Below are 110,876 nucleotides of genomic sequence, written 5' to 3'. Positions count from 1 at the left end.
AGCAATGGATCAAAGCCTCCCACCTATCCTGCGCATTCAGAGCCCGGGCACAATACCAAGCTACAGTAAAGCTTCATAGGGTCTTTCTGTCCGGGTGCACGTAGTCCGCATCTTCACAGACAATTCTATTTCGCCGAGCCTCTCTCCGAGACAGCGCCCAGATCGTTACGCCTTTCGTGCGGGTCGGAACTTACCCGACAAGGAATTTCGCTACCTTAGGACCGTTATAGTTACGGCCGCCGTTCACCGGGGCTTCAGTCGCCAGCTTCGCTTACGCTGACCAGCTTCCTTAACCTTCCGGCACTGGGCAGGCGTCAGCCCCCATACATCGTCTTGCGACTTAGCGGAGACCTGTGTTTTTGGTAAACAGTCGCCTGGGCCTCTTCACTGCGACCACCTTGCGGTGGCACCCCTTCTCCCGAAGTTACGGGGCCATTTTGCCGAGTTCCTTAGAGAGAGTTACCTCGCGCCCCTCGGTATTCTCTACCACCCCACCTGTGTCGGTTTCGGGTACAGGCCGTCATGCCTTAACGGGTATAGGGCTTTTCTTGGAAGCTTGACATCACCCACTTCGCTGCCGTAGCAGCTCGTACTCACGCCTCAGCTCAAAGTGTTTTCTCCACTTCTCAACGCCTCGAACGCTTGAACCAGTAACCAACGTCTGGCTGGGCTAGCCTTCTCCGTCCCCCTTCCCAAAACATGACAGGTACAGGAATGTTGACCTGTTGTCCATCGACTACGCCTTTCGGCCTCGCCTTAGGTCCTGACTAACCCTCCGCGGACGAGCCTGCCGGAGGAACCCTTAGGGTTTCGGGGCATGGGATTCTCACCCATGTTTTCGCTACTCAAGCCGACATTCTCACTTCCATGCAGTCCACGCCCGCTTACGCTAACGCTTCACCCCACATGGAACGCTCCCCTACCATTTAACAAGTTAAATCCGCAGCTTCGGTAGACTACTTAGCCCCGTTCATTTTCGGCGCAGGATCGCTCGACCAGTGAGCTATTACGCACTCCTTTGAGGATGGCTGCTTCTAGGCAAACCTCCTGGTTGTCTGGGCAATCCCACCTCCTTTATCACTGAGTAGTCATTTGGGGACCTTAGCTGGCGGTCTGGGCTGTTTCCCTTTCGACCATGGAGCTTATCCCCCACAGTCTGACTGCCTAGTTTCACACAGGGTATTCAGAGTTCGTCTCGATTTGGTACCGCTCTCGCAGCCCGCACCGAAACGGTGGCTTTACCCCCCTGCTATAGCACTAGACGCTACGCCTCAACGTATTTCGGGGAGAACCAGCTAGCTCCGGGTTCGATTGGCATTTCACCCCTAACCACAGCTCATCCGCTGATTTTTCAACATCAGTCGGTTCGGACCTCCACTTGGTATCACCCAAGCTTCATCCTGGCCATGGTTAGATCACCCGGGTTCGGGTCTATAAACACTGACCAACGCCCTATTCAGACTCGCTTTCGCTATGGCTCCACCATTTCCGGTTTAACCTGCCAGTGCCTATAAGTCGCCGGCTCATTCTTCAACAGGCACACGGTCATCCTATGAGTAGGACTCCCATTGCTTGTAAGCTCACGGTTTCATGTTCTATTTCACTCCCCTCCCGGGGTTCTTTTCACCTTTCCCTCGCGGTACTGTTTCGCTATCGGTCACACAGGAGTACTTAGCCTTACGAGGTGGTCCTCGCGGATTCACACGGAATTTCACGTGCTCCGTGCTACTCGGGATACAGCTAGGCCAGTTTCGCTTTCGCGTACGGGGCTTTCACCCTCTATGGCGCGCCTTTCAAACGCTTCCACTAACGTCCCTGGTCCACGTTGCTGTCCCACAACCCCGATGGTCGAAACCATCGGTTTAGGCTCTTCCCCGTTCGCTCGCCGCTACTTAGGGAGTCGTTTTTACTTTCCTTTCCTCCAGCTACTAAGATGTTTCAGTTCGCTGGGTTGGCTCGCGCCACCCTATGGATTCAGGTGGCCGTTCTAGGGGTTGCCCCATTCGGAGATTCCCGGATCAAAGCGTGTTTCCAGCTCCCCGAGACTTTTCGCAGGTAACCACGTCCTTCATCGCCTCTGTGTGCCAAGGTATCCACCGTGAGCCCTTTGTAGCTTGACCAATTAACACTCCCAACGTTCAGGGTTGTTGAGACCCATTCTTCTGCTTTCACCTGCTTACGCTTTTCATGGAACAATCCACCGCTGCGGTTGCCCGTCGCGGTCTCTCGTCCCATTCAAACTCAAGCGGTTTGAAAGGCAGAATCTGACTCTTCCCTCCTCGGCGGAGAGAAAAGACGCTGGAAGCTCTCGGCTCTAAACTCAAGAATCTCCCAGTCGGCCGCCTCCTTCCCCCGGCAGTACCAAGTTCCGTCCACGTCCGTCTGGGCATCCATGAGATGCTTTCTTTTCCAGACTCACCTATGCAGTTGTCAAGGTTCTTTGCTGGCTCCACTGACGCACCCACTCACTTCTGAGCTGGCGATCAGCGAGTCCAGCTTCCTTTCAACCTGGTCAGAATCAGGCCTCACACATGGTGAGCCGAATCATTGGGAATGAAAGGAGGCTGGAGTCCTCAGCTGAACATGTCCGGTCACTTCACCCATCAGAATTCCTCCTGATGCAGCTTCATGTTGTGGTCTTAACCTGGTTGGATGGAGGTTAGCGGACTCGAACCGCTGACATCCTGCTTGCAAAGCAGGCGCTCTACCAACTGAGCTAAACCCCCAAACACGAATGGGCCATCCTGGACTTGAACCAGGGACCTCACCCTTATCAGGGGTGCGCTCTAACCACCTGAGCTAATGGCCCAGGAACAATCACTCTGACAGTGGCTCCCCCAGCCACCCATCGTTTCCTCTCCCTGGCGGGACCGAAAACGTTGGCTGTCTGGCAGAACCCTTGGTGGGGTGACCTAGACAAAGTTTAGGAACTGAAAACGAGTCCATCACAACATCCTCAGAATCCTCCTTCCTGCTCTTGCGAGCCTTCTGGACTCTTCCTTGGCTTTGATGGCTCACCTTGAGGTACCGATCGACCTTCGAGATGACAGGACCGTGGCCTGAGACAAAGGTGCTTCCCAAACTTACGCTTGGTCGGCGCTCAGACATCACGATCAGTTGTGTCTCCCTGTTAGGAGGTGATCCAGCCGCACCTTCCGGTACGGCTACCTTGTTACGACTTCACCCCAGTCATCAGCCCCACCTTCGGCGTCCTCCTCCACAAGGGTTGGAGTAACGACTTCGGGCATGGCCAACTTCCATGGTGTGACGGGCGGTGTGTACAAGGCCCGGGAACGTATTCACCGCAGTATGCTGACCTGCGATTACTAGCGATTCCTCCTTCACGTAGGCGAGTTGCAGCCTACGATCTGAACTGAGCCACGGTTTATGGGATTAGCTAACTCTCGCGAGCTTGCAACCCTTTGTCCGTAGCATTGTAGTACGTGTGTAGCCCAGGATGTAAGGGGCATGATGACTTGACGTCATCCACACCTTCCTCCGGTTTATCACCGGCGGTCTCTCTAGAGTGCCCAACTGAATGCTGGCAACTAAAGACGTGGGTTGCGCTCGTTGCGGGACTTAACCCAACATCTCACGACACGAGCTGACGACAGCCATGCACCACCTGTCTCTGCGCTCCCGAAGGCACTCCCTCGTTTCCAAGGGATTCGCAGGATGTCAAACCCTGGTAAGGTTCTTCGCGTTGCATCGAATTAAACCACATACTCCACCGCTTGTGCGGGCCCCCGTCAATTCCTTTGAGTTTCACACTTGCGTGCGTACTCCCCAGGCGGAACACTTAACGCGTTAGCTACGACACCGAGGGGGTCGATTCCCCCGACACCTAGTGTTCATCGTTTACGGCCAGGACTACAGGGGTATCTAATCCCTTTCGCTCCCCTGGCTTTCGTCCATGAGCGTCAGTTATGGCCCAGCAGAGCGCCTTCGCCACTGGTGTTCTTCCCGATATCTACGCATTTCACCGCTACACCGGGAATTCCCTCTGCCCCTACCACACTCAAGCCTTGTAGTTTCCATCGCTGAAATGGAGTTAAGCTCCACGCTTTAACGACAGACTTACAAGGCCGCCTGCGGACGCTTTACGCCCAATAATTCCGGATAACGCTTGCCACTCCCGTATTACCGCGGCTGCTGGCACGGAATTAGCCGTGGCTTATTCCTCAAGTACCGTCATGTCTTCTTCCTTGAGAAAAGAGGTTTACAGCCCAGAGGCCTTCATCCCTCACGCGGCGTTGCTCCGTCAGGCTTTCGCCCATTGCGGAAAATTCCCCACTGCTGCCTCCCGTAGGAGTCTGGGCCGTGTCTCAGTCCCAGTGTGGCTGATCATCCTCTCAGACCAGCTACTGATCGTCGCCTTGGTGGGCCATTACCCCACCAACTAGCTAATCAGACGCGGGCTCATCCTCAGGCGAAATTCATTTCACCTCTCGGCATATGGGGTATTAGCGGCCGTTTCCGGCCGTTATCCCCCTCCTGAGGGCAGATTCCCACGCGTTACTCACCCGTCCGCCACTAGCCCGAAGGCTCGTTCGACTTGCATGTGTTAAGCACGCCGCCAGCGTTCATCCTGAGCCAGGATCAAACTTTCCGTTGTAGATCCAACCCTCTTGGTCCGCTTTCACTTCCCTCAGCTGGATTTGCCTCTCACCATCCCCGCAGACTGGCGTCTACGGCAACGTCGGGGCCACCAACGCTCTCGCGCTGGGTTCAAAGAGTGCACCTCTCGCTTTCCGGCTTGCTCCCCTTGCGGAGACCATCGGTCCCCTTGCGGGCAGCCCACCAGGCCACGATTCGTGACTTTCCCGAATCTCAGATCCGGTTCGCAACCGGTCGCACCATCAAAGGGCCTTCCATCTCCGCTGAAATCTCTCCCAGCCGATGGCGCCACTCCAAACCTCGGCGCGTCGTGAGAACGCACCTCAGTTCCTTGATCGCTTTGACCCGTCGCTTGTTTCTTTTGACGGGACCTCACACCTCCACCGCTCTTCGTCCGCTGCTCTCCCTCTCAGGACATCCCGCTCCACACGTCCCTTCCAGGACGGCTTCCCTCCGCGGTAACGAAGGACACAGGCGCTTTTGGCTCAAGCCCCTACGGTCTCCCGCATCTGCTCCTTGCCTCCAGCAGCAACCGACGCAGTGGAAGCGTCAGTTCCTAAACTTTTTTGGTTGTCCAGGTTCTGCCGCTCCACCCCTTCCGGGGCTCTCGCGGCGCGTCGCCTCCCGGCGACTCAGAAAACTTACAACACCGTCGGCTCGCGCCTCTCGATCCCGTAAGCCTGCTCCCCGCTCAAGCTCTCGCTCTCTGGGGCGCAGTCCAAAATCATATCACGTGCTTCGTGGGCTCCTTGCTCTCCAGGGCCTCCGCCCACGGCATGAACCGTTCCAGCGTCTCCTGCCGGTTGGCCACCAGCACCGGGAAGTCCGTCAGGGCCAGGTCCTGGCCCGGCTGCAGCCCGCGTGGGCTCGCCCCCAGCCAGCGCAGGGGACATCCCAGCTCCTCAAGCACCAGCCAGGCCGCCGCCAGGTCCCAGATCTTCGGGGTGGCCTCCAGGGCCGCCATGGTCTGCCCCATGGCCACCGACACCAGATTGAGGCTGGCGACACCCAGCAGCCGGATCTTGCCGGGAAACGGGCGGTGGGGCAGCTTCTGGAGCACCCGGATCGAGCGGCTGCAGAGCGAGGCGCAACCGGCGTTGTGTAGCTGCAGGGCAGGCGGCGGAATGGGCTTGCCATTGCGCCAGGCCCCTTGCCCCCGGATGGCGACGATCCGCTGACGCAGCGGCGGCACATCGAGGATCGCCAGAACCGGCACGCCGGCCTCGAAGCGGGCCATGGAAATCGCCCAGTAGGGGATGCCGGCGGCGAAGTTGGTGGTGCCATCGAGGGGATCCACCACCCAGTAGGCCGGCGTGGCGGGCACCTGCTGGCGGCCCTCCTCGCTCAGGACCCCCTCACCGGGGAACAGCTCGGCCAGTCCCTCCACCAGGGTGGCGTCGCTCCAGCGATCGCAGGCCGTGATGAAGGACCCATCCGCCTTCAGGTCCGGCTGGCTGTGGCCGAAGTCGGCCCGCTGACGTTCGGCGACCCGGTCGAGCAGGGACTCCAGACGGGAATCGAGGGGGTGCGGGGTGGGGGCCTTCATCCCATCTCCATCTCCAGAACCTGGCTGAGGCTGTGGGAGGTGTCCTCCCGGAACTGGCGCACGTTGACATACCCCAGCAGCAGCAGGGCCGCCAGGGCCACCAGTAGCTCTACACCGAGCACCAGGGCGAAGGGGCCGTAGGGCCCGTCCCCGAGCGGCAGGGCACGGCCGATGTCGTACAGCCCGCCTCCCAGGAGCTTGCCGATCGCCCGGGACAGGGCCTGGGCCAGGCCCCAGACGCCGACAAACGTGCCGGCGGCCTGGGGCAGGGTGAGGTCGAGCATCAGGCAGAGGGCGCTGTTGGTGCCGATGCCGGCCGCCAGGCCGAACAGCACCATCACGGCCTGCAGGAAGGGGATCCGGGCCGTCAGGCCCGCCACCAGCAGCAGCAGCAGGGACAGGGCGATCAGCTGGCAGCCGAGGCGGGCGGTGGCCATCTTCCCGAGCCGGGGCACCACCCAGAGTCCTGCGACCAGCAGGCCCACCAGGGTGCCGACCCCCCAGAAGGCGTTGAGCTGGGCGGTGGCGGCGATCGGCATGGCGAACACCTGGGCGCCGTAGCTCTCGAGCACCGGATCCTGCAGGAACAGCGCCAGGGTGAACAGGATCAGGAAAGAGAAGAAGATCAGCACCTGGCGGCTGGAGGTGATCAGGGTCCAGGACTGCCGCAGACCGATGGCGTCCTCCCGCCTGACAGCCGTCCCGTCGGTGCGCTCCCGCAGCGGGGATTCCATGCCCCAGGTGGCGACGACGGTGAGCAGCATCACCACCCCGGCCACGGAGGCCATGAACTGGGAGAGGGTCGCCTCGAGCACCACCGGATCGTTGACCCCGTCCAGGGAGCGCAGACTCACTCCGATGGCCACGGCGCCGATGACGATGCCGACCGTGAGCATGCACCAGATGATGCTCACCGCCCGGGGCCGCTCCTGTTCGCTGGTGCGGTCGATCACCAGGGCCAGGTAGGGGGTGGTGGCCAGGGAGACCGCCAGGCCGTAAAGGGCGAACAGGCCGCAGAGGGCGGCGATCCCGAACGCGAGACCGGGTTGGCTGCCGTCCTCCAGCAGACGCCCCACCCGGAAGATCAGCGGCACCGACAGCACGGCCATCAGGCAGAAGGCCGCCGTGCCGAGCAGGACGTAGGGGACCCGGTGGCGGGAGGCCAGGGGGTGGGCATCGGAGATCTGGCCGAACAGTACCCGGGAGGGGGCCACGAACTGCTCGAAGGCCAGGGCCCCGCCCACCAGCAGTCCGGGGAAGCCCAGCTCACTGAGCATGATCCGGTTGAGCAGACCCGAAAAGATCACGGCCAGGCAACCGAGGCAACCCTGGAAAAGACCCAGGCGCACCGTGGCGGGGAGGGTCAGGCCGGGGCGGAGGGGCGATGACAACGGGCGTCAGGACCCCGGCGGCATCGCCTCGGACCCGGTGGGGCTGCCGGCCCGGCAGGCCGGGATCAGGGGCTGGGGCTCCACGGGGATCTCGGAGGTGCCGGCCGCCCTCGGGCTGGTGGCCGGCAGAGCCTGGCGCTGGCAAAGGCCGACCTGGTCGAGGCCGGTGAAGCGCCGCAGGCGAGCCAGGGCCTTGTTGTAGTCGGAGATGGCCGTCGACCAGCGCACCTCGGCCTGGGTGAGGTCGCGCTGGGTGTCGACCACTTCCCGCTGGGTGGTGACACCGGCCTGGAAGCGCAGCCGGGCCAGCCGCAGGGATTCCCTGGTGGAGATCACCTCGCGGGAGGTGGTGGTGATGTTGCGGTTGTTCTTCTCGAGTTCGTAGAAGTTGGTTTCCACCTGCTGGCGGATCGCGTCCCGCTGCTGGGCAAACTGGAAGGAGTTCTCCTGGGCCACCTGCTTCTGGCGGCGGTAATTGGCCCGGGCGGCACCGCCATCGAAAAGGGTCCAGCTGAGGTTCAGGCCCACCGTGTTCTCCACCGACCAGCCCTCGTTGCCGAAGTTGACCCCCGGGGTGCTGCGGTTGGCGAACTGCACGCCCCTGGTGCGACCGCCGGTGAGGCTGTAGGCGATGTTCAGGAAGGGCTGGGCCGCGCCCAGGGCCGCATTGGCCTCGCTGTTGGCGATCGAGATGTTGAGCAGGACGTTGTCGAGCTCCTCGCGGAAGGCGTAGGCGGCGATGATGCTCTCCTGCAGCGACGGCAGCCAGGAGCCCACCACCCGCGAAGGCTCCTTCGAGGTGGGGGTGACGTCCTGGGGCAGGTCGAGCAGGGCGGCCAGGGCACGGCGGGCGATGGCCTGGTCGGACAGACCCTGGGTGAGCACCTGCTGGTCGCGGGCCAGCTGGGTTTCGGCCTCCAGCACCTCCAGCTTGGTGGCCACGCCGGCCTGGAAGCGGGCCCTGGCGTCCCGCAGGCTCACCAGGGAGGAGCGCACCGACTCCTGGCCGATGCGGACCGTCTCGTCGGAGACCTGCAGATCGAAGAAGGCCTCGGCCGCCTCCAGGCGCCGCGCCCGAAGGCCAATCAGGTACTGGTTCTTGGCCTGCTCGAAACGGTCGCGGGCGGCGGCGATCTGCGGCGTGCGCGTCGGGTTGATCAGGCCCCAGCTGGCCTGGAGCACGGCCGACATCCGCCAGATGCTGGTGATCGTGTTGCCGGGCTGCTGGCCGGTGCCGGTGAAGGCGCTGCTGAACTGCTGGCCGCCGGAGTAGGTGGGCAGGCTGTTGGCGTTGAGCTGGATGGTTGGATACCAGAGGGCGATCTGGGCCCGCAAGGCCGACTGGGCCTGCTCCACCTGGCTGGCGATCGCCTTGAGCTCGGGGTTGTTGACCTCGACGAGGGTTTCCACATCGGCCAGGCCGAGGGGGCGCAGCTCCCGGATGCGCACCTGGGACGGCTTGACCGGGAGGGCCAGCGGGTTGGGGGCGACCAGATCCTGGAGACCCGGGGGCAGCTCCTTGGCGGCGGGCGCCAGCACCGTGGGGTTGGACTTGGGCCTGGGACCCTTGACCTCAGGGGCCAGAGGCAGGGGCGGGGGGGCCGGAAGGCTCGGGGCGGCAGGGGCTGGGACGGACTGGGCCCGGACCGGCAGCGCCTGGAGGCCGAATGACGGGAGCACCACCAGTGCCGCAAGCAGGAGTGGTTGGCGCCTCACGTTGGACCGTTCGCTTCAGGCAGAGCTTAAGCATCTCCCCGTGGGGTGCCGAGGCAGGCGGCCACCAGATCGTCCGCACCCCCCAGCAATCGAACCGGCACAGGCAGCTGTCGGCGCAGATCGGCGAGGGTGCTGTCGTCGAGAAACACCTCCTCCCCCTCCCGCAGCATCACCCGCGGCAGCAGCAGTTCCTCCCCCAGGTCCCGGCCGCCGAGGCCCTCGATCAGGTCGGAACCGGTGAGCAGCCCGGTGACCACCTGCTCCTGGCCCCAGTAGGGGCTGGGCAGGCCGTGGAGGAGCAGCTCCAGCCCCTCGACCCGGTTGAGCCGCTCCACCACCGGCTGCAGGGCCTCGGCCACGAGGCGGCCCACCACCCAGCTGCAGCGGCGCGGGGTGGCGATGCCGGCGGGAAGCTCCCGGGTAGCGCCCTCCAGATCCTCCAGGAAGGCGCGGATGCTGCCGACCCCGTTCTCCTGCTGGGGCAGATCCTCGTAGCTGGCCCGCGGCGGCAGGCGCCGGCCGGCGATCAGGAACCACTCATCGGAGAGCCAGGCGAAACGGCTGCCGGTGCTGGCCAGAAAGGCGGGCTGCAGGCGCTCCACCCGGGCGATCACCTCGCGGGCCGTCTCCCGGTCGACCGGCCGGAGGGCATCGCCGGCCGGGCGGAAACGCGTCAGACCCACCGGCACCACGGCGGTGGAGAGCACGGCGGGCCAGGGTCCGGTGGCGAACCGCGCCAGGTCGGTGAGGGTGCGCTCCAGGGCTTCGCCGTCGTTCAACCCCGGGCAGACCACCACCTGGGCGTGGATCTGGAGGCGCCGCTCGGCGAACCAGGCCAGCTGCTCCAGCAGCAGGGCGGCCCGGGGGTTGACCAGCAGGCGGCTGCGCAGCTCCGGATCGGTGGCATGGACCGACACGAACAGGGGCGAGAGGCGCTGCTCCTCGATCCGGCTCCAGTCAGCCGCCGTGAGGTTGGTGAGGGTGAGGTAGGAGCCGTAGAGGAAGCTGAGCCGGTAGTCGTCGTCCTTGAGGTAGAGGCTGTCGCGGCGCCCCGGCGGCTGCTGGTCGATGAAGCAGAAGGGGCAGTGGTTGTTGCACTGGCGCAGGCCGTCGAAGAGCGCCTCGCTGAAGCCCAGCCCCAGCCCCTCGTCGAGGTCCTTCTCCAGCTCCACCACGTGGAGGGTGCCGTCCGGGTCCTCCACCTCGAGCACCAGCTCCTCCTCCCCCTGCAGCACCTGGACATCGATCAGATCCCGCGGGCGGATGCCGTTGATGCTGCGCAGGCGGTCACCCGGCTGGAAGCCCAGCTCCTCGGCGATCGAACCCGGCTCCACCGTGGCCACAAGGGCGGGCCGGGGCTGGGTGACGGGACCGGCGAGGGCGGTGGGCCCGGCAAGGGCAGAGGAAGGCTCCTTCCACACAGGAGGTGACCGCGGGGCGAAGGGGACGTTGGCTCCAGTGTGGCGGCCCCCGCCCCTTCAGGGGGTGGCCCCCTCCAGCCCCCGGAAGCCCAGCAGGATCACCAGTCCGAACAGCAGCCGGTAGCCGACGAAGATCCAGGTGCTGTTCTGCTGCAGGAAGCGCAGCAGCCAGGCGATCGCCAGCCAGGAGACCACCGCCGCGGCGGCGATACCCACCAGCATCGGAATCACACCGCCGGTCTCGACCGAGCCGAAGGCCGCCCTGAGCTCCACTAGCCCGGCCAGGGTGATGGCGGGGATGCCCAGCAGGAACGAGAAGCGCGCCGCGTCGGCGCGCTGCCAGCCATCGAACAGGGACGCCGTCAGGGTGCTGCCTGAGCGGGACACCCCGGGAATCAGCGCCAGGGCCTGGGCCAGCCCCACCAGGAGGCCGTCGCGGGGGGTGACGGCCTCCAGCAGGCGGCGGCGGCGGCCCACCAGCTCGGCCACCGCCAGCATCAGGGCCATCACGATCGAGACGATGGCGATCGAGGTCAGGCTGCGCAGGGGGGAGGTCTCGTAGCCGGGCAGCAGCACCTTGATCGCCAGGCCCGCCAGCAGGATCGGCACGGTGCCCAGCATGATGGCCACTCCCAGCCGGGCCGGCGGGTCATTCCACTGACCATGGCGGAAGGCCCGGGCCACCCCGGCGCTCACCTCGGCCAGATCGCGGCGGAAATAGCCGAGCACGGCGGCGATGCTGCCGAGCTGGATCACGGCCGTGAAGGCCACCCCGGGGTCACCCCATCCCAGGAGCACCGGCACCACCTTGAGGTGGGCCGTGCTGCTGATCGGCAGGAACTCCGTCAGCCCCTGCACGACCCCCAGAACGAGGGCGTGCCAGCAGGCTTCGGCCAGGGGCAGGGCGGCGGCCGTGGCGACCAGCGGCATGGGGGAAGCCGATACTGCGGCTGACCCTATGGCCAGACGGGTCACGGGAGCACCCCTCCACCCCCTTAAGGTTGCACAACTTTCTTCACAACCAGGTGCTCGGGGTTCCGCCCACCCTTTCCGCCCGTTCCGAGGCCTTGCCGGGCCTGCGGCTCGGTGCCGTCCCGGCCGCCTGGGTCCTGCCCCTGGTGGCCGCTCTGCTGGTCACCGTGCCCGTGTTCCTGCAGGCCCCGTGGGTGCGTGCTGCACCGATGTCAGCGGCCCTGTTCACCCTCCCCCTGATGGCCCTCGCCCTGCTGCTGGAGCGCCGGGGCCAGGGACTGTGGCAGCCGCTGGGGGTGCTGCTGGTGGGCTTCAGTGGCAGCTGGCTGGGGGGCTGCCTGTTCTGGGGCTGGTTCCGGCTCCACCCGGTGATGCATCTGCCGCTCGAGTCCTTCGCCCTGCCCCTGGCGGTGGCGGGCCTCGGTGGCCGCTGGCGCCTGGCGGGTGCGTTCTACCTGGGCTCCCTGCTCGGCACCGCCAGCACCGATGGGGTGATGGCGGCCGCCGGCCTCATGGACCTCTGGCCCCGGGTGCTGAATGCGCCCCTGAGCGAGGCCCCCGTTCTGCTCCAGGGCGCCGCCCTCCAGGTGCTGCAGCCCTGGGCCCTGGCCCTCGTCGGCCTGGCGGCCGGCCTGCTGCTGCTCCTCTGCCGTCGCCTCTGGTCGCTGGGAGGTCCCTGGCGGGTGGCGTCCGCGGCCGTGGGCACCACCCTCGCCGTCGATGCCCTCTTCCTCGGGGCGGCCCTGCTGGCCCCCCACCTCAGCGGCCTGATCTGAAGAACTGCAAAAGCAGGGCCACCGGCGCCGGGAGAGCTGGGGGCTTTCTGTAACGTTGCACGGGTGGTCTCCTGATCACCGCCCTGGCCCTGCCAGGGTCCCCTGGTTCTATCCCCCTAAGGAGTGTCGTGATGAAGCGGCTGCTTGCCTGGTTGATGAGTGGTGTGGTCCTGGCCGGTCTGCTCGTGACCCTGCTTCTGCCCGGTGCCGCCCTCGCCGCGGAGCGCCGCAACGAGATCGACGACAAGCTCGCCGAGAGTGTCGGCAAGGTGGATCTCAACAACGCTTCAGTGCGCCGGTTCCAGCAGTACCCCGGCATGTACCCGACCCTGGCCGGCAAGATCGTCCTCGGTGGCCCCTACGACAGCGTCGACGACGTTCTGGAGCTTGACCTGACTGACCGCCAGCGGGAGCTGTTCAATAAGTACAAAGAGAACTTCACCGTGACCCCCCCGGCGATCGCCCTCAACGAAGGCTTCGATCGCATCAACGACGGCGTGTATCGCTGAGCTCCTGGTGGTTCTGGCCCCGCCCCTTCGCAACCGCCGTCCCCACGGCGGTTTTTTTGTGGCCGCAGGCCCGCCGCCGTCCGTCCCATAGGCTCGGCTGCAGAAGGCACGGTGCGAAGGGGTGAACCAGCCGCTTGGATGAGCCGGATCCGCCCATGGCACCCCACTGGGACGTGGTGGTGGTCGGCAGTGGTGCCGCGGGACTGATGACCTGCCTGGAGCTGCCCCCCCAGCTGCGGGTGCTGCTGCTGAGCAAGTCCAGCTCCCCCCCGTCGGCCAGCCGCTGGGCCCAGGGCGGCATCGCCGCGGTGACCGGAGCCGACGACAGCTTCGCCAGCCATATCGCCGACACCCTCAAGGCCGGCGCCGGGCTCTGCGATCCGGCCGCCGTCGAGGTGCTGGTGCGGGAGGCGCCGGCCTGCGTCGGGCGCCTCGTGCAGCTGGGCATGGACTTCGATCGCAGCCCCCAGGGCCTGAGCACCACCCTGGAAGCGGCCCACAGCCACCGCCGCGTGCTGCATGCCCAAGACCGCACCGGCGGCGCCCTGGTGGACGCCCTGGAGCGGGAGGTGCGGCGCCGGCCCGGCCTGGAGCAGCGCAAGGGCATCCCCGCCCTGCAGCTGTGGGTGGAGAACGGCCAGTGCCTCGGCCTGCAGGTGCTCGAAGGCCACCGGCTGCGCTGGCTGCGGACCGGTGCGGTGGTGCTGGCCAGCGGCGGCGGCGGCCATCTGTTCGCCCACACCACCAACCCGGCCCAGGCCAGCGGCGACGGTGTCGCCATGGCCTGGAGCGCCGGTGCCCTGGTGCGGGACCTGGAGTTCGTGCAGTTCCACCCCACGGCGCTGATGCTGCCGGACGCCCCCCATTTCCTGATCAGCGAGGCGGTGCGCGGCGAGGGGGCCCGGCTCTTTGACGACGCCGGCCGCTCACCGGTGGCCCGGCTGGAGGGGGGCGATCTGGCGCCGCGGGACCAGGTGAGCCGCGCCCTTGCCCGCTGCATGGCCGAGCAGGGGGTCACCCACCTGTGGCTCGACCTGCGGCCGGTGGGACGCGAACGGCTGGAACGCCAGTTCCCCACCATCCTGCGCCGCTGCCGGGAGCTGGGGCTGGCCCCCGGCGACGCCCCGATTCCGGTGGCCCCTGCGGCCCACTACTGGATGGGCGGCATCGGCACCGACCTGGAGGCCGCCACCAGCCTGAGGGGTCTCTACGCGGTGGGGGAGGTGGCCAGCACCGGGGTGCACGGGGCCAACCGGCTGGCCAGCAACTCGCTGATGGAATGCCTCGTCTTCGCCCGCCGGCTGCGCCACCTGCAACCCCAGACCCTTCCCACCGCGCCCCTCAGTGCCCCCTGCGAGGCCCCGGCTCTGAGCGCCGCCGAAGCGCGCTCGGGCCCCGATGAGGCCACCCTGATCGCGGCCATCGCCGACCTGCGCCGACTCTGCTGGCAGGTGGCCGGCGTGGAGCGCCGCGGCGTCGATCTCATCGGCGCCCTGCGGCGGGTGCGCAGCGAGCGCTCGGGCCATGAACGCTCCCCCCTGCTGCGCCGGGCCCACGATCTGCCCCACGACCAGGAACTGACGCTGACGCCGGAGCAAAGCCGCCGTCTGCTGCTGCTGCAGGATCTGCGCCAGCGGCTGGTGCTGGCGGAGCTGCTGATGGAGGCCGCCGCCTTCCGGGTCGAGAGTCGCGGCGGCCATCACCGCACCGATGCCCCGTCGCCCCAGCCGTTCTGGCGACGCCACACGGTGCAGCGGCGAGGACGCTCACCCTTGACCACCCCGGTGGGCCAGGGCTGATCAGCACCGCTGTGGGGCAGGCCTGAGGCAGCGGCCGAGGGGTGAGGGTGCGGGTCAGTTGGCGATCGAGCCCTTGTAGCCGCTCAGGGCGGCGAGCTGGGCCAGGGTCTTCTGGCCGGAATCGAGCTGGCCCTTGATCTCCCAGGTGGGGAAGCCCTGGATGTTCTTGCTCGCGCAGAGAGCGGCCTGATTGTTCTGGCCATCGGGAGCGCATTCGATGATCTTGAGCTTGGCGCTGGCCTCCTTGCCGAAGAGCTGCTTCTGGTCGTGGCAGTGGGGACACCAGTAGGCCGAGTACATCACCGCGCCGGTGGCGGTAAGGTGGTCGGCCAGGGCGATCGTGGCCGGCGTGCTGGCGGAGGTGACCGGGATCGGCATCCCCGGGCCCGTGGCCGACTCGGGCCGGTTGAGGGAGGTGGCCCAGCCGAGGCCGATCAGGCCGACGGCCAGCACCGTGAGCACGCCGCGGAACAGCAGGGCGCCGGTGTCCTCCCATTCCCCGCCGATCAGGCTGAGCACGAACAGCGCCAGGCTGATCGCGGCCGACATCAGGCAGAAGGTGCAGAAGGCCTTGATCTGGAAGGCCATCACCCCCACCAGCACCAGGCTGAAGATCGCCATGCCGGCGCTGAGCAGGAACAGGCCCCACCAGCTGAGACCGTTGATGGTGGTGCGGGCCTCGCCCTTGAGCAGCAGCGGCAGCACCGCCATCACCAGCACCGCGCCGTAGGCCAGGAAGCCGAACAGGGACAGGGGCTGGCCGAAGACACTCCCCCAGGGGCTGTTGAGGACCTTGTCGCAGCCCTCGGCGCCGCCGGGGCAGCTGAGGTTGCCGATCACGCCCCAGCGGTTGAGGGTGATCGAGGCGGTGTCGATCACGCCGATGGTGGCCAGGACGGCCATCACCACCCGCGCCCAGCGACGACCCGGCTCGGGGCGGCGGCGACTCGTGAGGCGACTGGCGAGGCGAGTGGAAGTCACGGTGACAGGCGGATCACGGCGCGATTCTCGCAGCCGCAGGGGCTTGCATAGGGTGGAGATCGGCGTTTGCCGTCCGGCCCCCAGCGGGCCGCAGGCCCGTCCACCCCTTCCTCCCGCAGCACCATGCCCCCCCAGCCCGGCCGAGAACGGCCCACCGTGGCCTTCACCCATCTGGGTTGCGAGAAGAACCGGGTGGACACCGAACACATGCTCGGCCTGCTGGCCGAGGCGGGCTACGGGGTCAGTGCCGATGAGAGCGACGCAAAGGTGGTGGTGGTCAACACCTGCAGCTTCATCCAGGACGCCCGGGCCGAATCGGTCCGGACCCTGGTGGAACTGGCGGAACAGGGCAAGGAACTGATCATCGCCGGCTGCCTGGCCCAGCACTTCCAGCAGGAACTTCTGGACTCCCTCCCCGAGGCCAAGGCCATCGTCGGCACCGGTGACTACCAGCACATCGTCGAGGTGCTCGAGCGGGTGGAGGCCGGCGAGCGGGTCAACCGGGTGAGCCCGGTGCCCACCTTCGTCGGCGACGAGCACCTGCCCCGCTACCGCACCACCTCCGAAGCGGTGGCCTACCTGAAGGTGGCCGAAGGCTGCGATTACCGCTGCGCCTTCTGCATCATCCCGCGGCTGCGGGGCGACCAGCGCTCCCGCCCGATCGAGTCGATCGTGGCGGAGGCCCGCCAGCTGGCCGAGCAGGGGGTGAAGGAGCTGATCCTGATCAGCCAGATCACCACCAACTACGGGCTGGATCTCTACGGCAGGCCCCGCCTCGACGACCTGCTGCGGGCCCTGGGGGAGGTGGAGATCCCCTGGATCCGGGTGCATTACGCCTACCCCACCGGCCTCACCGAACCCGTCCTGGCCGCCTACCGGGACGTGCCCAACGTCCTGCCCTACCTGGATCTCCCCCTTCAGCACAGCCACCCGGAGGTGCTGCGGGCCATGAACCGTCCCTGGCAGACCGGGGTCAACGGCGCCCTTCTGCAGCGCATCCGCGACCAGCTGCCCGACGCCGTGCTCCGCACCACCTTCATCGTCGGCTTCCCCGGGGAGACGGAGGAGCACTTCGAGCATCTGCTGGCCTTCGTGGCCGAGCAGCGCTTCGACCACGTGGGGGTGTTCACCTTCTCCCCGGAGGACGGCACCGCTGCCGCCGATCTGCCGGATCCGGTGCCCGCCGAGGTCGCCAGCGAGCGGCGGGACCGGCTGATGGCCCTGCAGCAGCCGATCGCCGCCGAGCGCAATGGCGCCTGGGTGGGCCGCATCGTGGACGTATTGATCGAACAGGACAACCCCACCAGCGGCGCGATGCTGGGTCGCTGCGCCCGCTTCGCCCCCGACGTGGACGGGGAGGTGCACGTGAGCCCCGGTGAGGGCGGCCTGTGCGCCGCTCCGGGCACGATGGTGCCGGTGCGGATCACCGCCGCCGACACCTATGACCTGCGCGGCGAGGTGGTGGGGGCCGGCGCCATGGTGAGCGAGGCCCTGGCGGCGACGCGGAGCCGGGGTTGAGGCCCGGCGGCGGAGACGGCTGGCTGCAGCGGCACCAGCGCCCCGTCTTCCTGCTCGCCTCCGGCCTGAGCACCTCCGGTTCCTTCGCCGGGCTGACGGCCAAGGGGTGGATCCTGATGGCCGGCACCGGCAATCCGCTGCTGCTCGCCCTGCACTTCGCCGCCCTAGCCCTGCCGAGCCTGGTGGTCAGCGGCCGGGCGGGGGTGCTCACGGATCGGCTGGGCTGCGAGCGGGTGCTGATCCGCTCCCAGTGGGGCCTGTTCGCCGGGGCGGCCCTGGGGGCCCTGGCCATTCCCCTGCTCCAGGGAGTGGCTCAGGTGGTGCTGCTGTTGCTGAGCACCCTGGTGGTGGGCGTCGCCAGTTCCTTCGAGCTGACGGCCCGCAGCAAGTACTGCTCACTGCTGGTGGAACGGCCCGAGCAGGTGGCCCCGTACCTGGCCAGCTTCTCGGTGGTGTTCAACGTCGGCAAGCTGGTGGGGCCTCCCCTGGGGGGCTGGCTGGTGGCGCTCTCCGGCCCCGCCACGGCCCTGGCGATCGATGCGGCCTCTTACCTGCTGCCGATCGCCACCGTGATCTGGCTGCTGCGGCCCCACCGGGAACTGGAGCAGCGCAGCGCCGGAGGCGCCGGCGCCAGCCTCGGGGCCGCCTGGCGGGGCTGCGGGCCGACCCTGCGCCACGTGCTGCGCTTCACCACCGTGGCCTGCCTGGTGGGCTTCTTCCATCCGGGCCTGGCGCCCCTGATCGCCGCCGAGGTGATCGGGCCTTCCCCGCAGGCCCTTGGCCTGTTCACCAGCGTGCTGGCGGCCGGCAGCATCGTCGGCGGGGTGGTACTGCAACGCAACAGTCGCGCCCTGAGCGAACGGCCGGCGCTGCTGCTGGGGGGCTGCGCCGTGGCGGTGGCCCTGGCCCAGCTGGGGATGGCCGCGGTTTCGGGGGGGCCCGCCGCCCTGGCGATGGCGTTGCTGCTGGGCGCCGGGACCGCCGGCCTGCTGGCCGGCTCGAACCTGATCCTGCAGGTAGGGGCGCCGATGGAGCTGCGCGGCCGCATGGCCGGTCTGGGGCAGATCGCCTTTCTCGGCGGCGGCGGCGTGAGCGGGCTGGTGGCCGCTGCCCTGGCGATGACCGTGGGGCTGACGACCACCTTCGCCCTGCTCGGCGGCGTGGGGCTGGTGGTGGGGATGCTGGAGCTGGGGCGGAAAGGAGCGCTGCGGCTCAGATCAGCCTGACGCCCTTGAGCACCACGGTGGCCAGGAAGGCGGCGGTCAGCCCGCCACCGACGAGCGCCAGATAGATCACCACACCCACGGACGCTGCTGCGAGGAACGCCATCATTACAGCAGAGGATCCGCCCCCTTCCGGCCCCAGGCCAGGGGAGAAGGGGGTAAAACGATTGGACATCTACCGATTGGACATCTACCGAAACCGCCTAGGGTTGCGGCGCAGCGGAACCAGCCCGAGCCCCTGCCGCAGCCGCGCAAACGCCCACGGACGATCCAAACCGGACCATCCACCCCGGACCATCCACCAAGCCCCTGCAGCATGCGCACCCTTTTCATCTATCCCGAGTTCCCGAAGACGTTCTGGAGCTACGAAAAGATCCTCGAACTGGTCAACCGCAAGGTTCTGCTTCCCCCGCTCGGCATGGTCACCGTGGCGGCCCTGCTGCCCCAGACCTGGGAGATGAAGCTGGTCGACCGCAACGTCCGCGAGGTGATGGAGGCCGAGTGGAACTGGGCGGAACTGGTGGTGATCTCCGGGATGATCGTCCAGAAGGCCGACATGGCGGCCCAGATCGCCAAGGCCAAGCAGCGGGGCCTGCCGGTGGCGGTGGGCGGCCCCTTCGCCAGCTCCACCCCCGACGCCCCTGAGCTGCAGCTGGCCGATTTCAAGGTCCTCGACGAGGGCGAGATCACCCTGCCGATGTTCATCGAGGCGATCGAGCGCGGCGAACGCCAGGGGCGGTTCAGCGCCGAAGGGGAGAAGCCCGACGTCACCGGCACCCCCATCCCCCGCTTCGATCTGCTCGAACTGGACGCCTACGACTCGATGTCGGTCCAGTTCTCGCGTGGGTGCCCGTTCCAGTGCGAGTTCTGCGACATCATCGTTCTGTACGGCCGCAAACCCCGCACCAAGACCCCCGAGCAGCTGGTGGCGGAGCTCCAGTACCTTTACGACCTCGGCTGGCGCCGCTCGATCTTCCTGGTCGACGACAACTTCATCGGCAACAAGCGCAACGCCAAGCTGCTGCTGCCGGAGATCAAACGCTGGCAGATCGCCCACGGCTACCCCTTCAGCTTCGCCACCGAGGCGTCCGTGGACCTCGCCTCCGACGATGAGATGATGCAGATGATGGCCGAGGCCCGCTTCGACAGCGTCTTCCTCGGCATCGAGACCCCCGACGAGGCCAGCCTCGAGACGGCCCGCAAGCTGCAGAACACCCGCAGCTCCCTGGAGGAATCGGTCGACCGGATCACCTCCTACGGCATCCGGGTCATGGCCGGCTTCATCATCGGCTTCGACGGCGAGAAGCCTGGTGCAGGCGATCGCATCGTCGAGTTCGTCAGCCGCACCGGCATCCCCGCCGCGATGATGGGCATGCTGCAGGCCCTCCCCAACACCGGCCTCTGGCATCGCCTCGAGAAGGAAGGCCGGTTGGTTCAGGAGAAAACCGACGCCAAGGGCGTCAACCAGACCAACCTGCTCAACTTCGTGCCCACCCGGCCGATCCGGCAGATCGCCAACGAGTACGTCGACGCCTTCTGCCGCCTCTATGAGCCGAACGCCTACATCGACCGGGTCACGCACTATTACCTGAAGATGGGCCAGCCCCGCTGGCAGCAGTTCGTGAAGGCTGCGGCCTTCGGCAAGGCCAGCCTGCCCAGCTGGACCGATGTGCGCGCCCTGCTGATCGTGATCTGGCGTCAGGGCCTGAAGCGCGACACCCGCGGTCGCTTCTGGCGCTCCCTGTTCACCATCGCCCGCCGCAACCCCAACAACCTGGAGCAGTTCCTGGTCACCCTCGCCCACAACGAGCACTTCCAGGAGTACCGGGGCGTGGTGACCCGCGAGATCCAGGATCAGCTCGCCGCCCTGCCCCCGGAACCGCCCGAGGGTTCGCGCGAAACCACCCGGGAGCTCCAGCCCGCCTAGTCCTGCACGTAGGGCAGGCCCTCCACCAGACAATGCTCCGCCTTCTGGAGCTCCCGGCCCAGATAGAGGGCATGGTCGAGCCGCGAGAGGGGATGGGGGCCGTCTCCCTCGGTCAGGGCGATCCCGAGTTCCTTGGCACTGCGGCCCCGGTACACGGCCCGGGGCGCCCGCGGGTCGCCGCCCCGGCAGCTGAGCACCTCACCGGTGTCGGGGTCGGTGGCCAGGCCCCGTTCATCGATGCCGTTGGCGTAGTGCTCGGCCACCAGCTCACCGGCGGCGACATCCACCTTGATCAGGAAGTAGCCCGCCGCATCGAGGTGGATGAAGCGCTGGGAGAGCGCCTCATCGAGGCTCTGTCGGGGGTTCGGGTCGTGGTGCATGGGGGGGATCGTAGGAAGCGGTGAAGGGAAGCTCCGCGTTCATCGCCGTGATCTCCTCATGCATCTCCCGGTTGGCGCCCGGCAGCCAGTCCCGCAGGATGGCGTCGAAGCGGGGGTCGTACCAGCGGTGCAGGCTGGCCCGGGGCTGGGCCACGAAGCCCCGGCGCCGCTTGTGGCTGCCGCCGGCCCCAGGATCGAAGCTCTCCAGGCCCCGCTCGATCGCCCAGGCGATCGGCGCGTAGTAGCAGACCTCGAAATGCAAGTTTTCGAGCTCGATGTCGCTGCCCCAGTAGCGGCCCCAGAGGCCGGTGGCATCGTGCACGCACAGCGACATCGCCAGGGGCTGCATCGGATCGCCGCGATGGGCGCTGAACAGCACCAGGTGCTGGCGCAGGTCGGTGGCGGCCGCCTGGAAGAAGGATTCGGTGAGGTACTTGCTGCCCCACGGCCCCCAGCGGCTGCAGTGCTGCTCGTAGAAGCGGTGCATCCGCTCCAGCAGGCGTGGCGGAATCGCCTCCCCCGCCAGGGGCGTGACCGTCAGCCCCGCCGCCGCCACGGAGCGGCGCTCGCGGCGGATGTTGCGCCGCTGGTTGGCATTGAAGCTGGCCAGATAGGCCTCGAAGTCGGCATGGCCCGGGTTGCGCCACTCGCTCTGCTGGTTGATCCACAGGGCGCAGCCGGCGGCCTCCGCCAGCGGCTGCCAGGCCGGATCCACATAAAGGAAGTTGCAGCTGAGGATCCCCTGGCGCCGGCAGAAGCCGTCGATCTCGGCCAGCATCCGCTGGGTGAGGGCCGCCGCTTCCTCGCCGGGGGCCACATGGAAGCGGTAGCCCTGCACCGGGCTCACCGGGCTCATGCCGACGAGCTTGGGGTAGTAGCGCAGCCCGAGCTGGCCGGCGAGCTGGGCGAAGGACTGGTCGAAGACGAACTCCCCATAGCTGTGGCCCTTCAGGTACAGAGGCGCCAGGGCCACCAGCCGCCCGCCGCGCCAGAGCCCCAGGTGGCAGGGCTGCCAGCCCTGGCGGGGCACGATGCTGGCGCTGGCCTCCAGGTGGTGCAGCCAGCGCCAGCCGTAGAAGGGGCGATCCACAGCGTCGGCCGGGAGGTCCCCGGCGCCGCCCACCAGGGCCTGCCACTGGTCTTCCGGGATCTCGCACGTTGCCTGATGCCAGCGGACTTGCAGCTCGGCCATGGCCGCTGGCAACGCAGGGGGGAGGGGGCAGGCGCAAAACTAACGGTTGATTCCCTGCGACCGAGCGTCCTCCCCCCGCCATGGCCAAGCCCCTGCGGATCCTGATGCTCCTGACGGCCGCCGCTGCGCTGGTGGTCCCGGCGGCCCCCGCCCGGGCCGGACTGCTGCGGCCGGTGCTGATGCTGCTGCGTCCCCAGCTGGAGAACCAGCTGACGAGGGTCTGCGTGGAGACGGTCTCGGCGGGACGGGCGGACCTGGAGAAAAGCCTGCAGGATCCCTGTCGCAAGCTGGCGGTGCCCACCAGCAAGTGCCTGATCGAGGAGACCGACAACAGCGGCCGCGGCCTGGGGGTGCTCACCGAGATGGTGAGCGGCCGCTTCGGTGATGACAGCGAAGAGGTGGTCAAGCGCTGCCTGGCCAGGATGTTCGGCCTGCCCACCGACAGCCTGCGGGACATGCCGCTGCGGGAGCTGGGCAGGCGTTTCGGCAGCTACCGCCTTCAGGAGGTCACGCCCTGATCCCCGGGCCGCCGCCAGCGCAGCAGCAGCTCCTCCCCCGGCAGCGCCCGGTGCTCCACCAGCCGCCAGCCCGTGCGGCCCCCCGGAGCCACGGAGGCATCGGCCGGCAGCCAGCCGTGGGGCCCACCCAGCAGGCGGGGGCAGACGGTGAGCTGGAGTTCATCCAGCAGGTCCTCGGCCGCCAGAGCCGCCGCCAGCTGGGCCCCGCCGAGCACGGCGATGCGCCCCTGACCCAGGGCGGCCAGGGCCGCCAGGGCCTCGGGCCAGCCGTCCAGGGGCAGGTGACGCGAGAAGCCCTCCGCAGGTGCGGCGGCGGGGACGGCGGGCGACAGCGGGGCGGCCTGCAGCAGCCAGCGCTCCAGAGGCTGGCGAAAGAAATTCAGTGCGGCGGGCAACCGGCCGCTGCGGCTGACGGCGATGGCGATCGGCTGGGCGGCGCGGCCCTGCGAACGGCGGGCCTCGAGCAGAGCGGGGCTGTGGATCAGGCAGGTGCTGCCGTGGCGCCGCAGGGTCTCGGCGCCCACCAGGACCGCATCGGCCCAGGCCAGGGCCTCCTCCAGCACCTGCCGGTCAGCGGCGCCCCCCAGCTGGGCCGCCCCCCCTTCAGCGGGCGCCAGGCGGCCGTCGAGGCTCACCGCCAGGACAAGCCGCAGCTCCGGCGTTGCCGCTGGCCTCAAACGGCTGCGAGGGCTTCAAGGGCGGCGGGGACCATCTCCAGCTGCGGCGTCTCGGCGAAGACCTCGGCGGCGTTGTTGGGGCTCTCCTGCAGGCGCACCTTGTGCAGCCGGGCCCCGGTGGCGGCGATGGGGGCGCTGAGCAGGTCGGCGATGTGGAGGGCGATGTTCTCGGCGGTGGGCACGCAGTCGGCGAAGTGGGCCACGTCCTTGTTGAGGAAGGTGTGGTCGAAGGGCTCCACCACCAGGTCGTCCACGAGGCGCTGCAGCGCGGCCAGATCGCAGACCATGCCGGTGCGCCCATCGATGGGGCCCCGCACGGTGACATCGAGCAGGTAGTTGTGGCCGTGGCCGTGGGGGCGGGCGCACTTGCCGTAGATCGCCTCGTTCTCGCTCTGGCTGAGCTCGGGGCGGGCCAGGCGATGGGCTGCGGCGAAGTGGGTGCGGATCGAGAGGAAGGCTTCCATGGGATCGGTGGTGGGGCCGCAGAGCACGTCGGCCCAGAGGTTGGGGTGTTCGTGGAGGCGCAGGGCCACCAGCGGCAGCTGGGGGGCCAGGCGCTGGCGGATCGCCAGCAGCAGGGCCTCGGTGGTGGGCAGCCGGCCCTCGGAGCGGGAGAGATCGAACTCGGGCCAGACCTCATTGAGGAAACGGAAGTCGAGGGGCTCGGTCACCTCCCGCCGGATGGCGTGCTTGACGTCGGAAAGGTTGAGCACCATCCCGTCGGCGTCGAGCGGGCCGCCCATCGCCACGGTGAGTTCGTAGTTGTGACCGTGGCCCGGAGCCAGGCTGCAGCGGCCGAAGCGCCGGGCGTTCTCGGCGTCATCGAGTTCCGGCAGCCGGTAGAGGTGGCTGGCGCTGAAGGTCGCCCGGCGGGTGATCACGCAGGGGCGGCCACGCCCGTGGGCGGCGCTGGTGGGGGAGGGTGCCGCAGGAGGGGCGGTCAACCGGGTTGCGGTCATCGCCGAGGCCCAGGGGACGCCCATCCTAGAAACGGGGTCCGGACCGCCGCCGACCGCACACCCATGGCCCCAGCCGATGACGCCCCGCCCCGCCCCTCGCATCGGGACCTGGCCCGCCGTCTCGATGGCCTGAACATCTACCTGGTGGGGATGATGGGGGCCGGCAAGAGCGCCGTGGGGCGGCCCCTGGCCGAGGCCCTCGGCTATCGCTTCATCGATGCCGACACCGCTCTGGGGGAGGTGGCCGGCCGGCCGATCGCCGAGATCTTCGCCAGCGACGGGGAGGACGGCTTCCGCACTCTGGAGACCGCCGTGCTCAACGGCATCGCCAGCTGGCATTCCCTGGTCGTGGCCACCGGCGGCGGGGCGGTGATCCGACCGGAGAACTGGGGTCACATGCGCCAGGGGCTGGTGGTGTGGCTCGACGCCCCTGCGGATGAGCTGGTGCGCCGTCTGGCCGCCGACCCCACACCCAGACCCCTGCTGGACGCTCCCGATCCCGCCGCACGGCTGGAGGCACTGCTGCACGAGCGCCGGCCCCTCTACGCCCAGGCCGACCTGACGGTGGCCCAGCAGGGGGGTACTCCCGCCGCGGTGGCCCTCCAGGTGCTCGAGGCCCTGCCCTCGGTGCTGCGGGACCCCACCCCGCCTCCAGCCGACCCCGTCCGTCTGCAGGATGCGGATGGGCAGGCCCGCCGCTCGCTCAACTGAGGGCCGCCGGAGTGTTCAGGCCGGCGGCTCCAGCCGCACGGCGAACCACTGGATCGCGCAGCCCGGCGCCAGCTCCAGTTCGCAGGCGGTGTCCAGGAGCCGACCGGCCCGGGCCTCGGGATCGGCCAGATCGGCCAGATCGGCCGGGGGCTCGGCCAGGGCCGCCAGGTGTCCGGCCAGCCAGTGCAGGGTCTCGGCGGCGCTGAGGATGCTTTCGCCCTTGCCGGGCTCCAGCACCACGTAGTGGTCGAGCTCCCGCAGCAGCGGATCGGACACAGCCAGAACAACGGCGGCCCCCATCCTGGCTGGTGGTGGTCCAGCCCCGGAGGGAGGCCTCAGCCCCGACCCACCGCCGCGTGAACCCGGTCGCGCCAGGCGAACAGGGGCTCCAGCACCGGGTTGTCAGCGATGCCCTCCACCCCGCGGCCCGCCAGGGGGGCTCCGGCACAGGCAGGGAACTTCAGGAGGTACAGCTGGGCTGCCACGGCGATGTCGGCCAGGGTGAGGCCATCGCCCTCCAGGTAGGGGCGCTCGCTGACCAGCAGGGCGAGCTGCTCGAGGCTGCGGTGCAGCTGGCGCACCTCACAGGGCCCGAGCAGGTCGCGCATCGCCTCGGTGGCGGAGCCGATCAGGCCGCCAGGCAGGGCCCCCACCAGATCCCGCAGGGGCGCGGGTGTGGCCTCGGGCAGCAGGGCGGCACGCAGCACCGGATCGGTGGCCGCGGCCTGGAGCAGGGCCAGGCGGGCGCCCCGGGCCAGGGCGGTGTCGGCCCAGTCCTCCAGCAGCAGCACCCGGGCGCGGGCGACCGGATCGGCCGGCAGCAGCGGCGGCTCCGGATGGGTGACCTCCAGATGCAGGGCGATGGCCGTGGAATCGGCGATCACCTCGCCCCCATCCACCAGCACCGGCACCTGCCGCTGCCCGGAGAGACGGAACAGCTCCAGCTGCCCCAGGCCAGGGGTCACCTCGACGATGGTGGCTTCGAGTCCCTTGCGGGCCAGGAGTAACCGCACCTTCTCGCAGAAGGCGGAATGTCTGAACTGATGCAGCTCCATGGACCCTCCGGGCCGGCTGGGCGTGGCCCCGGGCGGCAGAGTAGCCAGCATCCGTCCAGGACCGTCGCCGAGGCCATGAAGGACTTCTTCGTCAATGTGACGCGCTATCCGCGCTACCTGATCGCCTTCAGCCTGGGGGTGTTCAACTCGGTGTTCGAGCCCCTGGCTCGGCGCCGCAGCAACCCGGTCACGGCGGTGGCCCTGGTCGGCGCCCTGATCAGCGGACTGGTCAGCCTCACCCTGGTGCTGCGTGCCATGGTGCAGTCCACACCGCTGTCGTAGTCATGGCCCAGAGCCGACGGGTGGAACGGGTAGCGGCCCTGATCCGCCGCGAGGTGAGCGAGCTGCTGATGAGCGGCATCAAGGACGAGCGGGTCCACCACGGCATGGTCAGCGTCACCAACGTGGAGGTGGCCGGCGACCTGCAGCACTGCCGGATCTTCGTGAGCATCTTCGGCAGCGCCGAGGATCGCGAGGTGGCGATGGCTGGCCTGCAGGCGGCCTCCTCCTATGTGAAGGGGGAGCTGGGCCGGCGCCTCAAGATGCGCCGCACCCCGGAGGTGGTCTTCGTCCTCGACCGGGGTCTGGAGAAGGGCAACACGGTGCTCGGACTGCTGCAGCGCCTGGAGACGGAGCGGCGCGAGCGGGAGGAGCCGATGGCTGGGGTGGGCGAAGCGGATCCGGCGGGCGACAGCGACAGCGACACCGACACCGACAGCTGATCCTGCCCATGGCTGCGTTCCCCCTCTCGCCCCAGGCCCCCCTCTCGCCCAAGGCCCTGGATCGGCTGGCCGCCGAACTGCTGGTGGTGCGCTGCAGCGGCCATCCCGCCGATGGCCAGCGGCGCTACCCCCGCTGGGAGCTGGACAACGACAGCCTGCGGCGCCTGCTGCGGCGCGGCGTGGGCGGGGTGATCCTGCTGGGGGGCAGCGCCGCCGAACTGCGGCTGCGCACCCGCCAGCTGGAGGCCTGGGCCGGCGCGCCACTGCTGCTCTGCGCCGATGTGGAGGAGGGGGTGGGCCAGCGCTTCGAGGGGGCCAGCTGGCTGGTGCCGCCCCTGGCCCTGGCCCGGATCCATGCCGAGGATCCCGCCCTGGCCATTGATCTGGCCCGGCGCTACGGCGCCTGCACCGGCCGGGAGGCCCGCCAGCTGGGACTGAACTGGGTCCTGGCCCCGGTCTGCGATGTCAACAACAACCCCGCCAACCCGGTGATCAACGTGCGGGCCTGGGGGGAGGATCCGGCCACGGCCGGGGCCCTGGCGGCCGCCTTCTGCCGCGGCGTCCAGGCCGAAGGCGTGCTCGCCTGCGCCAAGCACTTCCCCGGCCACGGCGACACCGCCAGCGACTCCCACCTAGAGCTGCCCCTGCTCCCCCACGGCCGCGAACGCCTGGAGGCGGTGGAGCTGCCGCCCTTCCGGGAGGCCATCGCGGCGGGGGTGGCCGCGGTGATGACCGCCCACCTGCTGCTGCCGGCCATCGACCCCGACCATCCGGCCACCCTGTCGCGGGCGGTGCTCACGGGGCTGCTGCGCCAGGAGCTCGGTTTCGGGGGGCTGGTCGTCACCGACGCCCTGGTGATGGAGGCGATCGCCGGCCGCTACGGCACCTCGGAGGCCGCGGTGCTGGCCCTGGAGGCGGGGGCGGACCTGGTGCTGATGCCCGGGGACGCCGACGGGGCGATCGACGCCATCGTGGCGGCCGTGGCCAGCGGCCGGCTGAGCCTGGAGCAACTGCAGGCCAGCCAGCGGCGACGGCGCCGGGCCCTGGGGCGCTGCCCCGCCGACCCCGACGCCGACCCCCTGGCCCCCCTGGGCGCCCTCAGCAACGGCCCCGCGCCCGCCGACCAGGCGCTGGCCCTGGAGCTGGTGCGACGCAGCCTGGAGACGCGGGGGCGGGGACCGCTGCCCGGCGGCCCCGGGGTGAACCTGATCCGCCTCGACAACAGCCTGGCCTGCCCCTTCCTGCCGGCGGGCGCCCCGGCCCTGGCCCTGCCGGCGGCCGCCGGATGGCGGACCTGCCTGATCGACGGCCAGGGCCCTTCCCCCTGGAGCGGGGACGGGGAGGCCCCCCTGGCCCTGGAGCGACTGGGCGAGGGGCCGGTGCTGCTGCAGCTGTTCTTGCGCGGCAACCCGTTCCGCGGCCGGGCCGACGGCCCGGATCCCTGGCCGGCGGTGATCCGTCAGCTCCAGGCGGCCGGCCGGCTGGCGGGCCTGGCCGTCTACGGCAGCCCCTATGCCTGGGAGTCCCTGGCCGCCCTTCTGGATCCGGCGGTGCCGGCCGCCTGGTCGCCGGGGCAGATGGCCCTGGCCCAGGGCGAACTGCTGGGCCGCCTCGGCTTCGGACCCCAGGAGAACGCGACCCCCGACCCCGCCACCGCCAGCAGCGCTGCCGCGGTGGACTTCACCGACTGAGCACCCATCGGCACCTAGCCTCCTGGCTCGACCGTTCTGCCCCGCAGCGTCCGATGCTGAGCCTGTCGATGATCGTGCGCAACGAAGCCGAGCGCCTGGAGCGCTGCCTGGCGTCGGTGGCCGGCTTCGTCGACGAGATGGTGGTGGTGGACACCGGCTCCGACGACCGCACCGCTGCGATCGCCGCCGCCTGCGGCGCCAGCGTCCACCACCTGGACTGGCCGGGGGACTTTGCCCCCGCCCGCAACCACGCCCTGGATCTGGTGACGGGCGACTGGGTGCTTGTGCTGGATGCGGATGAATGGCTGCGGCCCGAAGCCCGCACGCCCCTGCGCGGCCTGATGGAGCAGCCCCGGGTGCTGCTGGTCAACCTGCTGCGCCAGGAGCTGGGGGCCGCCCAGTCGCCCTACTCCAGCGTCAGCCGCCTGTTCCGCCGCCATCCGGCGATCCGCTGGAGCCGCCGCTACCACGCCATGGTCGACGACAGCGTGGCCGCGCTGCTGGGGCAGGAGCCCGACTGGCAGGTGGTGACCTGCCCGGAGCCGGCCCTGGTGCATGAGGGGTACCGCCCGGAGCTGGTGGTCGGGCGCGACAAGGCCGCCCGCCTGCGCGAAGCCATGGAGGCGGAGCTGGCCGCCCGGCCTGGGGATCCCTACGCCTGCGCCAAGCTGGGGGCCCTGGAGGTGAGCCAGGGCCAGCGCCGCCGGGGTATCGCCCTGCTGGAGGAGGGCCTGGCCCGTGCCGGGGCCGATGCCCTCGCCGAGCGCTACGAACTGTTGCTCCACCTCGCCATCGCCCGCGGCCCGGACGAACCGGCCGCCGCCGCCGACCTCTACCGCCAGGCCCTGGCCCTGCCCCTCGATGGCCGGATCAGCCTGGGGGCACGGCTCAACCTCGGGGCCCTGCTGCTGCGCCAGGGGGATCTGGAGGAGGCGGCGGCCCTGACGGCGACCGTGACCGACCTCTGCCCGGAGCTGCCCCTGGCCTGGTTCAACCTGGGGCTGATCGAGCGCCAGCGGGGCCGCCTGGTGGAGGCCATCGACGCCTACCGCCGGGCCCTGGGCCTGGCCCCGGAGCACGCCGACGCCCAGCGCAACCTGGCCGCCGCCCTGCTGCTGGCAGGCGACATTCCCGGCGCCCGTGACGGGTTCCGGCGGGCGATCGCCCTGCTGGAGGCCCAGGGGGAACCACAGCAGGCCCGGGAACTGGCCCACCGGGCGGGCGCCCTCGTGCGCCTGGACGCCTGATGGCCGGGACAACCCCACTGGCGGGCCGCACGATCGCCGTGACCCGGGCCGAAACCCAGCTGGGCGCCGCCCGCCAGCTGTTCGAGCAGGCCGGCGCCAGCGTCATCGACCTGCCGGCCCTGGTGATCGGGCCCCCCGATCTCTGGGGGCCCCTCGACGATGCCCTGGCGGAACTGGATCAGTTCCACTGGATCCTCTTCTCGAGCGCCAACGGGGTGGACGCCGTGGAGCAGCGGCTGGTCCGCCGGGGGAGCAGCCTGGCCGGACGGCCCCGGGGGGTGCGGCTGGCGGCGGTGGGGCGCAAGACCGCCGAGGCCCTGGAGGCCCTGGGGGCCCCCGCCGATTTCGTGCCGCCGGCGTTCGTGGCCGACAGCCTGATCGAGCACTTCCCGGTGTCGGGCTGGGGGCAGCGGCTGCTGCTGCCGCGGGTGCAGAGCGGCGGACGCACGGTGCTCGCGGAGGCCTTCGCCGCGGCCGGCGCCCGGGTGGTGGAGGTGGCCGCCTACGAGACCCGCTGTCCGGCCGGACTTCCCAGTGGGGCCCTGCAGGCCCTGGAGCGGCGCGGGGTTGATGCCATCACCTTCAGCAGCGGCAAGACGGTGGACCACACCGCCCAGCTGCTGGCCGGCAGCTTCGGCGAGAACTGGATCGAGTGGCTGGAGGGGGTGCAGGTGGTCTCGATCGGCCCCCAGACCAGCCGCCGCTGCCTGGAGCGGCTCGGACGGGTGGACGGGGAAGCGGATCCCCACGACCTGGAGGGCCTGGTGGCCGCCTGCAGCCGGGCCCTCAGAGCTCGACCTTGACCCGGCGACTGCCGCTCTGAAGGATCAGGCTTCCGTTCGCGACATCGACGGAGGCCACACTCCAGCCGGAGGGCAGCAGATCGGTGGTGCGACCACCCCGGTCACCCGGGCGCAGGCTGCCGCTGAGCTGCCCGTAGGTCACCACCGCTTCGCTCTGGCCGCCGCTGTCGATCACGCCGGTGACGCGGAAGTCGTTCAGGAAGGGGGGTGGGATGGCGGCGGCCCTGGCGGTGGCGCCACCCGCCGCCGCCCTGGGAAGCAGCTCCGGCACGAGCGATCCGAAGGGATCCTGCCGACCCATGCGGAAGGCATTCACAACCTGCTGGGAGGTGGGCAGGGGGGTCAGGCCCTCGGGGACGGCGCCGGACGACGCCGTCGGGGCGGCCGGGCGGGGGGGCGCCGGTGCCGGCGCCGGCGGAGCCTCCGTGGTGGGGGACGCACCGCATCCGGTCAGCATCAGCCCTGTGAGGACGCCGAGAGCGAGGCGCCCGTTGATCGGTCCGTCAGCCCTTCTCCACCAGGTCGCGAAATCGATCAAGGTTGGCCTGCAGTTCTTTGGTGACGATGCCACCCATGATGGTGGGTTCCATCAGGGGTGCAAGCGCGCCGGGCAGTTCATAGCTGACGGTGAGCTTCACCGCCGTGAGGTCGGGCCCGAGGGGATAGAAGCGGACGGCCCCCTTGGTCGGCAGGCCACCCACCGATTCCCAGTGCAGCCTCTGGGAGTCGACCCGTTCGGTGATCCGGGCCTTCCAGTGGAAGCGGAACCCCTGGGCCGCCAGGGTCCAGTCCGTCAGGTCCGGGTCGTCGAGGGTGACAACCGACTCGATCCAGCGCATCCAGCGGGGCATGGCCTCCAGATCGCTCCACACCTCCCAGACCCGGGCCACCGGGGCCTGGATCTCGGTGGTGACACTGTGCTCGAGCCATTTCCCCATGGTTGTGCTCCTAGGCCACCGCAGCGCAGGTGGCCAGCTCCACCGGCTGGTCCAGGATGGCGGCGGCGGCCAGCCGTCCACTCATGGTGGCCCCCTCCATCGAGTCGATGTAGTCCTGGCGGGTGTAGCTGCCGGCCAGAAAGAAGTTAGCCACGGGGGTGCGCTGGGCGGGGCGGAACGGCTCCATCCCGGGGGCTTCCCGGTACAGGGACTGGGCCAGTTTCACCACGTTGCTCCAGACGAGCTGCAGGCCGGCGGCGGAGGGGAACAGCTCGCGCACCTGGCGGTCGGTGTGGGCGACGATCTCCTCTGTCTTTCTGGGGATCCAGGGATCACCGGGGGTGAGCACGCACTGCAGCAGGGACCCCAGGCCCTCCCGCCGGTAGTCGGCCGGGCTGGTCAGGGCCAGGTCGGCGAAGCAGCTGAAGTCGGCATCGGCGGTGTACAGAAGGTTGTCGAGGCCTGCCGGGCGGTCCAGGTCGGCCCGGCGGGCGACGGGGCCGGCCTCGTCGCCCAGTTCGGTCACCCAGCCGTCGTAACGCAGCTGCACGGTGGCCACCGGCACCGTCTCGAGCCGGTCGATGGCGGCGAACTCGGGGAAACGGCGCCAGGCCTGGGGCAGCAGCCGCTGGGCTCCCGGCACATCGCAGGCGGCCAGGTAGGCGTCGGCCTCCACCCGCTTCTCCCCGTCGGGGGTGCCCAGCACCAGTGAAGTGACGACGGTCTGGCCGTTGCGCTCCTCATGGAGCACCTCACTGACCCGGTGGCGCAGGTGCAGGCGGCCGCCACGGGCCTGGATGTAATCGAGGATCGGGCCGGTCAGCCAGCGGTGGGGGGATCCCTTGAGCAGGTTGAGCTTGGAGGCCTCCGTCCGGGAGGCGAACATCATGAAGATGGTGAGCATGCACCGGGCCGAGATGGCCTCGCAGTCGATGAAGCCGAGCGCGTAGGCGATCGGGTTCCACATCCTCTCAATGCTGCGGGGGCTGCCCCCATGGCTGAGGAACCACTGCTGGAAGCTGATGGCATCCAGGGAGCGGATCACCTTCATCGCCCCCTCGTAATCGACCAGCCCCCGGACGATCGGGCTCGTCCCCAGGGCGAGGGCATTGCGCAGCTTGTCGATCCAGTCGAGCTGGGGGGTGGTGAAGAAGGCCTTGAGGCCGTTGAAGGGGGCCCCGACGGGAAAGCGGAAATCCAGGGCCCGCAGGTCGCCGCCGCGGTTGACGAACAGGTGGCAGTGCTCCTTGGGCAGGAGATTGTCGACGGCGCCCACCTTGCGCATCAGGGCGAAGAGGTTGGCGTAGTTGAAGAAGAAGACGTGCAGCCCCATCTCGATGTGGTTGCCGTCCGGGTCCTCCCAGCTGCCCACCTTGCCCCCCATGAAGGGGCGGGATTCATACAGATCGACCGTGTGACCGGCGTCGACCAGATCGACGGCCGCGCTCAGACCGGCCAGACCCGCACCCACGATGGCGACCCGCACCCTTGCTTTCCCGTGAAGGTCCTGACTCTATGGACCGAAGCCTACCCACCGGGGAGGGATCTCCATAGAGTGGATCCTCACCGCGTTGTCCGGCGGCCCGACTCCCATCCTCCGACCCTCTGCGAACGCCCCCCAACGAACGATGAGCAGCTCCATCCAGACCCCCGCCCCCAGCCCGGCAGCGACCGCGACCGCCACCATGGCAGCCGAAGCGGCCATCACCCACACCGGTGTGGATGGCAAGGGCATCCTGATCACCGAGCCGGCCATGCGCCAGCTGGGCACCCTGATGGCCTCACAGGGGGGGGAGAAGGTACTGCGGGTCGGCGTGCGCTCGGGCGGCTGCAGCGGCATGAGCTACACGATGGATTTCATCGACGGCTCGGAGATCCTTCCCGACGACGAGACCTACACCTACGAACCTGTCGGCGCCCCCAGCTTCCGGGTGGTGTGCGACCCCAAGAGCCTGCTGTACATCTACGGCATGCAGCTGGATTTCTCCTCCGCCCTGATCGGCGGCGGTTTCAACTTCACCAACCCCAACGCCTCCCAGACCTGCGGCTGCGGCAGCTCCTTCGCCGTCTGAGCCCCGGCCGGTCGATGGCGGGCCGGTCCCGTGGCATGGGAGTCTGACGATCCCCATCCCACCACCCCCCGCCGCCATGACGGCCCCGCAGGAGTCCCGCTTCGACCAGGCCATCGCCCGCTACCAGCAGGGGGCCGCGCCCGAGGAGCTGATCGACGAGTTCCTGCAGATCACGGCCCAGGAGCCGCGCCAGTCGGCGGGCTGGACCTGTCTGGCCTGGCTGCAGCTGCTCCTCGACCAGCCCCAGGCGGCCCTGCCCTCGGCCCGCAACGCGGTGAAGCTCAACCCCCAGGATCCCCAGGCGCGCATCAACCTGAGCGTGGCGATGCTGGAAACCGGCGCCAAGGGGGTGCGGGAGCATATCGAGATGGTCAAGCGGGTGATGCTGATGGCCCCGGAACTGGCCGAGGAACTGCAGGGCTCGATCGCCGACGGCCTGCAGCGGCGCCCGGGCTGGCAGGCCCTGGAGAAGGTGAAGGCCTGGCTCAGCTGAAGCCGCCGGGGCCCCGGGCGAGGGCCTCAAGCACGGTCTCGGCGATGCGCCGTGAGCCCCCCGGCGGACCGACCCGCTCCAGGGCGGCGTCGGCGCAGCGTTGCGGCAGCTCCGGGTCGGCCAGCAGGCGGACGATCAGGCCGGCGGCCTCCTGCAGATCGGCCGTGTCGGCCGGGCGCCGCCCCACAGTGTGGACCGTGGGACCCAGCAGCCGCATCTGGGATTCGGCAAAGGCGTAGCTGAACTGGGGGCCGCGGCCCACCAGCTGCACCACCGGCAGCCCGAAGCCCACCGCCTGCTCCACGGCGGTGCCGGCCATCCCCACCACCAGGTCACTGGCGGCCAGGATCGAGGGCAGGGCCCCCGGCAGCAGCCGCACCTCGAGGTCGCCGCCGGCGGAGCGCAGCACGTCGCCGTCCAGGCGCCAGCCGACCGCCGCCGCCAGGGGTTCCAGTTCCCGCCAGTGGGGGCTCTCCACCACCGCCACCAGGAAGCGCCACGGGCCCGCCCCGGCCTGTCCTCCCAGCTGGCCGCAGAGTCGCAGCATCAGCACCAGGTTGTGGAGGGCCTCCGGGAAGCGGCTGCCGGGCACCAGCGCCAGGGTGCGGCTGCCCGGCAGACGGGCCACCTGGCCCGGGTCCGGCGGCGGCAGGTCCATGATCGGGTAACCGCGGAACAGGGCCTTGGCCTGGCCCTGGGCCTGGAGGTCGGTGGCGGTGAAGGCATCGCGGGTGAGCACCACCCTCACCCGCCGCCGCCGGCAGCACCAGCGGGTGAGGGCGGAGAGCCGCAGCCGGCCCTCGTAGTAGCTCGAGGTGGAAACCAGGAACACCACCGTCGGCCGTCCCGTGAGCAGGGCGAAGATCAGGGGGACATGGTCGCCGATGCTGACCACCAGGTCGAAGCGGCGGCCCTGGCGCCAGGCTGTCCAGAGCTGGGCCAGGCTCTGCTGCAGCCAGCCCGCCGCCAGGTCCTTCCAGAGGTTCAGGCCCTGGTACACCATGCCCCCGGACGGCAGGGTGCGGCCTGCGTAGAGGAGAGGAATGCCGCGGCGCCCGTAGGGTGAGCCGGCTCCGACGATGGGGAGAGCCGCCAGTTCCAGCCCGGGATCACACTGGCGCAGGCCATCGGCGATCAGTCCCCCATTGAGATCCTCCCCATGGCCATTGCTGATCAGCAGGATCCTGGGAGCAGGGGAAAGGGGCACACGGGACACCAAGCACGGTCGAGTTTAGGTTTGGGCTCACCGGGGATTTCCCCCTCCCGGCTCACCCCGCAGGCATGAGCACTCCCTCCACCGGCCCCGTCGCGCAGGTGCGCCGCGTTCTCGATGTCGTGCTGGTGGCCGACGTCTTCCTGGTGCTGGCGGGAGCCCTGTTCTTCGCCGTGGCGGTGGTGCTGCATGGCCAGCGGCTGGATGCTCCCCTGGAGCTCTTCCAGCGGCTGTGGCAGCCCCTGTTCACGCCGGCCATCGGCCTGCTGATGGCCGCGGCCCTGCTCAGCGGTGGGCTGGGGTGGTGGCAGCGGCGAGGGCAGCGCTGAGCTCCGGGTACTGGAAGTGGAATCCCTGGGCCAGCAGCCGCTCGGGGCGGACCTGCTGCCCTTCGAGCACCACGGCGGCACCATCGCCGAGCAGCAGTTGCAGCAGGGGGCCGGGCACCGGCAGCAGGCTGGGCCGGCCGAGGGCACGGCCGAGGCTGGAGGCGAAGATCCCCATGCGGGTGGGCTCCGGGGCCACGGCGTTGTAGGGGCCGGCGTAGGCGTCGTCCTCAAGGGCGGTGACGATCAGCCGGCAGAGGTCGTGGCGATGGATCCAGCTCATCCACTGCTGGCCGCTGCCCACCGGCCCGCCGAAACCGGCCCGGAACACGGGCAGCATCTTGCCGAGGGCGCCGCCATCGGGCCCAAGCACGATGCCCACGCGCAGCACCACGAGGCGGCAGGCTTCGGGGGCGACCTGGGTGGCGGCTTCCCAGCGGGCACAGAGGCGGGCCAGGAAATCATCGCCGGGGGGGCTGGCCTCCGTGAAGGCGGCCTCCAGGCTGGTGCCGTAATACCCCACGGCCGAACCGTTCACCAGCACCCGGGGCGGCGTGGTCAGGGCCGCCATCGCCCCCACCAGCTGGGTGGTCGTGCCGATGCGGCTGTCGAGCAGGCGCTGGCGGTGCGCCGGCGTCCAGCGCTGGTCGGCGATCGGCTCCCCCGCCAGGTTGACGACCCCATCGGCCGCCGCCAGGGCCTCCAGCAGCGCCGGCTGGCGCCAGCTGGCCGGGTCGGACGGATCGAAGCAGAGGGTGATGAGACGGGGGTCGGCCGCCTCGCTGTCGGGCCGGGGGCGACGGCTCACCAGGGTGAGCTGGTGGCCGAGGTTGAGCAGGAACGGCACCAGCTCCCGGCCGACGAAACCGGTGCATCCGAGCAGAAGCAGTCGCATGCCCACCGTTCCAGCGGAATCCAGTGCCGAGGTTAGGTTCTGGCGGCCCTAACCTGGGCTGATCCCTCCTCCCCACGATGGCTGAGTCCGCGCCTGCCGCTCCCCCGAGCCTGAAAAAGGGTGCCCTGGTCCGGGTGAACCGAGCCGCCTACACCAACAGCCTGGAGGCCGGCGCCAGCGACCCGGTGCCCCCCGGCTACCTGTTCGAAGGGCCCGGAGAGATCCTGGCCATCCAGGGGGAGCACGCCCAGCTGCGCTGGCGCCTGCCCGTTCCCGACGTGTGGCTGCGGCTCGACCAGCTCGAGGCCATGCCCGCCAGCTAGAGCTCCACTCGGCGCCGTTCCTCCTTCAGACGGCTGCGGCGCAGCCGGGCCTCCCGCAGCATCTCCTTGCCGTCATGGAGGTAGCTGTCGACATAGCCCATGGTGTAGCGCTCCAGCTCCACCAGGGCATCCTGCACCTGGCTGAGGCAGTGGTAGAGGCTGAGGCCGAACCCCTTGGCCGCCGCTGGGCAGGCCCGGGAGCGGTAGAGGGCCTCCACCTTTTCCATGCGCTGCCGGCTCTGGTCGAGGAAGGCGCAGAACGCCCCCATCAGCGCGTCGTCGTAGGGGTCGGCGGCCAGGGAGCGAAGCTGGGCCGGGAAGGGATTGATCACCTGCCCGATCAGCCGGTCGATCGGCACGTACACCTGCTGGAGCCAGCCCAGCAGCTCCTCGTCACTGGCGGCCCCGACGCCGCGATGGCGAGGCGCCGCTGGCCCCCTGGCCGTCGCGGAGCCCGCCGCGGCGGGGTGTGCCGGTGCCGCGACGCCCGCTCCGTGGTCGTAAAGGCGGCGCCGGTCCCCGTCGCCCAGCACCTCCCAGGCCGCATTCAGGGCCAGGATCGTGCGCGGGTCACCGCCGGCATCCGGGTGATGCCGTTTGACGAGGGCCCGGTAGGCCGCCTTGATTTCCGCAGTGGTGGCCCCAGGCGTGACCCCGAGGATGGCGTAATGGTCGGCGGAGGTCCTGGCCATGCGCTGACGGCGCCATCTGGATCCAGCATCGCCGATGGGCCCGCCCGGACGGCCCGGCCGCGCCCGCCCATGAAAAAGCCCCCCTGGAGAGGGGGGCTGAAGGGTTGTGAGGAAGGGTGAGGAGAAAGGAGCGCCGATCTGGAGGGACCGATGGGGACCCCGGGGAATCAGAACCGGAACTGGGTCTGGACCAGACCGCCGAGCACGCTGCTCGACTGGCCGGCGGTGGTGAACTGGCCGTTGGGGCGGCTCAGATAAAACAGGGCCGGGGTCACGCTGATGTTGTCGGTGACCTGGAACCGGTACCACCATTCCCAGACGAAGTTGCCGTCCTGGGGCGTCTGGCCGTTGCGCAGGGAGGTGGCGAACACCGGCTGACCCACGGCCATGCCGAGGGCATTGCCCTTGGCGAACGCATCGGCCCACTGCAGGCCGACACTCCAGGACTGGCTGGCGCCCCGGTTGGCCGACTGGTTGAAGGTCGGCACCGTGTCGAAGGTCGGCACCCGCACCGACGTGGCCCCGACGCGCAGCAGGGCGGTCTGGGGGTTCAGTTGGGGCTGGGTCAGGGCGTTGTAGCCCCAGCCCAGGTTGATCGAGGGGATCCAGCCGCTCTTCTTGGGCTGCCACGCGAAGGTGGTGGCGAAGTTGTTGGAGTAGGAGGCGTTGGTGCCGAAGTTCTCCGAACCCAGGAAGTTGTTGTTGATGTTGGGGCAGTCGACCGCCGGCTGGGCGAAGGAGGTGCCGCGGCGGAAGTTCTGGCCGCACTGGACGTAGCTCCAGGCGAAGGCGAAGCGCCAGTTCTTGCCGGCGAAACCGGCCTGGGTCGTCCAGGTCCCGCGGCTGCGTTCGTTCAGCAGGCCCCCCTGGCTGGGGTTGCCATTGTCACCGTTGGGGGCGACGTAGGCGGTGGAGATCGCGAAGAAGGGCTTGCCCTTCTTGACGTTCTGCTTCCACATCAGGCCGAAGGTGGAACCGGTGGCTTTGTTGTAGGTGCCGGGGGCGCCGTGCAGCGTGAAGACATCAAGGATGCCACCGTTGTAGAACCAGGGCGTGATCGCCAGGAACTCGGTGTTCCGGGCCCGGGCACCGACCAGGGCGGTGAAGTCGCGGCCGATCGGGAAGCGGTAGTAGAGACGGTCGATGTTGACGACGTCAGCTCCACCGACCGGGGAGAAGGCGCGATCCAGCGCCATCAGGTTGTAGGGCTGGCCGCCGAAGGGGCTGTTGTTGAAGTTGCCGCTGCGCAGACGGGTGTACAGCAGGTCCTTGCCGGTGAAGCTGGTGAGGAAGTTGAGGCGGATGTCGTAGTTGAACACCGTGGCGCCCCAGTTGCGCCGGTTGTTGGCGGGGAAGGCGTTGGCCGCAGCGGCCGGCACACCGACGGCGGGGTTCGGCAGGCCCTGGTTGCCACCGAAGCTGTTGGAGCCGATCACGAAGACCGCATCACCCTGGAGCTTGGTGGTGGTGGAGAACTGGGTGGCCTCCAGCTCGCCCACCTTGGCCTCCAGGCCATCCACCCGGCCGCGCAGCACGGCGAGTTCCTTCTCGAACTCCTCCATCAGGCGCTTCAGCTCGTCGGTCACTTCGGTGATCCGATCGAGGCAGGCGTTCAGCAGGGCCGCCGCTTCATAGCGGGTCATGGCCTGGCCGCCCTTGTAGGTGCCGTTCGGATAGCCGGCGACGCAGCCGTAGCGCTCGATCAGGTTCGAGAGCGCCTGGTAGGCCCAGTCGGTGGGCTTGACGTCGGAGAACTGGTTGATGCTGGTGACCTGGTTCTGGGCTTCCCAGGCCTTGAAGCTGTCAATGTTCTGCTGCTCCATATAGGTGGAGATCTCCGCCCGCTGGGACGGGGAGATCTCACCGGCCGAAGCGGCAAGCGGCGACAGCAGCCCAAGGGCCACCGGCGCCAGCAGGAATTGCTGGAAGGGTTTCATTGGTCCTCACACCAAAAAGAGGAATCCCCCGGAGGGGACGGCGCAAAGGTATAGGAATCCGCCTGCCCGGAAGAAAGGCCGGATTACACCGGCTGGTATTGCAGCTGACATGGAAACCCCGATGATCCTCGCTGTCGGAAGAAGGAAAGGACCGGGCAAGGTCCTGACAGGGCGGCCGTGATCAGCACCCGGGAGAGGGAAAGCCCCCCGTGGAGGGGGGCCGGAGCGCTGTGAGGAGGGAAGCCGAAGGATCAGAACCGGAACTGGGTCTGGACCAGACCGCCGAGCACACTGCTCGACTGGCCGGCGGTGGTGAACTGGCCGTTGGGGCGGCTCAGATAAAACAGGGCCGGGGTCACGCTGATGTTGTCGGTGACCTGGAACTTGTACCACCACTCCCAGATGAAGTTGCCGTCCTGGGGGGTCTCGCCGTTGCGCAGCGAGGTGGTGAACACCGGCTGGCCCACCGCCATGCCGGCCTCGTTGCCCTTGGCGAACACGTCGGTCCACTGCAGGCCGACACTCCAGGACTGGCTGGCGCCCCGGTTGGCCGACTGGTTGAAGGTCGGCACGGTGTCGCGCACCGGCACATTGATGCCGTTGATCCTGGCCAGGACAGGGTTCAGCGCCGGCTGGGTGAGGGCGTTGTAGCCCCAGCCCAGGTTGATGGAGGGGATCCAGCCGCTCTTCCTGGGCTGCCACGCGAAGGTGGTGGCGAAGTTGTTGGCGTAGGCGGCGCTGTTGCCGTAGGCCTCCGAACCCAGGAAGTTGTTGTTGATGCTGGGGCAGCCGACCGCCGGCTGGGCAAAGGAGGTGCCGCGGCGGAAGTTCTGGCCGCACTGGACGTAGCTCCAGGCGACGGCGAAACGCCATTGCTTGCCGGCGATGCCGGCCTGGGTCGTCCACGTGCCGCGGCTGCGCTCGTTCAGCAGGCCCCCCTGGCTGGGGTTGCCGTTGTCAGCCACAGGGGCGACGTAGGCGGTGGAGACCGCGAAGTAGGGCTTGCCCTTGGGAACGTTCTGCTTCCACATCAGGCCGAAGGTGGAGCCGGTGGCCTTGTTGTAGGCGCCGGGAGCCCCGTGCAGGGTGAAGACGTCGAGGATCTCCGACTTGTAGAACCAGGGGGAAATCGCCAGGAACTCGGTGGCGCGGGCCTTCGCGCCGATCAGGGCCGTGAAGTCGCGACCGATCGGAAAGCGGTAGTAGAGGCGGTCGATGAAGACGGTGTCCGCCCCGGCCGTGGGCGCCGTGAGCTTGTCCAGCGCCATCAGGTTGTAGGGCTGGCCGTTGAAGGGGCTGTTGTTGGCATTGCCGCTGCGCAGACGGGTGTACAGCAGGTCCTTGCCGGTGAAGCTGGTGAGGAAATTGAGGCGGACGTCGTAGTTGAACACCGTGGCGCCCCAGTTGCGCCGGTTGTTGGCGGGGAAGGCATTGGCCGCACCGGCCGGCACACCGACGGCCGGGTTCGGCAGGTTCTGGTTACCACCGAAGCTGTTGGCACCGATCACGAACGTGGCTTCGCCCTGAAGCCGGGTGGTGGTGGAGAACTGGGTGGCCTCCAGCTCGCCCACCTTGGCCTCCAGGCCATCCACACGGCCGCGCAGCACGGCGAGTTCCTTCTCGAACTCCTCCATCAGGCGCTTCAGCTCGTCGGTCACCTCGGTGATCCGGTCGAGGCAAGCGTTCAGCAGGGCCGCCGCCTCAAACCGGGTCATGGCCTGGCCGCCCTTGTAGGTGCCGTTCGGGTAACCGGCGACGCAGCCGTAGCGCTCGATCAGGTTCGAGAGCGCCTGGTAGGCCCAGTCGGTGGGCTTGACGTCGGAAAACTGGTTGATGCTGGTGACCTGGTTCTGGGCTTCCCAGGCCTTGAAGCTGTCAATGTTCTGCTGCTCCATATAGGTGGAGATCTCCGCCCTCTGGGACGGGGAGATCTCGCCGGCCGAAGCGGCAAGCGGCGACAGCAGCCCAAGGGCCACCGGCGCCAGCAGGAATTGCTGGAAGGGTTTCATTGGTCCTCACACCAAAAAGAGGAATCCCCGACAGGGGAGACCAGAAGGTATCGGCGTGCCAGGGACGGGAACGGGAAAGGGTCACGGGGCGGTGTGACCATTGGAACAAGGCGAGGTGATCCGGCTGGGATCAGAGAAGAAAAATGCCCGGCTGCAGTGCAGCCGGGCCAACGAGAGGACGGTGTGAGGAAAGGCTCTGACGAATCAGAACTTGAAGGTGGTCTTGATGAAGCCGCCGAAGTTGTTGAAGTCGGAGCCCACAGGACCGATCGCACCGACGTTCTTGGAAACCTGACCCAGGGGAGCGCTCAGGTAGTAGAGCGCCGGGGTCACGCTGATGTTGTCGGTGACCTGGAACTTGTACCACCACTCCCAGGCGTAGTTGCCATCGACGATGGCGGTGGCGGCGGCGGGACCACCGAAGACGGCGGGACCGGCGCTGACGGACGTCAGGAAGGTGGGCTGACCCACGGCCATGCCGAAGGAGTTGCCCTTGATGAACACGTCATCCCACTGCAGACCCACGTACCAGGACTGGCTGGTGGCGTTGGTGATGCCGGTGGTGGAGACGAGGTTCGCGGCGCCGTTGAGGTTGGTGGTGCCGTTGTAGTTGCTGCGGTTGATGCCCCAGCCGGCGCTGATCGAGGGGATCCAGCCGGAGTCGGTGGGCTGCCAGTAGGCGCTGATGCCCACCGAGTTGGTGGCGGCGGCGTTGGTCTGGAAGATGGTGGCCAGCGGAGTGCCGTTGCCGGTGTAGAGACCGGCACCACCCGAAGAGTAGGTGTAGGCCGCCGCGATGCCCCAGTTGGAGCCGGTGTAGGCGATCTGGCCGGTACCGGTCTGGGCGGAGCAGGCGTTGCCGATGCCGCCGCAGTTCGCCGTGCCGGCGATCGGGTTGCCCACGTCACCGTTGGCGGAGACGTAGTTGGCGCTGATGCTGAAGCCGCCGCTCTTCCACCACAGACCACCACCAGCGCCGAGGTTCAGGCTGTAGGTGCCAGGAGCACCGGCGTAGGTGAAGATGTCGAGGACGGTGTCAGCCGGGTAGGCGGACGGCCAGACGGCCAGCATGTCGTCCTGACGGACGCGACCACCGATGGTGGCGGTGAAGTTGCTGCCCAGGGGGAACTGGTAGAAGAGGCGGTTGATGGCGACCACGTCACCGCAGTCAACGCCCAGGCCGCAGTTCTCCTCAAACCCGGCTTCGGTAGCGTTCAGGCCGACGACCGGCTGACCGAAGGGACCTTGGGCGAAGTTACCGGCCCGCAGACGGGTGCGGAGCAGGTCCTTGCCGGTGAAGCTGGTGTCGAAGTTGAGCTGGATGTCGTAGTTGAAGGCCGTGGCGCCCTGGGTCTGGCGGGCCTGGTTCGCCCAGGTGTTGGGGACGTAGCCGAAGCCGGCGGGGTTCGCCCCGAAGGCACCGGGCACGAAGGAAGGAATCACAGCTCCGGCCCCGACCAGGCTGGCGGGCAGCAGGACGGCGGCGGGGTCGTTGGGAACGGCGGGCAGGAAGACCCCAGGCACCGGAACGATCTGGGCGTTACCGCCGTAGCTGTTGGCCCCCATGATGAAGGTGGCCTTACCGGTCAGCTTGGTGGTGGTGGAGAACTGGGTGGCCTCCAGCTCGCCCACCTTGGCCTCCAGGCCATCCACACGGCCGCGCAGCACGGCGAGTTCCTTCTCGAACTCGGCCATCAGGCGCTTCAGCTCGTCGGTCACCTCGGTGATCCGGTCGAGGCAGGCGTTCAGGAGGGCCGCCGCTTCATAGCGGGTCATGGCCTGGCCGCCCTTGTAGGTGCCGTTCGGGTAGCCGGCGACGCAGCCGTAGCGCTCGATCAGGTTCGAGAGCGCCTGGAAGGCCCAGTCGGTGGGCTTGACGTCGGAGAACTGGTTGATGCTGGTGACTTGCTCCTCGGAGGCGTACTTGTTGACGCCGTCGATGTTGAGCTCAGCCGCCTGGACCGCCACGGGGGCGAGCAGGCCGAGAGCGGCAGGAGCAACCAGCAGTTGCTGGAAGGGCTTCATGGATTCCTCACACAATAAGGAGTGCTGTTCCATGCCGGAACACGTGAAAGTATAGGTCCTGTTTCTTGCCCTGCAAGCAGCAAGTCAGACTCAGGTAACGATCGATCAAGCGCCCCAAGTCACCAGGTTCGACAACATACAAAAAAGCCCGACTGCAATGCAGCCGGGCGAGTTTGAGGACGTTGTGAGAGAAGTGAATCCCGAAGGATCAGAATTTGAAGGTGGTCTTGATGAAGCCGCCGAAGTTGTTGAAATCGGTACCGGTGGTTCCGATCGCGCCAACGTTCTTGGAGACCTGGCCCAGGGGAGCGCTCAGGTAGTAGAGCGCCGGGGTCACGCTGATGTTGTCGGTGACCTGGAACTTGTACCACCACTCCCAGGCGTAGTTGCCATCGACGATGGCGGTGGCGGCGGCGGGACCACCGAAGACGGGGTTGCCACCGCTGACGGCGGTCAGGAAGGTGGGCTGACCCACGGCCATACCGGCGGAGTTGCCCTTGATGAACACGTCATCCCACTGCAGACCCACGTACCAGGACTGGCTGGTGGCGTTGGTGATGCCGGTGGTGGAGACGAGCCCACCATCCACGAAGCTGGTGCCGTTGAACTGGTTGCGGTTGATACCCCAGCCGGTGCTGATCGAGGGGATCCAGCCGGAGGTGCTGGGCTGCCAGTAGGCGCTGATGCCCACCGAGTTGGTGGCCGCCGAGTTCAGGAAGAGGGTGTTGGCCAGAGGCGTGGCGTTGCCGCCATAGGTGCCGGCACCACCCGAGGAGTAGGTGTAGGCCGCCGCGATGCCCCAGTTGGAGCCGGTGTAGGCCACCTGGGCCGTCCCGGTCTGGGCGGAGCAGGCGTTGCCGATACCGCCGCAGTTGGGGGTGCCTGCGATCGGGTTGCCCACGTCACCGTTGGCAGAGACGTAGTTGGCGCTGATGCTGAAGCCGCCGCTCTTCCACCACAGACCACCACCAGCGCCCAGGTTCAGGCTGTAGGTGCCGGGAGCACCGGCGTAGGTGAAGATGTCGAGGACGGTGTCAGCCGGGTAGGCGGACGGCCAGACGGCCAGCATGTCGTCCTGACGGACGCGACCACCGATGGTGGCGGTGAAGTTGCTGCCCAGGGGGAACTGGTAGAAGAGGCGGTTGATGGCGACCACGTCACCGCAGTCGACACCCAGGCCGCAGAATTCTTCGAAGCCGGCTTCCGTGGCGTTCAGGCCGACGGTGGGGCCGCCGAAGGGCGACTGGGCAAAGTTACCGGCCCGCAGACGGGTGCGGAGCAGGTCCTTGCCGGTGAAGCTGGTGTCGAAGTTGAGCTGGATGTCGTAGTTGAACGCCGTGGCGCCCTGGGTCTGACGGGCCTGGTTCTGCCAGGTGTTGGGAACAACAGGGCCGGCGGGACCGAAGGGTCCGGTGACGAAGGCGGGGACGCCGGTGAGCAGGGAAGCGGCGGGGCTCACCTGGGCGTTACCGCCGTAGCTGTTGGCCCCCATGATGAAGGTGGCCTTACCGGTCAGCTTGGTGGTGGTGGAGAACTGGGTGGCCTCCAGCTCGCCCACCTTGGCCTCCAGGCCATCCACCCGGCCGCGCAGCACGGCGAGTTCCTTCTCGAACTCGGCCATCAGGCGCTTCAGCTCGTCGGTCACCTCGGTGATCCGATCGAGGCAGGCGTTCAGCAGGGCCGCCGCTTCATAGCGGGTCATGGCCTGGCCGCCCTTGTAGGTGCCGTTCGGGTAGCCGGCGACGCAGCCGTAGCGCTCGATCAGGTTCGAGAGCGCCTGGTAGGCCCAGTCGGTGGGCTTGACGTCGGAAAACTGGTTGATGCTGGTGACTTGCTCCTCGGAGGCGTACTTGTTGACGCCGTCGATGTTGAGCTCAGCCGCCTGGACCGCCACGGGGGCGAGCAGGCCGAGAGCTGCAGGAGCAACCAGCAGTTGCTGGAAGAGTTTCATGGGTTCCTCACACGGAAGCGGCGCAATGCGCCAAACGAAGGATCCCGCACAGGACCAGGACCAGCCCGTCACCATGTGCCAGAAAGCACAACGTCCGGTACCCGGGGGTGCTGCCAGAGTGCCGCCCATGAAGGCCCTGTGGGCGTCGCTGCCCTTCCTGCCCCTGTTGCTGACGGCGGCGCCGCGCAGCTTCCTGGCCCACGACGAGGGCTACTACGCCCTGCAGGCCCGCTGGATCGCCCAGAGCGGCCAGTGGCTGGGCCCTCCCTGGTGGGACCAGGTGGTCTTTGATCGCAGCATCGGCCTGCCCTGGCTGATCGCCGCGGCCGGCCGGCTGCCGGGGGTGGGGCCCTGGTCGGCCCATCTGCCGTCCCTGGTCGCTGCCGTGGCCTGCCTGCTGCTCACGGCCGACCTGGCCCGACGGCTGCTGGACGGGGACGGCGCCGGCTGGCTGGCCGCGGCCGTGCTGGCCCTCACCCCCCTCTGGCTCGACTACGCCCATCTGGCCAGCCAGGACATGCCGCTGCTGGCCCTGGAACTGCTGGGCATCGTGGCCCTGCTGCGGGCCGGCGAGGTCCTCCAGCGGCCCTGGACGTTTCTGGCCGGCGCCTGGATCGGCCCGGCCTTCCTGATCAAGGGCTTCATGGTGGCCCTGCCCGTGCTGGCCCTGCTGCCCTTCCTGCTGCTGGAGCGCCGGGCCCTGCTGCGGCGGCCCGCCTTCTGGCTCGGCCTCGTCCTGGGCTGGCTGCCGGTGGCGCTGTGGCTGGGCCTGAGCCTCCGGGTGCTGGGCCTGCCGGTGGTGGCGGGCCTATGGCAGAAGCTGCTCTACCTCTCCGAAAGCGACGTCTACAGCGCGGGCCCCCTCTATTACCTCTGGAACCTGCCGGCCAACACCTTCCCCTGGAGCCTGCTGGCCCTGGGGGGCTGGTGGGGCTGGCTGGCCGGGCCCCTGGAGCGGCCCCGGCGCCTGCTCCTGCTGCTCTACCCGCTGCTGATGCTGCTGCTGCTAAGCGCCTTCCGCACCAAGACCCCCTACTACGGCCTCCAGCTCACCCCGTTCCTCGCCCTGGCGGCCACGGCCGGCCTGCGGTCCTGGGGCGCCGGCGCCGGTCGCTGGACCCGGGGGGTGACCCTCGGTGCCGGGGCGCTCGGGCTGGCGCTGGGGCTGGCGTCGCTGGCGGTGCTCTGGCCCGGAACCCCGGCCGGCCGCCTGGTGGCCAACGCGGTGGCAGACCTGCCCCCGTCTCCCCAGCTGTTCGCCGTGGCGGCGGGGTGCCTGGGGCTGGCTTGGGCCCTGGTGCCCTGGTGCCGCCCCGGCTCCCCCCGACTGGGGGCCCTGCTGATCGGCCCCTGGCTGGCCCTGGCCCTGCTGGTGCAGGCTGGCCTGTTCACCGATCGCAGCCCCCGGCAACGGCAGGCCCTGGAGCGCCCTGAGGCCAGGGCGGCGCTGGCGGCCGGGCCGATCGCGGCCGTGGCCGGTCTCCCCCTCAGCGGCAAGGAGCATGCCGGGCTGATCCTGGTGGCCCTGGCCAGCCCCCGGCTCACGGCCCGCATCGGTCCGGCGGAGCGGGTGCTCCCCGGGGAGCGGGTGTGGATCCGGCGCCGGGAGCTGCCGTCGGGATGGCCCGTGCGGCTGCAGGCCCCGGAGCTGGAGCCCTGGGTGCTGGCCCAGGCCCCGGGGGCGGCCCGATGAGACGGGCACGGGGCCGGGACGGGTGGATCCTGCTGGGGCTGTGGCTGGCGGGGGTGCTGCTGGATGTGCTCTGGCTGCAGCGCCACGCCCAGCCGCCGGCCTGGGACCAGGGGGAACACCTGAGTCGGGCCCTGGGGGTCTGGCAGGTGCTGGCTGAGGCGGCGCCCTTCGATCCGCTCTGGTGGCAACGGCTCTGGGCCGAGACCCCCACCTACCGGGGGCCGTTCACCTATCTGGTGACCGCACCGGTGTTCAGCCTGCTGGGGCCCGGGTATGGCAGCGCCATCCTCTCCAACAGCCTCTTCCAGGCCCTGCTCCTGGGCAGCCTCTACGGCCTGGAGCGACTGGCCCACGGCCGGGCCGCCGGCCTCTGGGCCGCCTTCCTCTGCGCCGTCGCACCGGCCCTGCTGAACCAGCGCAGCGATTACCTGATCGATTTCAGCCTGACGGCCGTGCTCACGGCCACCTGGTGGCTGCTGACGGTGCGGGTGCTCGGCCGCCCGCGACGCCCCTGGCTCTGGAGCCTGGGCGGAGGGCTGGGCCTCGGGGCGGTCGTTCTGACCCGTCCCACCGGCCTGGTGATGCTCTGGCTGCCCCTGCTGGCCCTGGCCTGGCGGGCCATCGCGCCCCTGCTGCGGCGGGGCCGGCCGGGCCCCCGGGCCCGTTTCGGTCGGCTGGCCGAGGGGCTGCTGGCGGCGGCGGCGGCGACGGCCGTGGCCTGGCCCTGGTGGAGCCAGAACTGGCTGACGATCCTCTCCACGGTCAACAAGGCCCGCCAGTGGGGCGTCCTCTACCAGGACGGCCTGGAGGCGAACACCCTGGCGGGCTGGCTGTTCTACCCCCGCCTGCTGCCGACCATGGCCGGGGCCGCCCTGGTGGCGGTGGTGGTGGCAGGGGGATCTCTGAGTTGGTGGCGACACCGCCGCATCCCCGCCGGCCCCCTGGCCTGGCGGGGACTCGCCTGGTGGCTGAGCTTTCCCCTCGGTGCCCTGCTGCTGGCCACCCTGATGAGCACCAAGGACTTCCGCTTCGTGCTCCCCCTGGTTCCCCAGCTGTGCCTCGGCCTGGGGGTCGTGCTGGCCTCGGCCACCGGCCGCTGGACCCCCGTCTGGAGGCTGGCGGTGGTGGCGATCGGGATCTGGGGGGCGCTGGCCAGCCAGTTCGCCCTGGCGGCCAATCCCACCGCCTTTCCGCCGCGCCCGCCCGTCGCCGGCCCCCCCTGGCCCCTGGAGGCGATCGTGGCCACGATCCGCCAGCGCAGTCCCCACCAGCTCTCCACCCTGGCGGTCCTGCCCGACAGCCAGGGGCTGAACGCCTTCAACCTCGACGCCGAAGGGCGCCGCCAGGAGTTCCGCGTCGCCGCCCGCCAGACCGTGGCCCCCGTCGACCAGCTCGACGGCGACCTGGCCGGCTTCGACTGGTTCCTGCTCAAGGGAGGCGACCAGGGGGTGATGAGCGATGAACGCCAGGCCGCCTTGGACGACCTGGTGCGTCGATCACCCGCCTTCCAGGCCGCCGGCCGCTGGCCCCTGCCGGATGGCAGCAGCGCCGAGCTCTTCGAGCGGCGGACCCTGGGCCTGGAGGTGCTCCCGGTGGCCTGCAGGCCGGAGCGGGACCTTGCGCTGGACCTGGCCGTCGAGCCGCCATCCCCCCTGCGGCCGGGCAGCGAGGTGGTGCTGGTGAGCCGTCTGCGGGGCCCGGCGGCCGAGCTGCGGGACGGCCTGCTGCTGCTCGACTGGCGGCCGCAGCCGGTGGTCCCCTCCGGCCAGGTCGCCGCCCGGGAGACGCCAGCCTGGCGCCATGACCGCGGCATCGGCCAGGGCATGGTGCGCGCCGCCCCCACCGGCTGCCTGGAGGTGCGCGAACGGCTGGTCCTGGTGGTGCCGGCCGGGCTGCCTGTGGGGTCCTACCGGCTCCGGGCCCGGGCCCTCGACCGCCAGGGGCGGCCGCTGGCCCTGCGCAGCGCCCCCCTGACGCTGACGGTGGCCGGCGGTGGTGCCCAGGAGGCCCAGGGCACGGAGACCCAGAACATGGACACCGTGGCACCCCCCAACCGCATCGACCAGCTGGTCGAACTCGGGAGGCTGCTGCGGGCCGGCGATCTCGACCGATTGTTCCGGCAGGTGGGGCAGATCAACCAGCGCGACCCCCAGCAGATCTACCTCTCCCAGGGGGAGCGGCTGCTGCGGGCCAGGCTGCAGGAGACTGGCGCCGACCCCGGGGAAGCCGATCTGGAGGACCTCTATGGTCTGGCCCTGGCCCAGGCGCTGCAGCGGCACGCCGATGGGGCCGTCGACACGCTGCAGCGCATCGTGTCCCTCGAACCCACCAATCCCCATTCCCTGATGGCCCTCGGCTTCGTGCAGCTCTACCGCTTCCACCCCGGCCAGGCCCAGGTGGCGCTGGATGCCGCCGCCCGGCTCGACCCCGGCAATCGCACCCTGCGGACGCTGCGGATCGTGGCCCGCGGCCTGCGGCTCGATGTGGCGGGCACCCTGGCCCTGCTGCGATGAACGGCACGCTCCAGCCGGAGGGACTGCAGCGGTTCCACCGCCGCAACCGCGCCTACTACGAGGACCTGAACCGCCTGCACCAGCTGCTGGTCGCCCCGGGTCTGCGGGTGCTCGAGATCGGCTGCGGCCTTGGCGATCTGCTGGCGGCCACCCACCCGGCCCACGGGGTGGGCATCGAGCGCGACCCCACCATCGCCGCCGCGGCCCGGGCGGCCCACCCCAACCTGCGGATCGTCTGCGCCGAGGCGGCGACGATCGACCCGGAGGCGATCGGGGAGAGCGCCCCCTTCGACGTGATCCTGCTGGCCAACACCCTCAACACCCTCGAGGACGTGCAGGGGGTGCTCGAGCGGCTGGCGGCGTTCTGCCATGACCGCACCCGGCTGGTGGTGAGTTTCCACAACTGGCTGTGGCAGCCCCTGCTCAAGGCGGCGGAAGGGCTGCGCCTGCGTCAGCCCCAGCCGCCCGAGAGCTGGCTCACCCCCCGGGATGTGCAGAACCTGCTCGATCTGGCCGGCTGGGAGGTGCTCAAGCAGGGGCACCGCTGCCTGCTGCCCCGCCGGATCCCCCTGCTCGCCCCTTTGGCCAACCGCTGGCTGAGCCAGCTGCCCGTGCTGGAGCAGTTCGGGCTCACCCACTGGCTGGTGGCCCGGCCCGCCACCCCGGCCCAGCGCCGCCCCAGCGTCAGCGTGGTGATCCCGGCCCGCAACGAGGCCGGCAACATCGCCGCCGCCATCGAGCGCATGCCCCTGCTGGGGTCGGCCACTGAGGTGCTGTTCGTGGAGGGCCACTCCTCCGATGCCACCTGGGAAGAGATCGAGCGGGTCTGCGCCTCCTACAGCGGCCCGCTGCAGCTGCGGGCCCTGCGCCAGAGCGGCCGCGGCAAGGCCGACGCCGTCTGGCTGGGCTTCGACCAGGCCGGGGGGGAGGTGCTGATGATCCTCGACGCCGACCTCACCGTGCGTCCCGAGGATCTGCCCCGGTTCTACAAGGCCCTGGCCGAGGGCCGCGGGGAGTTCGTCAACGGCTGCCGGCTGGTGTACCCCCGCAGCAGCGCCGCCATGCCGCCGCTGAACACGGCCGCCAACCGCTTCTTCGCGGCCTCCTTCTCCTGGCTGCTGCGCCAGCGGCTCAAGGACACCCTCTGCGGCACCAAGGTGATCTGGAAGGCCGACTACGAGCGCCTCAAGGCCGGGCGGGCCTACTTCGGCGACTTCGACCCCTTCGGCGACTTCGATCTGCTCTTCGGCGCGGCCAAGCTCAACCTCAAGATCGTGGAGGTGCCGGTGCGGTACCAGGAGCGCAGCTACGGCAGCTCCAACATCGCCCATGTGAAGGAGGGGCTGATCCTGGCGAGGATGTGTCTGTATGCGGCCCAGAAGCTGCGCTTCACCCCGTGAGCCTGTGGCTGTCCGTCCCGGTTCCGCCCCGCCGGCGGCGAGCCCGGCGATGAGGAAGCGCTGGTTCCTGGGGTTGGTGGTGACCCTGGCGCTCTACCTGGGGCTCAGCATCTGGTTCGGTTTCGCCGATGTGGTGCGCTCCCTGGGGGCGCTGCCCTGGTGGTGCTGGGCGCTGGTACCGGCCCTGGTGGCCGCGGGCTATCTGCTGCTATTCCAGCGCTGGCAGTTCTATCTGCGGCAGCTGGGGCACCCCCTGGCCTGGCAGCCCAGCAGCCGGATCTACGTCGCCGGCCTGGCCCTGGTCGCCGCCCCCGGCCGCAGCGGCGAGGCTCTGCGGGGGCTGTGGCTGCAGCGCCGCCACGGCATCCCGATGCAGGTCGGCGTGGGGGTGACCCTGGCCGAACGGGTGACCGACCTGGCCGGAGCCCTGCTGGTGCTGGCCTGGGGGCTCGGGGGGCGGATCCTGCCGGCCCTGGCGGCGGGCGGGGCGACCCTGGCCATCGGCGCCTGGCTGCTGACCCACCCGGCCGCCCTGCGGCGCCTGGAGGCGTTCCTCGACCGGCTGCCGGCCCACCGGCGCTGGCACGGACTGACCCGGCTGCTGCGGGAGGCCCTCGGGGCGGTGGGCCGGCTGCGGCGGCTGCTGCGGCCCTGGCCCCTGCTGGTGGGCACCGCCCTGGCGGCGCTGGTGTGGCTGATCGAGGCGTCAGCGCTGATGGGCCTGCTGCAGCTGCAGGGGGATCCCCTGGCCCTCACCCAGGCCGCCGTGATCCGCACCGCCATGGCTTTGGGCGGGGTCCTCTCCTTCCTGCCGGCGGGGGTCGGCACCGCGGAGGCCACGGCCATTGGCCTGGCGGTGGCCTTCGGTGTCGACCGGCCGGCGGCGCTGGCGGTCACCCTTGTGCTGCGGGTGTGCACCGTGCTGCTGCCCACCGCGGTGGGCCTGGTGGTGCTGGGCCGCCATCGGGACGGTGGCGAGGCGATGCCGGCGTGAGCGACACCCCCCTCTCCCCCGGGGCCGGCTACCGGGCCGAGATCGACGGCCTGCGGGCCCTGGCCGTGGTGGCCGTGATCCTCAACCACATCGACGACCGGCTGCTGCCCAGCGGCTACCTGGGGGTGGACATCTTCTTCGTGATCTCCGGCTTCGTGATCACCGCCTCCCTGACCCGCCGTCCGGCCCGTTCCCTGGGGGATCTGCTGCTCGGCTTCTACAGCCGGCGCCTGAAGCGGCTCGTGCCGGCCCTGCTGGTCTTCGTGGTGGTGGTGGGGATCCTCTCCTGCCTGGTGATCCCCCGTCCCCACACGGCCCTGCGCACGGGGATCAGTGCCCTGTTCGGCTTCTCCAACATCTACCTGCACGGGCAGGCCACCGACTACTTCGGCACCGCCACCAAACTCAACCCCTTCACCCACACCTGGTCTCTGGGGGTGGAGGAGCAGGTCTACCTGCTGCTGCCGCTGGTGGCCTGGCTGACGGGCTTCGCCCGCCCCGGAGCCGGGGGCCATCGGGCCCTGTTCGGCGTGATGGGCGTGGCCTCGCTGGCGTCCCTGATCGCCTTCGTTCAGCTCTATCCCACCCAGCAGGCCGCCGCCTACTTCCTGATGCCGCCGCGGCTGTGGGAGATGGGGGCGGGCTGCCTGCTGTTCTGCCTCGGCGGCGTCTGGCCGGCCGCCGCCAGGGGCCTGGGCCGCCTGCCACCGCTGCCGGCCGTCCTGGGCCTGGTGGCGGTGATGCTGCTGCCGCTGGCCTGGGCGGTTCCGGCCACGGTGGCCGCCGTGCTCCTGACCACGCTGCTGATCGCCAGCCTGCGGCAGGGGACGGCCGCCTACCGGCTGTTCAGCCTGCCGGCCCTGGTGCGGGTGGGGCTGATCTCCTATTCCCTCTACCTCTGGCACTGGGGGGTGCTGTCCCTGAGCCGCTGGACGATCGGCCTGCACTGGTGGTCGCTGCCGTTCCAGATCGGCCTGATGGTGCTCCTGTCGGTGGCCTCCTACCGCTGGGTCGAGAAGCCCCTGAGGCAGGCCAGCTGGGCGCCGCGGCGGGACCGGACGATCGCCATCGGGGTGGGCGGCCTGGCCGCCGGGGCCGGGCTGCTGATCGGTGTCGACAACCTGCCTCCGTTCAGCCTCTACACCGGACGCAACCCGATCCCCGCCGGCATGGGGGTGGAATCGCTCGTGGATCCCTATCGGGTGGCGGGTGCCGCCGGCACCTGGCAGGGATCCCCCTGCGTCCTGGCCAACGACGGCGAGGCGGCGAAAACCATCGCCATCGAGGACTGCACCCTCGGGGACTTCGCCACGGCCCGCCACCGGGTGCTGGTGGTGGGCAATTCCTTCTCGGCCTCCTTCGCCGGCGCCTTCGACGAGATGGTGGCCGCCGACGGGTACGCGGTGACGATCACGTCGGCCTGGGCCGCCTCTCCGGTGGGCAACTTCGCCGCCCTCGGCGGGGGCGGTCCGTTCGTCGCCACCAACCGCGCCTATTGGAACCGGGTGGTGCCGGGCCTGGTGGCGCAGCTGCGGCCGGGCGACTGGGTGTTCCTGGTCAACGACATGGTGATGTTCTCGCCCCCCAGCCAGGGGCCGGGCAGCCGGCTGATCCTGCAGACCCTGAGGGTGGGCCTGACCGACTTCTCCGCCAGCCTGGCGCGGCGCGGTGTGCGCCTGGCGGTGCTCAACGGCCTGCCCTTCGCCCGGGAGGCCAACTGCCACCCCGCCAGTGCCGTGCCCCAGTGGTTCTCCCCCTTCGGCGGCCCCTGCCTGATGCCGGACCGGGCGGAATCCCTGCGGCGACGCCAACCGCTCGACGACCTGCTGGGCGATCTGCAGGCCCAAGGCAAGCTGCAGGTGGTGGACCTGTTCGATCTGTTCTGCCCCGAGGGGGACTGCACCTATCGGGCCCGGGGTGGCGAGATCCTGTACCGGGACGAGCATTCCCATCCCTCGAAGCAGGCGGTGCAGCTCGCCGCGCCGCTGATCCGGAACGTGCTCATGACTCCAGGGACAAGCGCGCAGGGGACCTGAGGCCCGGGTCAACATGAACGATGCCCCCGAGTCCGTGGGGTTCCAGGACGACCTGGGCCACGGGCTCGGGGGCTCTCGCCGGGTCCGCTCTGGCGCGGAACCGATGGATCAGGAGTCAGCGGCCTTGATCAGCCGGCATTCTCCGCGATCAGCAGACCCTGGATGGGACAACTTGGGGTCATGGACACCTCCTCCTGTGGGTTGGATGCCAGCCGGCGACGCCTGCGGCAAGGGCGGAAGACGACCGAAGTCGGACAGGCAACGCCACTGTCAGGGCTCCGGGGGGCATCCTGCCGCTGCCGTGGCGGCGGAGAAGATGCATCGGGCCAGACGTTGCGGCGCTCTCCGATCAGGCGTTTCCGTCGATCACCACGTCACTGCTGACGGAACGGATCTATAGTAACCAACCTTTGCAGACGGCGACGGCTGGTCATCACCTTGGGGGCCATAAAAAAGCCCCCGTGGAGGGGGCTGGAGATCCGTGGGGGAAGGATCAGAGCGCGTTGCCGCGGGGCAGAACCTCTTCAGGGAAGATGAAGTTTTCGTGCGGCTGGTCGGCAGGCGCCATCCAGGCACGCAGACCTTCGTTGAGCAGGATGTTCTTGGTGTAGAACGTCTCGAATTCAGGATCCTCCGCCGCCCGGATCTCCTGGCTCACGAAGTCGTAGGCCCGCAGGTTGAGGGCCAGGCCGATGATGCCGATGCTGCTGGTCCACAGACCCATCACCGGCACGAACAGCATGAAGAAGTGCAGCCAGCGCTTGTTGGAGAAGGCGATCCCGAAGATCTGGCTCCAGAAGCGGTTGGCGGTGACCATCGAGTAGGTCTCCTCTTCCTGGGTGGGCTCGAACGCCTTGAAGGTGTTGGCCTGGTCGCTGTCCTCGAACAGGGTGTTCTCCACCGTCGCGCCGTGGATGGCGCACAGCAGGGCACCGCCCAGGATGCCGGCCACGCCCATCATGTGGAAGGGGTTCAGGGTCCAGTTGTGGAAGCCCTGCAGGAACAGCAGGAAGCGGAAGATCGCCGCCACCCCGAAGGAAGGCGCGAAGAACCAGCTGCTCTGGCCCAGGGGGTACATCAGGAAGACACTGACGAACACCGCGATCGGGCCGGAGAAGGCGATGGCGTTGTAAGGACGGATGCCGACGAGACGGGCGATCTCGAACTGGCGCAGCATGAAGCCGATCAGGGCGAAGGCGCCGTGCAGGGCCACGAAGGGCCAGAGACCACCGAGCTGGATCCAGCGGACGAAGTCACCCTGGGCTTCCGGGCCCCATAGGAGCAGGAGGCTGTGCCCCATGGCATCCGCCGGGGTGCTGACGGCGGCGGTGAGGAAGTTACAGCCCTCCAGGTAGCTGCTGGCAATGCCGTGGGTGTACCAGGAGGTGGCGAAGGTGGTGCCGGTGAGCCAGCCGCCCAGGGCCAGATAGGCCGTGGGGAACAGCAGCAGACCGGACCACCCCACGAAAACGAAGCGGTCGCGCTTGAGCCAGTCGTCGAGGACGTCGAACCATCCACGGGTGGCAGGGGCGCGCCCCAGGGCGATCGTCATGGGAGGTGCTTCACGAAGCTTTACATGCTGACTTTAAAAGAGAACGCCCTTTCTGTGCGCCCGATGCGGGCGTCGCCATCAGGGATTGAGTACAAGTACCCACACCTCCCCGACGCCCGGCGATTCGCCAGAGTGGCCGGGCCAGACCGACCCGCCGTCCCGGCCCCCAGCAGCTTCCACCATGTACGTCGTCGAGATCTCCCTCCGGCTCAGCCCCATGCCCGTTGCCGTCCAGCGCAAGGAGCTGGAGGCCGCCCGGGCCCTGTACGGGGAGGTGCGCCAGGCGCTTGAGAGCGGGCACCCCAAGGTGCTCGAGCTCACCTGCGAGAAGGACGAGCAGAAGCGCGTCAGCCTCCTGAGCGGCGAGGTCGTCGCCGTGCAGATTTATGAGAAGTCGTCGGTCGCCGGCGGCGGCAAGCGTCCCGGCTTCAGCTTCGAGCCTTGAGCGCAGCGGCGACCTCCGGGGCGGTCGAGCCGCCCCTGCGGATCGAGGGACTCCGCTTCGGCTGGGGCGAAGGGGTCCCGGCCCTGCGCGACTGCCGACTGAGCATTCCGGGGCCGGGCCTCTGGATGCTTGTGGGCAGCAACGGCAGCGGCAAGAGCACCCTGCTGCGCCTGATCGCCGGCCTGCTGACCCCGACGGCGGGCCACATCACCTGCCAGGGCCGGCCCGCCCTGGTGTTCCAGAACCCCGACCACCAGCTGCTGCTGCCCAGCTGCGGCAGCGACCTGCAGCTGGCGCTCCCCGAGGGGCTCGACGACGGCGCCCGTGCCGGGCGGGTGGCCTCCGCCCTGGCCCAGGTGGGCCTGGCGGGCCTGCAGCGGCGCCCGATCCACACCCTGAGCGGCGGCCAGAAGCAGCGGCTGGCGATTGCCGGTGCCCTGGCCAGCGCCGCGACGCTGCTGCTGCTCGATGAACCCACGGCCCTGCTGGATCCGGACAGCCAGAGGGAGGTGCTGGAGCTGATCCATCGGCTCTGCCACCGGAGCCCGTCCCCCCTCACCGCGCTGTGGATCACCCACCGTCTCGAGGAACTGGAGTGCTGCGACGGGGCCGCCCGGATGGAAGCCGGTGCGATCGGCCCCTGGCAGAGCGGCGAAAGCCTGCGCCGCTCCCTGTCCCCCTTGCCCGCCGGCGGGGCCGAAAGGTAAGGTCTTCGGATCCCGGCCCGCCGGGTGTTTTCCTCGGTAGCTCAGTGGTAGAGCGGTCGGCTGTTAACCGATTGGTCGCAGGTTCGAATCCCGCCCGGGGAGTTTTCCCATTTTCATCCGCCCGTCTCCAGGGCCCATCGGCACGGCCTCGGATCAAGCAGGCTGGGCGTTGAGCCCGATCCGCACCCGCGGCCAGGGGGAGCACCTGCACCCTGCCCCCTGCAGCGCTCCAGCAAAGCCGCGACACTATTCTCTTTCGTGCCCGTGCACCCCCGCAGGCACCACGACGACACGCCTCGCCCCTCCCATGAAGCCCTCGATCCTGCTCATCGAAGATGACGGCGACATGCTCGATCTCGTCGCCGGCCATCTCGAGCACGGCGGCTTCGACGTCCAGAGGGCTGCCGACGGCATCAAGGGCCAGGCCCTGGCCGTTCAGTACTGCCCCGATGTCATCCTCCTCGACCTGATGCTCCCCAAGGTCGACGGACTGACCCTCTGCCAGCGCCTCCGCCGCGACGAGCGGACGGCCAAGATCCCCATCCTCATGCTCACCGCCCTCGGCAGCACCAAGGACAAGGTGAGCGGCTTCAACTCCGGCGCCGACGACTACCTCACCAAGCCCTTCGATCTCGAGGAGCTCATGGTCAGGGTCAAGGCCCTGCTCCGGCGCAGCGAGCGCGCCCCCCTCTCCGCCAAGCACAACGAGATCCTCAGCTTCAGCTCCCTCACCCTCGTCCCCGAGCGCTTCGAGGCCATCTGGTTCGATGCGCCCGTCCGCCTCACCCACACGGAGTTCGAACTCCTCCACTGCCTCCTCCAGCGCCACGGTCAGACCGTCGCCCCCTCCCTCATCCTCAAGGAGGTCTGGGGGTACGAGCCCGACGACGACATCGAGACCATCCGCGTCCACATCCGCCACCTCCGCACCAAGCTCGAGCCCGATCCCCGCAAACCCCGCTTCATCAAGACCGTCTACGGCGCCGGGTACTGCCTCGAGCTCCCTCCCACCGACCAGATCGACAGCCTCGGCGCCGCCATCCGCAGCGCCAGGGAGGCCAAGCTCACCGCCGTTCCCAAAACGGGCGAAGGGGCGGTGGCCTGAGGGGCCCCTCAGCGGCCCAGGTCCAGCAAGGCCACCTCCCAGGCCAGCCGCGGCTGAACGTAGGCCAGCAGGTGGCTGCGCAGCTGCTCGATGCGCCGCAGGGGCTCCGGCTCCCTGCGCCGCCGCCAGAGGTGAAGCTGCCACCAGTCGAGCAGCCACAGCTGCTGCTCGCCATCGAGGGCCTCGCTGAGGTCGCGGGCCAGACCCAGAGCCTCCATCGGCTCCCGGCCCAGGGCCAGCAACCGGTCCGCCAGGCCTTCCGGCAGGCCCCGCCAGACCCGACGGTGGCGCAGCAGGGCTCCAGGGGAGCCGGCGGCCAGCTCCAGCAGCTCGGGGGGATCGGCCACGGCCCCCTCCGCTGTCCCCTCCCCAGCCCCCTCCGGCGCCGGCAGGCCCGCCAGCACCTGGTGCACCAGGGCGGGGGGCAGGCGCGCGAACGGGATGGCCTGGCAGCGGGAGCGGATGGTGCTCAGCAGCCGGTCCGGCGTCGCCGTGAGCAGGATCAGCAGGCCATGGCCCGGTTCCTCGAGGGTCTTGAGCAGGGCATTGGCGGCCGCTTCGGCCATGGCCTCGACCGTGTCCAGCACCACCAGGGAGCGCTCCCCCTCCACCGGACGCCGGGCCAGGAAACGGGTCACCTCCCGCACCTGCTCCAGACGCAGCTGGGGGGGGCTGCGGCGGCTGAGGCCCTGGGCCTCAGCCTCGGAGGCCGTCACCAGCCGGCCCTGGTGCAGGTGGGTGGGCTCGACCCAGAGCAGATCAGGGTGGTTGCCCTCCGCCAGGCGTCGCCGCAGCGGCACCGATCCGGCGGTGCCACCGGAGAGCACCCCCTCGAGCAGGCGCAGGGCCGCCAGCCGGCGGCCCACGCCCTCGGGCCCGACGAACAGGTAGGCGGGCGCCAGCCGCCGCCGCTCCAGGGCGGCCGTGAGCAGGGCCACCGCCTGGGGCTGGCCCACCAGATCGGCGAAGAGCTCAGCCATGGCCGCGTCCGCCAGCGGCACCCAGGTGCTCCGTGATCAGAGTGCGGCACCGGGCCGTCACCTCCTCGATCGGCCCTCCGGCCTCGACCCGCTGCCAGCCCCGCTCGGCGGCCAGGGTGGCAAAGCCGTTGCTGACCCGCTGCAGGAAGGCCTCGCCCGCGGCCTCGATCCGGTCGGCGGGCCGGTCGCCGCGGCGCCTGAGGGAACCGGCCAGGGGAAGATCGAGCCAGAGGGTGAGATCGGGCTCCAGGCCGCCGGTGGCCATCGCCTCGAGCTGGTGGATGGTGGCCATGGGCAGGCCGCGGCCATGGCCCTGGTAGGCCGCGGTGGAGCCGCTGTAGCGATCACTCAGCACCCAGTCACCGGCGGCAAGGGCGGGGCGCAGGCACTCCTCGACGTGCTGGGCCCGGTCGGCGGCGTAAAGCATCAGCTCGCTGAGGCTGCAGGGGGCGACCCCAGCCGGAGGGTGCAGCAGCAGGGCACGCAGGGCCTGGCCCAGGGCCGTCCCGCCCGGTTCCCGCGTCACCACCAGCCGGGAGCCGGGAGCCATGAGGCCGCTGAGCGGCAGCCAGGCGCGCAGGGCCTCGATCTGGGTGGTCTTGCCGCAGCCATCGATGCCCTCCAGCACCAGAAAGCGCCCGCTCATGGCGCAGGATCCGTGGGGAGACCCTGCAGGAGCAGGGCGTTGCCGACCACGGTGATCGAGCTGAAGGCCATCAGCAGGGCCGCCAGTTCGGGCGAGAGGCTCAGGCCGAAGCCCGGCAGGAGCGCACCGGCGGCGATCGGCAGGACGATCAGGTTGTAGCCGAAGGCCCAGGCCAGGTTCTGGCGGACCTTGGCCATGGTGCGCCGGGCGATCTCCAGGGCCCGGACGATGCCGTCGAGTCCTTCGCCCATCACCACCAGGGCCGCACTCTCCTGGGCGATCTGGGTACCCGTGCCGACGGCGATGCCCAGGTCGGCGGCGGCGAGGGCGGGGGCATCGTTGATCCCGTCGCCCACCATGGCCACGGCCCCCCGTCCATGGGCCAGCCGCAGGCGTTCCAGCTTCTGCTCGGGCCGCAGCTCCCAGGCCAGCTCCTCCGGCCTGAGGCCCAGCCGGCGGCCCAGCCCCTCGACACTGGCGCGCCGATCCCCGCTGAGCAGCCCCAGCCGCAACCCCAGCCGCCGCAGCCGGTTGACCGTTGCGGCGGCATCGGCCCGGGGGCGGTCCTCCACGGCCAGGAGTCCCAGCAGCCGTCCCTCGGCGGCCACCGCCAGCAGGGTGGCACCACCGGCCTCCAGCTCCTGCTGCAGGGCCGTGGCAGCGGGCTCCGCACTCACCCCCAGACGAGCCAGCCAGTCGAGCCGACCCACCCGCACCAGGCCGGAGCCCTTCACCAGCCCCTGCACCCCATCACCGGGGAGGGTCTGGGCCTCGAGGACGTCCAGCAGGGGGAGCCCCCGGCACTGGGCCTCCTGCAGCACGGCATGGGCCAGGGGATGGCGGCTGTGCTGCTCAAGGCTCGCCGCCAGCTGCACCAGCCGGGCGGCCTCAGCCGCCACCGCCGGGCTGCCCGGGGCCGCCCCCACGACCCGGACGTCCGTCACCAAGGGACGCCCGATGGTGAGGGTGCCGGTCTTGTCGAACAGCACCGCCTCCAGCCGGGAGGCGGTCTCGATCGCATCGCCGCCCCGGAACAGCAGGCCGGAGCGGGCCGCCAGCCCGGAGCCCACCGTGATCGCCGTCGGCGTGGCCAGGCCGAGGGCGCAGGGACAGGCCACCACCAGCACCGCGATGGCCAGCTGCAGCCCCAGGCTGAAGGGAGTGCCGGCCGCCCGGGCGCCGTGGGCCAGGGAGCCGTGGCCGTGGGCGCCATGGCCGGTGGCCGCGGCCATGGTGAGCACCTCGGGCCAGTGCCGGCACCCCCACAGCCACCAGAACAGCAGGGTGACCAGCGCCAGCAGCAGCACCACGAGGGTGAAGCGGCCGGCGACCCGGTCGGCCAGCCCCTGGATCGGGGCCTTGCGGGCCTGGGCCCGCTCCACCAGGCGCACGATGCGGGAAATGGCGCTGTCGGCACCACTGCGGCGCACCTCCAGCACCAGGGAGCTCTCCAGGTTGAGCAGGCCGGCGGCCAGCTCACTGCCCGGTTCCACCGCCTGCGGCCGGGACTCGCCGGTGAGGCTGGAGGCATCGACGCGTGAGCAGCCCTCCAGCACCACCCCGTCCACCGGCACCCGGTCGCCCGGCAGCAGCCGCAGCCGGTCGCCCGGCCGCAGCCCCCCCACCCGCACCTGGCGGGGGGGGTCGTCGCCGAGGAGCAGCAGGGCATGGTCGGGCTGGAGGGCGCCCAGCTCCTCGATGGCCCGGCCGGTGCGGTAGCGGGCGCGCTCCTCGAGGAAGCGGCCGGTGAGGACGAAGCCGAGCAGCATCACCGGCTCGTTGAAATAACAGGGCCAGCCGCTGGCCGGCCACAGCCAGCCCACCAGGCTGGAGAGGTAGGCGCTGGCCACCCCCAGCCCTACCAGGGTGTCCATGGCGGGCACCCCGGCCAGGGCCGAGCGGACGCCGCGGACCAGGATCGGCCGGCCGGGGAAGGCCAGGGCCAGGGTGGCCACCAGGGCATGGAACCAGGGGCTGCCCAGCAGCGACCAGGGACCGCCCCAGGCCAGCCGACCGGCATCGGCCAGGTGCCCCAGTCCGGAGACGAGCAGCAGCAGCAGGGCCACCAGCAGCTGGCGCCAGCGGTGCCACCACTGCTCGGCCTGGCGCCGCTCCCGCCGGCTGGTCGGCTCCGGCTCCTGGGGGCGCAGCCGGGCCTGGAAGCCCAGGCCCTCGAGGCTGCCCAGCAGGGCGGGCAGCGGATCGGCGGCCGTGCCGTCGGGTCCCTCGACCCGGGGCTCCAGGTCCACCCAGGCCGTGCGGGTCAGCAGGTTGACGCTCGCCTGGCGGACCCCTGCGGTCTGCAGGAGGCGCTGCTCCACGGCACGGACACAGCCGCCGCATTTCATGCCCTCCACATCGAGGAGCAACGGCTCGCGGGAGCTGCTGGCGGGGGGGGTGGCGCTCAAGCGGTGGGGGCCGGTGCTGGGTGCCGGGGCGGGGGGGGGGCTGGCGTCCCAGGCTAGGGAGCCGCCTCGCCCTTGCCCCGACCACCCGAGGCAGGATGGGGGGACGATCCGGACCTGGACCCTTGCCCCGCTCGCAGCGCAACGACAATTTCATCGACAAGAGCTTCACGGTCATGGCCGACCTGATCGTCAAGCTGCTGCCGATCGATCCCAAGGCGAAGGAGGCCTACGTCTACTACCGCGACGGCCTCTCGGCCCAGAACGACGGCGACTACGCCGAGGCCCTGGAGAACTATGAGGAGGCCCTGAAGCTCGAGGAGAACAGCATCGACCGGGGCGAGATCCTCAAGAACATGGCGATCATCTTCATGAGCAACGGCGAGGAGGAGAAGGCCCTCGACTACTACCGCCAGTCCCTGGATGCCAACGGCAACTCCCCCTCCTGTCTCAAGAACATGGGCCTGATCTACGAGAAGTGGGGGCGGCTGGCCGAGGAGACCGGCGACCAGGATGCGGCCGACCGCTGGTTCGACGAGGCGGCCGTGCACTGGACCAGGGCGGTGCGTCTCTACCCAGGCGGCTACCTGGACATCGAGAACTGGCTCAAGTCCTCCGGCCGCAGCAACGTCGACGTGTACTTCTGAGGTCCCCGGCTCAGTCCCCGTTGGCGGGGTTGACCCCCAGGCCGGCCACCAGGGCCTCGGCCACGGTGGCCGCCTCCAGCAGCTGCAGGCCCAGGCCGGCCGCCACCGGCCCGAGGGCGCTGCCGCGGGGCACCACCGCCCGGGCGAACCCCAACCGGGCCGCCTCCTGCAGGCGCAGCTCCAGCTGGCCCACCGGCCGCAGCTGCCCCCCCAGGCCCAGTTCCCCCAGCAGCACCGTGCCCGCCGGCAGGGTGAGGTCGCGGTAGCTGGCCACCACAGCGGCCGCCACCCCCAGGTCCGCCGCCGGCTCCTCCACCTCCAGGCCGCCGGCCACCGCCAGATAGCAGTCGAAGCGGGAGAGGGGCAGGCCCATGTGCTTCTCCAGCACCGCCAGGATCTGGTGCAGGCGGTTGGTGCCGATGCCGGTGGCGGTGCGCCGCGGGCTGGCGTAGCTGGTGGGGCTGACCAGGGCCTGGATCTCCACCAGGAGCGGGCGGGTGCCCTCGCAGGCCACGATCGTGGCGGTGCCGGGGCTGGGGCCATCCCCGGCCAGGAACAGCTCGCTGGGGTTGCTCACCTCCACCAGGCCCGCCCCCCGCATCTCGAACACCCCCAGCTCGTGGGTGGCGCCGAAGCGGTTCTTGGCGGCCCGCAGCAGCCGGTGACTGGCGAAGCGGTCCCCCTCGAAGGTGAGCACCGCGTCCACCAGGTGCTCAAGCACCTTGGGGCCGGCCAGCATCCCCTCCTTGGTGACGTGGCCCACCAGCACCAGCGCCGTGTGCTGGCGCTTGGCGATGCGCTGCAGGGCGGCGGCGCATTCGCGCACCTGCGACACCGAGCCGGGGGCGCTGCCCAGTTCGGCGTCGTGCAGGGCCTGGATGCTGTCGATGATCGCGACCTCGGGCCGCAGGGTTTCGAGCTCCTGCAGCACCAGCTCCAGATCGGTCTCCGCCAGCAGACGCAGACCCTCACTCTCGCCCTGCTCCGCCGTCACACTGGAGCCGTCCTCGGCCAGGCGCCGCCAGCGCAGCTTCACCTGCTGGGCCGACTCCTCCGCGCTGACGTAGAGCACCACGGCCCGGGAGGCCATCGCCCGGGCGCTCTGCAGCAGCAGGGTGCTCTTGCCGATGCCCGGGTCGCCCCCCAGGAGCACCAGGGAGCCGGGCACCAGGCCGCCCCCCAGCACCCGGTCCAGTTCTCCGTAGCCGCTGGCCAGGCGCTGCAGGGGGCGATCCCCCACCGCCTGGATCGGTTCGGAGCAGCGCGGCCGCCCCGGCGACCCGGCCCCGTCAGCCCCAGGAGCGGCGGCGGCCGCCACCGGCCGGCGCCGGCGGGTGTCGCCGCTGGGCTCGCTCTGTTCCACCAGGGTGTTCCAGCCGCCGCAGCCGGCGCAGCGGCCGAAGAACTGCCGCGTCCTGGCCCCACAGGCCTGGCAGACGAACGAGGAACCGGGACGGGCCAAGGGGAGCGGGCGGTGTGTATGAAGAAAGGTGGCGTTCGGTGAATTCCCGACCTTCCGGCCGGTTCAGTGGGTCGGAACCGTGTTGCATTCTCCTCGCCGCGCAATGACGGCCTCCCCCACCGCCAAGGAAACGATCCTCGTCGTCGATGACGAGGCCAGCATTCGCCGGATCCTCGAGACGCGCCTCTCGATGATCGGCTACCAGGTGGTCACCGCCAGCGACGGCGAGGAGGCCATCGAGGCCTTCCACCGCGTCCTGCCGGACCTGGTGGTGCTCGACGTGATGATGCCCAAGCTCGACGGCTATGGCGTCTGCCAGGAGCTGCGCAAGGAATCGGACGTGCCGATCGTCATGCTCACCGCCCTCGGTGACGTGGCCGACCGCATCACCGGCCTCGAGCTCGGGGCCGACGACTACGTCGTCAAGCCCTTCAGCCCCAAGGAGCTGGAGGCCCGCATCCGCTGCGTCCTGCGGCGGGTCGAGAAGGACCCGGGCGCCGGGATCCCCAACTCCGGCGTGATCCAGGTGGGCGATCTCCGCATCGACACCAACAAGCGGCAGGTGTACCGGGGCGACGAGCGCATCCGCCTCACCGGCATGGAGTTCAGCCTGCTGGAGCTGCTGGTGAGCCGTTCCGGCGAGCCCTTCAGCCGGGGCGAGATCCTCAAGGAGGTGTGGGGCTACACCCCCGAGCGTCACGTGGACACCCGCGTGGTGGATGTCCACATCTCGCGGCTGCGCTCCAAACTGGAGGATGATCCGGCCAACCCCGAGCTGATCCTCACGGCGCGGGGCACCGGCTACCTGTTCCAGCGCATCGTTGAACCCGTTGCCACCGAAGGATCCTGAAGGCGCAGGGCGCGAAGGCCGTCGCTTCGCCTCCAACCGCCCCAAACCCAACCGCACGATCCGCCGCCTGGTGATCTGGTATCGGCGCAATGCCGCCGTCACCAGCCTCGTGGGCACCGCCACCGCCACCGCCAGCGGAGCGGCCTCCGGGGCGGTGTCGGTGGCCGGCAGCATGGCCGGCGCCGCCACCAACGTGGCGGGCTCCGTGCTCCAGCCCCTGGTGTTCGATCCGCTGCGGCGCCTGCAGCAGGGCAGCCACACCGGCGCCGCCATCGACGACCGCCAGCGCCTCTGGGTGGCCGTGGACGGCATGGGCGGGGACCACGCCCCTGGGCCGATCCTGGAGGGCTGTCTGCGGGCCGTGGCCCTGCTGCCCCTGCGCATCCGTTTCGTGGCCGAGCCGGAGCCGCTGCGGCGGGCGGTGGCGGCCATGGGCCTGGGCCAGGAGCTGGAGGAGGCGGTGCAGCGCGGCCTGATCCAGGTGGTGGCCAGCGGCCCGTCGGTGGGCATGAACGAGGAGGCCACCGTGGTGCGCCGCAAGCGCGACGCCAGCATCAACCTGGCCATGGACCTGGTCAAGAAAGGCGAGGCCACCGCCGTCTATTCCGCCGGCAACTCCGGTGCGGTGATGGCGGCGGCGATCTTCCGCCTCGGCCGGCTGGCCGGCATCGATCGTCCGGCCATCGGCGCCCTGTTCCCCACCAAGGACCCCAGCCAGCAGGTGCTGGTGCTCGACGTGGGGGCCAACATGGACTGCAAGCCCGAATGGCTGCACCAGTTCGCCCTGCTCGGGAACATCTACAGCCGTGACGTGCTGCAGGTGAAGCGCCCCCGCATCGGCCTGGTGAACATCGGCGAGGAGGCGTGCAAGGGCAACGACCTCTGCCTGCGCACCCATCCGTTGCTGGCGGGCGACGAGCGCTTCGTGTTTGCCGGCAACTGCGAGGGGCGCGACATCCTCTCCGGCGACTTCGACGTGGTGGTCTGCGACGGCTTCACCGGCAACGTGCTGCTGAAATTCCTCGAATCGGTGGGCAGCGTCCTGCTGGACGTCCTGCGGGCCGAGTTGCCCCGGGGTCGGCGGGGCAAGGTGGGCTCGGCCTTCCTGCGCAGCAACCTGGTGCGGATCAAGAAGCGCCTCGACCATGCCGAGCACGGCGGCGCGCTGCTGCTCGGGGTCGACGGGGTCTGCGTCATCGGCCATGGCAGCAGCCGGGCCCTTTCGGTGGTGAGCGCCCTGCGGCTGGCCCACTCCGCCGCCAGCCACGGCGTCATGGACGACCTGCACGCCCTCGGCAAGGGGAGCGCCGGAGTGGCAAGCACCTGTGGTTGACTGAGCCCACCTGTGAACCGAATGGGTGCCGCTCGGGTCAGACACGACGGGGACCACGGCCGCCTTGCGGGGAATGGCCCTGGTGGGCAGCGGACGCGCCCTCCCCGCCGCCAGCATCAGTAACGACCAGCTGAGCGAGCGGGTCGAGACCAACGACGACTGGATCCGCAGCCGCACCGGCATCGGTGCCCGGCGCGTGGCCGGCCCTGGTGAGACCGTCACCAGCCTGGCCGCCGAGGCGGGCCGGGCGGCCCTGGCCCATGCGGGCTGGGCCCCCGAGCAGGTGGATCTGATCCTGCTGGCCACCTCCAGCCCGGACGACCTGTTCGGCACCGCCCCGCGGGTGCAGGCGGCCCTGGGGGCCCACCGGGCGGTGGCCTTCGATCTCACGGCGGCCTGCAGCGGCTTTCTGTTCGCCCTGATCACGGCCGCCCAGTACATCCGCAGCGGCACGATGCAGCGGGTGCTGGTGATCGGCGCCGACCAGCTGAGCCGCTGGCTCGACTGGGACGACCGCCGCACCTGCGTGCTGTTCGGCGACGGGGCCGGTGCCCTGGCCGTGGAGGCCTGCGACCCCACCGGCGACAGCCTGGTGGGCTTCCGCATGCGCTCGGACGGCAGCCGCAACGCCTGCCTCACCCTGGCCCAGGTGGTCGAGCACCAGCCGTTGGTGGGGAATCTCTCGGCCCAGGTGGGCGGCTTCGCGCCCATCCACATGAACGGTCAGGAGGTTTATAAGTTCGCCGTGCGCGAGGTGCCCGCTGTGCTGGCGGAGCTGCTCGAGGCCACGGGAACCGCCGCCGCGGACGTCGACTGGCTGCTGCTGCACCAGGCCAACCAGCGCATCCTCGACGCCGTGGCCGAGCGCTTCGCCATGCCCGCCGAGCGGGTTCTCAGCAACCTTTCGGCCTACGGCAACACCTCCGCCGCCACGATCCCGCTGATGCTCGACGAAGCGGTGCGAGATGGGCGGGTCGGCGCCGGCGACCTGATCGCCAGCAGCGGCTTCGGCGCCGGCCTCAGCTGGGGCGCCGCCCTGTTCCGCTGGAGTGGTCCTGGGGGCCCCCCAGCCGAGCCCTAATCTCCTGCCGTTGAACGGGAGGCTTGCATGGCCATCGCCTGGGTGTTTCCGGGACAGGGTTCGCAGAAGCCGGGGATGGCGGAGGGGGTGATCGACCTGCCGGGGGCCCGGGAGCGCTTCGATCGGGCCTCCGAGCTGCTCGGCCGCGACCTGCTGGCCATCTGCGCCGGAGACGAACTCAACGACACCCGCAACACCCAGCCAGCCCTGTTCGTGGTCGAAAGCCTGTTGGTGGATGCGCTCCACGGCCAGGGCCGCAGCGCCCGGCTGGTGGCGGGCCACAGCCTGGGTGAGCTGGTGGCCCTCTACGCCGCCGGGGTCTTCGATGCCGAGACCGGCCTGCAGCTGATGCGCCGCCGCAGCGAACTGATGGCGGCCGCCGGCGGCGGTGCCATGACCGCCGTGATGGGTTTCGACCGGGACGAGCTCGAGCAGGCGGTGGCCGCCACCGAGGGGGTGGTCATCGCCAACGACAACAGCGCCGCCCAGGTGGTGCTCTCCGGCACCCCGGAGGCGGTGGCCAGCGTCACGGCCACAGTGCGCTGCAAGCGGGCCATCCCCCTGGCGGTGTCCGGCGCCTTCCATTCCCCCTTCATGGCCGCCGCCGCCGAGGCCTTCGCCGCCGAACTGGAGGCGGTGCCGTTCGCCGACGCCCGGATCCCCGTGCTCAGCAACGCCGATCCCCGGCCCGAGACCGACGCCACGGTGCTCAAGGACCGGCTTCGCCGGCAGATGACCCTGGGGGTGCGCTGGCGGGAGACGATGGAACGGCTGCAGGGCGAGGGGATCAGCACCGCCGTGGAGATCGGTCCGGGCAACGTGCTCTCCGGCCTGATCAAGCGCAGCTGCCCCGGCCTCGGCACTGCCCAGATCGCCACCGCCGCCGACCTGGGCCAGTGAGACGCCGCCGCCGGCCCCCGGCCGACCCCCCCGCCCTGCTGAGCACACCGAAGCCGAGCCTCACCTACCGGCTGATCAGCTACCTGCTGGTGTTCCCCGTGTTCCGGCTGCTGTTCCGGGGCCGGACCACCGGCAACGACCACGTGCCCCTGGAGGGGGCCGTGGTGGTGGTGGCCAACCACGGCTCCCACCTGGACCCGCCGCTGCTGGGGCACGCCCTGGGCCGGCCGGTGGCCTTCATGGCCAAGGCGGAGCTGTTCCGGGTGCCGCTGCTGGGCCCCATCATCCGGGCCTGCGGCGCCTACCCGGTGGAGCGCGGCGCCGGCGATCGCGAGGCGATCCGCACCGCCACCGACCGGCTGCTGCAGGGCTGGGCCACCGGCGTGTTCCTCGACGGCACCCGCCAGCCGGATGGCCGCGTCAACCAGCCCCAGCCGGGGGCGGCCCTGCTGGCAGCCCGGGCCGGCGTACCGCTGCTGCCGGTGGCGATCATCAACAGCCACCGGGCCCTGGGACCCGGTGGACACGGCCCCCGGCTGGTGCCGGTCCACATCCGCATCGGCACCCCGATCCCGCCGCCGGCCTCCCGGCGCCGCCCCGACCTGGACGCCACCACCCGGGCCGCCCAGGAGCAGATCAACCGGATGCTCGACCTCGGCCCGATCAGCGGATCCCTGCTTTTTCCAGCCAGGGAGCCACCCGCTCTTCCACCCACGGCCTGATGTCCTGACCGCTGACCACCCACAGGGCCGCCCTGGCGCCGTCGCCCCAGAGGCGCCGCCGGCCCTCGACGACGCAGAGCCCGCCGCAGGGCACGGGGACCGGGGTGAGATGGATGCCGCGGCTGCCGGCCACGATCCGCCCCACCAGCAGGGCCCGCTCCATGTGGTCGGCGGAGGTGACCAGCAGGGCATGGCGGATCCGGGCCTTGCGCAGGTCATCCACCAGGGAGGTGAAGTTGGACACCGTGTCACGGGCCCGGTAGTCGAGCTGAACCTGGCGGGGGGACAGACCCTCCTTCTGCAGGAACAGCCAGTGGGCGTATTCGGGGTTGGTGCCGCCGGTGACCACCACCGGCAGGCCGTCCACCCGGGCCAGGCGGGCGGCCGCCGCCTCCCGATCCGCATCCCCCCCCAGCACCAGAATCATCTGGGGGGGCGGCGGCGTGGGCCACCACCCGCCCCGCGACAGCCACAGCAGGGCCAGTCCCGCCAGGCCCGCCAGCACCACCCGCCCCGAAACGGGTCGCCGGCGGCGCGGCCCGCGGCGGGAGCGCTGGGGGGCGACGGCCGGGGGCAGGGGGGCAGGGGAGGGGCGGCGCGAGCGACGCCGGCGCGGCCGGGGCTGGGGACCTGCACCGGGTCGGGGTCCGGGGGGGCTCAGCATGGGAGCGCCTCCACCGGACTGGTGGGATAGAGGGGCAGCACCGGTTGCCAGGGGGCGTCCCGACCCGCGGCGGCGTTCGCCCCACTGAAGCCGAGCAGCTGGATCACGTCCTCCGGCAGCTGCACCAGGGCCGGATGGATCGGGTGCGGGGCCAGTGCCTCGCTGTCGCGGTGGAGACGGGGCGCCTCCAGCTCGGCGACACCGCCGGGCTGGCCGGGGTCGGCGCCGTAGAGCCCCGCCACCACACCGCGCCGCGGCAGTTCCTGCAGCAGCCAGAAGGGGCCGTCACCGCCAGGCGGCTCTGATCCGGTGAGCAGGCGGCGGGCCATCAGGCGGAAACTGCTGATCCCATCGAGGGGCAGCGCCAGCTGCTGGGCCAGGGTGCGGGCCAGCACCACCGTCAGGCGGGTGCCGGTGAAGCCTCCGGGGCCGGTGGCCACCGCCAGGCGGCCCAGCTGGGGCCACGCGCTGGCCGGCAGCACCGACTCCAGGCAGTCGAACAGCCCGTTGGAGAGGGAGCGGCCGAGGGGGAACGTCTCCAGCCGCTCGGGCGCCGTCGCCCCGAGGCGCTGCAGCCCCACGCCGAGGCTCTCGCTGGAGCTGTGCAGGGCCAGCAGCCAGCGGCGGCCGTCCGGATCGGGAAGCAGGCTCATGGGGGCAGCGGTCCGTCGGGGCGGCAGCGACGCCAGCGGCCCGGATCGGAGCGGAAGTCGGAGCAGGCCCGCACGTCCCACTCCACCCCCACGCTGGTGCCGGCGACATCGAGATCGACCACCTGCACGTGGATGCGCGGCTGGCAGGGGCGGAAGTCGGGTTGGGGATTGAGGTGGGCGACGCCGTGCTGACGCTCGACCGCGTGGTAGGCCTGACACCGCTCGACCCAGTGGCAATCCACGCAGATGCACATGCCGCCGCGGCCCAGCAGGGCGCCCATTGTGGCGTGCGAGCCGGGACGTCAAGTCCCTGAACTGTGGCGGGCCCTGGCGCCGGAAACCTGGCCGGTGGCCCCCCAGCAGCTGCCGGCGGGCACGGCGCTGGTGGGGGGAGCGGTCCGGGACGGCCTGCTGGGACGCCTGGCCGACCGGCCGGATCTGGACCTGGTGGTGCCCGTGGACGCCATCGACCTGGCCCGGCGCCTGGGGCGGCAGCTGGGGGGCAGCTGCGTGGTGCTCGACCAGGAGCGCTCGATCGCCCGGCTGGTGCTGAAGGGCTGGACGATCGACCTGGCCCGCTGCGCCGGTGGGGATCTGGCCGCCGACCTGGCCCGCCGGGACTTCACCGCCAACGCCATCGCCCTGCCCCTGGAAGGGGCGCAGCTTCAGGGCCGCGGATCGGTCGCGGATCTGCGGCTGATCGACCCCTGCGGCGGGCTGCCGGACCTGGCGGCACGCCGGCTGGTGGCCATCAGCGAAGCGAACCTGCTCGATGACCCCCTGCGGCTGCTGCGGGGGGTGCGGCTGGCCTGCGAACTTACGTTCCGCATCGCTCCGGCCACCTGGGCCCTGATCGGGCGCCACCGGCAGCGGATCACCACCGTCGCCGGCGAGCGGGTGCTGGCGGAGCTGGAACGGCTGGCGGCCGCCCCCGAGGGGCACCGGGGGCTGGGGCGGGCCCTGGAGGCGGGGCTGCTCCAGCCCTGGGGGGCCGCCGACGGGTCCGAGGACCGGCTGGAGCCCCTGGGGCCGCAACGGCTGCAGGCCTGCGGGCTGACGCCGCCGGAGGCCTGGGCCCTGCCGCTGGCGCGGCTGGCGGCCGTGCTCAACGGCCCGACCCTGGAGCGGCTGCGAGCCAGCCGGCGCCTTCAGCAGCGCTGCCAGCGGCTGCGGGACTGGCTCGAACGGCTCCAGCGGAGCGCCTCGCCCGAGGGACGGCTGTCCCTGGAGAGCCTGGCCGAGGCGGAGCGGCTGCTGCTACACCGCCAGCTGGAGGAGGATCTCCCCGCCCTGCTGCTGCAGATCGATCCCGGGGCGGCACGGGCGGCCATGGAACGTTGGCGGGACCCGGCAGATCGCCTCTTCCATCCCCGCCCGCCCCTGGACGGCCGCCGGCTGCAGCAGCTCCTGGCCATCCCGCCGGGTCCCCGGCTGGGCCAGCTGATCGACCACCTCACGGCCGAACGGGCCTTCGGTCGACTGGGTGGAACCGCAGCGATGGACACAGCGGAGTCGACGGACCAGGGTGCGATCGACGAGGCCGTTGCCGCCGCCCGACTCTGGCTGGAGCGACGGGGACCCGGATCGGAGTCGGCCCCCCGGCGTGATTAACTGCTGGATGCAATGGCGCGATCGCACCGCCTGCCAGAGTTTTTTCCCTTTCCTGAGCCCCTCCCCATGAGCGTTCGTCTCTATGTCGGCAACCTGCCGCAAACCTTTGATGCCAAAGAGCTGGATGCTCTCTTCTCGAGCGTGGGAGAAGGGGTGCGTTTCAAGGCGGTGAACGACCGCGAGACCGGAACCTGCCGCGGCTTCGGCTTCGCCAATGTCGACGACCTGGCCCAGGCCGAGGCCGTGATCGCCCAGCTCAACGGCAAGGACTTCGGCGGCAGCACCCTGCGCATCGAGATCTCCGAGCAGCGCCGTGAGGTCCGCGGTGCCGCCGGCGGCGACCGCCGTCCCGGCAGCGCCCCTACGGCCGCCCGCAAGAGCGTCAACAAGGTGGTCCACGCCGACGCCGTCGGTGAAGGCGCCCCCGATCCCCGCTGGGCCGGTGAACTGGCCAAGCTGAAGAGCCTGCTCGCCAACCAGAAGGCCGCGGTCTGAGCTGAGCGCCGTTCGTCACCCATGACCCATGGCCCACGGCCCCGCAGGAGGGCGGGGGCCTGGGGGACGGCCTCAGGGAAGAACCGCCATCAGCCCGACCACGCCCACGAAGATCGCCAGGAACAGAAAGCCCATCCGGGTCATCCGGCGCTCGTGGTTGTCGATACCGGCCTCCACGTCGGCACTGATCAGCTCCCGGAATTCGGAGAGGGCGTGCTCCTTGTCTTCAGGGGGGACCGGCTGGATGCTCATGGAACGGGGCCAGGGGAGATGGGCTGCGTGAACGGGGCTCAGCCTCGGTGAAAGTACCAGTAGGAACCGATCGCCAGCAGCACCATCAGCACGATGGGAACGGCGATGGCGGCCATGCCGCTGTGGCTGCGCACCACCCGGCCCTCATGGGCGACGACCGCCTCGCGGATGCTGGCCTGCATCTCCTCGCGCAGACGCGCCAGGTCGGACTCCAGGGTCTCGTTGGTGTAGAGATCCCGGAGGCGGTCGAAGACGCTGCGTCCGAGCACCAGGCTCCGCTCGGGATGCTCGAACAGCAGATCCATGAGCTCGTCGCGGTTGAAGACGAGCAATTCGGTGGGTTTGGCGGCCCTGGCGGTGTGGGTGCGGGCGCGGCCGTCGATGAGCTCCACCTCACCGAACACATGGCCCGGGCCGTGGCTCCCGTCGATACCCTCTCCGGTTTCGGGATAGAGGGTGACCAGTTCGATCGCCCCGGTGCGGACGAGGTACACCTCCTGACCGCTGTCTCCACTTCGGTAGGCGAACTCACCGGGGTCTAGGTGAAGCTTGCGCAACGGTCGCCGCTCAACAGGAACCGATTCTAAATCGTTCAGCAATTCCTTCAGCCGGTTCATCTTGGATCCAGGCCCCATCGGTGCTAAACAGGGTCGGTCGACCCGTGGAACCCGTGTCACACCTGGCTCAAGAGCGACCCAAGGAATGACCCAGGGACTCGAGAACTTCTGGTATGCGGTGGAGCATGCCCACGGGCTCCGCGACCAACCCGTCTCCGTCACCCTCCTGGGGCGCCGCTACCTCCTCTTCCGTGATACGGCCGGCCAGGCCCATGCCCTGGCCGACTACTGCGCCCACCGCGGCGCCAGCCTGGCCCGGGGCTGGGTGGAGGGCTCCTGCGTGCGCTGCCCGTACCACGGCTGGAGCTATGACGTGGACGGGCACTGCGTCCGGATTCCGGCCGATCCGCCGGGAACGGCCATCCCCGCCCTGGCCCGCATGGCCACCTTCCCCGTCCGGGAGCAGTCGGGCTTCGTCTGGATCTTTCCCGGCGAGGCCGGGCGGGCCTCCGAGGTCCCCATTCCCCCCTTCCCGGAACTGAATCAGCCGGGCTGGCGGGCGGTGAGCGGGTCCTACACCTGGAACGCCCACTTCAGCCGGGTGGTGGAGTCGGCGCTGGACACCTCCCATGCCCCCTTCGTGCACCGGCCCTTCTTCGGCAACCGGGAGGACGCAAGCGTGGAAAGCCTGGAGATCGTCAGCGAACCGGGTCTGGTGTCCACCCATCACAAGCTGAAGCCACCGGCCCGGGTGGGCCTGCTGAAGTACATCGTCAAAAGGAAAAGAAGCCACTCCAGCTCCACCCTCACCGGCTACCTTCCCAACGTCAACAGGATCGCCCTGGACTTCAACTGGAAGGGGTATCAGTACATCTATTTCGCCAGCAACATCCCCGTCAACGACCACACCACCCTCACCAAGTGGATCGGGGTGCGCAATTTCCTCCCCTACGGCTGGGCCGACGGCAACTCGATCCGCAACACGGTTGACACCTACGAGGAGGACAAGGCGGTGGTGGAAACCCAGCCCCCCGGCCCATCCTGGAGCACCCAGGGGGATGAGCTGCTGCTGGCCTCCGACCAGCTGATCCTGGCCTACCGCCGCGCCCTGGCCCGGGCCTGCCCGGCCGCCGCCCCCGTTCCCACGCCCTGAGATGCAGCCCCCCTCGCCCTGGCCCACCGACTGCTGGTACGCCGTCGGGCTCTCCAGCCAGGTGGGCGACCAGCCCCTGGCCCACCGCTTCCAGGGCCGGGAGGTGGTGCTGATGCGCGACGGCGGTGGCCGGGTGCTGGCCTTCGATGGCCGCTGCGCCCACCGGGGCTGCTCCCTGGCGGCGGGCTGGGCACGGGGGGAGCGCCTGGTCTGTCCCTACCACGGCTGGCAGTACGACGCCCTGGGCACCTGCGTGCACATCCCGGCCCTGCGGGCCGAGGAATCCATCCCGCGCCAGGCGCGGCTGCGCACCTTCCCCACCCGGGAGCGGCACGGGTTCGTGTGGCTGTGGCTGGCTGGCCGCCAGGCCAGCCCCGATGGCGATGTGCTCGACATCCCGGAACTGGACGGGCTGACCCTGCGGGCCGGCGGTGACATGGCCTACACCTACGCCACCCATTTCACCCGCACGATCGAGAACGGCATCGACCCCACCCACGCCGCCTTCGTGCACGGCAGCAGCATCGGACGGGTGGACCCGGCCACCGACTTCAGCCTCGAGCACTATCCGGTGCAGGTGGAACCCGGCAGCCTCTACGGGCGCATGCCGATCAAGGTCAAGAAGCTCAATGGCCTCACCCGCCTGCTGCTGAAGGGGGACAGCGCCAATGCCTACAAGGAGTACCGCTTCCTCTACCCCAACGTGGTGGTCTCGATCATCCATTTCGGCGCGGTGACCCTGGCGGCGCTGCAGGCCCACGTGCCCGACAACGACGGCGAAACCACCGTCCGGGTCACCAACGGCCGGAACTTCCTCACCGCCACGCCGGTGCTGAATCGGCTGTTCGATCGCATCACCCTGGACACGGGCCTGCAGATCTCCAAGGAGGACGCGGCCGTGATCAGCGAACAGGAGCCCAAGCGGGTGAGCTTCCGGGGCTCCCACGAGGTGCTGATCGAGTCCGACCTGATCCTGGTGGAGTACCGGCGCATGATGCGCGAGCACGCCCGGGTCTGAGACGCCCTGCTCAGCGCCCCGCGCCCCCATGCAGCAGGCAAGTTCAGCCGGCGATGTCGACGGGGACCGGCGCAGGTTCCCTGATGCCGCGCAGCAGGGGCGCCCCCAGCAGGCAGACCACCGCCTGAAGCAGGAAGCAGAGGGTGGGGGACTGGTCGTAGAGCACCCCCGCCAGCATCGGACCCAGGGCACTGGCCAGGCCCGTGAGGGCCAGCAGGCTGCCGAGCATCACCCCCTGCCGGTTCTCCGGCACCAGCCGGGAGACCAGGCTGCGGGCCGTGGGGATCACGCAGGCCGCCCCCACCGACAGCATCACGGCGGCCGTAACGATCACAACGGCGGCGGCGGTGCCGAACACCCGGGCCAGGGGGATCAGGGCGATGCCGGCGGCGACCGCCACCAGGCCGTAGATGTTGAGGCGGGCCTCCCCATGGCGCCGCACCAGCGGGCCGGTGAGGGCCACCTGCACGTAGGTGACGGTGAGGCCGACGATCACGAAGATGCCGCTCGACTGGGAGGCCGACCAGGAGAACTGATCCTTGAGATAGAGCACCAGCAGGGTGGTGAAGCCGCTGAAGGCGAAGTTGAAGCAGCAGAAGGCCAGCGCCACGCGATTCGCCTTCGGCAGCGCCAGCAGGGCCATCACCGGGGCCAGTCCGTTGATCTGGGACCACTGGAAGCGGGGCCTGTTCTGGAGCGGCAGGGTCTCCTTGAGATAGAGAAACGCCATCAGGAAGTTGTAGGCCGCCAGGCCGGCGGCCACGAACACCGGAATGCGCATGCCGAATCCCACCAGCGCCCCCCCCAGGGCCGGACCGGCGATGGCCCCGAGGCCGAAGGCGGCGCCGCTGATGCCGAAGTTGCGGGCCCGGTTGGCGGGTGTGGAGATGTCGGAGATGTAGGCCTGGGCCGTGCCGACCGTCGCTGTCGAGACGCCGTTGATCGCCCTGGAAAGAAAGATCAGTCCCAGCGTTCCGGCCAGGCCGAACATGAACAGGGACAGGGCGTTGATGGCCACGCACAGGAGGATCACCGGCCTCCGGCCGCAGGCATCACTGAGGGAGCCGATGATCGGTGACGCCAGCACGGAAAAGAGGGTGGCCGTGGAGGCCAGCAACCCCAGGGTGAGTCCGTCGGGAGAGAACTTCTCGAGGATGAAGGGGAGCAGAGGGTAGACGATGTTTTCGCCCAGCTTGTCCAGCAACAGGGTGAGAAACACGATCGCCAGAGGACTGCGCAGCTTGCGAATCACTTGCGGATCATGCGGACGGCAGTGTGGGGCGACCCAACCTTGGCGGCGGCGCCAATCTAGGGGGTGTCGCACTCTCGATCGGGACGGTTCGCCTAAGATCCGCGCAGCATCGGCAGAGCATGTCATTGGCTGGGAGCGCCTCAGAGACATCCCCTCCCCAGGTGTCTCAACTGGCCCAGAACTGCTGGTATGCCGTCGCCTCTTCGTTCGCCTTCCGGAAGGGCCCCGTCGCCGTCCCCTTCGCGGGCCACGATTTCGTGCTTTTCCCGGATGCCGAAGGCCTGCCCCGGCTGTTCAGCGACCGCTGCCCCCATCGGGGAGCCTCCCTGGCCCTGGGGCAGCTGGAGGAGGGCGGCTGCCTGCGCTGCCCATTCCACGGCTGGAAATTCGCCGCCGACGGGACCTGCCTGGAAGCCCCCGCTGAACCGGCCGGCGCCAGTCCTCCGGCCCGCAGCGACCTGGTGGGGGAGCGGCCGGCGGTCGAATCCCGGGGCTTCATCTGGATGTGGTGGGGCTCCGGCCCGCCCGATCCGGCCCTGCTGCCCGATCTGCCCGTCTTCCCGGACGAGGCCTGGGGCCATGTGGAAAGCAGCTTCGACTGGGAGACCCACTACAGCCGGGTGATCGAGTCCAACCTCGACAATTCCCATGCCTACTGGGTGCACAAGGGCACCTTCGCCAGCCAGGATTCACCCCTGTCGGTTCCCGTCGATCTCCGCAAGGAGGATCGGATGATCGCCGCCACGGTGAGCTTCGAGCTGCCGGTGAAGGGGGCCCTGAAGCTGCTGCGCACCCTGAGCGGCCAGAGCGGTCCCCTGTGCGCCACCACCACCTTCAGCTTCTATTACCCCAACCTCAACATCGTCGACACCAGCATCGGCGACCAGCTGCGTTTCATCTTCTTCAATGCCAGCCTGCCCCAGAGCGACACCCACACCCTGGCCCGCTGGGTGAAGTATTCGAAACGCAAGCGCTTCCGGCTCCCCGGCAGCGAGGCGCAGTCGATCGCCATCTCGCGCACCATCTTCGAGGAGGACCACGGGGTGGTGCGCAGCCAGCGCCCGACCCCCGTCCCCCTGGATCTCACCCAGGAGCGGCATGTGGCCTCCGACATCCTCTCGATCGAGTACCGCCGCATGCACCGCCGCTGGCTGAGCTCGGAAGCGGCGGTTACCATGGCGCGCCCGGAGCCCCTCGGTTCGTGACGGAAGCGCCGCACGTCGACAGGCTCCAGGGCCTGCAGCGCTTCTGGCGGGAGCGTGCCTGGGGCAGCGGCCGCCAGAAGCTGGTGACGGTCTCGGTGCTGGCCGTGCTGGGGCTGGCGGGCTGGCAGCTGAGCCACCGCCCGGCCCCGCCGCCGCCGCCCCTGGCGCCCCGGGCCGTGACGGCCCTCGGACGCCTCACCCCCCAGGGGGGCGTCGTGTCCCTGTCCACCGCCTCGGGCAACAGCGGTGGCTCGGAGGTGGTCGACAAGTGGCTGGTGTCCGAGGGGGCGACCATCCGCCGCGGCCAGCTGCTGGGCTTCCTCAGCAGCTGGGCCAGTCTGCGCAAGGGGGTCGTCCAGGCCGAAAGCCAGCTGGCCCTCAGCGAGGCAAAGCTGGCCCAGGTGGATGCGGGGGCCCGCCAGGGGGCCCGGGCCAAGGCCGAAGCGGATCTCAAGGCCGAGCAGGTGGTGATTCCCTACCTCAAGATCAGCCAGCAGAAGAGCGTGGAGCTGTTCAAGGCCGGGGCGATCTCCGAGGAGGAACTCGGCAAGGCCGATGCGGCCCTCGCCCAGGGCCAGGCCAACATCCAGGCCCTCAAGGGCACCCTCTACGACAACCTCACCGTCCGTCCGGTCGACCGGGAGGTGGCCGTCGCCGACGTGGCGGTGGCCAAGGCCAACCTGGCCCAGGCCCGCAGCCAGCTGAGGAACGCCGAGATCCGCTCCCCCCTCGACGGCAAGCTGCTGCGGATCTACAGCTGGCCGGGCATGAAGGAAACCGACCAGGGGCTCGCCCAGATCGGGCAGGTCGGGGCCATGCAGGTGTGGGCCCAGGTGTTCCAGAGCGACATCCCCCAGGTGCGCCCCGACCAGCCGGTGGAGATCTGGCCGGAGAGCGGCGGCTTCAGCGGCAAGCTGCAGGGCCGGGTGCAGGAGATCACCGGGGAGGTCTCCGACCGGGACCTGTTCAGCGTCAATTCCAACAACAACGTCAATGCCCGGGTGGTGCTGGTGAAGATCGCCCTGAGCCCTGCCGACTCCGCCCGCCTCGCCAGGCTCAGCGGGCTGAACGTGAACGTCCGCTTCCTGCCGTGATCGGCCGCTCCCTGAGGCGCAGCCTGGGCGATCTGCCGGTGGCCTGGCTGCAGCTGAAGCGCCAGCCGATCCGCTACCTGGTGGCCGTCACCGGCATCGGCTTCGCCGCCCTGCTGATGTTCATGCAGCTGGGCTTCCAGTCCGGCCTGCTGACCAGCGCCACCACCTTCTACCAGGCGCTGATCACGGATCTGGTGGTGATCAGCCCCGGCACCCGCGACAGCGGCGCCTTCCAGCAGTTCCCCCAGTCCCAGCTGTATCAGTCGCTGGGGGTGCCGGGGGTGAGCGATGTCATCCCCGTCTATGTCGCCAATGTGAACGCCCAGCAGATGGGCGGGATCAAGCCCACCAGCCTGCGCCTGATCGGCTTCGATCCCGACCAGCAGATTCTCGATCTGGCCCCTGTGCGCGAGCAGATCGACCGCATCCGCACCCCCGGCTACGTGCTCTTCGATGCAGCCGGCAACAGCAACACCGGACCGGTGGCGGCGGCGGTCAAGGCCCAGGGCAGCCAGACGATGATCCTCTCCGACTACTCCAAGACCTTCCGGGTGGTGGGCCTGTTCCGCCTCGGCTCCACCTTCGCCGCCGACAGCAACCTGATCAGCAGCGACACCACGGCCCTGCAGCTCGCCTACAAGCAGATCAACGAGGGCGAAATCTCCATGGGCCTGATCCGCGTCAGCGATCCGGCCGCCGTCGCCCCTGTCCAGCGCCATCTGCGGGCCCTCTACGGCAGCCAGCTGCAGGTGTTCACCAAGCCCGAACTGATCGCCAACGAGCAGAACTACTGGAACACCAGCTCCTCCTTCGGCATCATCTTCGGCTTCGGCACGATCATGGGCCTGCTGGTGGGGGGGGTGATCGTCTACCAGGTGCTGTACACCGATGTCAGCGACCACCTGCACGAGTACGCCACCCTCAAGGCCCTGGGCTTCCGCAACCGTTTCCTGCTGCTCCTGGTGCTGCAGGAGGCCTCGATCCTGGCGATCTCCTCCTTTGTTCCCGCCCTGGTGGCGAGCGCCGCCCTCTATGCCTTCCTCACCGCCGTCTCCGGCATCCAGATCGTCATGACCACCGGCAAGACCGTGCTGGTGTTCAGCCTCACCATCGGCGTCTGCGCCGTGGCGGCCGCCATCGCGCTCAACAAGCTACGGGATGCGGATCCCGCCAGCGTCTTCTGATCCCGATGCTGCCTGTCGTCGCCGAGAATCTGCGCCACGCCTACGGGGAAGGTCCGCTGCGCAGCGAGATCCTGCACGGGATCAGCTTCACGGTGAACCCCGGCGAGATCACCCTGCTGGTGGGGCCCTCCGGCAGCGGCAAGAGCACCCTGCTCACCCTGGTCGGGGCCCTGCGATCGGTCCAGGAGGGCTCCCTGCGGGTGCTCGGCAGCGAGGTGCGCCGCTCCAGCGAGCGGATGCGGGTGGAGATCCGCCGCCGCATCGGCTTCATCTTCCAGAGCCACAACCTGGTGGCCTCCCTCACCAGCCTGCAGAACGTGGCGCTCGTGCTGCAGCTGAGCGAGCCGGACCCCGAGCGGCGCCGGCACCGGGCCACCGTCCTGCTCGAGGCGGTGGGCCTGGGCCACCGTCTGCACCACTTCCCCTCCGAGCTCTCCGGCGGCCAGCGCCAGCGGGTGGCGATCGCCCGGGCCCTGGCCCCCGAGCCCGATCTGGTGCTGGCGGACGAACCCACCGCCTCCCTCGACAGCACCTCCGGGCAGGAGGTGGTGGCCCTGCTGGGCGACCTCTGCCGCAAACGGGGCAGTTCCGTGCTGCTGGTGACCCACGACCTGCGCCTGCTCGATGACGCCGATCGGATCTGGGCCATCGAAGATGGCAGGGTCGAACCCTGGAAGGGGTCCCATTGAGTCCCCCACTGTCAGGCCCCATGTCCGTCCCAGCCCCGGCCGACACCGGCACGATCTACCCGGCGGACTGGCTGGGCAGCTGGTCGTGGCAGGGGCAGACGGTCAGCTACGTGCGCCACAGGCCCACGGCACCGGAGATGGAGGGCGGCGGGGCGCTGCCCGTGCTGCTGATCCACGGCTTCGGCGCCTGCAAGGAGCACTGGCGCCACAACCTGCCGGCGCTGGCCGGCCGGCGCCCGGCGTACGCCATCGACCTGGTGGGTTTCGGGGCCAGCAGCAAGCCCCCCTCCCGGCTCGAGGATGAGCCCGAGGACGGGCTGGCGCTGCGCTATGGCATCGATCTGTGGGCCGACCAGGTGGCCGCCTTCGTGCGGGAGGTGATCGGCAGGCCGGTCCAGCTGGTGGGCAATTCGATCGGGGGGGTCGTGGCCCTGGCCGCGGCCGCCAGGCTCGGGGACGACGCCCGCCAGGTGATCCTGATCGACTGCGCCCAGCGCAGCCTCGACGACCGCCGCCTGAGTGAGCAGCCGCCCCTGCGCCGGATCGGCCGGCCCCTGCTCAAGCGCCTAGTGCGCCAGCGCTGGCTCACGGGCCGCCTGTTCCGCTGGCTGGTCAATCCGGCCGTGATCCGCCGGGTGCTGGGCGCCGCTTACCCCTCCGGCGACGGCATCGACGACCAGCTGGTGCAGCTGCTGCTGATCCCGGCCCGCAGCCCCGGTGCCGACGAGAGCTTCCGGGGGTTCATCAACCTCTTCCGCGACCGCCTCGCCCCGGACCTGCTGGCGGAACTGCCCGGCCCGGTCCGGCTGCTCTGGGGGGAGGCGGATCCGTGGGAGCCGGTCGCCGAGGCCCGGCGCTGGGCCGGGGCCTTCGCCGCCGTACGCGAGCTGCGCATCCTGAGCGGCCTCGGCCACTGCCCCCACGATGAAAATCCCTCCCGGGTGAACCCGGTGCTGGAGGAATGGCTGGCGCTGGCGGATCAGCCCTGAGGCGGAGCCCCCGCCGTGGGGGCCCCGAGCCGGGTGCGCCAGCGCTGACGGTCGGGATCCCAGCCCAGCCAGCCCCGCTCCTGCAGCCGCGCCCGGAGGTCGGCCGGCTCCTGGCCGGGGGCGGCCGCCGCCGCACAGCCGGCGTCGAGTTCGGCCTCCGTCAGGCCGGCCCGCAGGCCCGTGGTCAGCAATCGGCGCAGCGCGGCTGGCTCAAGGGCCACCAGCCGGGCCATGGTGAGGGGGCCCTCCGGCAGGGGCAGGGGCGCCAGGCCGTCGCCAGTGCTGTCCGGGTCCGTGTCGGGCTCAGAGGAGCGCATCGGCAAGGTCGGCAGCGAGCTGGGTCACTCCGGTGCTCCAGGGGTGGGAGGGGACATCCACCAGGGCCAGGCTGCCACTGGCGATGGTGAGCAGATCGTCGCTGAGGGGCAGGATCGCTCCGACCGGAATGCCATAGCTCTGGGCCACCCGGGCGCGCACCTGTTCGGCATCGAAATGGGCCGGCAGCTTGTTCACCACGAGGCGGGCTTCCGGCACCATCAGTCGCTGGGCCACCTCGATGGCGACGGCCGTGCCGAGGTAGTCCTGCTGGTCGGGGCGCATCACCATCACCAGGCAATCGGAGATGGCGGTGGTGAGCAGGGTCTCCTCGTTGATCCCAGGGTGAGTGTCCACGATCAGCAGATCCAGCCGCTGGCTCTGGCCGAGGCTGAACAGGGCATCGTTGAGCCGCTCGACTTCATAGCCCTCCCGCAGCAGCCGGGCGATCCGGTCGCCCTCCATGGCGGCAGGCACTAGGAAGATGCGCCCCTTGCTCCCCGCCATCGAGGCTGGGGTCACGTCATGGGAGCACTTTTCAATCGGAATCGAACCCTGAAGATGATCATTGAGCGTATGGGATTCCGGCCCCGCCGTGAACCCGAACAGCACATGAATACCTGGTGAAGCAAGATCGGTGTCGAAGACGCCGACCCTGAGCCCTCGGGCTGCGAATGCGGCCGCCAGATTCGCCGAGAGGTTGGATTTTCCCGTTCCACCGCGGAAGGAATGGACGGAAAGGATCCTGGTCATGAAGCGATCCATCTCACGGACGTGGGAAAATCATAGGCATGGCGTTGCAGGCCCTTTTGACGATTCGCCAACGGCTCGCCGGACGGCCTCAACGGACAGCGGGGGTGAGGAAGGGGCGACCCTTGCGCCTGTCCGTACGGCTGATGCTCCTGGGAGTCAGCGGCCCGCTCGTGAGCCTGGCGATCTTCCTGGCGCTGGCCACCATCGGCTCGATCCGCCTGGCCCAGAAGGCCCGGATCGAGATCAGCACGATGTTCGACCACGACAACCTCTCCTCCCTGGCGGTCACCACCTCGATCATCGAGAAGTCGGCCGAGGAGTTCAACCGCGTCATCCTTCAGGACTCCAAGGACCTGCGCAAGGCCCTGGCGCCGTTACGGATGGACACCGCAGGCCGCCTGTCCTGGAAGGGCCGGCCCCTGACCCAGGAGCAGGCCCCCGCCCTGCTGAACGACCGGCTGCGGCTCCCCCTGGCCCTGCTGCGGGAGCGGGCCGCCGTCTACTACCGCGACCGCAGCGGCAGCTGGCGGCGGCTCACTGGCATCACCAGCCAGGGCCAGGCCCTGGAGCCCGGCGCCCCGGCCCTGCCAGCCACGGTGGAGGACTTCGACCACCTCTTCAAGGGAGCCCCGGCCGAAGAGATGAGTCGCACCGCCATGTTGCAGCTGGATGGGGAATGGCGGATGGCCCGGCTGACGATCCTTTCCGGCCGGAAACCGGGGGAGGGCCACCTGGCCCTGCTGGTGGACGTCAGCACCCAGGCTGCCTCCAAGCTCCTGGCTGCCGGCTCCAGCCTCTTCCCCGCCGAGACCCACCAGGCGGCCTTCTTCGGCATCACCCCTGACGGAGGTCTGTACTGCAACTACCAGACCCAGGACACCCAGGCCTGCATCGACCTGGCTCTGGCCCTGCGGCAGAACGGCGGCATTCCCGATCCCCGCACCCTCGGCCATAGCGTGCCCTTCGAGCGCAAGGCCATGGTGCGCCCCCCGGGCTCCACCACTCCGGTGCTGCAGCACCTGTACATCGCCACCTTCCCGGAATGGAACTGGCTGGCGGTCGTGTCCGTGGAGCAGGAGGCCCTGGCGGATGCCCTCCTGCCGATGCAGGAGGCCAAGGACGAGATGGTCCGCCGGCTGGTGATCCTCACCCTGATCCTGATCAGCGCCAGTGGCGCCGCCGCCTGGCTGATCGCCCGCGGCATCCGGCGGGAGCTGCGGGAGCTGGCAACCGCCGCCGACGCCATCGCCGACGGCCAGGATCACCAGGCCCTCACCTACCCGGCGGACGACGCCATCGGCCGGCTGGTGCGGGCCTTCAACCGGATGTCCGGGGCGGTGGCGGATCGGGAGAACTCCCTGCGAGACCAGATCCGGCAGATGGAGATCAACATCAACGCCAGCGAGCTGCAGGGCCAGGTCTGCTCGATCCTCAACGACCCCGGCTTCGAGCAGATCAGTGCCAGGGCCAGGGCCATGCGCCAGCGGAGGCTGGATCAGATCAGCGCATCTGGGCCATCCGCGTCGGCAGACGCAGGGTCTGCAGGGGATCGCCCACGGCCTGGAGAAGGGCGGGATCAGGCTGAACCGGCAGGCCGCTCGAGCGGCTGAGCTGCACCAGGGTGTCGTTGTAGGTGGCCAGGTTCTGGATGTAGGAGCTCACCGCCTGGCTGATCTCCTGCTGGGCCTGCACCACGTCGGTGATGGTGCCGTAGCCGGCGTTGAAGCGCAGGGTCTGGAGGCGCAGCGCCCCGTTGGCCGCCTTGACCCGTTCAGCACCGGCCAGCACGATGCTGCGGCCGGAGCGGGCCTGGGCCACCAGGGACTGGACCTCGCTGCGCACCTGGAGCAGGGTGGCGCTGTAGGTCTCGGCGGCGGCCGCCGCCTGGCGGCGGGCGGCGGCGGCGTTCATGCGGGCCTGGCCGCCGTCGAAGCCCGTGAACGTCAGCTGCAGCAGGGCCGATCCGTTCCATTCGTCGGAGCGGGCATTGGGCACGAACGGCGGGCCCTGGTTGAGGTAACCCACCCCCTTCGTCCAGTAGAGGGACGTGATCAGCTGCAGGGTGGGGCGGTAGGTGGCCAGGTAGATCTGGGCCTGGGCCTCGTTGGTCTTAACGGCCAAGAGCTGCTGCTCCAGCACCTTGCGGTAAGCGATGCTCGCCGTGATCGAGTCGTCGAGGGAATGGCCCCAGGCGCCGAGGGGTGCGAAGGGTGTGGCGGGCGTGAGGGCATCGGGGCTGGGGGTGGCCAGCAGCTGGGCCAGGTTGGCCCGGGCCGTCTCCACCTGCTGCTCGGCGGCCAGCAGGGCCTGGCGATCGGCCAGCAGGACGGTCTGTTGTTTGAAGACCTCCAGCCTGGAGGCCACCCCCATCTGCACCCGGGTCTGGGCGAGGCGGTAGAGGAGCTCGTCGTTCTCGACGATTTCCCGGCCGGTCTTGACGGCGGCAAGGGCCCGCTGCAGATCGATGTAGGCCGCCTGGGTCTTGAGGCGCTGGTCGCGGCGGGTGATCACATAGGTGTCAGCCGCCTGGCGCACCAGGTACTTGCTCTGCCAGATCGTGGCCGATCGGGTGGGATCGATCAGGTTCCAGGTGGTGTCGATCTGGCCGATGGCCTGGAAGTAACTGGCCTCGAAGACGCGTGCATTGGCGAGGCTGGAGGTGCCGGTCGGGAAGCCCGCGGAGGCGCTGAAGGGGTAGTTGTAGAAGGTCTTGGAGGCGTAGGGACCGCCGTTGAGGCTGAGGTTGAGGGTGGGCCACCAGCTGGCATAGGCGGCACCGAGGCTGTTCTGGGTGGCCACCAACGACTGATAGGCGGAGCGCACCACGGGGTTGCGATCCACCGCCCAGGCCGCCGCCTGCTCCATCGTCAGGGCCCCCAGGAGCTCGGGGGGCAGGGGGGGCAGACGGTCGCCGGTGGGCATCGGGCCAGGCCAGCCAGCCCCCAGGCCCTCGACGGCCTTCACCTCGGGGGGACTCACCGAAGCCGGCAGGGACTGGGTCAGGGCCGGGCCCGGCAGCACCAGCCCGGCGCTGATGGCGTTGGCGACGGCGGCGGAAAGGGTGCGGCAGAGGTTGAGGCGGTGAGCCTGGCGGATGGGGCGCCGCTTCATCGCGTCTGGGCGATCACATAGGAGAGGGGGAGATCCAGCAATTTGCCGACCCGGGGCACGAAGGCGCGGTGATTGAAGACGTCATAATCCAACCTCTCGATCACATCAAGGATCCCCCGATACAGCCGCAGCGATGCCCACACCGGCCAGCGGGCATCAGGAGCCAGCCAGCGCACCCCGGCCTCGGAGCGGTTGAACCAGTCCCGGGCCCGCTCCAGCTGGAAGCGCATCAGCGCCTGCCAGTTCTCATTGAGACGCCCGGCCATCAGATCGGCTTCGGAGTAACCGAAGCGGTCGAGATCCTCCTGCGGCAGGTAGATGCGGCCGCGGCCGCGATCCTCACCCACATCCCGCAGGATGTTGGTCAGCTGGTTGGCGATGCCCAGGGCCACGGCCGCTTCGGAGGTGTCGGGGCGCTCGCTCCAGGGTGCGGAGGTGTAGGCCGCATCGACCCCCATCACCTCCTGGGTCATCAGACCCACGGTGCCCGCCACCCGGTAGCAGTAGAGCTGGAGATCGGAGAAGCTGGCGTAGCGGTCGCGGAGAACATCCATCCGCTGGCCCTCGATCATGTCGAGGTAGGCCTGCAGGGGCTGGGGAAAGCGCTCGATCGTGTCCAGCATCACCCGGTCGAGGCCGTCGACGGCATGGCCGGCGAACAGGGCTCGGGTGCGCTCCTCCCAGGCATCGAGACGCTCCAGCAGGACCTTGGCCGCCAGCGTCTGGGCTTGGGCGCTGTCCATCAGTTCGTCGGTGCGGCGGCACCAGACGTAGATCGCCCAGATCGCCCTGCGCTTGGCCGGCGGCAGCAGCATCGTGCCGAGATAGAAGGTCTTGGCCCACTGCGCCGTCTCCTGGCGGCAGGATTCGTAGGCCTCCTCAAGGTCGGAGGAGCGGTCGAGGGGCAGCGGGGCCAGCACACTCACACCGTCGCCAGGCTCTGGGCGGGGGCCGGACCCTGGCCGCTGCCGGAGAGGTGGGCGTCGACGGCGGCGGCACAGAGCTTGCCGCTCAGCACGGCCCCCTCCATCGAGGCCAGGTAGCGCTGCATGGTGAAGCAGCCCGCCAGGAAGAAGTTCGGGATGGGGGAGTCCTGGGAGGGCCGCAGCTGCTGGCAGCCCGGCACGGTCTTGTAGACGGACAGTGGCGTCTTGACGACCACCGACTTGCGCAGCACGGCCGGGGTGTCGCCAGTGAAGTGGATGGGGAACAGGCGCTTGAGCTCCTCCATGGTGGCGGCCACGATCTCCGCATCGGGGCGACCGATCCAATCGGCGGCCGGGGCGAACACCAGCTCAAGCATGGAGCGGTCGGGATCCTCGTACTCCCGGCAGGTGTTGCTCATGTCGGCATAGACGCTGAGCAGGTCGGAGCGGCTGAACAGCAGGTGGTCGATGTCCGTGAGCTTGCGGTCGAACCAGAGATGGATGTTGATCACCGGCACCCCCCGCAGGCCCTCGAGCTTGCTGAAGTAGGGCAACGGCTTCCAGGCGTCCGGCAGGAGCAGCTTGAGCGGATCGACGGGCATGGCGCTCACATAGGCGTCGGCCTGGATCTCCCGCTCGGGCCGGCCCTTGATGCCGCCGATGCGGAAGCCCGTCACGGCGCCGTCCTTGTCGATGCGGATCTCCCTGAGGGGCGATTCCAGATGGACCTCACCCCCACGGGCCTCGATGTAATCGACCATCGGCTGGCAGAGCCGCTCCGGCGGGTTGCCGTCCAGGAAGGCCATCCTGGAGCCGTCCGTTTCCTGCAGGAAGCGGTTGAGGGCGGTGAGGACCACCGTGCTGGAGATCTCTTCGGGATTAATGAAGTTGAGCGCCTTACTCATGGCGAGAAAAACTTCATCATTGACGCGCTCGGGGATATTGTGAATCCGCAGCCATTCACTCCAGCTGTACTTGTCGCATTCCTCCACATAGGCCTGGCCTCGGAGCATGGCCGGCACCAGACCGAGACCGAAGGCGATCTTCTCCGGCCAGGTGAGCATGTCGTTGTTGCCCAGGATCGCCGCCACCCCGTTGAGCGGAGCCGGCAGGTCCGGGAAATCGAAGCGGCTGTAGGTGCCGGGCACTTCCTTCTGGTTGAAGATCATGGAGTGGGATTTCCACTGCAGGCGATCCTCGATGTCCAGCTCGGCGAAGAGTTGGCGCATGTTGCGATAGGCGCCGAAGAAGATGTGCAGGCCGGTTTCGTACCAGTCGCCATCGGCGTCCTGCCAGGCCGCCACCTTGCCACCGAGCACGTCTCTGGCTTCGAGCACGATCGGGGTGTGGCCGGCGTCGCAGAGGTATTTGGCGCAGGACAGGCCGGCCAGACCGGCCCCGGCGATGACAACCCGCATGTCGTACCCGAGATCAGCAGCAACCTTATCGGGCCTCCCAGGGCAGGGGCGACCGGCGCCGGGGGGCCGCGGCGACGGGATCGGCCGCCGACCTACCTAAAGTTGCGACAGCACTCCACGGGTGCCACCCCCTTCTCCCGATCCCCGCCCCGAGGCCGAGCCCATGGTCGAGACGCTGCTCAAGTCCACCACCCGCCACATCCGGCTGTTCACGGCGCGCGTCGAGAACGACGACCTCATCCCCGACCCGGATCAGCTCACCCTCGACATCGATCCCGACAACGAGTTCCTCTGGGACGAAGCGGCCCTTGAGAAGGTGCGCGCCCGGTTCCGGGAGCTGGTGGCGGCCCAGGCCGGCCAGGAACTCAGCGACTACAGCCTGCGCCGCATCGGCTCCGAGCTCGAAGGGCTGGTGCGTCAGATGCTCCAGGCCGGTGAACTCAGCTACAACCCCGAGGCCCGGGTTCTGAACTACTCGATGGGCCTGCCCCGCAGCCCGGAAACCCTGTGACCCGCTCCCGCAGCAGCGCCGGCCGGCCCGAACCGGGCGGTTACGCGCCCCGACCCGACCGCTACGACCCGCGCACCGACCGCCGCTCCGACCGCTTCGACGACCAGAGCGATCGCTTCGCCACCGGCTATGGCGGCCGGGAGGATCCCCGCTACGGGCCCCAGGGCCGCCGCGGCACCAACGGCGGCGGCGGCGGCCGGCCCCCCGCCGGCAACGGCGGTGGCCCCACCGGGGGCGGGCCCAACATCCAGCTGAACGTGGCCACGGTGGCGGTGCTGGCGGGGGTCCTGGTGGTCGGCATCGGCATCGGCAGCGCCGTGACCAGCACCACCCAGGGGAACCAGGGCAACATCGCCAGCGCCCAGCAGCTCGACATGGCGGTGCCCGACCCCGAGTTCTGCAAGCAGTGGGGCGCCAGCGCCTTCGTGATGGACATCGAGCTGTACACCACGATGAACCCGAGCAGCAGCTTCGTGACCCAGCCGACCCTCCAGCCCGGTTGCGTCATCCGCCGGGAGAACTGGTCGGTGCTGCAGAAGGAGGGGGCCGTCACCGCCGAGCAGATGCGCCAGTGCAAGCAGCGCATGAACACCTTCGCCTACATCGGTTCGGTGCGCGACAAGCCGATCGTGCGCTGCGTCTACCAGACCGATATCACCGGCAACAAGTTCCAGACCCGGGGCGTCGCCGGCGCCGCCGATGACGCCGTCGGCATCACGCCGGAGGCCGATCAGTTCTGACGCCGTTGCGCTCGGCCAGCCCCGGCGTGGTCTGCACCTGGCGCAGGGGGCTGTCCGGGCTGGCGAACACCGGCAGCACCTCGCGGCGGAAGGCGTCGGCGGCCCGCGAGCAGTAGCGGGCCGGGTGGGTGATGAGTTTGAGCTGGCGCCGCACCATCAGATCGGCCACCTGGGGACGGTGCAGGGTACCGGCGGCCAGCTCCCGCTCGATCGACACCACCGGCAGGAACGCCGCCCCCAGACCCGCCTGGACGGCGTTCTTGATGGCCTCGAAGGAGTTCAGCTCCATCTCGATCTTGAGCCGCTGCACGTCGAGCTTGGAGCGGCTGAGCAGCTGGTCCACCATCTTGCGGGTGGTGGACTGGGCATCGAGACAGACGAAGCCGAGGCGGTAGAGATCGTCCTTGGTGAGCTCGGGCAGGCGGGAGAGGGGGTGCTTGGGGGGCAGCACCAGGGCCAGTTCGTCGTTGGCGTAGGGCACCACCTGCAGCAGGTCGTTGAGGTCCGCCGGCAGTTCGCCGCCGATGATCGCTAGGTCGATCTGGCCGTTGGCCACGCTCCAGCCGGTGCGGCGGGTGCTGTGCACCTGCAGCTGCACCGCCACGTCCGGGTATTTCTGGCGAAACAGGCCGATCATCCGGGGCATCAGATAGGTGCCCGTCGTCTGGCTCGCCCCCACCACCAGGGAGCCGCCGCGCAGGTTGTGGAGATCGTCGAGGGCCCGGCAGGCCTCCTGACACTGGCTCAGGATCCGGTCGCAGTAGCTGAGCAGCAGGTGGCCGGCCTCGGTCAGCTGGGCCTTGCGGCCGCCACGGTCGAACAGGGAGACGTCGAGCTGTTTCTCCAGGTTCTGGATCTGCAGGCTCACCGCCGGCTGGGTGACGTAGAGGCTGTCGGCCGCCTTCTTGAAGCTGCCCTCACTGGCGATGGCGCGCAGGATGCGCAGCTGGTCGAGGGTGAAAGGCAGATCTGCCATGGGTCGGGGAGGCCGCGGGGGGACCGTTCGCCGGAGCCGGCAGGCCGTGCGGAACTCTAGGGGTCCCGCCCGGTGGCGAGAATCGCCCTGTCACATCCGCCAGCGGTCGCCGCTCCCTATGCCCTCGCTCCCCCTGGTTCCGGCGGGCCCCCAGCACAGCAGCGTGGTCATGCTGGCCCTGCTGGGGGTCTTCGCCCTGATCCACAGCGGCGGGGCCTCCCTGCGGGTCTGGGGGGAGGAGCGGATCGGGGCCCGGCTCTGGCGCCTGCTGTTCGCCGGCCTCAGCATTCCCTCGGCGGTGGTGGTGGTGGGCTACTTCCTGGCCCACCGCTACGACGGGGTCCGGCTCTGGAACCTGCAGGACCAGCCCTGGGTGGTGCCGGTGGTCTGGACCGGCACGGCCATCAGCTTCCTGTTCCTGTACCCGGCCACTTACAACCTGCTCGAGATCCCGGCCGTGCTCAAGCCCCAGGTGCGCCTCTACGCCACGGGGATCATCCGGGTGAGCCGCCATCCCCAGGCCGTGGGCCAGGTGCTCTGGTGCGCCACCCACCTGCTCTGGATCGGCACCAGCTTCACGCTGGTGGCCTGCGTGGGGCTGATCGGCCACCACCTGTTCGCCGTCTGGAACGGGGACCGGCGCCTGCGCAACCGCTTTGGGGCTGCCTTCGAGGAGCTGCGGGCCTCCACCTCGGTGCTGCCCTTCGCCGCCGTGCTGGACGGCCGCCAGACGCTGGTGGCGGCGGAATTCCTGCGGCCCTCCCAGCTGGGGATCGCCATCGCCATCGGCGTCCTCTGGTGGGCCCACCGCTGGATCGGCCTCGGCGCCACCACCTTCTCGCGCACGGGCCTGGCCCACTGGCTGGGGTGAGGCTGCCGCCAGCCGGCGGGGGTCGATGGGCAGGCCCCCACAGAGCCGGGGCCAGGCCGACGGGCCTGCCTAAACTCGCGCCAACAGAGCCTCCAGGATGTCCGCCGCTTCCGAACTTGCCTGGCTGATCCCGGTGCTTCCCCTGCTGGGGGCCTGCCTCACCGGCCTGGGGCTGATCACCTTCAACCGCACCGTCAACCGCCTGCGCAAGCCGGTGGCGCTGCTGCTGATCACCACCGTGGGCATGGCCGCGGTGCTGAGTTTCGCGATCCTGGCCGAGCAGCTGGCTGGAGCAGGGGCCACCGAGGTCCTGTTCGACTGGGCCGGCGCCGGCACCTTCCACCTGCAGATGGGCTTCCGCGTCGACGCCCTCGGGGCGGTGATGCTCTCGCTGGTGACCACCATCGCCCTGCTGGTGATGGTCTATTCCGACGGCTACATGACCCACGACAAGGGCTATGTCCGCTTCTTCACCTACCTGGCCCTGTTCAGCAGCTCGATGCTGGGCCTGGTGATCAGCCCCAACCTGCTCGAGATCTACGTGTTCTGGGAGCTGGTGGGCATGTGCTCCTACCTGCTGGTGGGCTTCTGGTACGACCGCGATGCCGCCGCCAACGCCGCCCAGAAGGCCTTCGTCGTCAACCGGGTCGGCGACTTCGGCCTGCTGCTGGGGATCCTCGGCCTGTTCTGGGCCACCGGCAGCTTCGGCTTCGAAGAGATCGGTGAACGGCTCTCGGCGGCCGTCGCCGGTGGCGGCCTGCCCACCGGGGTGGCCGTGCTGCTCTGCCTGCTGGTGTTCATGGGCCCGATGGCCAAGTCGGCCCAGTTTCCCCTCCATGTGTGGCTGCCCGACGCCATGGAGGGTCCCACCCCCATCTCGGCCCTGATCCACGCCGCCACCATGGTGGCGGCCGGCGTCTTCCTGGTGGCGCGGCTGCAGCCGGTCTACGAGCCCTTTCCGCAGGTGCAGCTGGTGATCGCCGTGATCGGCACCATCACCCTGTTTCTGGGGGCCACCATCGCCCTCACCCAGATGGATCTGAAGAAGGGGCTGGCCTACAGCACCGTCTCCCAGCTCGGCTACATGATGCTGGCCATGGGCTGCGGCGCCCCGGTGGCCGGCATGTTCCACCTGGTCACCCACGCCTTCTTCAAGGCGATGCTGTTCCTCGGCTCCGGCTCGGTGATCCACGCCATGGAGGAGGTGGTGGGCCACGAGCCGGTGCTCGCCCAGGACATGCGCCTGATGGGCGGCCTGCGCCAGTTCATGCCGATCACCTCCGCCACCTTCCTGATCGGCTGCATTGCGATCAGCGGCATCCCCCCCCTGGCGGGTTTCTGGAGCAAGGACGAGATCCTCGGCCAGGCCTTCAACAGCTTCCCCCTGCTCTGGGCCATGGGCTTCCTGACCGCGGGGATGACCGCCTTCTACATGTTCCGCCTCTATTTCCTCACCTTCGAGGGCACCTTCCGCGGCCAGGACACCACCATCCGCGCCCAGCTGCTCACCGCCGCCGGCCAGCCCACGGGCGGATCCGCCGACGACGGCCACCACGCCCACGCCAGCCATCCCCACGAGTCGGGCTGGCAGATGGCGGCCCCGCTGGTGGTGCTGGCGGTCCCGTCGGTACTGATCGGCCTGCTGGGCACTCCCTGGAACAGCCGCTTCGGCCAGCTGGTCGATCCCGCCGAGGCCATCGAGGTGGCCAAGCATTTCAGCTGGGGGGAGTTCCTGCCCCTGGCGGGCGCTTCGGTGGCCATCTCCAGCCTCGGCATCGGCCTGGCCGTGCTGGCCTACGCCCTGCACCGAATTGACCTGGGCACCGCCGTGGCGGGGCGCTTCCCGGCCATCAACCGGTTCCTGGCCAACAAGTGGTATCTCGATGCCATCAACGACAAGCTGTTCGTCCAGGGCAGCCGCCGGCTGGCCCGCCAGGTGCTCGACGTCGACTCCAAGGTGGTGGACGGGGTGGTGAACCTCACCGGCCTGCTCACCCTGGGCAGCGGCGAGGGCCTCAAGTACTTCGAGACCGGCCGGGTCCAGTTCTATGCCCTGATCGTCTTCGGGGGCGTGATCGGCCTGGTGCTGCTGTTCGGGGCCTTCGGCTGAGCCCTTCTGTGTGTGACAACGCCCATCCGCAGGGTGGGTAGGAGGCCTGGATTTCTACACTCCGGCCAGATGGACAGCACCGTTCTGTGCCCTTTCCCTGGCTGAGCACCGCGATTCTGTTCCCGATCGGTGCCGCGCTTCTGATCCCCTTCGTGCCCGACAAGGGCGACGGCAGGCAGGTCCGCTGGTACGCCCTCGGCGTCGCCCTCACCACCTTCCTGGTCACCGTGGGGGCCTACCTGCGCGGCTACGACCCCGCCGACCCCGGCCTGCAGCTGGTGGAGCGGGTGCAGTGGCTGCCCGATCTGGGTCTGGCCTGGTCGGTGGGGGCCGACGGCCTCTCGATGCCGCTGATCCTGCTCACCAGCTTCATCACCTCCCTGGCCTGCCTGGCGGCCTGGCCGGTGACGTTCAAGCCCAGGCTCTTCTACTTCCTGCTCCTGGCCATGGACGGCGGCCAGATCGCCGTCTTCGCCGTGCAGGACATGCTGCTGTTCTTCCTGGCCTGGGAGCTGGAGCTGCTGCCGGTGTACCTGCTGCTGGCCATCTGGGGCGGTAAGAAGCGCCAGTACGCCGCCACCAAGTTCATCCTTTACACCGCCGGCAGCTCCCTGTTCATCCTGCTGGCCGGCCTGGCGATGGCCTTCTACGGCGGCGGGGCCCCCAGCTTCGAGTACACGGTGCTGGCGGCCAAGGAGTTCGGCACCGGCTTCCAGGTGCTCTGCTACGCCGCCCTGCTGATCGCCTTCGGCGTCAAGCTGCCGGTGGTGCCGCTGCACACCTGGCTGCCCGATGCCCACGGTGAGGCCACCGCTCCGGTGCACATGCTGCTGGCGGGGATCCTGCTGAAGATGGGTGGCTACGCGCTGCTGCGCTTCAACGTGCAGCTGCTGCCGGAGGCCCACGCCCAGTTCGCCCCCCTGCTGGTGATCCTGGGGGTGGTCAACATCATCTACGCCGCCCTCACCTCCTTCGCCCAGCGGAACCTCAAGCGCAAGATCGCCTACAGCTCGATCAGCCACATGGGCTTCGTGCTGATCGGCATCGGCAGCTTCAGCGCCCTCGGCACCAGTGGCGCCATGCTCCAGATGATCAGCCATGGCCTGATCGGCGCCAGCCTGTTCTTCCTGGTGGGGGCCACCTACGACCGCACCCACACCCTCCAGCTCGACGAGATGGGCGGCGTGGGCCAGAAGATGCGCAAGATGTTCGCCCTCTGGACCGTCTGCTCCCTGGCCTCCCTGGCCCTGCCGGGCATGAGCGGCTTCGTCTCCGAGCTGATGGTGTTCGTGGGCTTCGCCACCAGCGAGGCCTACAGCCTCAGCTTCCGCATCGTCATCGCGGTGCTGGCGGCCATCGGCGTGATCCTCACCCCCATCTACCTGCTGTCGATGCTGCGGGAGATCTTCTTCGGCAAGGAGAACCCCGAGCTCGCCTCCCACACCCACCTGGTCGATGCCGAGCCGCGGGAGATCTACGTGATCTCCTGCCTGCTGGTGCCGATCATCGGCATCGGCCTCTACCCGCGCCTGGTCACCGACAGCTACCGGGCCGCGATCGAGGCTCTGGTGGAGCGGGAGTCGGTGGCCCTGGTGAAGGTGGGCCGCGCCCCGGTCCCGGCGGTGATGGCCACCGGCGCCTTCGGCAGCCTGCCGCCGGCCCTGCTGCACGCCCCGGCCCTCGGCTGAGCCCCGTCCCCGCCACGCCGGGGGGCCGGTCGGGGGCCGGTTACGAAACCCTGCGCAGGCCCGGGGCCATGGAGCCATCCTCCGGGGAGGACGCCTACGCTCCTCCATCGCACAGCCTGGGTCTCCATGCGGCAGATCAACTTCCTTCTGATCTTCAGCTTCGGCTTGGCCACGGTGATGTTCACCCTGGAGAACACCACCGCCACCACGGTGCATTTCCTGCCGGGGGTGAGCACCACCCTGCCGCTGGCGGCCCTGCTGCTGGTGGTCGGTGGTCTCGGCGCCACCGCCGCCTGGATCTACGCCGTCTGGAGCGGCGTGGTGCGCAAGGTGGAGACCCTGCAGACCGCCGGCGAAGTGGAGGCCCAGCAGGTGCGGATCAGCGAACTGGAGAACGATCTGCGCCGCTACCGGGCCACCGTGGACGCCCAGCTGGGGCTCCTGCCGGCCGCCGGCGAGAGCTCGGCGCCGTCCTCCAAGGCCGGGGGCGACGAGGGCCTGTCCCTGGCGGTCGACTGAACCCGCGGGGTCGGTTCAGTCATCACCGCGACTGGTGCCGACGGGCCGCAGCCGGTAGCTTGCCCAGGGACGGCACCCTCCGAGCAGGACATCGCGCGTGGCAGAAGCGGGCGCCAGACTCGCCATCCGGTTGCTCCAGGACGCGGCCGAACGGGGCGACATCGATCCCTGGGACGTGGATGTGATCGCCGTCGTCGACGGCTTCCTCGACCAGCTGCGCCAGCGCATCGAGCTGCCCAGGCGCCTGGCCCCCGGGGGGGGCAGCTACGAACGGGATCTGGCCGAGTCCAGCGAGGCCTTCCTGGCCGCCTCGGTGCTGGTGGGGCTCAAGGCCGAGCTGCTGGAATCGGCCACCTTCCCGCCCGAACCGCTGCTGGAGGACTCGTTCGCCCCCGAGGACGACGATGGCTGGGATCCCTCCGCCGTGGCCCTGCCGCGACGGCCCGAACGACACCTGCTGCGCCGCCCGGTGGCGCCGCCTCCCCTGCAGCGCCCCGTCACCCTGGGGGAGCTGATCCGCCAGCTCGAGGACATCGCCGAGCGGCTCGAGCAGGAGGGAGGGGAAGGGCGGCACAGGCCCCGCGCCCGCCGTTACAGCGAGCGGGCCGCGATCGCCCAGGTGGCCTCCCTGGCCCACCGGGAGAAACTGCCGGAGACCACCGCAGCCCTGAGCCGCTTCCTGCTGGCGTGGGAGCCCACCGCCGAGGCCCTCGAGTGGGTGGCCTTCGATGCCCTGGTGGGCGCCTGGGCGGAGGCCCTGGCCCGCCCCCGCGCCGGCTCGCCGGAGGACGCCGATCTGGACAGCGATCGGGTGGGGGTGTTCTGGGCCCTGCTGTTCCTCTCCTCCCAGGGCAAGGTGGAACTGGCCCAGGACGGCGGCCTCTACGGCCCCCTCAGCCTGCGGCGGCGCTGCGAGGAGCGAGGGGAGGCGGTGAGCCTGCCGCGGCTCCCAGGCCAGGGGTCAGATAGGGGGCCGGCTCGGGAAGCAGTGGCCGCCTGAGGTTTCTCCTTAGGCTGGGTTTTGACCTCCGACCTGAAACGACGCCGATGAAGGCGATGATCCTGGCGGCAGGCAAGGGAACACGGGTGCGTCCGATCACGCACACAACGCCCAAGCCGATGATCCCGATCCTCCAGAAACCCGTGATGGAGTTTCTGCTCGAGTTGCTCCGGGAGCACGGCTTCAACGAAATCATGGTCAATGTCTCGCACCTGTCCGAGGAGATCGAGAACTATTTCCGCGACGGCCAGCGTTTCGGTGTCCAGATCGCCTACAGCTTTGAGGGACGCATCAAGGACGGGGAGCTGATCGGTGAAGCCATGGGCTCGGCCGGGGGCCTGAAGAAGATCCAGGACTTCCAGGCCTTTTTCGACGACACTTTCGTGGTGCTCTGCGGCGACGCCCTCATCGATCTCGATCTCACCGAGGCCGTGCGCCGCCATCGGGAGAAGGGGGCGATGGCCAGCCTGATCACCAAGCGCGTTCCCCGCGACCAGGTGAGCAGCTACGGGGTGGTGGTGACCGACGAGGGCGGACGGGTGCTCTCCTTCCAGGAGAAGCCGACGGTCGAGGAGGCCGCCAGCGACATGATCAACACCGGCATCTACATTTTCGAGCCGAAGGTCCTCGACTTCATCCCCAGCGGCGAACCCTTCGACATCGCCGCCGATCTGTTCCCCAGGCTGGTGGAGTCCGGGGCTCCCTTCTATGCCCTGCCCATGGAGTTCGAGTGGGTCGACATCGGCAAGGTGCCGGATTACTGGCAGGCGATCCGCAGCGTGCTGCAGGGGCATGTCCGCCAGGTGCAGATTCCCGGCAAGCAGGTGCGCCCCGGCATCTACGCGGGCCTCAACGTGGCGGCCGACTGGGACCAGATCCACGTGGAGGGGCCGATCTTCGTGGGCGGCATGACCCGCATCGAGAACGGCGTCACGATCATCGGGCCGGCCATGATCGGGCCGAGTTGCCACATCTGTGAAGGGGCCACGATCGACAACTCGATCATCTTCGACTACTCCCGGATCGGCCCCGGGGTCCAGCTCGTCGAGAAGCTGGTCTACGGCCGCTACTGCGTCGACCGCAACGGCGACCACTTCGATCTCCAGGAGGCCGCCCTCGACTGGCTCATCACCGATTCCCGCCGCCAGGACGTGGGCACCCCCTCACCGCAGCAGAAGGCCATGGCCGAGCTGCTGGGCACCGACCTCGCCGCCAGCGGCGCCCACTAGCCCCGCCAGCCGCAGGATCTGGGGAATGCGGTGTTCCGCCTTGATGGCCATCAGGTGCACCCCCTGGGCAATGGAGCGGTAGGTGGCCACCTGTTCGGCGGCGATCGCCACCCCCTCCGCCGCCGGATCGGCCGCGCCGGCGAGGCGGTCGATCAGGGACTGGGGGATGCAGGCCCCCGGCACGACGCGGTTGATGAACTGGGCGTTGCGGGCCGACTTGAGCAGAAACACCCCGGCCAGCACCGGCAGTCCGAGGGGGCCGGTGATCTCCTCCACGAAGCGGCGCAGGGCGGCCGCATCCATCACCATCTGGGTCTGGAGGAAGCGGGCGCCCGCCTCCTGCTTGCGGCGCACCCTGGAGAGCAAACCGCTCCAGCTGGGTGACTGGGGATCGGCGGCGGCGCCGGGGAAGAGCGCCGTGGCCCCATCCGGCAACTCCCCCTTCACCGGATCCTCGCCGGCGTTGAGGCCCCGCACCAGCTGCAGCAGCCGCACCGCCTCCAGCTCGTTCACCGCGCGGACCGCGGGCTGATCGCCGGCCCGCACCGGGTCACCGGTGAGGCAGAGCAGGTTGCGGATGCCGAGGGCATGGGCGCCGAGCAGATCGGCCTGCAGGGCGATGCGGTTGCGGTCGCGGCAGGTCATCTGCAGCACCGGCTCGATGCCGGCCTCCAGCAGCAGACGGCACACCGCCAGGCTGCTCATCCGCATCACGGCCCGGCTGCCATCGGTGACGTTGACCGCATGCACCAGACCCCGCAGCGCTGTCGCCGCCTCGAGGGTGCGTCCAGCATCGCCCCCACGGGGCGGTGTCACCTCCGCCGTCACGGCGAACCGACCGTCCGCCAGGGCCTGTCGAAGCTGCAACGGCCATCTCCAAGACAGGGGCATCATGGAGCAGCCGCTGCCTAGAGTGAAACAGCCCTCGCCAAGGAGCCGATGGCTGAGCGCAGGTCCATGGCGGCGTCCAGCTCCCCGTCCCCATCCCCGTCCCTGGAGCGGCCCATGGTCCATCCACGCAGCGAGTTGTCAGAGCGGGAACTCGAGATCATCGAGCTGGTGGCCACCGGGCTGACCAATCTGGAGATCGCCGGCCAGCTCACCATCAGCAAGCGCACGGTCGACAACCACGTCAGCAACATCTTCACCAAGACCGGCGCCAAGAACCGGGTGGCCCTGCTGAACTGGGCCATGGACCATGGCAAGATCTGCCGTGACGGCTTCAACTGCTGCGCCCTGCCCCCCGAGGACGGGAACGGCAAGGCCTGAGCGCTGACGGCTCACTTCTGCCGGCCCAGCGCGGCCGGCTCAGTCGGCCAGGGCGAGCAGGGCCTGCCGGTCGGCCTCGGGCCACATCGCCAGCGGACAGCGGGCCAGGGCGGCATTGCTGAGCTCGCCGCGGCCGGTGATCTCCCTGGCGCACCAGGGGGGAACGGCCACCGGCTGGTCGGCGCGCTCCAGTTCCACCTCCGCCACCACCAGGGGCCCATTGGCGCCCTCGAACACGTCCAGGACCCAGTCACCCCCGGGCAGATCCAGCTCGAAGCGGGTCTTGCCGAGCCGATGGTCGCAGCGCTCCAGCAAGGCCTCGGCGTCAGCGGCCGGAATCGCGTACTCGTACTCCTGCCGCGTCAGGGCCTCGCCGGGGACCGGCAGCTTGAGGGTGAGGAAGGCCGCCGTCGGGCCCGCCGGGGGACGGGCCAGCCGCACCCGCAGGGTGAGGGCCTCACGGCCGCTGGCCAGATACCCCTGGCGGATCAGGCTCTCGCCGAGCACATGGGGGCGCCACAGCTCGCCGTGGACGAGGAAGCGGCGCTCGATTTCCAGGGCCATGGTCAGGGGGGCGTCGGGGCGTAGATGGGCGCGGATCAGTTACGGGACGGTTCGCCGGCGGTGAGGCTGCCGGCCCAGTGGAGCTTGTGGGTGAGGGTGCTGTAGTACGAGGGGCTCTGCTCGAGCTGGAGCATCAGCACCGGATGGCGGCCCCGCTGCAGGACGCAGCGATCCCCGGGTTCCAGCACGGTGGCATGGGCCCCGTCCTTCCAGAGCTTCACCCGCCGGCTGGTTTCCCCCAGGGGCCACACCGACAGGCTGGACCCGGGCGGCACCACCACCGCCCGGCTGGAGAGACTCATCGGGCAGATCGGCGTGACCACGATCGCTTCGATGCCCGGGTGGAGGATCGGACCGCCGGCGGCCATGGCATAGCCCGTGGAGCCGGTGGGGGTGGCGATGATCAGGCCATCGCCCCGGTACTGGTCCACCACCTCCCCGTCGATCTCAAGCTCGAGCATGCAGGTGGGGGAGAGCTCGTCGAGGGCGGGGCGGAAGTAGAAGTCGTTGAGGGCCGTATGGGGGCCGTCGCCGACCCCGCTGAGGTCGCCGCCGGAGCCCACGTCCCCCTCCTGGGGCACGCCATCGCCCCGGTCGACCCGGGCCTCCAGCATCATGCGCCGCTCGACGGCGAAGCGGTCGTCCCGCAGCCGCTGCCAGAGGGTGTCGTCGGGATCGTGGCCGCCGGGCTCCCCGTGGCCATCGCCCTGCAGCCGGAGCAGGCGTCGCTCGTGGGTGAGGAAACCCAGGTGGCCACCGACGTTGAAGCTGAGCACCGGCACCCCGTAGCTGGCCAGGTGACGGGCGGCCGCCAGAACAGTGCCGTCACCGCCGAGGACCACGGCCAGATCGGGCAGCTCGGCTTCGGTGGCCAGGAGTCCGGGGAAGGGGTTCAGCCCCAGCCCGCTGACGGTGGTGGTGACGATGGTCCCCTGGGAGCGCAGGTCCTGGGCGCAGCGACGGGCCTGGCGCTGGGCCGCCTGGCTGCCCTTGCGGAGGATCAGCCAGACCCTCTCAAGCCGCATGGGCGCACTCCGGGGACGGTGGCACCGCTACCAGCGCAGCAGGTTGAAGCGCTCCATGTCGACGGTTTCGCGGTTGCGATAGAGCGACAGCAGGATGGCCAGACCGACGGCCGCCTCGGCCGCCGCCACGGTGATCACGAAGATCGCGAACACCTGGCCCCGGATCAGCTGACCATCCAGGTAGTTCGAGAAGGCCATCAGGTTGATGTTGACGGCGTTGAGCATCAGCTCGATGCTCATCAGCACCCGCACGGCATTGCGGCTGTTGATCAGGCCCCAGACACCCACGCAGAACAGCATGGCCGCGACGGCGAGGAAGGCCTCGAGGGGGATCGGGGAGGCGGCGTCGGAGATCATGGCTTGGTGAGCAGCGTGGGAGCGGAGGCGGACGTCTCGATCAGCAGCGGGGTGCGGTCCTTCTCGATCAGACCCTGATCGGCCGGCTCGCCGGTGATCACGTCGGTGCTGAAGACGTCGCGGCGGGCCAGGACGATGGCCCCGATCATGGCCATCAGCAGCAGCACCGACGCCAGCTCGAAGGGCAGGAGATAGTCGGTGAAGAGGTGCTCACCGATCCGGATGGTGGCCTCCTCCCCGACCGGGGTGGGGCCCGGCAGGGCCCACGGGGTGGTGAACGCCACCCGCAGCAGCAGCGCGAACAGGCCGGCGCAGACGGCCCCGGACAGAAGACGGCGGACCAGCAGGCCGGGAATCGCGGCGAGGGTTTCCTTCTTGTTCACGAGCATGATCGCGAACAGGATCAGCACATTGACCGCCCCGACATAGACCAGGATCTGGGCGGCGGCGACGAAGCTGGCGTTGAGCAGCAGGTAGAGCCCGGACACTGAAAGGAAGACGCCGCCGAGCAGGAAGGCGGAATAGACGATGTTGGGCAGCAGGACAACGCCCAGGGAGCCGATCACCGTGGTGGCCGAGAGCACCAGGAAACAGATCTGCTGGGTGGTGGAGGCGATCGACATCAGGACTCTGCGGTGCTGTCGGAGGGGGCGGCGGCGGGGGACCCACCGCTGGGGACCGGCTGGAGGGTTTCCAGCACCTGGGACGGCAGCTGGCCGGCCCGCGGCTCGCTGGCGGGGACCCCATGGGGATCCATGGCGCCCTTGGGAAGGTAGGCCAGTTCCCGCAGGGCGAACACCGCCGGGTCGGAAGTGACGCTGGTGGGCAGGCGGCCGAGGGCGACGTTGTCGTAGTTGAGGCTGTGGCGATCGAAGGCCGCCAGCTCGTACTCCTCGGTCATGGAGAGGCAGTTGGTGGGGCAGTACTCCACGCAGTTGCCGCAGAAGATGCACACCCCGAAATCGATCGAGTAGTTGCGCAGCTCCTTCTTCTTGGTGGCCTTGTTCATCACCCAGTCCACGACGGGGAGGTTGATGGGGCAGACCCGCACGCAGACCTCACAGGAGATGCACTTGTCGAGTTCGTAGTGGATCCGGCCCCGGTAGCGCTCCGAGGGGATCAGCTTCTCGTAGGGGTACTGAACGGTGATCGGCCGCCGGCGCAGGTGATCAAAGGTGACCGCCAGCCCCTGGGTCATCGTCTGGGCCGCGCTCACCGCCTCCCGGGTGTAGTCACCGACTTGCTTGAGAAACCCGAACATGGCAGGGGCGGGGGGTTACGGGATGGGGACCATGATGGCCCGGTGGGGGCCACTGTGTTGGTATTCGGGGAACGGGTTCAGCCGCCGAAGGCGACCGGGAAGGCCAGCTTGAGGCCGGCGGTGACCAGGAGGTTGACCAGGGCGATGGGGAGCAGAAACTTCCAGCCCAGGTCGAGCAGCTGGTCGATCCGCACCCGTGGGGTGGTCCAGCGCAGCAGGATCGCGAAGAACACCAGCAGGTAGGCCTTGAGGATCGTGCTGACGATGCCGATCGAACCGGTGATCACCTGGACCAGGGGGGCGTCGGGGGAGACACCGAGCCAGCCGGTGATCCACTCGACGGGCAGAGGAAAGCTCCAGCCGCCGAGGTAGAGCACGGACACCAGCAGGGCCGAGAGCACCAGGTTGATGTAGCTGCCCAGGTAGAAGAGGGCGAACTTCATGCCGGAGTACTCGGTCTGGTAGCCGGCCACCAGTTCCTCCTCGGCCTCCGGCAGGTCGAAGGGGAGTCGCTCGCACTCCGCCAGGGCACAGATCCAGAAGATCACGAAGCCGACGGGCTGGCGCCAGATGTTCCAGCTGAAGATGCCGGCCCCGGTCTGCTGGGCGACGATGTCGACAGTGCTGAGGGAATTGCTCATCATCACCACCGCCAGCACCGCCAGGGCCAGGGGGATCTCGTAGCTGATCGACTGGGCGGCGGCCCGCAGCCCGCCCAGGAGCGAATACTTGTTGTTACTGGAATAGCCGCTCATCAGCAGGCCGATGGGCTGGATGCTGCTCAGGGCGATCCACAGGAAGATGCCCACCCCCACGTTGCTGATCAACAGGTTCTGGCCGAAGGGCACCACCAGCCAGGAGAGGATCACGGGCACCACCACCAGCACGGGGCCGAGGCTGAAGAGCAGGGCATCGGCCCGGGCCGGGATGATGTCCTCCTTGAACACCAGCTTGAGGCCATCGGCCAGGGGCTGAAGCACCCCTAGGGCGCCGGCATACTCAGGGCCGATGCGCTGCTGCACCGCCGCCGAGATCTTGCGCTCGAGCCAGACGCTCACCAGCACCCCGACGACCGCCCCCACCAGAACCAGCACCATGGGCAGGGGCAGCCACAGCAGGCGGGCCGCTGCGGGGGTGAGACCCATGGCCTGGGCGAGGTCAAGGAAGCTCGACTGGAGATCGAGACCGGGGGGAGCGATGGCGGCACCCAACAGGCCAGTGGACAGCATCAGAGAACTCCGTTGGAGGGGAACCTAAGGGGGAACGGGTCAGCCAGTGACTCAGCCAGGAACCGGACGGCTTTCCAGGGGGAGCCAGCCCCGCTCGGTGGGGCCGGTGTAGATCTGCGAGGGACGGTAGATGCGGTTGGCACCCAGTTGTTCCTTCCAGTGAGCCAGCCATCCTGCCGTACGGGCGATGGCGAAGATGGGGGTGAACAGGTCGCGGGGAATACCCAGCTTCCGGTAGACGAGACCGGAGTAGAAGTCGACGTTCGGGTAGATGCCCTTCGGCCCCAGGCGCCGGCCGGCCACCTCCTCCAGCTTGAGGGCGACGTCGTACATGGCGTCGTGGCCGAAGCGCTGGAAGAGCTCCTCGGCCAGGCCCTGCAGGATCACGGCCCGGGGATCCTTGACCCTGTACTCGCGGTGGCCGAAACCCATGATCTTCTGCTTCTGGGCGATGGCCCGGTCGAGCCAGGGTTCCACCTGGTCGGTGGTGCCGATCTGGTCGAGCATGTCAAGCACATCCTCGTTGGCGCCGCCGTGCAGGGGGCCGGCCAGGGTGCCCACCGCCGAGGCCACCACCGCGTAGGGGTCGGTGAGGGTGCTGGCCGTGACGCGGGCGCTGAAGGTGCTGGCGTTGAGGCTGTGCTCGGCATGCAGGATCAGGCAGGCGTCGAAGATCCGTGCCGCCAGGGGATCGGGCTCCCGCTCGGTGAGCATGTAGAGGAAGTTGGCCGAGTAGGCCAGGTCGTCCCGGGGCTGGATCGGGTCCTGGCCCTTCCGGATCAGCTGGAACGCCGCCACCATCGTGGGGATCTTGGCGATCAGCCGCACCACCGCATCAACGATGTACTGGGGGTCGTACAGGGCGCGGCGGGAATAGAAGAGCCCCAGGGAGGCCGCACTGGCCTGGAGCGCATCCATCGGATGGCCCGTGGCCGGGAAACACTTCATCATGTCCCGGATGCGGAAGCTGAGCCGCCGGTGCATCTGCACCTCCTGCTCGAACTCCCTGAGCTGGAAGATGGTGGGCAGCTCCCCCCAGATCAGCAGGTAGGCGGTTTCGAGGAAGCTGCTGTGGCTCGCGAGCTGCTCGATGGGGTAGCCCCGGTAGGTGAGCAGGCCCCGCTGGCCTTCGATGTCGCACACGGCCGACTGGGTGGCCGGCACCCCCTCCAGGCCAGGGCGGAACGTGGGTGTGGCCGGCGCCGGTGGCGATGGGCGGGGAGGGGTGCCCTGAGGGTCGTTGGCCTCTGGGGTGCTCTCCGCCGCCATGCCGAATCCTGTGGATGGGATGAACTTAGGCGCAGGAACGGGCGTCTGCCGTAGCGCCGGCTGCCGGCTCAGGGGCGGGGCAGCCAGAGCCTGGGCCGCACCAGCCATTCGAGGCGGGCGGTGCCGGCCAGCGCCGCCCCGGCCGGCACCGGGGGCAGACGCAGCAGGGCCAGGCCGGCCTTGCGCAGGGCGATGGCGCCGGGCGGCGCCCCCAGGAGGCGGGCCGCCAGCAGCCCCAGGTCCGGTTCATGGCCCACCAGCAACAGCCGGCAGGGTGCCCCCGCGCCCCCCTCCGCCTGGCTCAGCCAGGCCGGCAGCAGGGGCAGGGGGTCACCCCCCGGCTCCAGGGCCTGGGCCAGCTCCAGGCCCTCCGCCAGCCCGACCTCGCGGGCGATCTCCCCGGTCTGCCGGGCCCGGGCCAGGGGGCTGGAGAGCAGGCGACCGGCCCGCAGCCCCAGACCGGCGGCCCGCTCCAGCACGGCCCTGGTGCGGGCCCGCCCGGCGGCGGTGAGTTCCCGCTCGGCGTCGACGCGGTCCGGGCTGCGCTCCTCGGCGATGCCATGGCGCAGCAACAGCAGTTCCCAGCTCTGGGACGCCATGGTCAGGAGTCCCCGAAGTCGAGTCGCGCGTCCACGGTCAGGCCCCCGGACTCCCCGGTCAGGGCCAGGGCCAGCCCCACCACCGGGTCACTGAGGGGTCCGCCGGCCAGGGCGGTGAGGCGCTGCCACGGCTGCCACGAGGCCAGCAGGTCGCGGGCCGGCGGACCATCGAGGGCCCACTGCAGGGCAGCCCCGGGGGCGGCCAGGGCCTCCAGCGGATCCTGGGGTTGTGGAGCGCCCTTCGACCCGGGCCCCTCGAGGCTCTCCAGCTGCCCCAGAGACTCCCCCCACCAGGCCAGGTCGCCCCGCTGCCAGCGCCAGCCCAGCAGGGGGGCCTGCAACTGCTCGGCCCTGCCGTCGCGGCGGGTGGGGCCGGCCCGCAGCCGCGTCCAGACCAGCAACGAACGGCCCTCCACCTCCAGGGGAGCGGCGATCAGACCATCGGCCGCCAGGGAGGCCTCGACGGCCGCCGCCTCCGGCCGGTCGGCCGCCGTGCCGAGCAGCCAGCGCTCACCGCTGGCGGCCGCCAGCAGGGGCCCCCCGTCGGACGCCACCACCAGCGCGGGCAGGGACCCCGCCGCCCCGGCTCCACCGGCCATGCGGGTCAGCAACGGCTGCAGCAGCGGAATGGCGGCGATGGCGGCGGGGTCCTGCACCAGGGCGAGGCTGGCGGAGGGGCGGCGCAGGGCGGCCCGCAGGGCCCGGCCCAGGTCGTCGTCGGCACCGACCTGGGGCAGCGTCGTCTGCGGCGGCAGCTCCAGCAGGCCCGAGAGCCGCAGGCTGCGGCCGTCGGGCCGCAGGGCCAGCAGCAGCCCGCCGGGCCGCTGGTCGGCCGCCGCCGGCAGCGGCAGCCCCAGCCAGCGCTCCAGGGCGTCCGGGGCCGCCTGCACCAGGGCGGCCCCGGTGCCCAGCCGCCGCAGCCCCTCCTGGAAGCCGGGCTGGCCGGCCTGGTTGAGCTCGTCGATCTGGGACACGTCGAGGGCCTGCTCCAGCACCCCCCGGCCCGAGGCGATCAGGACGAGGTCGTCATCCACCAGGGCCGTGGCCAGGGGCATCGGCGTCCGGCCCAGCAGGGCACCACGGCCGCTGATCAGCCCTAGGCCCCGGTAGGTGCTGATCTGGAGATCCGTACCCGCCAGGCTGCGGGTCTGCCAGAAACGCTGCAGAAAGCGGCGGGCGCCGCCGTCGTCCCGGCTCCCCAGCACCAGCAGCCAGCCCCCCCGCCGGGTGGCTCCCGCCGCGCCGCCGGTATCGGCCTCGAACAGGGCCAGGCCCACCGGTGCCGCCAGCCAGGAGCTCAGCTCCGTCCCGTAGTCGAGACCGGCCGCGGCGAAGGCCCCGTCGCGCAGCCGGCCGACCGCCTCCGCCGCCTGGCGTCGCTGGCGGGGCGGGGCGACGGCCCTGGCGTAGTCGAGGGGCTGGTCGCCATCGGTGAACAGATGGAGGCTGAACGGGGCGTCCCGTGGCACGAACCGGGCCGCCCGCGGCACCTCCAGCGGCAGCCGCTGGAGACGCAGGGCACTGCGCTGCCACACCAGCCACCAGCCACCGAGCCCCAGACCGAACACCACCAGCACCAGGGCCAGCAGCACCGCCAGGAATGGGCGGGCCTTCATGCGTTCTCAGCAGGATGGGACCATCCTGACGCCACCCCCCCTCCGACGCCCGCCATGGACGAGCCGACCCCCCCGGCCCCCCCCCGCAGCCTCTCCGCCATGGAGCTGCAGCGGCGTCTGGAGGAGGGCGAGCCGCTCCGGATCGTGGACGTGCGGGAGGACCGGGAGCTTGAGGAGGCCCGCCTGCCCCACCCGGTGGTGCATCTGCCCCTGAGCCGCTCCGGCGAGTGGATTCCTGAGCTGGAGACCCTGCTCGACCGGCAACAGCCGGTGGTGGTGCTCTGCCATGCCGGCATCCGCAGCTGGCACTTCGCCTGCTGGCTGATGCAGGAGCAGGGCTTCGGCGAGGTCTGGAACCTGCAGGGGGGCATCGACGCCTGGAGCCGGGAGGTGGATCCCCGGGTTCCCCGTTACTGAACCCCCGTGCCGGGCGGAGGGCAGGACCGCCGCACCTAGGATGAAGGTTCTGTTTATCTTTTCGACTTTTCCCCCCATTCCTTGGACACGCTGCCGCGCCGACAACAGGAGGTCCTCCGGGCCACGGTGCGGCACTACGTGGACACCGTCGAACCCGTGGGCAGCCACACGCTAGTGCGGCGTTTCGGGCTGCCAGCCAGCCCCGCCACGGTGCGGACGGCCATGGGGGCCCTCGAGCAGCGCGGCCTGCTGACCCAGCCCCACACCTCCGCCGGCCGGATCCCCAGCCAGCGGGGCTACCGCCTTTACGTCGATCAGCTGCTGCCGGCCCCGGGGGCCGCCGCCCTGCAGCTGGAGCGCGAGCTGGCCGGCATTAGCCTGCAGTGGGCCGCCCTCGATGATCTGCTGCTGCACCTGGCCCGCCGCCTGGCCGATCTCACCGGTCTGCTCAGCCTGATCACCCGCCCCCAGCGACCCAGCCCCCTGCTGCAGGCGGTGCGGCTCGTGCCCAGCGGCGACCGGCTGCTGGTGTTCCTCGTGCAGGGGCCCGACTTCAGCACCAGCCTCAACCTGCGCCTCGGCGCCGGCCTGGAGGAGGAGTTGCCGATCCTGGAGCGCTGGAGCAACCAGCAGCTCCGCGCCGGCGGCGACGGCCGCATCCCCTGGGAACGGCTGCCGGCGGAACTGCGCCGCAGCGGCGGACTGCTGCGCCAGGCCCTCGACAGCCACGGCCGCATCCGCAGCGAGGAGCTCGATGCCGTGGTGGCCGCCGGCCTGGGGGGACTGCTGGCCCAGCCCGAATTCCGCCACACCTCCAGCCTGCTGCCCGTGGTGCAGCTGGTGGAGCATGGCCCCCGCGCCCTGCTCGGGATCACCGGCGCCCAGGACCCGGTCGCGACCGATGCGATCTGGATCGGCACGGAACATCCCCATGCGGCCCTCGGCCAGTGCTCGGTGGTGCAGGCCACCTACCGCACGGGACACGGCGGCCGCGGCCAGGTGGGCCTGGTGGGTCCGATGCGGATGGCCTACGCCACCGCCCGCGCCGCGGTTCAGTCGGTGGCCTCGATTCTGGAGAGGCTGCTCAGCTGATGACCTATTGCCTCGGTTTCCTGCTCCACAGCGGCCTGGTGTTCGCCTCCGACTCCCGCACCAATGCGGGGGTCGACTACATCTCGAGCTACAGCAAGATGCATGTGCTGGCGCCGGCCCCCGACCGACTGTTCGTGCTGATGGCGGCGGGCAACCTGGGCACCACCCAAGCGGTGCTCAACCGGATCCGCCGCGACATCGAGAACCATGGCGCCGGCCCCAGCCCCCAGTGGACGCGCCAGGACGATCCGCCTGCGGGCCCGAGCATGCTCACCGCCCGCTACCTGTTTGAGGTGGCGGACTACATCGGCCGTCTGAATGTGATGGTCCAGAAGGAGTTCAATCCCAACCTGCGCCAGGCGGGTGCCAGCGGCGAGGCCAGCTTCATCCTCGGCGGACAGATCGCCGGCCAGCCCCATGGCCTCTACATGATCTATCCCCAGGGGAACGCGATCATGGCCACCGACGACACGCCCTTCCTGCAGATCGGCGAAACCAAGTACGGCAAGCCTCCCCTCGATTACATCGGCCGCCCCGACCTCTCCCTGGAGGATGCGGCACGGCTCTGCCTGGTGTCGGAGATCGTCACCCGGCGCTCCAACCTCACCGTGGGGCCGCCCTTCGAGATCGCCCTGTTGCCCCGCGATGCCTTCAAGGTGACCCGGCACCTGAAACTGGAGAAGGACGCTCCGGAGATCCAGCACACCATGGATGTCTGGGCCCGCCACATGCAGGAGGGGCTCAACAAGCTGCCCCGTTTCCCCTGGGAGCACGACCCCCTCTGAGGGACTACCCCACCAGCCCGTCGCCCAGCTTCTCCGCCACCGTGTTGACGTCCTTGTCGCCGCGGCCGGAGAGGTTGAGCACCACTTCGGTGCCGGGGGCCAGGGTGGGGCAGAGCGACTCCAGCCAGGCGAAGGCGTGGGCCGTCTCCAGCGCCGGGATGATGCCCTCCAGTTCGCTCACCCGCTGCAGGGCCTCCAGGGCCTGGGCATCGGTGACGGCGGCGTACTCGGCCCGGCCGATCTGGCGCAGGTAGCTGTGCTCCGGGCCCACGCCGGGGTAGTCGAGGCCGGCACTGATCGAGTGGGCCTCCTGCACCTGGCCCTCGTCGTCCTGCAGCAGCAGGCTCATGGCACCGTGCAGCACCCCCACCCGGCCTTCGGTGATGGTGGCGGCATGGCGACCGGTGGCCACGCCCTCGCCGGCCGCCTCCACCCCGATCAGGCGCACGGAGGCATCCTCCACGAAGGGATGGAACAGCCCCATGGCATTGGAGCCGCCGCCCACGCAGGCGATCAACACATCCGGCAGCCGGCCGAAGGCCTCCAGGCACTGGCTCCGGGCCTCCTGGCCGATCACGGCGTGGAAATCCCGTACCAGCATCGGGTAGGGGTGCGGGCCGGCCACCGAGCCGAGGATGTAGTGGGTGCTCTCCACGTTGGTGACCCAGTCGCGGATGGCTTCGCTGGTGGCGTCCTTGAGGGTGGCGGTGCCGGCGGTCACTGGCTGCACCGTGGCCCCCAGCAGCCGCATGCGGAACACGTTCAGGGCCTGGCGGCGCATGTCCTCGGCGCCCATGTAGATGACGCACTCCAGCCCGAAGCGGGCGCAGACCGTGGCCGTGGCCACGCCGTGCTGGCCGGCGCCGGTTTCGGCGATGATCCGCTTCTTGCCCATCCGCAGCGCCAGCAGGGCCTGGCCCAGGGCGTTGTTGATCTTGTGGGCACCGGTGTGGTTGAGGTCCTCGCGCTTCAGCCACAGGCGCGGCCCCCCCTCCGGCCGGCGGTAGTGCTCGCTGAGCCGCTCGGCCTCATAGAGGGGGGTGGGCCGGCCTACGTAGGTGCGCAGCAGGTGATTCAGCCGGGCGGTGAAGGCGGGATCGGCCCAGGCCTCGGCGGCGGCCGCCTCCAGTTCCGCCAGGGCCGGCATCAGCGTTTCGGGGACGTACTGCCCTCCGAAGGGGCCGAAACGGCCCAGGCCATCCGGACGAACCGACGGCTGCAGCTCGGCAGGATCGGCGCTGCGGGTTGGGGCGGTGCTGGTCACCGGCGCTGCGCAAGAGGAGATAATTCACCTTAGGGAGGCGCCACCCAGGGCGGCAGCGGCGGAGGGGGCATCCGGTTGCCTCCGGAGAGCCATCCGCCCGAACGGCTGCCGACCGCGTCGCCCACGAACGTCAGAGATGCTTCCCGCCGACTACCTGACCTCCCTGCCTCTGGCGGAACGCCTGCATCGACAGCAGCCGGATCTGGCTGGCCGGATCTATTCGGACCCCGTGCTCGAGTTCCTGCGGGATGGGGTGGTGATCTTTCCGCAGGTGCTGGACCCGGAGCTCCTCGATCGGATGGACCGCGACCTCGAAGCCCTGCCGGGTCTGGCCCGCACCTCCCAGCTGCACGGGATGATCGGCATCGACGGCAAAACGGAGCACTACGGGGCCCGGGTTCTTCGCAATCTGTCGCTGCTCGGCATCACCGATCTCCGCGAGGCCGGCCC

General features: G+C 69.8%; 105 protein-coding genes, 3 tRNA genes and 2 rRNA genes (2 of these 110 cut by a window edge). 55 read left to right on the top strand and 55 right to left on the bottom strand.

Features of this window, described 5'->3' with window-relative positions:
* From CYAGR_RS14015 to CYAGR_RS13975, 9 genes are all read right to left on the bottom strand, one after another.
* Nucleotides 1–2,120 (bottom strand): 23S ribosomal RNA (locus tag CYAGR_RS14015) (it extends 756 nt beyond the left edge of the window).
* 533 nt (nt 2,121–2,653) lie between these two features.
* Nucleotides 2,654–2,726 (bottom strand) — tRNA-Ala (locus CYAGR_RS14010).
* A 9-nt stretch (nt 2,727–2,735) separates the two neighbouring features.
* Nucleotides 2,736–2,809 (bottom strand) — tRNA-Ile (locus tag CYAGR_RS14005).
* 321 nt (nt 2,810–3,130) lie between these two features.
* Nucleotides 3,131–4,615 (bottom strand): 16S ribosomal RNA (locus tag CYAGR_RS14000).
* The 16S and 23S rRNA genes sit together here with 2 tRNA genes alongside, the layout of an rRNA operon.
* A gap of 726 nt (nt 4,616–5,341) precedes the next feature.
* Nucleotides 5,342–6,163, bottom strand: coding sequence for an inositol monophosphatase family protein (locus tag CYAGR_RS13995; RefSeq protein ID WP_015110495.1), 822 nt, complete (start codon nt 6,161–6,163; stop codon nt 5,342–5,344).
* Nucleotides 6,160–7,554: a BCD family MFS transporter gene (locus CYAGR_RS13990; RefSeq protein WP_015110494.1), complete on the bottom strand. Its 1,395-nt coding sequence runs from the start codon at nt 7,552–7,554 to the stop codon at nt 6,160–6,162. Before CYAGR_RS13990 ends, CYAGR_RS13995 begins: the two co-directional genes overlap by 4 nt.
* A 6-nt stretch (nt 7,555–7,560) precedes the next feature.
* The gene (locus CYAGR_RS13985; protein WP_015110493.1) at nt 7,561–9,237 is read right to left on the bottom strand and encodes a TolC family protein; all 1,677 of its coding nucleotides are present in this window, start codon (nt 9,235–9,237) and stop codon (nt 7,561–7,563) included.
* Nucleotides 9,238–9,296: 59 nt separating this feature from the next.
* Nucleotides 9,297–10,691 carry a TIGR03279 family radical SAM protein gene (locus CYAGR_RS13980; protein WP_015110492.1) on the bottom strand — a complete coding sequence of 465 codons (1,395 nt, stop codon included), beginning with the start codon at nt 10,689–10,691 and terminating at the stop codon, nt 9,297–9,299.
* A 57-nt stretch (nt 10,692–10,748) separates the two neighbouring features.
* Nucleotides 10,749–11,621, bottom strand: a complete 873-nt coding sequence (locus tag CYAGR_RS13975; protein WP_015110491.1) for an undecaprenyl-diphosphate phosphatase — start codon at nt 11,619–11,621, stop codon at nt 10,749–10,751.
* A 71-nt stretch (nt 11,622–11,692) separates the two neighbouring features.
* Here CYAGR_RS13975 and CYAGR_RS13970 point away from each other — a divergent pair, with 71 nt between their 5' ends.
* The 3 genes from CYAGR_RS13970 (at nt 11,693) to nadB (ending at nt 14,747) form a co-directional block, all read left to right on the top strand.
* Entirely contained in the window at nt 11,693–12,439 is a 747-nt protein-coding gene (locus CYAGR_RS13970; RefSeq protein WP_015110490.1) for a DUF3120 domain-containing protein, read from the top strand.
* 131 nt (nt 12,440–12,570) lie between these two features.
* Nucleotides 12,571–12,948 (top strand): photosystem II complex extrinsic protein PsbU, encoded by a 378-nt coding sequence (psbU, locus tag CYAGR_RS13965; RefSeq protein ID WP_015110489.1) that lies wholly within the window; start codon nt 12,571–12,573, stop codon nt 12,946–12,948.
* A 155-nt stretch (nt 12,949–13,103) separates the two neighbouring features.
* On the top strand, nt 13,104–14,747 hold the full coding sequence (nadB, locus tag CYAGR_RS13960; protein ID WP_015110488.1) for an L-aspartate oxidase: 1,644 nt from the start codon (nt 13,104–13,106) through the stop codon (nt 14,745–14,747).
* Between the two features lie 54 nt (nt 14,748–14,801).
* Here the strand turns inward: nadB and CYAGR_RS13955 are convergent, their stop codons facing one another.
* Nucleotides 14,802–15,728, bottom strand: a complete 927-nt coding sequence (locus CYAGR_RS13955; RefSeq protein WP_015110487.1) for a vitamin K epoxide reductase family protein — start codon at nt 15,726–15,728, stop codon at nt 14,802–14,804.
* A gap of 123 nt (nt 15,729–15,851) precedes the next feature.
* Between CYAGR_RS13955 and rimO the strand changes: the two genes are divergently transcribed.
* On the top strand, nt 15,852–17,246 hold the full coding sequence (gene rimO / locus CYAGR_RS13950) for a 30S ribosomal protein S12 methylthiotransferase RimO (protein ID WP_015110486.1): 1,395 nt from the start codon (nt 15,852–15,854) through the stop codon (nt 17,244–17,246).
* Nucleotides 17,243–18,472, top strand: a complete 1,230-nt coding sequence (locus CYAGR_RS13945) for an MFS transporter (protein ID WP_015110485.1) — start codon at nt 17,243–17,245, stop codon at nt 18,470–18,472. Before rimO ends, CYAGR_RS13945 begins: the two co-directional genes overlap by 4 nt.
* On the opposite strand, the gene CYAGR_RS18560 is transcribed toward CYAGR_RS13945, so the two are convergent.
* Nucleotides 18,459–18,575, bottom strand: a complete 117-nt coding sequence (locus tag CYAGR_RS18560; RefSeq protein ID WP_201295751.1) for a cytochrome b6-f complex subunit 6 — start codon at nt 18,573–18,575, stop codon at nt 18,459–18,461. The two genes, CYAGR_RS13945 and CYAGR_RS18560, sit on opposite strands and share 14 nt — an antisense overlap.
* Nucleotides 18,576–18,785: 210 nt before the next feature.
* Between CYAGR_RS18560 and CYAGR_RS13935 the strand changes: the two genes are divergently transcribed.
* Complete coding sequence (locus tag CYAGR_RS13935) at nt 18,786–20,396, top strand: B12-binding domain-containing radical SAM protein (RefSeq protein WP_015110483.1); 1,611 nt, start codon at nt 18,786–18,788, stop codon at nt 20,394–20,396.
* Here the strand turns inward: CYAGR_RS13935 and CYAGR_RS13930 are convergent.
* Both CYAGR_RS13930 and CYAGR_RS13925 read right to left on the bottom strand, forming a co-directional pair.
* A complete protein-coding gene (locus CYAGR_RS13930) occupies nt 20,393–20,776 on the bottom strand; it encodes a DUF4346 domain-containing protein (RefSeq protein ID WP_015110482.1) in 384 nt (127 codons plus the stop codon). The genes CYAGR_RS13935 and CYAGR_RS13930 overlap by 4 nt on opposite strands.
* Nucleotides 20,739–21,968 (bottom strand): GNAT family N-acetyltransferase, encoded by a 1,230-nt coding sequence (locus CYAGR_RS13925; RefSeq protein ID WP_043325916.1) that lies wholly within the window; start codon nt 21,966–21,968, stop codon nt 20,739–20,741. Before CYAGR_RS13925 ends, CYAGR_RS13930 begins: the two co-directional genes overlap by 38 nt.
* A gap of 80 nt (nt 21,969–22,048) precedes the next feature.
* Here CYAGR_RS13925 and CYAGR_RS13920 point away from each other — a divergent pair, with 80 nt between their 5' ends.
* Nucleotides 22,049–22,486 carry a hypothetical protein gene (locus CYAGR_RS13920; protein WP_015110480.1) on the top strand — a complete coding sequence of 146 codons (438 nt, stop codon included), beginning with the start codon at nt 22,049–22,051 and terminating at the stop codon, nt 22,484–22,486.
* Here the strand turns inward: CYAGR_RS13920 and CYAGR_RS13915 are convergent.
* Entirely contained in the window at nt 22,468–23,163 is a 696-nt protein-coding gene (locus CYAGR_RS13915) for a dihydrofolate reductase family protein (protein WP_015110479.1), read from the bottom strand. The genes CYAGR_RS13920 and CYAGR_RS13915 overlap by 19 nt on opposite strands.
* Nucleotides 23,160–24,122, bottom strand: a complete 963-nt coding sequence (locus CYAGR_RS13910) for a 6-pyruvoyl trahydropterin synthase family protein (RefSeq protein WP_015110478.1) — start codon at nt 24,120–24,122, stop codon at nt 23,160–23,162. The genes CYAGR_RS13915 and CYAGR_RS13910 overlap by 4 nt, the downstream gene beginning before the upstream one ends.
* A gap of 63 nt (nt 24,123–24,185) precedes the next feature.
* On the opposite strand from CYAGR_RS13910, the gene CYAGR_RS13905 reads away from it, so the two are divergent.
* Nucleotides 24,186–24,833, top strand: coding sequence for a shikimate kinase (locus CYAGR_RS13905; protein ID WP_015110477.1), 648 nt, complete (start codon nt 24,186–24,188; stop codon nt 24,831–24,833).
* Nucleotides 24,834–24,848: 15 nt separating this feature from the next.
* On the opposite strand, the gene CYAGR_RS13900 is transcribed toward CYAGR_RS13905, so the two are convergent.
* Nucleotides 24,849–25,109: a CRR7 family NDH-1 assembly protein gene (locus CYAGR_RS13900; protein WP_043325912.1), complete on the bottom strand. Its 261-nt coding sequence runs from the start codon at nt 25,107–25,109 to the stop codon at nt 24,849–24,851.
* Nucleotides 25,110–25,168: 59 nt separating this feature from the next.
* On the bottom strand, nt 25,169–25,888 hold the full coding sequence (locus CYAGR_RS13895; RefSeq protein ID WP_015110475.1) for a glutathione S-transferase family protein: 720 nt from the start codon (nt 25,886–25,888) through the stop codon (nt 25,169–25,171).
* Nucleotides 25,889–25,963: 75 nt separating this feature from the next.
* On the opposite strand from CYAGR_RS13895, the gene CYAGR_RS13890 reads away from it, so the two are divergent.
* From CYAGR_RS13890 to CYAGR_RS13870, 5 genes are read left to right on the top strand one after another with little or no spacing between them, the layout of a single operon-like run.
* The gene (locus CYAGR_RS13890) at nt 25,964–26,170 is read left to right on the top strand and encodes a DUF751 family protein (RefSeq protein ID WP_015110474.1); all 207 of its coding nucleotides are present in this window, start codon (nt 25,964–25,966) and stop codon (nt 26,168–26,170) included.
* A gap of 2 nt (nt 26,171–26,172) precedes the next feature.
* Nucleotides 26,173–26,610 (top strand): 30S ribosome-binding factor RbfA, encoded by a 438-nt coding sequence (gene rbfA, locus CYAGR_RS13885; protein WP_015110473.1) that lies wholly within the window; start codon nt 26,173–26,175, stop codon nt 26,608–26,610.
* Between the two features lie 8 nt (nt 26,611–26,618).
* Nucleotides 26,619–28,301, top strand: a complete 1,683-nt coding sequence (locus tag CYAGR_RS13880; protein WP_015110472.1) for a glycoside hydrolase family 3 N-terminal domain-containing protein — start codon at nt 26,619–26,621, stop codon at nt 28,299–28,301.
* Between the two features lie 53 nt (nt 28,302–28,354).
* Nucleotides 28,355–29,548, top strand: a complete 1,194-nt coding sequence (locus tag CYAGR_RS13875) for a glycosyltransferase family 2 protein (protein ID WP_015110471.1) — start codon at nt 28,355–28,357, stop codon at nt 29,546–29,548.
* Nucleotides 29,548–30,351, top strand: coding sequence for a uroporphyrinogen-III synthase (locus CYAGR_RS13870; RefSeq protein WP_015110470.1), 804 nt, complete (start codon nt 29,548–29,550; stop codon nt 30,349–30,351). Before CYAGR_RS13875 ends, CYAGR_RS13870 begins: the two co-directional genes overlap by 1 nt.
* Here CYAGR_RS13870 and CYAGR_RS13865 read toward each other — a convergent pair.
* Genes CYAGR_RS13865 through zds form a run of 3 tightly spaced genes read right to left on the bottom strand, consistent with a single transcriptional unit; the run spans nt 30,335 to nt 32,775 of the window.
* Nucleotides 30,335–30,808: a hypothetical protein gene (locus tag CYAGR_RS13865; protein ID WP_015110469.1), complete on the bottom strand. Its 474-nt coding sequence runs from the start codon at nt 30,806–30,808 to the stop codon at nt 30,335–30,337. The genes CYAGR_RS13870 and CYAGR_RS13865 overlap by 17 nt on opposite strands.
* Nucleotides 30,809–30,854: 46 nt before the next feature.
* Complete coding sequence (locus tag CYAGR_RS13860; protein ID WP_015110468.1) at nt 30,855–31,289, bottom strand: SRPBCC family protein; 435 nt, start codon at nt 31,287–31,289, stop codon at nt 30,855–30,857.
* Between the two features lie 10 nt (nt 31,290–31,299).
* Nucleotides 31,300–32,775 (bottom strand): 9,9'-di-cis-zeta-carotene desaturase, encoded by a 1,476-nt coding sequence (gene zds / locus CYAGR_RS13855; protein ID WP_015110467.1) that lies wholly within the window; start codon nt 32,773–32,775, stop codon nt 31,300–31,302.
* Nucleotides 32,776–32,917: 142 nt separating this feature from the next.
* Between zds and CYAGR_RS13850 the strand changes: the two genes are divergently transcribed.
* Nucleotides 32,918–33,361 carry an iron-sulfur cluster assembly accessory protein gene (locus tag CYAGR_RS13850; protein ID WP_015110466.1) on the top strand — a complete coding sequence of 148 codons (444 nt, stop codon included), beginning with the start codon at nt 32,918–32,920 and terminating at the stop codon, nt 33,359–33,361.
* A gap of 76 nt (nt 33,362–33,437) precedes the next feature.
* Complete coding sequence (locus CYAGR_RS13845; protein WP_015110465.1) at nt 33,438–33,854, top strand: hypothetical protein; 417 nt, start codon at nt 33,438–33,440, stop codon at nt 33,852–33,854.
* Here the strand turns inward: CYAGR_RS13845 and CYAGR_RS13840 are convergent.
* Nucleotides 33,847–35,061 (bottom strand): lipid-A-disaccharide synthase-related protein, encoded by a 1,215-nt coding sequence (locus CYAGR_RS13840; RefSeq protein ID WP_043325907.1) that lies wholly within the window; start codon nt 35,059–35,061, stop codon nt 33,847–33,849. The genes CYAGR_RS13845 and CYAGR_RS13840 overlap by 8 nt on opposite strands.
* A gap of 74 nt (nt 35,062–35,135) precedes the next feature.
* Here CYAGR_RS13840 and CYAGR_RS13835 point away from each other — a divergent pair, with 74 nt between their 5' ends.
* Nucleotides 35,136–35,396 (top strand): hypothetical protein, encoded by a 261-nt coding sequence (locus CYAGR_RS13835; protein ID WP_015110463.1) that lies wholly within the window; start codon nt 35,136–35,138, stop codon nt 35,394–35,396.
* On the opposite strand, the gene CYAGR_RS13830 is transcribed toward CYAGR_RS13835, so the two are convergent.
* A complete protein-coding gene (locus CYAGR_RS13830) occupies nt 35,353–36,288 on the bottom strand; it encodes a TIGR01777 family oxidoreductase (protein WP_015110462.1) in 936 nt (311 codons plus the stop codon). The two genes, CYAGR_RS13835 and CYAGR_RS13830, sit on opposite strands and share 44 nt — an antisense overlap.
* Nucleotides 36,289–36,365: 77 nt before the next feature.
* Between CYAGR_RS13830 and ndhO the strand changes: the two genes are divergently transcribed.
* Entirely contained in the window at nt 36,366–36,611 is a 246-nt protein-coding gene (ndhO, locus tag CYAGR_RS13825) for an NAD(P)H-quinone oxidoreductase subunit O (protein WP_015110461.1), read from the top strand.
* Here ndhO and CYAGR_RS13820 read toward each other — a convergent pair.
* The 5 genes from CYAGR_RS13820 to CYAGR_RS13800 all read right to left on the bottom strand — a co-directional run bounded on the left by CYAGR_RS13820 (nt 36,608) and on the right by CYAGR_RS13800 (nt 45,225).
* Complete coding sequence (locus CYAGR_RS13820; protein ID WP_015110460.1) at nt 36,608–37,303, bottom strand: J domain-containing protein; 696 nt, start codon at nt 37,301–37,303, stop codon at nt 36,608–36,610. The two genes, ndhO and CYAGR_RS13820, sit on opposite strands and share 4 nt — an antisense overlap.
* Nucleotides 37,304–37,470: 167 nt before the next feature.
* Nucleotides 37,471–39,240: an iron uptake porin gene (locus CYAGR_RS13815; protein WP_015110459.1), complete on the bottom strand. Its 1,770-nt coding sequence runs from the start codon at nt 39,238–39,240 to the stop codon at nt 37,471–37,473.
* Nucleotides 39,241–39,491: 251 nt separating this feature from the next.
* Nucleotides 39,492–41,249 (bottom strand): iron uptake porin, encoded by a 1,758-nt coding sequence (locus CYAGR_RS13810; RefSeq protein WP_015110458.1) that lies wholly within the window; start codon nt 41,247–41,249, stop codon nt 39,492–39,494.
* A 204-nt stretch (nt 41,250–41,453) separates the two neighbouring features.
* Nucleotides 41,454–43,274, bottom strand: a complete 1,821-nt coding sequence (locus CYAGR_RS13805; protein WP_015110457.1) for an iron uptake porin — start codon at nt 43,272–43,274, stop codon at nt 41,454–41,456.
* Between the two features lie 208 nt (nt 43,275–43,482).
* On the bottom strand, nt 43,483–45,225 hold the full coding sequence (locus CYAGR_RS13800; RefSeq protein ID WP_015110456.1) for an iron uptake porin: 1,743 nt from the start codon (nt 45,223–45,225) through the stop codon (nt 43,483–43,485).
* 127 nt (nt 45,226–45,352) lie between these two features.
* On the opposite strand from CYAGR_RS13800, the gene CYAGR_RS13795 reads away from it, so the two are divergent.
* From CYAGR_RS13795 to CYAGR_RS13775, 5 genes are read left to right on the top strand one after another with little or no spacing between them, the layout of a single operon-like run.
* Entirely contained in the window at nt 45,353–46,918 is a 1,566-nt protein-coding gene (locus CYAGR_RS13795) for an ArnT family glycosyltransferase (RefSeq protein ID WP_015110455.1), read from the top strand.
* Complete coding sequence (locus CYAGR_RS13790; protein WP_015110454.1) at nt 46,915–49,431, top strand: glycosyltransferase family 39 protein; 2,517 nt, start codon at nt 46,915–46,917, stop codon at nt 49,429–49,431. Before CYAGR_RS13795 ends, CYAGR_RS13790 begins: the two co-directional genes overlap by 4 nt.
* On the top strand, nt 49,428–50,831 hold the full coding sequence (locus CYAGR_RS13785; protein ID WP_015110453.1) for a glycosyltransferase: 1,404 nt from the start codon (nt 49,428–49,430) through the stop codon (nt 50,829–50,831). Before CYAGR_RS13790 ends, CYAGR_RS13785 begins: the two co-directional genes overlap by 4 nt.
* 4 nt (nt 50,832–50,835) lie before the next feature.
* The gene (locus CYAGR_RS13780) at nt 50,836–51,825 is read left to right on the top strand and encodes a lysylphosphatidylglycerol synthase transmembrane domain-containing protein (RefSeq protein WP_245552533.1); all 990 of its coding nucleotides are present in this window, start codon (nt 50,836–50,838) and stop codon (nt 51,823–51,825) included.
* Nucleotides 51,822–53,861, top strand: coding sequence for an acyltransferase family protein (locus CYAGR_RS13775; RefSeq protein WP_015110451.1), 2,040 nt, complete (start codon nt 51,822–51,824; stop codon nt 53,859–53,861). Before CYAGR_RS13780 ends, CYAGR_RS13775 begins: the two co-directional genes overlap by 4 nt.
* 493 nt (nt 53,862–54,354) lie before the next feature.
* Here the strand turns inward: CYAGR_RS13775 and psbD are convergent, their stop codons facing one another.
* Nucleotides 54,355–55,413, bottom strand: coding sequence for a photosystem II D2 protein (photosystem q(a) protein) (gene psbD, locus CYAGR_RS13770; RefSeq protein ID WP_015108802.1), 1,059 nt, complete (start codon nt 55,411–55,413; stop codon nt 54,355–54,357).
* A 181-nt stretch (nt 55,414–55,594) separates the two neighbouring features.
* Here psbD and CYAGR_RS13765 point away from each other — a divergent pair, with 181 nt between their 5' ends.
* The 4 genes from CYAGR_RS13765 to CYAGR_RS13750 all read left to right on the top strand — a co-directional run bounded on the left by CYAGR_RS13765 (nt 55,595) and on the right by CYAGR_RS13750 (nt 57,670).
* Nucleotides 55,595–55,858, top strand: coding sequence for a UPF0367 protein family (locus CYAGR_RS13765; protein WP_015110450.1), 264 nt, complete (start codon nt 55,595–55,597; stop codon nt 55,856–55,858).
* Nucleotides 55,855–56,565: an ABC transporter ATP-binding protein gene (locus CYAGR_RS13760; RefSeq protein ID WP_015110449.1), complete on the top strand. Its 711-nt coding sequence runs from the start codon at nt 55,855–55,857 to the stop codon at nt 56,563–56,565. Before CYAGR_RS13765 ends, CYAGR_RS13760 begins: the two co-directional genes overlap by 4 nt.
* A gap of 30 nt (nt 56,566–56,595) precedes the next feature.
* Nucleotides 56,596–56,667: transfer RNA gene (locus CYAGR_RS13755), tRNA-Asn, on the top strand.
* Between the two features lie 205 nt (nt 56,668–56,872).
* The gene (locus CYAGR_RS13750; RefSeq protein ID WP_015110448.1) at nt 56,873–57,670 is read left to right on the top strand and encodes a response regulator transcription factor; all 798 of its coding nucleotides are present in this window, start codon (nt 56,873–56,875) and stop codon (nt 57,668–57,670) included.
* Between the two features lie 8 nt (nt 57,671–57,678).
* Here the strand turns inward: CYAGR_RS13750 and CYAGR_RS13745 are convergent, their stop codons facing one another.
* Genes CYAGR_RS13745 through CYAGR_RS13735 form a run of 3 tightly spaced genes read right to left on the bottom strand, consistent with a single transcriptional unit; the run spans nt 57,679 to nt 61,644 of the window.
* Nucleotides 57,679–58,650, bottom strand: a complete 972-nt coding sequence (locus tag CYAGR_RS13745; RefSeq protein WP_015110447.1) for a DNA polymerase III subunit delta' — start codon at nt 58,648–58,650, stop codon at nt 57,679–57,681.
* Nucleotides 58,643–59,296, bottom strand: a complete 654-nt coding sequence (gene tmk, locus CYAGR_RS13740; RefSeq protein ID WP_015110446.1) for a dTMP kinase — start codon at nt 59,294–59,296, stop codon at nt 58,643–58,645. The genes CYAGR_RS13745 and tmk overlap by 8 nt, the downstream gene beginning before the upstream one ends.
* On the bottom strand, nt 59,293–61,644 hold the full coding sequence (locus tag CYAGR_RS13735) for a heavy metal translocating P-type ATPase (RefSeq protein ID WP_051017239.1): 2,352 nt from the start codon (nt 61,642–61,644) through the stop codon (nt 59,293–59,295). Before CYAGR_RS13735 ends, tmk begins: the two co-directional genes overlap by 4 nt.
* A gap of 182 nt (nt 61,645–61,826) precedes the next feature.
* Between CYAGR_RS13735 and CYAGR_RS13730 the strand changes: the two genes are divergently transcribed.
* Nucleotides 61,827–62,348 (top strand): photosystem I assembly protein Ycf3, encoded by a 522-nt coding sequence (locus CYAGR_RS13730; RefSeq protein WP_015110444.1) that lies wholly within the window; start codon nt 61,827–61,829, stop codon nt 62,346–62,348.
* 10 nt (nt 62,349–62,358) lie between these two features.
* Here CYAGR_RS13730 and radA read toward each other — a convergent pair whose 3' ends face one another.
* Entirely contained in the window at nt 62,359–63,810 is a 1,452-nt protein-coding gene (gene radA / locus CYAGR_RS13725; RefSeq protein ID WP_015110443.1) for a DNA repair protein RadA, read from the bottom strand.
* Nucleotides 63,811–63,913: 103 nt separating this feature from the next.
* Between radA and rpaB the strand changes: the two genes are divergently transcribed.
* The 5 genes from rpaB to CYAGR_RS13700 all read left to right on the top strand — a co-directional run bounded on the left by rpaB (nt 63,914) and on the right by CYAGR_RS13700 (nt 68,696).
* Nucleotides 63,914–64,660, top strand: a complete 747-nt coding sequence (gene rpaB, locus CYAGR_RS13720; protein WP_015110442.1) for a response regulator transcription factor RpaB — start codon at nt 63,914–63,916, stop codon at nt 64,658–64,660.
* Nucleotides 64,641–65,993, top strand: coding sequence for a phosphate acyltransferase PlsX (gene plsX, locus CYAGR_RS13715; protein WP_015110441.1), 1,353 nt, complete (start codon nt 64,641–64,643; stop codon nt 65,991–65,993). The genes rpaB and plsX overlap by 20 nt, the downstream gene beginning before the upstream one ends.
* 73 nt (nt 65,994–66,066) lie before the next feature.
* Nucleotides 66,067–67,074 (top strand): beta-ketoacyl-ACP synthase III, encoded by a 1,008-nt coding sequence (locus CYAGR_RS13710; RefSeq protein ID WP_015110440.1) that lies wholly within the window; start codon nt 66,067–66,069, stop codon nt 67,072–67,074.
* A 27-nt stretch (nt 67,075–67,101) separates the two neighbouring features.
* Nucleotides 67,102–67,974 (top strand): ACP S-malonyltransferase, encoded by an 873-nt coding sequence (fabD, locus tag CYAGR_RS13705; RefSeq protein ID WP_015110439.1) that lies wholly within the window; start codon nt 67,102–67,104, stop codon nt 67,972–67,974.
* Nucleotides 67,971–68,696, top strand: a complete 726-nt coding sequence (locus CYAGR_RS13700) for a lysophospholipid acyltransferase family protein (RefSeq protein WP_015110438.1) — start codon at nt 67,971–67,973, stop codon at nt 68,694–68,696. Before fabD ends, CYAGR_RS13700 begins: the two co-directional genes overlap by 4 nt.
* Here the strand turns inward: CYAGR_RS13700 and CYAGR_RS13695 are convergent.
* Genes CYAGR_RS13695 through CYAGR_RS13685 form a run of 3 tightly spaced genes read right to left on the bottom strand, consistent with a single transcriptional unit; the run spans nt 68,638 to nt 70,267 of the window.
* Nucleotides 68,638–69,360 carry a YdcF family protein gene (locus CYAGR_RS13695; protein ID WP_015110437.1) on the bottom strand — a complete coding sequence of 241 codons (723 nt, stop codon included), beginning with the start codon at nt 69,358–69,360 and terminating at the stop codon, nt 68,638–68,640. The two genes, CYAGR_RS13700 and CYAGR_RS13695, sit on opposite strands and share 59 nt — an antisense overlap.
* Nucleotides 69,354–70,013, bottom strand: a complete 660-nt coding sequence (tsaB, locus tag CYAGR_RS13690; RefSeq protein ID WP_015110436.1) for a tRNA (adenosine(37)-N6)-threonylcarbamoyltransferase complex dimerization subunit type 1 TsaB — start codon at nt 70,011–70,013, stop codon at nt 69,354–69,356. The genes CYAGR_RS13695 and tsaB overlap by 7 nt, the downstream gene beginning before the upstream one ends.
* Nucleotides 70,010–70,267: a Ycf34 family protein gene (locus CYAGR_RS13685; RefSeq protein WP_015110435.1), complete on the bottom strand. Its 258-nt coding sequence runs from the start codon at nt 70,265–70,267 to the stop codon at nt 70,010–70,012. Before CYAGR_RS13685 ends, tsaB begins: the two co-directional genes overlap by 4 nt.
* A gap of 94 nt (nt 70,268–70,361) precedes the next feature.
* On the opposite strand from CYAGR_RS13685, the gene CYAGR_RS13680 reads away from it, so the two are divergent.
* Nucleotides 70,362–71,624 (top strand): tRNA nucleotidyltransferase/poly(A) polymerase-related protein, encoded by a 1,263-nt coding sequence (locus tag CYAGR_RS13680; RefSeq protein WP_245552532.1) that lies wholly within the window; start codon nt 70,362–70,364, stop codon nt 71,622–71,624.
* Nucleotides 71,625–71,690: 66 nt separating this feature from the next.
* A complete protein-coding gene (locus CYAGR_RS13675; protein WP_015110433.1) occupies nt 71,691–72,119 on the top strand; it encodes an RNA recognition motif domain-containing protein in 429 nt (142 codons plus the stop codon).
* A gap of 72 nt (nt 72,120–72,191) precedes the next feature.
* On the opposite strand, the gene CYAGR_RS13670 is transcribed toward CYAGR_RS13675, so the two are convergent.
* Together CYAGR_RS13670 and CYAGR_RS13665 are read right to left on the bottom strand one after the other, a co-directional pair.
* Nucleotides 72,192–72,371 carry a hypothetical protein gene (locus tag CYAGR_RS13670; RefSeq protein ID WP_015110432.1) on the bottom strand — a complete coding sequence of 60 codons (180 nt, stop codon included), beginning with the start codon at nt 72,369–72,371 and terminating at the stop codon, nt 72,192–72,194.
* 38 nt (nt 72,372–72,409) lie between these two features.
* Nucleotides 72,410–72,865, bottom strand: a complete 456-nt coding sequence (locus CYAGR_RS13665) for a cyclic nucleotide-binding domain-containing protein (RefSeq protein WP_245552531.1) — start codon at nt 72,863–72,865, stop codon at nt 72,410–72,412.
* A gap of 208 nt (nt 72,866–73,073) precedes the next feature.
* Here CYAGR_RS13665 and CYAGR_RS13660 point away from each other — a divergent pair, with 208 nt between their 5' ends.
* Entirely contained in the window at nt 73,074–74,081 is a 1,008-nt protein-coding gene (locus CYAGR_RS13660) for an aromatic ring-hydroxylating dioxygenase subunit alpha (RefSeq protein ID WP_015110430.1), read from the top strand.
* Nucleotide 74,082: 1 nt separating this feature from the next.
* On the top strand, nt 74,083–75,099 hold the full coding sequence (locus CYAGR_RS13655) for an aromatic ring-hydroxylating oxygenase subunit alpha (RefSeq protein WP_015110429.1): 1,017 nt from the start codon (nt 74,083–74,085) through the stop codon (nt 75,097–75,099).
* 43 nt (nt 75,100–75,142) lie between these two features.
* Here the strand turns inward: CYAGR_RS13655 and CYAGR_RS13650 are convergent, their stop codons facing one another.
* Nucleotides 75,143–76,351 (bottom strand): MFS transporter, encoded by a 1,209-nt coding sequence (locus tag CYAGR_RS13650; protein WP_015110428.1) that lies wholly within the window; start codon nt 76,349–76,351, stop codon nt 75,143–75,145.
* Between the two features lie 161 nt (nt 76,352–76,512).
* On the opposite strand from CYAGR_RS13650, the gene CYAGR_RS13645 reads away from it, so the two are divergent.
* The 5 genes from CYAGR_RS13645 to CYAGR_RS13625 are packed head-to-tail and all read left to right on the top strand — an operon-like array spanning nt 76,513 to nt 81,512.
* On the top strand, nt 76,513–77,556 hold the full coding sequence (locus tag CYAGR_RS13645) for an aromatic ring-hydroxylating dioxygenase subunit alpha (RefSeq protein ID WP_043325900.1): 1,044 nt from the start codon (nt 76,513–76,515) through the stop codon (nt 77,554–77,556).
* Nucleotides 77,553–78,650, top strand: coding sequence for an HlyD family efflux transporter periplasmic adaptor subunit (locus CYAGR_RS13640; protein ID WP_015110426.1), 1,098 nt, complete (start codon nt 77,553–77,555; stop codon nt 78,648–78,650). The genes CYAGR_RS13645 and CYAGR_RS13640 overlap by 4 nt, the downstream gene beginning before the upstream one ends.
* Nucleotides 78,647–79,834 (top strand): ABC transporter permease DevC, encoded by a 1,188-nt coding sequence (gene devC, locus CYAGR_RS13635; protein WP_015110425.1) that lies wholly within the window; start codon nt 78,647–78,649, stop codon nt 79,832–79,834. Before CYAGR_RS13640 ends, devC begins: the two co-directional genes overlap by 4 nt.
* A gap of 5 nt (nt 79,835–79,839) precedes the next feature.
* Nucleotides 79,840–80,523 (top strand): ABC transporter ATP-binding protein, encoded by a 684-nt coding sequence (locus tag CYAGR_RS13630; RefSeq protein WP_015110424.1) that lies wholly within the window; start codon nt 79,840–79,842, stop codon nt 80,521–80,523.
* 20 nt (nt 80,524–80,543) lie between these two features.
* Complete coding sequence (locus tag CYAGR_RS13625; protein ID WP_015110423.1) at nt 80,544–81,512, top strand: alpha/beta fold hydrolase; 969 nt, start codon at nt 80,544–80,546, stop codon at nt 81,510–81,512.
* On the opposite strand, the gene CYAGR_RS13620 is transcribed toward CYAGR_RS13625, so the two are convergent.
* Both CYAGR_RS13620 and CYAGR_RS13615 read right to left on the bottom strand, forming a co-directional pair.
* On the bottom strand, nt 81,503–81,829 hold the full coding sequence (locus tag CYAGR_RS13620) for a hypothetical protein (RefSeq protein ID WP_015110422.1): 327 nt from the start codon (nt 81,827–81,829) through the stop codon (nt 81,503–81,505). The genes CYAGR_RS13625 and CYAGR_RS13620 overlap by 10 nt on opposite strands.
* Nucleotides 81,816–82,580 (bottom strand): MinD/ParA family ATP-binding protein, encoded by a 765-nt coding sequence (locus tag CYAGR_RS13615; RefSeq protein WP_043327302.1) that lies wholly within the window; start codon nt 82,578–82,580, stop codon nt 81,816–81,818. Before CYAGR_RS13615 ends, CYAGR_RS13620 begins: the two co-directional genes overlap by 14 nt.
* 143 nt (nt 82,581–82,723) lie before the next feature.
* On the opposite strand from CYAGR_RS13615, the gene CYAGR_RS13610 reads away from it, so the two are divergent.
* Nucleotides 82,724–84,190 carry a HAMP domain-containing protein gene (locus CYAGR_RS13610; RefSeq protein ID WP_015110420.1) on the top strand — a complete coding sequence of 489 codons (1,467 nt, stop codon included), beginning with the start codon at nt 82,724–82,726 and terminating at the stop codon, nt 84,188–84,190.
* Here the strand turns inward: CYAGR_RS13610 and CYAGR_RS13605 are convergent.
* From CYAGR_RS13605 to pds, 3 genes are read right to left on the bottom strand one after another with little or no spacing between them, the layout of a single operon-like run.
* The gene (locus tag CYAGR_RS13605) at nt 84,081–85,691 is read right to left on the bottom strand and encodes a TolC family protein (RefSeq protein ID WP_015110419.1); all 1,611 of its coding nucleotides are present in this window, start codon (nt 85,689–85,691) and stop codon (nt 84,081–84,083) included. The two genes, CYAGR_RS13610 and CYAGR_RS13605, sit on opposite strands and share 110 nt — an antisense overlap.
* Nucleotides 85,688–86,617, bottom strand: coding sequence for a phytoene synthase (locus tag CYAGR_RS13600; protein ID WP_015110418.1), 930 nt, complete (start codon nt 86,615–86,617; stop codon nt 85,688–85,690). The genes CYAGR_RS13605 and CYAGR_RS13600 overlap by 4 nt, the downstream gene beginning before the upstream one ends.
* Complete coding sequence (gene pds, locus CYAGR_RS13595; protein WP_015110417.1) at nt 86,614–88,035, bottom strand: 15-cis-phytoene desaturase; 1,422 nt, start codon at nt 88,033–88,035, stop codon at nt 86,614–86,616. Before pds ends, CYAGR_RS13600 begins: the two co-directional genes overlap by 4 nt.
* Nucleotides 88,036–88,198: 163 nt before the next feature.
* Here pds and ndhM point away from each other — a divergent pair, with 163 nt between their 5' ends.
* Nucleotides 88,199–88,546, top strand: a complete 348-nt coding sequence (ndhM, locus tag CYAGR_RS13590; RefSeq protein ID WP_015110416.1) for an NAD(P)H-quinone oxidoreductase subunit M — start codon at nt 88,199–88,201, stop codon at nt 88,544–88,546.
* Complete coding sequence (locus CYAGR_RS13585; RefSeq protein ID WP_015110415.1) at nt 88,543–89,286, top strand: DUF3172 domain-containing protein; 744 nt, start codon at nt 88,543–88,545, stop codon at nt 89,284–89,286. The genes ndhM and CYAGR_RS13585 overlap by 4 nt, the downstream gene beginning before the upstream one ends.
* Here the strand turns inward: CYAGR_RS13585 and CYAGR_RS13580 are convergent.
* Complete coding sequence (locus CYAGR_RS13580) at nt 89,261–90,262, bottom strand: LysR family transcriptional regulator (protein WP_015110414.1); 1,002 nt, start codon at nt 90,260–90,262, stop codon at nt 89,261–89,263. The two genes, CYAGR_RS13585 and CYAGR_RS13580, sit on opposite strands and share 26 nt — an antisense overlap.
* Before the next feature lie 118 nt (nt 90,263–90,380).
* Here CYAGR_RS13580 and CYAGR_RS13575 point away from each other — a divergent pair, with 118 nt between their 5' ends.
* The 6 genes from CYAGR_RS13575 (at nt 90,381) to CYAGR_RS13550 (ending at nt 97,679) form a co-directional block, all read left to right on the top strand.
* A complete protein-coding gene (locus tag CYAGR_RS13575; RefSeq protein ID WP_015110413.1) occupies nt 90,381–91,133 on the top strand; it encodes an NnrU family protein in 753 nt (250 codons plus the stop codon).
* Between the two features lie 97 nt (nt 91,134–91,230).
* Entirely contained in the window at nt 91,231–93,243 is a 2,013-nt protein-coding gene (locus tag CYAGR_RS13570; RefSeq protein WP_015110412.1) for an NAD(P)H-quinone oxidoreductase subunit 5, read from the top strand.
* A gap of 86 nt (nt 93,244–93,329) precedes the next feature.
* A complete protein-coding gene (locus CYAGR_RS13565; protein WP_015110411.1) occupies nt 93,330–94,931 on the top strand; it encodes an NAD(P)H-quinone oxidoreductase subunit 4 in 1,602 nt (533 codons plus the stop codon).
* Between the two features lie 126 nt (nt 94,932–95,057).
* Nucleotides 95,058–95,450 (top strand): lipopolysaccharide assembly protein LapA domain-containing protein, encoded by a 393-nt coding sequence (locus CYAGR_RS13560; RefSeq protein ID WP_015110410.1) that lies wholly within the window; start codon nt 95,058–95,060, stop codon nt 95,448–95,450.
* Between the two features lie 97 nt (nt 95,451–95,547).
* Nucleotides 95,548–96,450, top strand: a complete 903-nt coding sequence (locus CYAGR_RS13555) for a segregation/condensation protein A (RefSeq protein ID WP_015110409.1) — start codon at nt 95,548–95,550, stop codon at nt 96,448–96,450.
* A 47-nt stretch (nt 96,451–96,497) separates the two neighbouring features.
* Nucleotides 96,498–97,679, top strand: a complete 1,182-nt coding sequence (locus tag CYAGR_RS13550; protein WP_015110408.1) for a nucleotidyltransferase family protein — start codon at nt 96,498–96,500, stop codon at nt 97,677–97,679.
* On the opposite strand, the gene CYAGR_RS13545 is transcribed toward CYAGR_RS13550, so the two are convergent.
* A complete protein-coding gene (locus tag CYAGR_RS13545) occupies nt 97,614–98,570 on the bottom strand; it encodes a methylenetetrahydrofolate reductase (RefSeq protein WP_172637182.1) in 957 nt (318 codons plus the stop codon). The two genes, CYAGR_RS13550 and CYAGR_RS13545, sit on opposite strands and share 66 nt — an antisense overlap.
* 114 nt (nt 98,571–98,684) lie before the next feature.
* On the opposite strand from CYAGR_RS13545, the gene pedR reads away from it, so the two are divergent.
* Nucleotides 98,685–98,948 carry a photosynthetic electron transport-dependent transcriptional regulator PedR gene (gene pedR / locus CYAGR_RS13540; protein ID WP_015110406.1) on the top strand — a complete coding sequence of 88 codons (264 nt, stop codon included), beginning with the start codon at nt 98,685–98,687 and terminating at the stop codon, nt 98,946–98,948.
* Nucleotides 98,949–98,987: 39 nt separating this feature from the next.
* On the opposite strand, the gene CYAGR_RS13535 is transcribed toward pedR, so the two are convergent.
* The 9 genes from CYAGR_RS13535 to CYAGR_RS13495 form a co-directional block, all read right to left on the bottom strand.
* Nucleotides 98,988–99,512 (bottom strand): CYTH domain-containing protein, encoded by a 525-nt coding sequence (locus CYAGR_RS13535; RefSeq protein ID WP_015110405.1) that lies wholly within the window; start codon nt 99,510–99,512, stop codon nt 98,988–98,990.
* Between the two features lie 35 nt (nt 99,513–99,547).
* A complete protein-coding gene (locus tag CYAGR_RS13530) occupies nt 99,548–100,537 on the bottom strand; it encodes an NAD(+) kinase (protein ID WP_015110404.1) in 990 nt (329 codons plus the stop codon).
* Between the two features lie 27 nt (nt 100,538–100,564).
* Nucleotides 100,565–100,894: an NADH-quinone oxidoreductase subunit NuoK gene (gene nuoK, locus CYAGR_RS13525; protein WP_015110403.1), complete on the bottom strand. Its 330-nt coding sequence runs from the start codon at nt 100,892–100,894 to the stop codon at nt 100,565–100,567.
* Complete coding sequence (locus tag CYAGR_RS13520; protein WP_015110402.1) at nt 100,891–101,517, bottom strand: NADH-quinone oxidoreductase subunit J; 627 nt, start codon at nt 101,515–101,517, stop codon at nt 100,891–100,893. The genes nuoK and CYAGR_RS13520 overlap by 4 nt, the downstream gene beginning before the upstream one ends.
* The gene (gene ndhI, locus CYAGR_RS13515; protein ID WP_015110401.1) at nt 101,517–102,155 is read right to left on the bottom strand and encodes an NAD(P)H-quinone oxidoreductase subunit I; all 639 of its coding nucleotides are present in this window, start codon (nt 102,153–102,155) and stop codon (nt 101,517–101,519) included. The genes CYAGR_RS13520 and ndhI overlap by 1 nt, the downstream gene beginning before the upstream one ends.
* A 77-nt stretch (nt 102,156–102,232) precedes the next feature.
* Nucleotides 102,233–103,384: an NADH-quinone oxidoreductase subunit NuoH gene (gene nuoH, locus CYAGR_RS13510; protein ID WP_015110400.1), complete on the bottom strand. Its 1,152-nt coding sequence runs from the start codon at nt 103,382–103,384 to the stop codon at nt 102,233–102,235.
* A gap of 51 nt (nt 103,385–103,435) precedes the next feature.
* Nucleotides 103,436–104,653, bottom strand: coding sequence for a citrate synthase (locus tag CYAGR_RS13505; RefSeq protein WP_015110399.1), 1,218 nt, complete (start codon nt 104,651–104,653; stop codon nt 103,436–103,438).
* A 68-nt stretch (nt 104,654–104,721) separates the two neighbouring features.
* Nucleotides 104,722–105,252 carry a SixA phosphatase family protein gene (locus CYAGR_RS13500; protein WP_015110398.1) on the bottom strand — a complete coding sequence of 177 codons (531 nt, stop codon included), beginning with the start codon at nt 105,250–105,252 and terminating at the stop codon, nt 104,722–104,724.
* A gap of 2 nt (nt 105,253–105,254) precedes the next feature.
* On the bottom strand, nt 105,255–106,868 hold the full coding sequence (locus CYAGR_RS13495) for a DUF3352 domain-containing protein (protein ID WP_015110397.1): 1,614 nt from the start codon (nt 106,866–106,868) through the stop codon (nt 105,255–105,257).
* A gap of 54 nt (nt 106,869–106,922) precedes the next feature.
* Here CYAGR_RS13495 and CYAGR_RS13490 point away from each other — a divergent pair, with 54 nt between their 5' ends.
* The 3 genes from CYAGR_RS13490 (at nt 106,923) to CYAGR_RS13480 (ending at nt 109,162) form a co-directional block, all read left to right on the top strand.
* Entirely contained in the window at nt 106,923–107,285 is a 363-nt protein-coding gene (locus CYAGR_RS13490; protein ID WP_015110396.1) for a rhodanese-like domain-containing protein, read from the top strand.
* 81 nt (nt 107,286–107,366) lie between these two features.
* Nucleotides 107,367–108,377 carry an HrcA family transcriptional regulator gene (locus CYAGR_RS13485; protein WP_015110395.1) on the top strand — a complete coding sequence of 337 codons (1,011 nt, stop codon included), beginning with the start codon at nt 107,367–107,369 and terminating at the stop codon, nt 108,375–108,377.
* A complete protein-coding gene (locus tag CYAGR_RS13480) occupies nt 108,377–109,162 on the top strand; it encodes a proteasome-type protease (protein ID WP_015110394.1) in 786 nt (261 codons plus the stop codon). The genes CYAGR_RS13485 and CYAGR_RS13480 overlap by 1 nt, the downstream gene beginning before the upstream one ends.
* Nucleotides 109,163–109,166: 4 nt before the next feature.
* Here CYAGR_RS13480 and trpB read toward each other — a convergent pair whose 3' ends face one another.
* Nucleotides 109,167–110,426: a tryptophan synthase subunit beta gene (gene trpB / locus CYAGR_RS13475; RefSeq protein ID WP_015110393.1), complete on the bottom strand. Its 1,260-nt coding sequence runs from the start codon at nt 110,424–110,426 to the stop codon at nt 109,167–109,169.
* Between the two features lie 136 nt (nt 110,427–110,562).
* Between trpB and CYAGR_RS16640 the strand changes: the two genes are divergently transcribed.
* On the top strand, nt 110,563–110,876 hold the 5' portion of the coding sequence (locus CYAGR_RS16640) for a phytanoyl-CoA dioxygenase family protein (protein WP_015110392.1). Its footprint extends 697 nt past the window's final position; only the first 314 of its 1,011 coding nucleotides appear in the window; its start codon is at nt 110,563–110,565; the stop codon falls past the right edge of the window.

Source organism: Cyanobium gracile PCC 6307, assembly GCF_000316515.1.
GTDB classification, from domain to species: Bacteria; Cyanobacteriota; Cyanobacteriia; order PCC-6307; family Cyanobiaceae; genus Cyanobium; species Cyanobium gracile.
Note: the sequence above shows the minus strand (reverse complement) of the source record. Positions and strands in the feature narration are given on the sequence as shown.

Excerpts from the sequence above, each read along its gene's own strand:
- CYAGR_RS13495 (WP_015110397.1), bottom strand. The coding sequence starts at position 106,868 with ATGAAGGCCCGCCCATTCCTGGCGGTGCTGCTGGCCCTGGTGCTGGTG.
- CYAGR_RS13905 (WP_015110477.1), top strand. The coding sequence starts at position 24,186 with ATGGCCCCAGCCGATGACGCCCCGCCCCGCCCCTCGCATCGGGACCTG.
- CYAGR_RS13870 (WP_015110470.1), top strand. The coding sequence starts at position 29,548 with ATGGCCGGGACAACCCCACTGGCGGGCCGCACGATCGCCGTGACCCGG.
- rbfA (WP_015110473.1), top strand. The coding sequence starts at position 26,173 with ATGGCCCAGAGCCGACGGGTGGAACGGGTAGCGGCCCTGATCCGCCGC.
- CYAGR_RS13835 (WP_015110463.1), top strand. The coding sequence starts at position 35,136 with ATGAGCACTCCCTCCACCGGCCCCGTCGCGCAGGTGCGCCGCGTTCTC.
- CYAGR_RS13735 (WP_051017239.1), bottom strand. The coding sequence starts at position 61,644 with ATGAAATGCGGCGGCTGTGTCCGTGCCGTGGAGCAGCGCCTCCTGCAG.
- CYAGR_RS13995 (WP_015110495.1), bottom strand. The coding sequence starts at position 6,163 with ATGAAGGCCCCCACCCCGCACCCCCTCGATTCCCGTCTGGAGTCCCTG.
- CYAGR_RS13750 (WP_015110448.1), top strand. The coding sequence starts at position 56,873 with ATGAAGCCCTCGATCCTGCTCATCGAAGATGACGGCGACATGCTCGAT.
- CYAGR_RS13925 (WP_043325916.1), bottom strand. The coding sequence starts at position 21,968 with ATGGCCGAGCTGCAAGTCCGCTGGCATCAGGCAACGTGCGAGATCCCG.
- CYAGR_RS13570 (WP_015110412.1), top strand. The coding sequence starts at position 91,231 with ATGTCCGCCGCTTCCGAACTTGCCTGGCTGATCCCGGTGCTTCCCCTG.
- CYAGR_RS13880 (WP_015110472.1), top strand. The coding sequence starts at position 26,619 with ATGGCTGCGTTCCCCCTCTCGCCCCAGGCCCCCCTCTCGCCCAAGGCC.
- CYAGR_RS13795 (WP_015110455.1), top strand. The coding sequence starts at position 45,353 with ATGAAGGCCCTGTGGGCGTCGCTGCCCTTCCTGCCCCTGTTGCTGACG.
- CYAGR_RS13615 (WP_043327302.1), bottom strand. The coding sequence starts at position 82,580 with ATGACCAGGATCCTTTCCGTCCATTCCTTCCGCGGTGGAACGGGAAAA.
- CYAGR_RS13670 (WP_015110432.1), bottom strand. The coding sequence starts at position 72,371 with ATGAGCATCCAGCCGGTCCCCCCTGAAGACAAGGAGCACGCCCTCTCC.
- CYAGR_RS13800 (WP_015110456.1), bottom strand. The coding sequence starts at position 45,225 with ATGAAACTCTTCCAGCAACTGCTGGTTGCTCCTGCAGCTCTCGGCCTG.
- CYAGR_RS13875 (WP_015110471.1), top strand. The coding sequence starts at position 28,355 with ATGCTGAGCCTGTCGATGATCGTGCGCAACGAAGCCGAGCGCCTGGAG.
- CYAGR_RS13920 (WP_015110480.1), top strand. The coding sequence starts at position 22,049 with ATGGCCAAGCCCCTGCGGATCCTGATGCTCCTGACGGCCGCCGCTGCG.
- CYAGR_RS13505 (WP_015110399.1), bottom strand. The coding sequence starts at position 104,653 with ATGGCGGCGGAGAGCACCCCAGAGGCCAACGACCCTCAGGGCACCCCT.
- pedR (WP_015110406.1), top strand. The coding sequence starts at position 98,685 with ATGGTCCATCCACGCAGCGAGTTGTCAGAGCGGGAACTCGAGATCATC.
- nadB (WP_015110488.1), top strand. The coding sequence starts at position 13,104 with ATGGCACCCCACTGGGACGTGGTGGTGGTCGGCAGTGGTGCCGCGGGA.
- CYAGR_RS13675 (WP_015110433.1), top strand. The coding sequence starts at position 71,691 with ATGAGCGTTCGTCTCTATGTCGGCAACCTGCCGCAAACCTTTGATGCC.
- CYAGR_RS13845 (WP_015110465.1), top strand. The coding sequence starts at position 33,438 with ATGACGGCCCCGCAGGAGTCCCGCTTCGACCAGGCCATCGCCCGCTAC.
- CYAGR_RS13480 (WP_015110394.1), top strand. The coding sequence starts at position 108,377 with ATGACCTATTGCCTCGGTTTCCTGCTCCACAGCGGCCTGGTGTTCGCC.
- CYAGR_RS13930 (WP_015110482.1), bottom strand. The coding sequence starts at position 20,776 with ATGCACCACGACCCGAACCCCCGACAGAGCCTCGATGAGGCGCTCTCC.
- CYAGR_RS13865 (WP_015110469.1), bottom strand. The coding sequence starts at position 30,808 with ATGCTGACCGGATGCGGTGCGTCCCCCACCACGGAGGCTCCGCCGGCG.
- CYAGR_RS13895 (WP_015110475.1), bottom strand. The coding sequence starts at position 25,888 with ATGGAGCTGCATCAGTTCAGACATTCCGCCTTCTGCGAGAAGGTGCGG.
- rimO (WP_015110486.1), top strand. The coding sequence starts at position 15,852 with ATGCCCCCCCAGCCCGGCCGAGAACGGCCCACCGTGGCCTTCACCCAT.
- CYAGR_RS13745 (WP_015110447.1), bottom strand. The coding sequence starts at position 58,650 with ATGGCTGAGCTCTTCGCCGATCTGGTGGGCCAGCCCCAGGCGGTGGCC.
- CYAGR_RS13975 (WP_015110491.1), bottom strand. The coding sequence starts at position 11,621 with ATGCCGCTGGTCGCCACGGCCGCCGCCCTGCCCCTGGCCGAAGCCTGC.
- CYAGR_RS13805 (WP_015110457.1), bottom strand. The coding sequence starts at position 43,274 with ATGAAGCCCTTCCAGCAACTGCTGGTTGCTCCTGCCGCTCTCGGCCTG.
- CYAGR_RS13610 (WP_015110420.1), top strand. The coding sequence starts at position 82,724 with ATGCTCCTGGGAGTCAGCGGCCCGCTCGTGAGCCTGGCGATCTTCCTG.
- CYAGR_RS13580 (WP_015110414.1), bottom strand. The coding sequence starts at position 90,262 with ATGGCAGATCTGCCTTTCACCCTCGACCAGCTGCGCATCCTGCGCGCC.
- nuoK (WP_015110403.1), bottom strand. The coding sequence starts at position 100,894 with ATGATCTCCGACGCCGCCTCCCCGATCCCCCTCGAGGCCTTCCTCGCC.
- CYAGR_RS13575 (WP_015110413.1), top strand. The coding sequence starts at position 90,381 with ATGCCCTCGCTCCCCCTGGTTCCGGCGGGCCCCCAGCACAGCAGCGTG.
- CYAGR_RS13830 (WP_015110462.1), bottom strand. The coding sequence starts at position 36,288 with ATGCGACTGCTTCTGCTCGGATGCACCGGTTTCGTCGGCCGGGAGCTG.
- ndhM (WP_015110416.1), top strand. The coding sequence starts at position 88,199 with ATGGTCGAGACGCTGCTCAAGTCCACCACCCGCCACATCCGGCTGTTC.
- CYAGR_RS13910 (WP_015110478.1), bottom strand. The coding sequence starts at position 24,122 with ATGACCGCAACCCGGTTGACCGCCCCTCCTGCGGCACCCTCCCCCACC.
- CYAGR_RS13850 (WP_015110466.1), top strand. The coding sequence starts at position 32,918 with ATGAGCAGCTCCATCCAGACCCCCGCCCCCAGCCCGGCAGCGACCGCG.
- ndhI (WP_015110401.1), bottom strand. The coding sequence starts at position 102,155 with ATGTTCGGGTTTCTCAAGCAAGTCGGTGACTACACCCGGGAGGCGGTG.
- CYAGR_RS13545 (WP_172637182.1), bottom strand. The coding sequence starts at position 98,570 with ATGCCCCTGTCTTGGAGATGGCCGTTGCAGCTTCGACAGGCCCTGGCG.
- CYAGR_RS13605 (WP_015110419.1), bottom strand. The coding sequence starts at position 85,691 with ATGAAGCGGCGCCCCATCCGCCAGGCTCACCGCCTCAACCTCTGCCGC.
- CYAGR_RS13535 (WP_015110405.1), bottom strand. The coding sequence starts at position 99,512 with ATGGCCCTGGAAATCGAGCGCCGCTTCCTCGTCCACGGCGAGCTGTGG.
- CYAGR_RS18560 (WP_201295751.1), bottom strand. The coding sequence starts at position 18,575 with ATGGCGTTCCTCGCAGCAGCGTCCGTGGGTGTGGTGATCTATCTGGCG.
- CYAGR_RS13655 (WP_015110429.1), top strand. The coding sequence starts at position 74,083 with ATGCAGCCCCCCTCGCCCTGGCCCACCGACTGCTGGTACGCCGTCGGG.
- tsaB (WP_015110436.1), bottom strand. The coding sequence starts at position 70,013 with ATGAGCCTGCTTCCCGATCCGGACGGCCGCCGCTGGCTGCTGGCCCTG.
- CYAGR_RS13810 (WP_015110458.1), bottom strand. The coding sequence starts at position 41,249 with ATGAAACCCTTCCAGCAATTCCTGCTGGCGCCGGTGGCCCTTGGGCTG.
- CYAGR_RS13530 (WP_015110404.1), bottom strand. The coding sequence starts at position 100,537 with ATGCGGCTTGAGAGGGTCTGGCTGATCCTCCGCAAGGGCAGCCAGGCG.
- fabD (WP_015110439.1), top strand. The coding sequence starts at position 67,102 with ATGGCCATCGCCTGGGTGTTTCCGGGACAGGGTTCGCAGAAGCCGGGG.
- CYAGR_RS13890 (WP_015110474.1), top strand. The coding sequence starts at position 25,964 with ATGAAGGACTTCTTCGTCAATGTGACGCGCTATCCGCGCTACCTGATC.
- CYAGR_RS13625 (WP_015110423.1), top strand. The coding sequence starts at position 80,544 with ATGTCCGTCCCAGCCCCGGCCGACACCGGCACGATCTACCCGGCGGAC.
- CYAGR_RS13550 (WP_015110408.1), top strand. The coding sequence starts at position 96,498 with ATGAAGGCGATGATCCTGGCGGCAGGCAAGGGAACACGGGTGCGTCCG.
- CYAGR_RS13790 (WP_015110454.1), top strand. The coding sequence starts at position 46,915 with ATGAGACGGGCACGGGGCCGGGACGGGTGGATCCTGCTGGGGCTGTGG.
- CYAGR_RS13860 (WP_015110468.1), bottom strand. The coding sequence starts at position 31,289 with ATGGGGAAATGGCTCGAGCACAGTGTCACCACCGAGATCCAGGCCCCG.
- psbU (WP_015110489.1), top strand. The coding sequence starts at position 12,571 with ATGAAGCGGCTGCTTGCCTGGTTGATGAGTGGTGTGGTCCTGGCCGGT.
- CYAGR_RS13695 (WP_015110437.1), bottom strand. The coding sequence starts at position 69,360 with ATGCTGAGCCCCCCCGGACCCCGACCCGGTGCAGGTCCCCAGCCCCGG.
- CYAGR_RS13560 (WP_015110410.1), top strand. The coding sequence starts at position 95,058 with ATGCGGCAGATCAACTTCCTTCTGATCTTCAGCTTCGGCTTGGCCACG.
- CYAGR_RS13785 (WP_015110453.1), top strand. The coding sequence starts at position 49,428 with ATGAACGGCACGCTCCAGCCGGAGGGACTGCAGCGGTTCCACCGCCGC.
- CYAGR_RS13765 (WP_015110450.1), top strand. The coding sequence starts at position 55,595 with ATGTACGTCGTCGAGATCTCCCTCCGGCTCAGCCCCATGCCCGTTGCC.
- CYAGR_RS13630 (WP_015110424.1), top strand. The coding sequence starts at position 79,840 with ATGCTGCCTGTCGTCGCCGAGAATCTGCGCCACGCCTACGGGGAAGGT.
- CYAGR_RS13520 (WP_015110402.1), bottom strand. The coding sequence starts at position 101,517 with ATGTCGATCGCCTCCACCACCCAGCAGATCTGTTTCCTGGTGCTCTCG.
- CYAGR_RS13685 (WP_015110435.1), bottom strand. The coding sequence starts at position 70,267 with ATGTGCATCTGCGTGGATTGCCACTGGGTCGAGCGGTGTCAGGCCTAC.
- CYAGR_RS13660 (WP_015110430.1), top strand. The coding sequence starts at position 73,074 with ATGACCCAGGGACTCGAGAACTTCTGGTATGCGGTGGAGCATGCCCAC.
- CYAGR_RS13620 (WP_015110422.1), bottom strand. The coding sequence starts at position 81,829 with ATGCGCTCCTCTGAGCCCGACACGGACCCGGACAGCACTGGCGACGGC.
- CYAGR_RS13490 (WP_015110396.1), top strand. The coding sequence starts at position 106,923 with ATGGACGAGCCGACCCCCCCGGCCCCCCCCCGCAGCCTCTCCGCCATG.
- CYAGR_RS13820 (WP_015110460.1), bottom strand. The coding sequence starts at position 37,303 with ATGGCCAGGACCTCCGCCGACCATTACGCCATCCTCGGGGTCACGCCT.
- CYAGR_RS13815 (WP_015110459.1), bottom strand. The coding sequence starts at position 39,240 with ATGAAACCCTTCCAGCAATTCCTGCTGGCGCCGGTGGCCCTTGGGCTG.
- ndhO (WP_015110461.1), top strand. The coding sequence starts at position 36,366 with ATGGCTGAGTCCGCGCCTGCCGCTCCCCCGAGCCTGAAAAAGGGTGCC.
- CYAGR_RS13935 (WP_015110483.1), top strand. The coding sequence starts at position 18,786 with ATGCGCACCCTTTTCATCTATCCCGAGTTCCCGAAGACGTTCTGGAGC.
- CYAGR_RS13500 (WP_015110398.1), bottom strand. The coding sequence starts at position 105,252 with ATGGCGTCCCAGAGCTGGGAACTGCTGTTGCTGCGCCATGGCATCGCC.
- tmk (WP_015110446.1), bottom strand. The coding sequence starts at position 59,296 with ATGAGCGGGCGCTTTCTGGTGCTGGAGGGCATCGATGGCTGCGGCAAG.
- nuoH (WP_015110400.1), bottom strand. The coding sequence starts at position 103,384 with ATGCTGTCCACTGGCCTGTTGGGTGCCGCCATCGCTCCCCCCGGTCTC.
- psbD (WP_015108802.1), bottom strand. The coding sequence starts at position 55,413 with ATGACGATCGCCCTGGGGCGCGCCCCTGCCACCCGTGGATGGTTCGAC.
- CYAGR_RS13710 (WP_015110440.1), top strand. The coding sequence starts at position 66,067 with ATGGCCCTGGTGGGCAGCGGACGCGCCCTCCCCGCCGCCAGCATCAGT.
- pds (WP_015110417.1), bottom strand. The coding sequence starts at position 88,035 with ATGCGGGTTGTCATCGCCGGGGCCGGTCTGGCCGGCCTGTCCTGCGCC.
- rpaB (WP_015110442.1), top strand. The coding sequence starts at position 63,914 with ATGACGGCCTCCCCCACCGCCAAGGAAACGATCCTCGTCGTCGATGAC.